The sequence below is a fragment of the Paenibacillus sp. J22FR83 genome (assembly GCF_059691955.1).
The window spans coordinates 230,687-346,029 of the sequence record NZ_JCAUAM010000002.1 but is presented as its reverse complement, the minus strand read 5'-3'; the positions used below and the strand labels follow the sequence as shown (position 1 = coordinate 346,029).

Annotated in this window: 98 protein-coding genes and 1 riboswitch (1 of these 99 cut by a window edge); of the genes, 63 read left to right on the top strand and 35 right to left on the bottom strand. The window is 47.3% G+C overall.

Going from position 1 to position 115,343, the window contains the following annotated elements:
* Positions 1–24 precede the first annotated feature (24 nt).
* Positions 25–123: riboswitch (TPP riboswitch) on the top strand.
* Positions 124–263: 140 nt separating this feature from the next.
* From AC58PV_RS05040 to AC58PV_RS05005, 8 genes are all read left to right on the top strand, one after another.
* Positions 264–869 (top strand): thiamine phosphate synthase, encoded by a 606-nt coding sequence (locus AC58PV_RS05040; protein WP_497431176.1) that lies wholly within the window; start codon positions 264–266, stop codon positions 867–869.
* Positions 870–884: 15 nt separating this feature from the next.
* On the top strand, positions 885–2,114 hold the full coding sequence (gene thiO / locus AC58PV_RS05035; RefSeq protein WP_497431175.1) for a glycine oxidase ThiO: 1,230 nt from the start codon (positions 885–887) through the stop codon (positions 2,112–2,114).
* Entirely contained in the window at positions 2,098–2,301 is a 204-nt protein-coding gene (gene thiS, locus AC58PV_RS05030) for a sulfur carrier protein ThiS (protein ID WP_497431174.1), read from the top strand. Before thiO ends, thiS begins: the two co-directional genes overlap by 17 nt.
* A gap of 4 nt (positions 2,302–2,305) precedes the next feature.
* Positions 2,306–3,073, top strand: coding sequence for a thiazole synthase (locus AC58PV_RS05025; protein WP_497431173.1), 768 nt, complete (start codon positions 2,306–2,308; stop codon positions 3,071–3,073).
* A gap of 383 nt (positions 3,074–3,456) precedes the next feature.
* Positions 3,457–4,299, top strand: coding sequence for a bifunctional hydroxymethylpyrimidine kinase/phosphomethylpyrimidine kinase (gene thiD / locus AC58PV_RS05020; RefSeq protein ID WP_497431172.1), 843 nt, complete (start codon positions 3,457–3,459; stop codon positions 4,297–4,299).
* Entirely contained in the window at positions 4,296–4,955 is a 660-nt protein-coding gene (thiE, locus tag AC58PV_RS05015) for a thiamine phosphate synthase (protein WP_497431171.1), read from the top strand. Before thiD ends, thiE begins: the two co-directional genes overlap by 4 nt.
* A gap of 668 nt (positions 4,956–5,623) precedes the next feature.
* Positions 5,624–6,235 carry an ArsR/SmtB family transcription factor gene (locus tag AC58PV_RS05010; RefSeq protein WP_497431170.1) on the top strand — a complete coding sequence of 204 codons (612 nt, stop codon included), beginning with the start codon at positions 5,624–5,626 and terminating at the stop codon, positions 6,233–6,235.
* A gap of 3 nt (positions 6,236–6,238) precedes the next feature.
* Positions 6,239–7,354 carry an aminopeptidase gene (locus AC58PV_RS05005; RefSeq protein WP_497431169.1) on the top strand — a complete coding sequence of 372 codons (1,116 nt, stop codon included), beginning with the start codon at positions 6,239–6,241 and terminating at the stop codon, positions 7,352–7,354.
* 151 nt (positions 7,355–7,505) lie between these two features.
* On the opposite strand, the gene AC58PV_RS05000 is transcribed toward AC58PV_RS05005, so the two are convergent.
* Both AC58PV_RS05000 and AC58PV_RS04995 read right to left on the bottom strand, forming a co-directional pair.
* The gene (locus AC58PV_RS05000) at positions 7,506–7,895 is read right to left on the bottom strand and encodes an MmcQ/YjbR family DNA-binding protein (protein ID WP_497431168.1); all 390 of its coding nucleotides are present in this window, start codon (positions 7,893–7,895) and stop codon (positions 7,506–7,508) included.
* 50 nt (positions 7,896–7,945) lie between these two features.
* Entirely contained in the window at positions 7,946–8,797 is an 852-nt protein-coding gene (locus tag AC58PV_RS04995; protein WP_497431167.1) for a helix-turn-helix domain-containing protein, read from the bottom strand.
* Between the two features lie 142 nt (positions 8,798–8,939).
* On the opposite strand from AC58PV_RS04995, the gene AC58PV_RS04990 reads away from it, so the two are divergent.
* Positions 8,940–9,791 (top strand): sugar phosphate isomerase/epimerase family protein, encoded by an 852-nt coding sequence (locus AC58PV_RS04990; protein ID WP_497431166.1) that lies wholly within the window; start codon positions 8,940–8,942, stop codon positions 9,789–9,791.
* A gap of 219 nt (positions 9,792–10,010) precedes the next feature.
* Complete coding sequence (locus tag AC58PV_RS04985) at positions 10,011–11,756, top strand: ABC-F family ATP-binding cassette domain-containing protein (protein ID WP_497431165.1); 1,746 nt, start codon at positions 10,011–10,013, stop codon at positions 11,754–11,756.
* Between the two features lie 347 nt (positions 11,757–12,103).
* Here the strand turns inward: AC58PV_RS04985 and AC58PV_RS04980 are convergent, their stop codons facing one another.
* From AC58PV_RS04980 to AC58PV_RS04955, 6 genes are all read right to left on the bottom strand, one after another.
* Complete coding sequence (locus tag AC58PV_RS04980) at positions 12,104–12,835, bottom strand: nucleoside phosphorylase (protein ID WP_497431164.1); 732 nt, start codon at positions 12,833–12,835, stop codon at positions 12,104–12,106.
* 1 nt (position 12,836) lies between these two features.
* Positions 12,837–13,514, bottom strand: coding sequence for a sulfite oxidase-like oxidoreductase (locus tag AC58PV_RS04975; protein WP_497431163.1), 678 nt, complete (start codon positions 13,512–13,514; stop codon positions 12,837–12,839).
* 74 nt (positions 13,515–13,588) lie between these two features.
* The gene (locus tag AC58PV_RS04970) at positions 13,589–14,512 is read right to left on the bottom strand and encodes an ABC transporter permease (RefSeq protein ID WP_497431162.1); all 924 of its coding nucleotides are present in this window, start codon (positions 14,510–14,512) and stop codon (positions 13,589–13,591) included.
* On the bottom strand, positions 14,496–15,563 hold the full coding sequence (locus tag AC58PV_RS04965) for an ABC transporter permease (RefSeq protein ID WP_497431161.1): 1,068 nt from the start codon (positions 15,561–15,563) through the stop codon (positions 14,496–14,498). The genes AC58PV_RS04970 and AC58PV_RS04965 overlap by 17 nt, the downstream gene beginning before the upstream one ends.
* Entirely contained in the window at positions 15,556–17,055 is a 1,500-nt protein-coding gene (locus tag AC58PV_RS04960; protein WP_497431160.1) for an ABC transporter ATP-binding protein, read from the bottom strand. The genes AC58PV_RS04965 and AC58PV_RS04960 overlap by 8 nt, the downstream gene beginning before the upstream one ends.
* A 95-nt stretch (positions 17,056–17,150) precedes the next feature.
* Positions 17,151–18,176, bottom strand: a complete 1,026-nt coding sequence (locus tag AC58PV_RS04955; protein WP_497431159.1) for a BMP family lipoprotein — start codon at positions 18,174–18,176, stop codon at positions 17,151–17,153.
* Positions 18,177–18,555: 379 nt separating this feature from the next.
* Between AC58PV_RS04955 and AC58PV_RS04950 the strand changes: the two genes are divergently transcribed.
* Both AC58PV_RS04950 and AC58PV_RS04945 read left to right on the top strand, forming a co-directional pair.
* Complete coding sequence (locus AC58PV_RS04950) at positions 18,556–24,102, top strand: Ig-like domain-containing protein (protein ID WP_497431158.1); 5,547 nt, start codon at positions 18,556–18,558, stop codon at positions 24,100–24,102.
* A gap of 586 nt (positions 24,103–24,688) precedes the next feature.
* On the top strand, positions 24,689–24,919 hold the full coding sequence (locus tag AC58PV_RS04945; protein ID WP_497431157.1) for a hypothetical protein: 231 nt from the start codon (positions 24,689–24,691) through the stop codon (positions 24,917–24,919).
* 64 nt (positions 24,920–24,983) lie between these two features.
* On the opposite strand, the gene AC58PV_RS04940 is transcribed toward AC58PV_RS04945, so the two are convergent.
* The 4 genes from AC58PV_RS04940 to AC58PV_RS04925 all read right to left on the bottom strand — a co-directional run bounded on the left by AC58PV_RS04940 (position 24,984) and on the right by AC58PV_RS04925 (position 31,056).
* Positions 24,984–25,859, bottom strand: a complete 876-nt coding sequence (locus AC58PV_RS04940) for a carbohydrate ABC transporter permease (RefSeq protein ID WP_497431156.1) — start codon at positions 25,857–25,859, stop codon at positions 24,984–24,986.
* Between the two features lie 17 nt (positions 25,860–25,876).
* Entirely contained in the window at positions 25,877–26,845 is a 969-nt protein-coding gene (locus AC58PV_RS04935; RefSeq protein ID WP_497431155.1) for an ABC transporter permease, read from the bottom strand.
* A 107-nt stretch (positions 26,846–26,952) separates the two neighbouring features.
* Positions 26,953–28,596: an extracellular solute-binding protein gene (locus AC58PV_RS04930; RefSeq protein ID WP_497431154.1), complete on the bottom strand. Its 1,644-nt coding sequence runs from the start codon at positions 28,594–28,596 to the stop codon at positions 26,953–26,955.
* 147 nt (positions 28,597–28,743) lie between these two features.
* Positions 28,744–31,056 (bottom strand): helix-turn-helix domain-containing protein, encoded by a 2,313-nt coding sequence (locus AC58PV_RS04925; RefSeq protein WP_497431153.1) that lies wholly within the window; start codon positions 31,054–31,056, stop codon positions 28,744–28,746.
* 280 nt (positions 31,057–31,336) lie between these two features.
* Here AC58PV_RS04925 and AC58PV_RS04920 point away from each other — a divergent pair, with 280 nt between their 5' ends.
* From AC58PV_RS04920 to AC58PV_RS04890, 7 genes are all read left to right on the top strand, one after another.
* Positions 31,337–32,002, top strand: coding sequence for a TVP38/TMEM64 family protein (locus tag AC58PV_RS04920; protein WP_497431152.1), 666 nt, complete (start codon positions 31,337–31,339; stop codon positions 32,000–32,002).
* Positions 32,003–32,046: 44 nt separating this feature from the next.
* On the top strand, positions 32,047–32,712 hold the full coding sequence (locus AC58PV_RS04915) for a phosphatase PAP2 family protein (RefSeq protein WP_497431151.1): 666 nt from the start codon (positions 32,047–32,049) through the stop codon (positions 32,710–32,712).
* A 177-nt stretch (positions 32,713–32,889) separates the two neighbouring features.
* Entirely contained in the window at positions 32,890–34,380 is a 1,491-nt protein-coding gene (locus tag AC58PV_RS04910) for a spore germination protein (RefSeq protein WP_497431150.1), read from the top strand.
* Complete coding sequence (locus tag AC58PV_RS04905; RefSeq protein ID WP_497431149.1) at positions 34,364–35,455, top strand: GerAB/ArcD/ProY family transporter; 1,092 nt, start codon at positions 34,364–34,366, stop codon at positions 35,453–35,455. Before AC58PV_RS04910 ends, AC58PV_RS04905 begins: the two co-directional genes overlap by 17 nt.
* Complete coding sequence (locus AC58PV_RS04900; RefSeq protein WP_497431148.1) at positions 35,452–36,549, top strand: Ger(x)C family spore germination protein; 1,098 nt, start codon at positions 35,452–35,454, stop codon at positions 36,547–36,549. Before AC58PV_RS04905 ends, AC58PV_RS04900 begins: the two co-directional genes overlap by 4 nt.
* 75 nt (positions 36,550–36,624) lie before the next feature.
* Entirely contained in the window at positions 36,625–37,284 is a 660-nt protein-coding gene (locus AC58PV_RS04895; protein WP_497431147.1) for a class I SAM-dependent methyltransferase, read from the top strand.
* A gap of 131 nt (positions 37,285–37,415) precedes the next feature.
* Entirely contained in the window at positions 37,416–38,447 is a 1,032-nt protein-coding gene (locus tag AC58PV_RS04890; RefSeq protein ID WP_497431146.1) for an LLM class flavin-dependent oxidoreductase, read from the top strand.
* Between the two features lie 23 nt (positions 38,448–38,470).
* Here the strand turns inward: AC58PV_RS04890 and yxiS are convergent, their stop codons facing one another.
* Positions 38,471–38,779 (bottom strand): protein YxiS, encoded by a 309-nt coding sequence (gene yxiS, locus AC58PV_RS04885; RefSeq protein WP_056608254.1) that lies wholly within the window; start codon positions 38,777–38,779, stop codon positions 38,471–38,473.
* 172 nt (positions 38,780–38,951) lie between these two features.
* On the opposite strand from yxiS, the gene infC reads away from it, so the two are divergent.
* Positions 38,952–39,437: a translation initiation factor IF-3 gene (infC, locus tag AC58PV_RS04880; protein ID WP_497431383.1), complete on the top strand. Its 486-nt coding sequence runs from the start codon at positions 38,952–38,954 to the stop codon at positions 39,435–39,437.
* Positions 39,438–39,770: 333 nt separating this feature from the next.
* On the opposite strand, the gene AC58PV_RS04875 is transcribed toward infC, so the two are convergent.
* Positions 39,771–40,331 (bottom strand): C39 family peptidase, encoded by a 561-nt coding sequence (locus AC58PV_RS04875; RefSeq protein ID WP_497431382.1) that lies wholly within the window; start codon positions 40,329–40,331, stop codon positions 39,771–39,773.
* Positions 40,297–40,632: a hypothetical protein gene (locus AC58PV_RS04870; RefSeq protein ID WP_497431145.1), complete on the bottom strand. Its 336-nt coding sequence runs from the start codon at positions 40,630–40,632 to the stop codon at positions 40,297–40,299. Before AC58PV_RS04870 ends, AC58PV_RS04875 begins: the two co-directional genes overlap by 35 nt.
* Before the next feature lie 179 nt (positions 40,633–40,811).
* Between AC58PV_RS04870 and AC58PV_RS04865 the strand changes: the two genes are divergently transcribed.
* The gene (locus tag AC58PV_RS04865; protein WP_497431144.1) at positions 40,812–42,062 is read left to right on the top strand and encodes a M48 family metallopeptidase; all 1,251 of its coding nucleotides are present in this window, start codon (positions 40,812–40,814) and stop codon (positions 42,060–42,062) included.
* A 422-nt stretch (positions 42,063–42,484) separates the two neighbouring features.
* On the opposite strand, the gene AC58PV_RS04860 is transcribed toward AC58PV_RS04865, so the two are convergent.
* From AC58PV_RS04860 to AC58PV_RS04845, 4 genes are all read right to left on the bottom strand, one after another.
* Positions 42,485–43,630: a virulence factor gene (locus tag AC58PV_RS04860; protein ID WP_497431143.1), complete on the bottom strand. Its 1,146-nt coding sequence runs from the start codon at positions 43,628–43,630 to the stop codon at positions 42,485–42,487.
* Positions 43,631–43,783: 153 nt separating this feature from the next.
* Positions 43,784–44,371, bottom strand: a complete 588-nt coding sequence (locus AC58PV_RS04855) for a guanylate kinase (protein ID WP_497431142.1) — start codon at positions 44,369–44,371, stop codon at positions 43,784–43,786.
* Between the two features lie 154 nt (positions 44,372–44,525).
* Positions 44,526–46,556, bottom strand: a complete 2,031-nt coding sequence (locus AC58PV_RS04850) for a DEAD/DEAH box helicase (protein WP_497431141.1) — start codon at positions 46,554–46,556, stop codon at positions 44,526–44,528.
* 210 nt (positions 46,557–46,766) lie between these two features.
* The gene (locus AC58PV_RS04845; RefSeq protein WP_497431140.1) at positions 46,767–47,462 is read right to left on the bottom strand and encodes a YhcN/YlaJ family sporulation lipoprotein; all 696 of its coding nucleotides are present in this window, start codon (positions 47,460–47,462) and stop codon (positions 46,767–46,769) included.
* A gap of 278 nt (positions 47,463–47,740) precedes the next feature.
* Here AC58PV_RS04845 and coxB point away from each other — a divergent pair, with 278 nt between their 5' ends.
* The 14 genes from coxB to AC58PV_RS04775 all read left to right on the top strand — a co-directional run bounded on the left by coxB (position 47,741) and on the right by AC58PV_RS04775 (position 63,961).
* Complete coding sequence (coxB, locus tag AC58PV_RS04840) at positions 47,741–48,757, top strand: cytochrome c oxidase subunit II (protein WP_497280462.1); 1,017 nt, start codon at positions 47,741–47,743, stop codon at positions 48,755–48,757.
* A 66-nt stretch (positions 48,758–48,823) separates the two neighbouring features.
* Positions 48,824–50,659 (top strand): cytochrome c oxidase subunit I, encoded by a 1,836-nt coding sequence (gene ctaD / locus AC58PV_RS04835; protein ID WP_497431381.1) that lies wholly within the window; start codon positions 48,824–48,826, stop codon positions 50,657–50,659.
* Positions 50,656–51,270 carry a cytochrome (ubi)quinol oxidase subunit III gene (locus AC58PV_RS04830; RefSeq protein WP_057315114.1) on the top strand — a complete coding sequence of 205 codons (615 nt, stop codon included), beginning with the start codon at positions 50,656–50,658 and terminating at the stop codon, positions 51,268–51,270. Before ctaD ends, AC58PV_RS04830 begins: the two co-directional genes overlap by 4 nt.
* Positions 51,271–51,588, top strand: coding sequence for a cytochrome C oxidase subunit IV family protein (locus AC58PV_RS04825; RefSeq protein ID WP_497431139.1), 318 nt, complete (start codon positions 51,271–51,273; stop codon positions 51,586–51,588).
* Between the two features lie 99 nt (positions 51,589–51,687).
* Positions 51,688–52,545: a cytochrome c oxidase assembly protein gene (locus AC58PV_RS04820; RefSeq protein ID WP_497431138.1), complete on the top strand. Its 858-nt coding sequence runs from the start codon at positions 51,688–51,690 to the stop codon at positions 52,543–52,545.
* A gap of 17 nt (positions 52,546–52,562) precedes the next feature.
* On the top strand, positions 52,563–53,018 hold the full coding sequence (locus tag AC58PV_RS04815; RefSeq protein WP_068663238.1) for a DUF420 domain-containing protein: 456 nt from the start codon (positions 52,563–52,565) through the stop codon (positions 53,016–53,018).
* Between the two features lie 230 nt (positions 53,019–53,248).
* Entirely contained in the window at positions 53,249–54,868 is a 1,620-nt protein-coding gene (locus AC58PV_RS04810; protein WP_497431137.1) for an extracellular solute-binding protein, read from the top strand.
* 181 nt (positions 54,869–55,049) lie between these two features.
* Positions 55,050–55,904, top strand: coding sequence for an ABC transporter permease (locus AC58PV_RS04805; RefSeq protein ID WP_497431380.1), 855 nt, complete (start codon positions 55,050–55,052; stop codon positions 55,902–55,904).
* A gap of 10 nt (positions 55,905–55,914) precedes the next feature.
* The gene (locus AC58PV_RS04800; protein ID WP_497431136.1) at positions 55,915–56,796 is read left to right on the top strand and encodes a carbohydrate ABC transporter permease; all 882 of its coding nucleotides are present in this window, start codon (positions 55,915–55,917) and stop codon (positions 56,794–56,796) included.
* Between the two features lie 146 nt (positions 56,797–56,942).
* On the top strand, positions 56,943–59,303 hold the full coding sequence (locus tag AC58PV_RS04795) for a helix-turn-helix domain-containing protein (RefSeq protein WP_497431135.1): 2,361 nt from the start codon (positions 56,943–56,945) through the stop codon (positions 59,301–59,303).
* Positions 59,304–59,340: 37 nt separating this feature from the next.
* Positions 59,341–60,969, top strand: coding sequence for an extracellular solute-binding protein (locus tag AC58PV_RS04790; RefSeq protein WP_497431134.1), 1,629 nt, complete (start codon positions 59,341–59,343; stop codon positions 60,967–60,969).
* Positions 60,970–61,072: 103 nt separating this feature from the next.
* Positions 61,073–61,978: an ABC transporter ATP-binding protein gene (locus AC58PV_RS04785; RefSeq protein WP_497431133.1), complete on the top strand. Its 906-nt coding sequence runs from the start codon at positions 61,073–61,075 to the stop codon at positions 61,976–61,978.
* Complete coding sequence (locus tag AC58PV_RS04780) at positions 61,971–63,242, top strand: ABC transporter permease (protein WP_497431132.1); 1,272 nt, start codon at positions 61,971–61,973, stop codon at positions 63,240–63,242. The genes AC58PV_RS04785 and AC58PV_RS04780 overlap by 8 nt, the downstream gene beginning before the upstream one ends.
* Positions 63,243–63,661: 419 nt before the next feature.
* Positions 63,662–63,961 carry a hypothetical protein gene (locus tag AC58PV_RS04775; protein WP_497431131.1) on the top strand — a complete coding sequence of 100 codons (300 nt, stop codon included), beginning with the start codon at positions 63,662–63,664 and terminating at the stop codon, positions 63,959–63,961.
* A 332-nt stretch (positions 63,962–64,293) separates the two neighbouring features.
* On the opposite strand, the gene AC58PV_RS04770 is transcribed toward AC58PV_RS04775, so the two are convergent.
* From AC58PV_RS04770 to AC58PV_RS04745, 6 genes are all read right to left on the bottom strand, one after another.
* Positions 64,294–65,208, bottom strand: coding sequence for a haloalkane dehalogenase (locus tag AC58PV_RS04770; protein WP_497431130.1), 915 nt, complete (start codon positions 65,206–65,208; stop codon positions 64,294–64,296).
* A 139-nt stretch (positions 65,209–65,347) separates the two neighbouring features.
* Entirely contained in the window at positions 65,348–66,202 is an 855-nt protein-coding gene (locus tag AC58PV_RS04765; RefSeq protein WP_497431129.1) for a helix-turn-helix domain-containing protein, read from the bottom strand.
* A gap of 117 nt (positions 66,203–66,319) precedes the next feature.
* Positions 66,320–67,609 (bottom strand): glycoside hydrolase family 27 protein, encoded by a 1,290-nt coding sequence (locus tag AC58PV_RS04760; RefSeq protein ID WP_497431128.1) that lies wholly within the window; start codon positions 67,607–67,609, stop codon positions 66,320–66,322.
* Between the two features lie 111 nt (positions 67,610–67,720).
* On the bottom strand, positions 67,721–68,605 hold the full coding sequence (locus AC58PV_RS04755; RefSeq protein ID WP_497431127.1) for a helix-turn-helix domain-containing protein: 885 nt from the start codon (positions 68,603–68,605) through the stop codon (positions 67,721–67,723).
* A 118-nt stretch (positions 68,606–68,723) separates the two neighbouring features.
* Positions 68,724–69,167, bottom strand: a complete 444-nt coding sequence (locus tag AC58PV_RS04750) for a GreA/GreB family elongation factor (protein ID WP_497431126.1) — start codon at positions 69,165–69,167, stop codon at positions 68,724–68,726.
* Between the two features lie 199 nt (positions 69,168–69,366).
* Positions 69,367–69,567 carry a sporulation protein Cse60 gene (locus AC58PV_RS04745; protein WP_497431125.1) on the bottom strand — a complete coding sequence of 67 codons (201 nt, stop codon included), beginning with the start codon at positions 69,565–69,567 and terminating at the stop codon, positions 69,367–69,369.
* A 304-nt stretch (positions 69,568–69,871) separates the two neighbouring features.
* Here AC58PV_RS04745 and AC58PV_RS04740 point away from each other — a divergent pair, with 304 nt between their 5' ends.
* Positions 69,872–70,852, top strand: a complete 981-nt coding sequence (locus tag AC58PV_RS04740; RefSeq protein ID WP_497431124.1) for an aldo/keto reductase — start codon at positions 69,872–69,874, stop codon at positions 70,850–70,852.
* Positions 70,853–71,251, top strand: a complete 399-nt coding sequence (locus tag AC58PV_RS04735; RefSeq protein ID WP_497431123.1) for a MerR family transcriptional regulator — start codon at positions 70,853–70,855, stop codon at positions 71,249–71,251.
* A gap of 179 nt (positions 71,252–71,430) precedes the next feature.
* On the opposite strand, the gene AC58PV_RS04730 is transcribed toward AC58PV_RS04735, so the two are convergent.
* The 3 genes from AC58PV_RS04730 to AC58PV_RS04720 are packed head-to-tail and all read right to left on the bottom strand — an operon-like array spanning position 71,431 to position 74,311.
* Entirely contained in the window at positions 71,431–72,108 is a 678-nt protein-coding gene (locus AC58PV_RS04730; RefSeq protein ID WP_497431122.1) for a TIGR00266 family protein, read from the bottom strand.
* Positions 72,109–72,160: 52 nt separating this feature from the next.
* Positions 72,161–73,360, bottom strand: a complete 1,200-nt coding sequence (locus AC58PV_RS04725) for an MFS transporter (RefSeq protein WP_497431121.1) — start codon at positions 73,358–73,360, stop codon at positions 72,161–72,163.
* A gap of 60 nt (positions 73,361–73,420) precedes the next feature.
* Positions 73,421–74,311, bottom strand: coding sequence for a helix-turn-helix transcriptional regulator (locus tag AC58PV_RS04720; RefSeq protein ID WP_497431120.1), 891 nt, complete (start codon positions 74,309–74,311; stop codon positions 73,421–73,423).
* A 158-nt stretch (positions 74,312–74,469) separates the two neighbouring features.
* On the opposite strand from AC58PV_RS04720, the gene AC58PV_RS04715 reads away from it, so the two are divergent.
* The gene (locus AC58PV_RS04715) at positions 74,470–75,864 is read left to right on the top strand and encodes an MATE family efflux transporter (protein ID WP_497431119.1); all 1,395 of its coding nucleotides are present in this window, start codon (positions 74,470–74,472) and stop codon (positions 75,862–75,864) included.
* Between the two features lie 39 nt (positions 75,865–75,903).
* Here AC58PV_RS04715 and AC58PV_RS04710 read toward each other — a convergent pair whose 3' ends face one another.
* The gene (locus tag AC58PV_RS04710) at positions 75,904–76,809 is read right to left on the bottom strand and encodes an ArsR/SmtB family transcription factor (RefSeq protein WP_497431118.1); all 906 of its coding nucleotides are present in this window, start codon (positions 76,807–76,809) and stop codon (positions 75,904–75,906) included.
* 167 nt (positions 76,810–76,976) lie between these two features.
* Between AC58PV_RS04710 and arfA the strand changes: the two genes are divergently transcribed.
* From arfA to AC58PV_RS04660, 10 genes are all read left to right on the top strand, one after another.
* A complete protein-coding gene (gene arfA / locus AC58PV_RS04705) occupies positions 76,977–78,488 on the top strand; it encodes an arabinosylfuranosidase ArfA (RefSeq protein WP_497431117.1) in 1,512 nt (503 codons plus the stop codon).
* Positions 78,489–78,673: 185 nt separating this feature from the next.
* The gene (locus AC58PV_RS04700; RefSeq protein WP_497431116.1) at positions 78,674–79,009 is read left to right on the top strand and encodes a c-type cytochrome; all 336 of its coding nucleotides are present in this window, start codon (positions 78,674–78,676) and stop codon (positions 79,007–79,009) included.
* A gap of 99 nt (positions 79,010–79,108) precedes the next feature.
* Positions 79,109–81,127 carry an LTA synthase family protein gene (locus tag AC58PV_RS04695; protein WP_497431115.1) on the top strand — a complete coding sequence of 673 codons (2,019 nt, stop codon included), beginning with the start codon at positions 79,109–79,111 and terminating at the stop codon, positions 81,125–81,127.
* 412 nt (positions 81,128–81,539) lie between these two features.
* A complete protein-coding gene (locus tag AC58PV_RS04690) occupies positions 81,540–82,316 on the top strand; it encodes an ABC transporter permease (RefSeq protein ID WP_497431114.1) in 777 nt (258 codons plus the stop codon).
* Positions 82,313–83,104, top strand: coding sequence for an ABC transporter permease (locus tag AC58PV_RS04685; protein ID WP_497431113.1), 792 nt, complete (start codon positions 82,313–82,315; stop codon positions 83,102–83,104). The genes AC58PV_RS04690 and AC58PV_RS04685 overlap by 4 nt, the downstream gene beginning before the upstream one ends.
* 32 nt (positions 83,105–83,136) lie before the next feature.
* Positions 83,137–84,108 carry an ABC transporter ATP-binding protein gene (locus tag AC58PV_RS04680; protein WP_497431112.1) on the top strand — a complete coding sequence of 324 codons (972 nt, stop codon included), beginning with the start codon at positions 83,137–83,139 and terminating at the stop codon, positions 84,106–84,108.
* 36 nt (positions 84,109–84,144) lie between these two features.
* Positions 84,145–86,436: an RNA polymerase recycling motor HelD gene (gene helD, locus AC58PV_RS04675; RefSeq protein ID WP_497431111.1), complete on the top strand. Its 2,292-nt coding sequence runs from the start codon at positions 84,145–84,147 to the stop codon at positions 86,434–86,436.
* 314 nt (positions 86,437–86,750) lie between these two features.
* The gene (locus tag AC58PV_RS04670; protein WP_497431110.1) at positions 86,751–87,845 is read left to right on the top strand and encodes a GerAB/ArcD/ProY family transporter; all 1,095 of its coding nucleotides are present in this window, start codon (positions 86,751–86,753) and stop codon (positions 87,843–87,845) included.
* Positions 87,842–89,293 (top strand): spore germination protein, encoded by a 1,452-nt coding sequence (locus AC58PV_RS04665; protein ID WP_497431109.1) that lies wholly within the window; start codon positions 87,842–87,844, stop codon positions 89,291–89,293. Before AC58PV_RS04670 ends, AC58PV_RS04665 begins: the two co-directional genes overlap by 4 nt.
* Positions 89,290–90,450 carry a Ger(x)C family spore germination protein gene (locus AC58PV_RS04660; protein WP_497431108.1) on the top strand — a complete coding sequence of 387 codons (1,161 nt, stop codon included), beginning with the start codon at positions 89,290–89,292 and terminating at the stop codon, positions 90,448–90,450. Before AC58PV_RS04665 ends, AC58PV_RS04660 begins: the two co-directional genes overlap by 4 nt.
* 331 nt (positions 90,451–90,781) lie before the next feature.
* On the opposite strand, the gene AC58PV_RS04655 is transcribed toward AC58PV_RS04660, so the two are convergent.
* A complete protein-coding gene (locus AC58PV_RS04655) occupies positions 90,782–90,904 on the bottom strand; it encodes a hypothetical protein (protein ID WP_497431107.1) in 123 nt (40 codons plus the stop codon).
* A 493-nt stretch (positions 90,905–91,397) separates the two neighbouring features.
* Here AC58PV_RS04655 and AC58PV_RS04650 point away from each other — a divergent pair, with 493 nt between their 5' ends.
* The 6 genes from AC58PV_RS04650 to AC58PV_RS04625 all read left to right on the top strand — a co-directional run bounded on the left by AC58PV_RS04650 (position 91,398) and on the right by AC58PV_RS04625 (position 96,904).
* The gene (locus AC58PV_RS04650; protein WP_497431106.1) at positions 91,398–92,333 is read left to right on the top strand and encodes a hypothetical protein; all 936 of its coding nucleotides are present in this window, start codon (positions 91,398–91,400) and stop codon (positions 92,331–92,333) included.
* An 87-nt stretch (positions 92,334–92,420) separates the two neighbouring features.
* Entirely contained in the window at positions 92,421–93,158 is a 738-nt protein-coding gene (locus AC58PV_RS04645) for an ABC transporter ATP-binding protein (RefSeq protein WP_497431105.1), read from the top strand.
* Entirely contained in the window at positions 93,151–93,903 is a 753-nt protein-coding gene (locus AC58PV_RS04640; protein WP_497431104.1) for a DUF2705 family protein, read from the top strand. The genes AC58PV_RS04645 and AC58PV_RS04640 overlap by 8 nt, the downstream gene beginning before the upstream one ends.
* A gap of 4 nt (positions 93,904–93,907) precedes the next feature.
* Entirely contained in the window at positions 93,908–95,386 is a 1,479-nt protein-coding gene (locus AC58PV_RS04635; protein WP_497431103.1) for a sensor histidine kinase, read from the top strand.
* The gene (locus tag AC58PV_RS04630) at positions 95,383–96,072 is read left to right on the top strand and encodes a response regulator transcription factor (protein ID WP_497431102.1); all 690 of its coding nucleotides are present in this window, start codon (positions 95,383–95,385) and stop codon (positions 96,070–96,072) included. Before AC58PV_RS04635 ends, AC58PV_RS04630 begins: the two co-directional genes overlap by 4 nt.
* 145 nt (positions 96,073–96,217) lie before the next feature.
* Positions 96,218–96,904 carry an MgtC/SapB family protein gene (locus tag AC58PV_RS04625; protein WP_497431101.1) on the top strand — a complete coding sequence of 229 codons (687 nt, stop codon included), beginning with the start codon at positions 96,218–96,220 and terminating at the stop codon, positions 96,902–96,904.
* A gap of 91 nt (positions 96,905–96,995) precedes the next feature.
* Here the strand turns inward: AC58PV_RS04625 and AC58PV_RS04620 are convergent, their stop codons facing one another.
* Entirely contained in the window at positions 96,996–97,448 is a 453-nt protein-coding gene (locus AC58PV_RS04620) for a flavodoxin (RefSeq protein WP_497431100.1), read from the bottom strand.
* A gap of 175 nt (positions 97,449–97,623) precedes the next feature.
* On the opposite strand from AC58PV_RS04620, the gene AC58PV_RS04615 reads away from it, so the two are divergent.
* From AC58PV_RS04615 to AC58PV_RS04590, 6 genes are all read left to right on the top strand, one after another.
* Positions 97,624–98,646 (top strand): TrmB family transcriptional regulator, encoded by a 1,023-nt coding sequence (locus AC58PV_RS04615; protein WP_497431099.1) that lies wholly within the window; start codon positions 97,624–97,626, stop codon positions 98,644–98,646.
* Complete coding sequence (locus tag AC58PV_RS04610) at positions 98,622–99,293, top strand: HD domain-containing protein (protein WP_497431098.1); 672 nt, start codon at positions 98,622–98,624, stop codon at positions 99,291–99,293. Before AC58PV_RS04615 ends, AC58PV_RS04610 begins: the two co-directional genes overlap by 25 nt.
* Before the next feature lie 767 nt (positions 99,294–100,060).
* Positions 100,061–101,308: a DUF445 domain-containing protein gene (locus AC58PV_RS04605; RefSeq protein ID WP_497431097.1), complete on the top strand. Its 1,248-nt coding sequence runs from the start codon at positions 100,061–100,063 to the stop codon at positions 101,306–101,308.
* Between the two features lie 26 nt (positions 101,309–101,334).
* Positions 101,335–102,174: an ABC transporter ATP-binding protein gene (locus tag AC58PV_RS04600; RefSeq protein ID WP_497431096.1), complete on the top strand. Its 840-nt coding sequence runs from the start codon at positions 101,335–101,337 to the stop codon at positions 102,172–102,174.
* Positions 102,107–102,871, top strand: coding sequence for an ABC transporter permease (locus tag AC58PV_RS04595; protein ID WP_173113210.1), 765 nt, complete (start codon positions 102,107–102,109; stop codon positions 102,869–102,871). The genes AC58PV_RS04600 and AC58PV_RS04595 overlap by 68 nt, the downstream gene beginning before the upstream one ends.
* A gap of 13 nt (positions 102,872–102,884) precedes the next feature.
* Positions 102,885–103,910, top strand: coding sequence for an ABC transporter substrate-binding protein (locus AC58PV_RS04590; protein ID WP_497431095.1), 1,026 nt, complete (start codon positions 102,885–102,887; stop codon positions 103,908–103,910).
* Between the two features lie 45 nt (positions 103,911–103,955).
* On the opposite strand, the gene AC58PV_RS04585 is transcribed toward AC58PV_RS04590, so the two are convergent.
* Both AC58PV_RS04585 and AC58PV_RS04580 read right to left on the bottom strand, forming a co-directional pair.
* Entirely contained in the window at positions 103,956–105,371 is a 1,416-nt protein-coding gene (locus AC58PV_RS04585; RefSeq protein ID WP_497431094.1) for a sensor histidine kinase, read from the bottom strand.
* Positions 105,368–106,063: a response regulator transcription factor gene (locus tag AC58PV_RS04580; protein ID WP_497431093.1), complete on the bottom strand. Its 696-nt coding sequence runs from the start codon at positions 106,061–106,063 to the stop codon at positions 105,368–105,370. Before AC58PV_RS04580 ends, AC58PV_RS04585 begins: the two co-directional genes overlap by 4 nt.
* Positions 106,064–106,241: 178 nt before the next feature.
* On the opposite strand from AC58PV_RS04580, the gene AC58PV_RS04575 reads away from it, so the two are divergent.
* The gene (locus AC58PV_RS04575) at positions 106,242–111,131 is read left to right on the top strand and encodes a cadherin-like beta sandwich domain-containing protein (protein ID WP_497431092.1); all 4,890 of its coding nucleotides are present in this window, start codon (positions 106,242–106,244) and stop codon (positions 111,129–111,131) included.
* 147 nt (positions 111,132–111,278) lie between these two features.
* On the opposite strand, the gene AC58PV_RS04570 is transcribed toward AC58PV_RS04575, so the two are convergent.
* Complete coding sequence (locus AC58PV_RS04570; protein WP_497431091.1) at positions 111,279–111,731, bottom strand: bactofilin family protein; 453 nt, start codon at positions 111,729–111,731, stop codon at positions 111,279–111,281.
* Positions 111,728–112,744: a peptidoglycan DD-metalloendopeptidase family protein gene (locus tag AC58PV_RS04565; RefSeq protein WP_497431090.1), complete on the bottom strand. Its 1,017-nt coding sequence runs from the start codon at positions 112,742–112,744 to the stop codon at positions 111,728–111,730. Before AC58PV_RS04565 ends, AC58PV_RS04570 begins: the two co-directional genes overlap by 4 nt.
* 186 nt (positions 112,745–112,930) lie before the next feature.
* On the opposite strand from AC58PV_RS04565, the gene AC58PV_RS04560 reads away from it, so the two are divergent.
* Together AC58PV_RS04560 and AC58PV_RS04555 are read left to right on the top strand one after the other, a co-directional pair.
* Positions 112,931–114,124: a YCF48-related protein gene (locus AC58PV_RS04560; RefSeq protein WP_497431089.1), complete on the top strand. Its 1,194-nt coding sequence runs from the start codon at positions 112,931–112,933 to the stop codon at positions 114,122–114,124.
* Between the two features lie 242 nt (positions 114,125–114,366).
* Positions 114,367–115,343 carry the 5' portion of an alpha/beta hydrolase family protein gene (locus AC58PV_RS04555; protein ID WP_497431088.1) on the top strand. The gene runs 67 nt beyond the window's last position, so only the first 977 of its 1,044 coding nucleotides appear in the window; its start codon is at positions 114,367–114,369; its stop codon lies beyond the right edge, outside the window.

The window sequence follows — 115,343 nt, the reverse complement described above, 5'->3', positions numbered from 1 at the left end:
ATGATGAGTAGTAATCGCATACGAATGAATCCCTAGGGGCGCCGAGAGGCTGAGACAGTGTAGACTGAACCCTTTGAACCTGATCTGGTTTATGCCAGCGGAGGAAAGTGGAACGAGCTTTGGAGCCGATTTTATTGTTATTTATGATGAGGCAGCCTACAACCACTTTCCTGAGGAAAGTGGTTTTTTTGTATTTATTTGCACAGTCGAGATGATTCACATGGTTAAAAATAGTGAGATTTCGTGGAGAGGAGTCGCCTTCAATGTCTGAGAAAGAGCTGCATGTCATATCGAGTGGGAAGATGGCATGGTCTGAGATCGCAAAGATTGCGGCGCAGATTCACCCGTATGTCACAGCGATTCATATTCGGGAGAAAACGAAATCCTTGGATGAAGTGTTCATCGGCATTCAGTACATAGTAGAGCAAGGAATTCCGGCGAAAAGCCTGTACGTTAACGGTTTTCCCTCCATCGCTCTGGCTTTGCAAACAGGAGGACTCCAGCTGCCAGGTACGACGCCGCCTTTGGTTATTCAGGATGAGTTGTGCCGGGGCATACAGCGCATCGGAGTCTCTGTGCATGGGGCGGTTGAGGCGAGTTGGCGTGAGAAAGAAGGAGCCGATTATGTCATGTTCGGTCATATTTTTGCGACAAACTCCAAGCAAGGCGTGCCGCCTAGGGGTCTGGAGCAGTTAAGACAAGTAGTTAATGGGGTGAACATTCCTGTCATTGCAATCGGCGGGATGACACCTGCGAGAGTCCAATCGGTTCTGGATGCAGGAGCATCCGGCATCGCAGTGATGAGCGGAATATGGGAAGCAGCGGATCCGCTTGGAGCCGTTCTAGCCTATCATGATGAGCTTCAATAAATAGAGGTGAGCGAAATGTCAGCAACAAGATCCCATGTCATCATCGTTGGCGGTGGTGTTATCGGTACATCCATTGCCTATTACTTGGCTAAAAGAGGGCAGTCCGTCACGCTGCTAGAGCGCGGTCAACTAGGCACAGAAGCCTCGGCTGCGGCGGCAGGCATGCTCGGCGCGCAGTCCGAGATGGAAGACACGGGCGCCCTGTTCCAGTGGGCGCGTCTAAGTAGATCTATGTTCCCCGAGTTGAGCGGGGAACTGAGAGAACTCACGGGCATCGACATCGGCCTCGTCCGTGAGGGGCTCTTGAACGTCGCGCTCAGCGACGTTCAAGAGGCGGAGTTGCGCGCGCGGGAGAAGCTCCAGCGCGCCGCGGGCGAGCAGGCCCAGTGGCTCAGCGCAGCTGAAGCCACGGCCCTGGAACCCGCGCTGAGCGCAGCGACGCGCGGAGCCCTGTACCTGCCCAGCGATGGGCAGGTCGATGCTCCGCTGCTGGCGGCCGCGTTCGCGCAGGCCGCGCAGGTGCTTGGGGCGAAGGTGCAACCGTTCGCCGGGGTGCAAGGGCTGCTGACCGCGCAGGAGCGGGTCATCGGCGTGCAGACGGCCGCCGGTCCGCTCTACGGCGACCACGTGGTCGTCGCCGCAGGCACGTGGAGCGGTCAGCTGCTTGGGAGCATCGGCATCGAGTTGCCGATGTATCCTGTGAAAGGCGAGTGCTTCTCCGTGAGGACGCCGAAGCCTCTCTTGAAGAAAACCCTGTTCTCGCCAGGGTGCTATATCGTTCCGAAAGCCGGCGGACGGCTGGTGGTCGGCGCGACGGTCGTGCCGCACAGCTATGACCGCAAGGTGTCGCTCTCGGGCTTAGCCGAGCTGATGGAGCGCGCGAGGGAGTTGATGCCCGCGCTCGGCGACGCCGAGTGGGAGAAGGCTTGGTCGGGGCTGCGCCCGCAGACCGCCGACGGGCTGCCCTACATCGGCAAAGTGCCGACGGTGGAGGGCTTGTATACAGCTTGCGGACATTACCGCAACGGAATTTTGCTGAGCCCGATCACCGGAAAGGTGATGGCGGATTGGATTTTGGGCGGAGATGGCGCAGGTGAGCAGGGGAAAGCATCTATAGCTCCTTGGCTGAATGCATTCAGCCCTGATCTGTCCCCTAGAACCGAGCGGGTGAGTAACAGTCACGAGGGTCAGGAACCTTTTTCAGCCCAAGGAAAGGAATTGATAAGCATTGAAACTGCACATTAATGGTCAGCAGGTGGACGTACCCGATACGATTCGAACCGTCGTGGAGCTGCTTGCCCACTTCGATTTATGCGACAAAATGCTCGTGGTAGAGCATAACGCAGCCATTTTACATAAAGAAGATCACGCTGGTGCTGAGCTGGCGGAAGGCCACAAAATTGAGATCGTTCATTTCGTTGGAGGAGGATAAAGACATGTTAAAAATTGGTCCATATGAATTTCGTTCACGTTTGCTGCTAGGTACGGGGAAGTTTCCAGATTTTCAGATTCAAAAACAAGCGGTGGATATCTCCGAGTCGCAAATTCTGACCTTTGCGGTTCGTCGAATGAATATTTTTGAGGCGAGTCAGCCGAATTTCCTGTCGATGCTGGATACGTCGAACTTCACGTTGCTGCCGAATACAGCTGGTGCCAAAACAGCAGAAGAAGCCGTGCGCATCGCGCGCTTAGCGAAAGCCTCTGGCTTGTGCGACATGATCAAAGTCGAGGTGATCGGCGATGAAATGACGCTGCTCCCCGATCCCGTGGAAACGCTGAAAGCATCCGAAATGCTGCTGGAGGAAGGCTTTATCGTGTTGCCTTATACATCGGATGATGTTTTGCTAGCTAAACGTTTGCAAGCACTCGGCGTACATGCCATTATGCCTGGTGCATCACCGATTGGTACGGGGCAAGGGATAATTAACCCGCTGAACCTGAGTTTCATCATCGAGCAAGCAACAGTACCTGTGATCGTGGACGCGGGAATTGGCGCACCTTCCGACGCATCATTAGCTATGGAAATGGGCGCCGACGGCGTGCTATTGAACACGGCCGTATCAGGTGCCAAGGATCCTGTCAAAATGGCTTACGCCATGAAACTCGCGATTGAAGCAGGACGCGCAGGCTTTGAGGCAGGGCGGATTCCGAAGAAGCGATATGCGTCGGCAAGTTCTCCGATGGATGGATTGAGTCGAGCGTAGGGTCGTGTGGGGTTGAGTAGATGAGTCAGTTGTAAGGGAAATTCAAGGTTCATTGTTACTCGGAGTCGCAGTGTTTTCCTCATCCAACAGTGGCCTATTTGTTTGAAAAGTGCAAAAAGGCATCTATTTCACTCCATTGAGGCAATAAATGACCTGAAAGTTGCAAAAAGGCAGTTATTTAGGGGCAAATGGTTCAATTTGCTGTGAAAGCAGCGAAAAGGTTGCAGATTTGCACTTTTTTATGAAATTGAGGCGTTTTGGTCGGAAAAGGATGCCTTTTTGCAACTTTGGAGACGTAGACTTTGATTTGGATTTGGATTTGGACTTGAGTGGTACTTGGATTTGGACTTGATTGGAGTGCTGAGTCGGAAAGGGGGAGTAACGTGGCGATTCACAAAGCATTGACGATTGCCGGATCAGACAGCGGTGGTGGTGCCGGCATTCAGGCGGATTTGAAAACGTTTCAGGAGCTCGGTGTATACGGCATGTCCGTGATTACGGCTGTCACCGCGCAGAACACACTTGGTGTGCAAGGGGTTTATCCGATGAGCGGGGAGGCAATTGAACGCCAACTGGCTTCTATTGGAGAAGATTTACGACCGGATGCGTTGAAGACAGGGATGCTTTTTAGCGGGGAAATTATTCGTATTGTCGCGACGGCGATTAAGAACTATGCGTGGAAACAGATCGTTGTGGACCCGGTGATGATTGCCAAAGGTGGAGCTTCACTCTTGCAACAGGAAGCGATTGACGCGATGATTCAGCAGTTGCTGCCACTTGCAGATGTGGTAACACCAAATATCCCCGAAGCGGAAGTACTCAGTGGCATGCAGATTACGGATGCGGACTCACGGCAAAAGGCAGCTAGACGAATTCACGCCTACGGCTGTAAGCATGTGATGATCAAAGGCGGCCATGAAGCGAATACCGAGCATGCGACGGATTTACTGTTTGATGGCGTTTCTTTTACCGAATTTACGACTAAAAGGCTGCACACGCAGCACACGCATGGAACGGGCTGCACATTTGCTGCAGCTGTGACTTCGGGGTTGGCGCAGGGCCTTACGACGAAGGCGTCTCTGCAGTTGGCCAAAAGCTTCATCCACGCAGCGATTTCGGAGCCTTTACATATCGGAAGCGGGCATGGACCGACGAATCATTGGGCTTATCAGCAGGGCGTGCGGGGCGCTGCTCTGAAAGAGACAGCCACGCGAGGTGCACGATGAGCGCCATGTTGACTGCGGAAGAGCTGCGTAAGGCGCTGCGTTTGTATTTGGTGATGGGCAGCCCCAATTGTGGCGGGGGAGATCCGTATGAAGTGTTGGAAGCCGCCATCGACGGCGGCATCACGATGTTTCAGCTGCGCGAGAAGGGCCCCGGCGCCCTGCAGGGGCTGGAGCTGCTCGCGCTAGGCGCGCGGCTGCGCCGCCTTTGCGCGCAGCGCGGGATACCATTCATCGTGAACGATGATGAACGGTTGGCTCTAGAGCTTGAGGCCGATGGGATTCACATCGGCCAAGAGGATGCCCCAGCCGCCGCGGTGCGCGAGCGGCTGCCGAACATGATCGTGGGCGTGTCGGCCCACGATCTGGGCGAAGCCCAGTCGGCGCTGGCTGAAGGCGCCGACTACTTAGGCGTAGGCCCCCAGTACGCCACGCGCACGAAGCTCGATGCGCGTGAGGTCCAGGGGCCAGCCAGCATTATGCGGATGCGCGCAGGCGGCATCCAGCTGCCGCTAGTGGGCATCGGGGGGATCGATGCCACGAATGCGGGCGCCGTCATCCGCGCAGGGGCGGATGGCGTTGCAGTGGTGAGCGCCATCGCTAGTGCGCGCTCACCGCGCGAAGCTGCAGCGGCTTTGCGTTCGCTGCTTCTCTTGTAGTGGTGAGCCCCCTTGTACCCCATCATCCACGATGAAACTAACAACTAACAAAAAACATTTTTTGTCATTCGAAATCACTGGTCATGTGTATTCGAAAAAGTAGCTCCGTGGCGCTCATTTTATCATTCGAAATCACTGGTCATGTGTATTTGCAAAAGTAACCCCGTGGCGCTCATTATGTCATTCGAAATCACTGTTTATGTGTATTCGAAATAGTAACTCCGTGGCCCTCATCCCTGATCCTATCATCCCAGATACTACTGAAACTATTAAATTTGTACAGTTCATAAATGACTGAATGCCATTTGAATGGCGCAGTACCAAATATCTTGGTATTTATTGGTGACGTTTCTACCTTTATGGTGACAGAAACGTCCCTTTTTGCTACCATAGTAGAAAGACTTAATTTCGGTAATCCGTTAAAGCGGTGAAATGTCACTGTGTTTTAAGGTCGCGTACTCCCTTTAATGGACAGAAGCCGCAATTGACATAGATTCTGTTTAGCATTATGATACGGTTAAAAAGATTTGACCGTCGTTTAATTAATCTCTTTAAGAGATTATAAGATAACCAAGAAGCGCTTGTAGCAAGGCTTTTTCGAGATAAAGCTCGTTCTAGCATAGGTACATTCGTTAATCTTGGTACTGGAGAGGGAGGTCGGATCCACGATGAAACTGCAGCCTGTTTATATCATTGAAGAACTCGAACAACTCAAAACAATTAGTGATCCACTTCGTGCTAGAGTACTGCTTTATCTCATAGAGAAAGCTTATACGGGACAGCAGTTGGCCAAACTATTAGGGATGGCGCGTGCCAAAGTGCATTATCATTTGAATGAGCTTGAGCGTCATAATTTGATTTGCGTCGTTCGTACAGAGCTTAAGAATGGCATTGTGCAAAAATTTTATCGTGCTGTAGCACGTGGTTTTGTGCCTAGCGAGAACTTGCTCCCGTATGTTTCGGAGGTAGAAAATTATTATCGAGAACGTACATTAAGTGTACTTGGACATGCTAGAAACAGAGCGATTAATGCCCCCGAAGAGGCGTTTCAAATTCCATCGCCAGACCGATCCCAGTGGCCGATTATCATGACGCAGGTTGAAGTCAAAATGAGTAGAGCGAAGTACACCGAATGGGTAAGTAAATTCCGCGCACTTATTTATGAACTAGATGCCGAACAAGAGGAGAATGGGGAATGGTTCTATTTGACGACGGTCGGCTTTCAGACACATGAAAGAGGTTTTGACCCCATCGAACCCGCTAATGAAGAGGAGAGATAACACATGCTGGATCCTAGATTAACCAAACTTGCTGATGTATTGGTCAATTATTCAGTTAAAGCACAGCCAGGTGAAAATATTTTAATTGAAGCTTATGGAATTGACTCTGCTCTTGTCAAAGAGATCGTCAAAAAGGTGCACGCCGCGGGCGCACATCCTTTCGTTAATTTGCGCGACCATGCTGTGATTCGTGAGCTCGTTATGAACGGTACGGAAGCTCAAATGCAAACATGGGCGGATGCCGATGCCTTCCAAATGAAACAAATGAACGGTTACATAGGGGTTCGCGGCGGAGCGAATATCTATGAGCTGTCGGATATTCCGGCGGATCGGATGAAGCTTTACAATTCCGTGTACTATCAACAGGTTCATTTTGATGTCCGTGTGAAGGATACAAGATGGGTTGTTCTTCGCTACCCAACGTCCTCGATGGCTCAACTTGCGAGTATGAGTACGGATGCGTTCGAGGATTTCTATTTCAATGTATGTACGATGGATTATGGCAAAATGTCCAAAGCGATGGATCCGCTCAAAGAGCTTATGGATCGCACAGACAAAGTACGTCTCGTCGGTCCAGGTACCGATTTGACGTTCTCGATCAAAGGCATCGGCGGCGTGAAATGCGATGGTGAGCTTAACATTCCAGATGGCGAAGTGTATTCCGCTCCTGTGCGGGATTCTGTGAATGGTGTCATTTCCTATAATACGCCTTCGCCACATGACGGCTTTATTTTCGAGAACGTGGTGCTTCATTTCGAAAATGGTAAAATCGTTAAAGCGACGGCGAATGATACGGATCGCATTAATGAGATTTTCGACATGGATGAAGGCGCACGTTATGTTGGTGAATTTGCAATTGGGGTGAATCCATACATCCAACACCCGATGAAAGATATTCTTTTCGATGAGAAAATCGACGGCAGCTTCCATTTCACGCCTGGTAATTGCTATGATGATGCCTACAACGGCAACAAATCTTCACTGCACTGGGATATGGTGAATATTCAACGTCCTGAGTATGGCGGCGGCGAAATTTGGTTTGACGATGTGTTGATCCGTAAGGACGGTATCTTCGTATTGCCTGAACTTCTCGTATTGAATCCAGAGAACCTGAAATAAGGTTCTACATAGTCAAAAGGTTGCCAAAGTCATGAATGATGACCTGGGCAACCTTTTTTTTGCGTGAAGTATCGTACACATACGGTGCGGTGCGCCTGACAGAGAGCGCTTGAGCAACTAGATGGATTTTATACAGTTATATTTCGGGTGCTTATGCCATCGTATCTTTCAACTGCTGAACAATCTTCTTAGGTGCTGTTCGTGCGTACCCTTCAAGGATCAAATCTTCAATCTCTGACCATGGCACTCGTTCAACGTTCATGATGCTAACCCAGCCATGCTGGCCGATATAGGGTGTCTTCTTATAAGCCGTGCCCTCTTGACTTAAGAGGAACTCTTGGGTGGTTAGGTTCGTTTTGAACGATGTGGAGACTTGGCCATCGGTCTCACCTATGAATATAAAGGGCTTGTCTTTAACACGAAAAGTAGTGTGACCAAAGCCATCAACCTTTTCATCTACTACCGGCAGTTTCGTGCAAAAATCACGGATTCTAGCAAGAAGCGCCAACCCTTCCGGCGAGGTAATCTGATGGTGCGACACAAGGATCACTCCTAAGCATAGATTTGAATTGCTAGAGCAGTGGCTACTTATTACACTCGTCTTTGCTGAGACTGGTACTGACGAGGCGGGAGGCCGACGGCCTTTTTAAAAGTCCGAATGAAGTTCGAATAATCGTTGAAGCCGGCTAGCTGGCAAGTGTCGGTTACGGTTGAGCCTTCGCGCAGCAAGTGTTTGGCTCTGGCGATGCGCTTGAACAAGATATGCTCATGAATGGTGCTGCCTGTATGCTTTTTGAAAAGTCGGCATAAGTAAGAACGGTTCATGAAGACGACTTGTTCGAGTACCTCGAGCGACAGGTCCTGATCTAGATTCTCATCAATGTAGGCGAAGAGTGAGGAGAGCTTATCTGGCATCATGACTTGCTCCTCTTGTTTCCCTTGGTTCTGGAAGATCCGATTAATGAATACGAGCAACTCAATAAAGGTTGCAAAATAAAGGATCTCTGAACCTGGCAAGGCCTGAGGCCGACGATGCATTTCCATGCGATCGTAGAGTTTCATAATGTCGTCAATTTGCGGTGGTGTCAACCTCATACGATTCTGCTCACCAAAAACACGATTATTGAAGCAGTCCAACAAGTCGAACTGTTGAGAGTTAAAATGCTCCAGCAGTGCTGGATTGAAATGAATGACAACATTCTCATAGCGCTGTTTCTTCGATTGGAAATTAGGGCGATGCAGCTCATTACTATGCATGATCAGCAAGTCCCCGTACTGCAAGGGATATACTTGCTTTTCAATGAAATAGTGAACATCGCCAGTAAGGAAGAAATAGATTTCATAGTGGTCCTGATGCTGGTGGAAGTCTAACGGTATTGGATTATGGGTTACGGCATGTCGAAAAGTCAACAGCTGATCGAGATTCTTGTACATTTCCTGCATGTGAAGATCTCCTCTGTGAGCCTAGTCAATATTAGCAAACTTTTGCCCAATTAATGCAATGAATACGTTTTTATTATACTGCAAAATATAGGAGAGATAAACATGCAATGGATCTTGCTTATATCCTTAAGGAGGCATATATATGAAATTATCCGTATTTACTGTAGCTACACCTGACTTGACGCCGGAAGAACTTACTAAGGTTGCTGCCGCCGCTGGTATCACTGGTATTGAGTGGCGCTTCAAAGATATCCCAGCAGACGCGGTAGGACAGAAGCCTTCTTTCTGGGGAAATAATTTGTGTTCGATCGATCCTGCTGCTTCGGATGCAGAACTTGATCGTTTTAAGCAAGCGGCTCTGAACGAAAACCTCGTGAACCTGAGCATTACGCCTTATCTAAACAACTGTGATGTAGCCGAAACGGAGAATGTTTTCAAAGCAGCTCAAAAAATGGGCGTTCCCTTCATCCGCGTTGGTGTACCTGGTTATGATAAAAGCAAGAACTACAATGATTTGTTCGCCAAAGCTGTGGACTACCTTCACCATGTGCAAGAGCTTTCCCAGCAGTATGGTGTCAAAGGTTTAGTCGAGACGCATCACAATACGATCACTGCAAGCGCTGGACTAGCTCATAGACTCGTATCTGGTTTCAAACCAGAGAACATTGGTGTGCTTCATGATGCGGGCAACATGGTGCACGAAGGATTCGAGAACCACCGTATGGGTCTTGAATTGCTAGGACCTTACCTAGCACATGTACATGTGAAGAATGCAGCATGGACGCTTTCAGGTGAAGAGCAAGACGGCATTAAGCTTTGGAAGAGCGAGTGGGCACCTATTGATGCGGGTATCGTGAACTGGAAGCAAGTGCTTGATGATTTGAAAGCGGTTGGCTACGACGGTTACCTGGGCATTGAAGACTTCAGCGGCCAATTCGGCACGGTTGAGATGTTGAATAACTTCTCTACGAAAGTGAAGCAATGGTTAGCGTAAGTTAGGATATAATAAGCGAAACGAGAAACCTTCAAAACCACGGAAAGTGGGGTTGAAGGTTTTTTTGCTGCTTAGTGAATGGCATTCCATGCAACGAACGAACAACATTCGTGTAATTGGATTGAAGTTGGTTGTAACAAGTGTTATTCTAACAACGGTAAACGCGAGAGCTATGCTCTTCCATATATCTAATAATTTGTGTCAAAGAAAGGTAATACGATGATCAAAGTTGAAAACTTATCCTTCTCATTCCCGCAAAAAGAACTATATACTAACATTTCATTTACGCTTGAAGAGGGACAACATTGTGCTTTTATAGGAACAAGTGGCAGTGGAAAAAGTACACTGATCGATATACTGATGGATCCAGAAAGATATTTGTTTGAGGGCAAATTAGAAATAGACCCAACTTGCCAAATTCGGCATGTCAGTCAATTCCCGCAATTCGACAAAGGGAAAGAAACAACCGTTTTCGAATATTTAGGAGAAGAATTTATTGGGATACAAAATGAAATCACAGCTATTTGTACGGAAATGGAAACAACATCGGATATGGATGCCTTATTAGAAAAGTATCAATTGGCTTTAGACACATTTGATTCAATCGGTGGGGCTGATTTTGAAAGCAATATTCTGAAGAAACTAAATCTAGCGAATCTCATGAAGCTGAAAGATCTTAGCCTATCCGACCTGAGTGGCGGCGAGTTTAAACTTATTCAAGTGATGAAGGAAATGCTTAGTCAGCCAGATGTAATAATTATGGATGAACCAGATGTGTTTTTAGACTTTGAAAATTTAAATGCGCTTAAAAATCTGATTAATTCTCACAAAGGAATGCTGCTAGTTGTTACGCACAACCGCTATTTATTGAATCATTGTTTTAACAAAATCATACACCTCGAGAACATGGAGATCCAAGAGTTTGACGGGCGATATATCGCGTACAACTTCTCATTGCTTCAGACTAAAATTGAGCTGCAAGAGATCGCAGTCGCTGAACAAGAAGAAATTGAGAGATACGATAACATTATTGATAATCTTAGAGCTATCGCCACGTATAACTCAGAAGCATCTAGAGGGAGAGCATTAAAAGCTAGAGTTAGATTTCAAGAAAGATTGGAAGCGCGTCGAATTAAAGCGCCATTTGTTGAAATTAAGCAACCGAATATCAGTTTTGGAATCGAAAATGAAATTGAACTTGAAGACACCATTGTTGTCAATGTCAAAAATTATCGTGTTGCCTTTGATGAGCTGCTTCTAGACAATGTTAACTTTGAGATAAAGTCTGGGGATAAAGTGGCCATTATCGGTCCAAATGGTGCCGGGAAAACGACGCTGCTTCGTGATATTTTTAAAAACAATCAGGATTCCATTGAACTACATGCCGATGCTAAAGTGGCCTATTTATCTCAGATTCAAGGCGAAGTGTTACAGGATTCTAATACCATACTAGAAGAATTCATCGATGCTGGGTTTAAAACGTATGATGAAGTCAGATCGTTTATTTCAAATTATGGCTTTGAAGGAGAAATCGTTAATCAGAAGATAGGATCATTATCTGGTGGAGAAAAAAATATGCTTCAATTGGCTAAGGTTTCTGCCAGTAAAGCAAACGTATTGCTCCTGGATGAACCGACAAGCCATTTGGATACCTATACACAAATCGCATTGGATAAAGCCATTGAAGACTACAAAGGTGCGATTATCATGATTTCTCATGATTTCTATTCGGTTGTCAATGGTATGGATTATGTGTTAATTATTGACGATAAAACGATTAGAAAAATGAGCATGCGCAAATTTAGGCAGATGATTTATGCTAATCATTTTGATAGAGGCTATTTAGAAGCGGAACAAAATAAAAAAGCAGTTGAAATGAAAATAGAGTTGGCTTTGAAAAGTACTGATTTTGAACAGGCAAAAGTGCTGGTTGAAGAGCTAGAAGAATTGATTAAATTGCTTTAATGCAAAAGTGCAAAAGAGCATCTTTTTTGAGGATAAGAAGTAAAAAGTGGGTAAATAAGTGCGAAAGTGCAACCTTTTGGCATGGATCGGCGAGAAATCGCTGAATCTCAGCTAAATAGATGCCTTTTCGCACTTATTTCAGTTGAAAGCGCTGAAATCGCGGAAAAAGTTGTATTTTTGCACTTTTGACGGGGGATGTTGAGGACGGGGAGTAGTGGGAGATTACAGATGGAAGATTACCGGGGAGCGGGAGAGTAGGTAAGTAGGTGGGAAGTTAGTGGTGAATCAGCTGCCACACGCAGACGGAAAGACCGTTCAGGAGCCTGAACGGTCTTTCATTGCTTGCGTTAGTTGTTTTCCGTATGCAACTTCACCATCGCAAGAATGGCTGCGTCAATCTCTCGCTCGATAGCGCCAGAAACGACATCCGTATGCGGATTGTACACTTCCCGCAGATCGGCGTCGGCATAGCCATCCAAAGCGACGATGGCACCAGCACGTACTCCGCGCAGCGAAGCGATAACATAGAGCGCGGCGATTTCCATCTCGACCGCTAAGGCGCCAGCTTGCTTATATTTGCGGTGAGGGAATTCCTCGACCCCTTGGAAGAAAGCATCCAAGGTAACGGTGATGCCTTGCTTCACGAGCCCATCGGTCTCAGAAGCGGCTTGATATAACGCGCGAGTAACAGCGTGATCAGCTACCGCGGGGAAACCGTGAGGCACTAGCTGGCGAGTTAAGCCCTCTTCACGTACCGCGGCTGTGCTGACAACGAGGCTTCCTGGCGGTACGTCCGCAGAGTAGGATCCAGCGGTTCCGACGCGAATCAGTGTCTTCACACCGCCTTTGATAAGCTCCTCGAAGCATACCGCTGCTCCTGGGGACCCGACACCGTGGCTCACGACGGTGATGGGGACGCCATCCTTAGCGCCTACGAAGGTCCGATACTCGCGGGAGAAAGAAAGCTCACGCACGTTGTCCAGCTTACGCGAAATGGCTTCCGCTCTGAACGGGTCACCGCACACGATCGCATAGGGAGTTAAGTCTTCCGAATTGACTTGTAAGATGGATAAAAGCAAATTAATCGAACTCCTTTCTGACCCACTCATCTTCGGGGATTGGAATAGCTTCGCCGGAGAAGCGCTGTTCTTGGAACGGATCTGCGACATTATGGAAGCCATTGCGTTCCCAGAAGCCTTCGCGGTCTTCCGCCATGAACTCAATGCCTCGAATCCACTTGGCACTTTTCCAGAAATACAAATGCGGAACTACAAGGCGAAGCGGCCAACCATGCTTGAGCGTGAGTGGCTCGCCATCGAAAGTCGTTGCCAATAGGATATTATCACCCATGAGATCTGCGAGTGGAACGTTCGTTTCATAGTCATTGTCCGCATGGATCATAACATACTTTCCTTCGGGTTTTACATCAATCAGTTCAAGGAAATCTCGGAAGCGCACGCCTTCCCATACCGTATCCAGCTTGGACCAACGGGTTACACAGTGGATATCGCACTGAATTTGTGTACGGGGTAAAGCCAAAATATCATCATAGCTGAATGTTTTCTCTTCGACGACTTCGCCAAAAACGCGCAGCGTCCATGCGGCCATATCGTACTTGGGAACTTCGCCTTCATGCAGAATGGGAAAGCGGTCCGTAACAGCTTGTCCAGGTGGAACTCGACCAGCAAGCTCTTGTGGAACGTCTACAGCGGGGATTTGCATGCGCTTAATGCGCTCCGCTTTGGTGTCTCTAGGCATCTGCCATCCTCCTTAAAGTTTTCCTTTAGGAAAACTCACTTCGTAAGCATTACTAAACATATCTTGGTAGTGTTTTAACGCGAACTGCCATTCGCTTTCTGGGCATCTGCTAAGTAATTGCTCTTACGGAAGAAAAGCATCGCAAGCAATGTCACGATATAAGGCAGCATTTGAGTGAAATGGGTTGGTAATGAGAAGCCTTGAAGGCGAATACTGAACGCATCCATTAAACCGAACAACAAGCTGGACGCCATGACGCCAATCGGATTGGCTTGTCCCAGCATGGTGGCCACGAGCGCGATGAAGCCGCGGCCAGCCGTCATGCCTTCGGTGAACATGGTCACTTGTCCAAGAGACAGCTGTGCACCAGCGAGTCCGCAGAGGACACCGCAGATGAGTACAGCGATATACTGCATCCGATTGACCTTAATGCCGATGCTCTTGGCGGCTACAGGGTTTTCACCGACAGCGATCATGCGGAAGCCGAGGACGGATTTGAATAGCAAGTACTGTAGCGCGAACACCAGCACGAAGGCTAGATAGACAAGCGGAGAGTGCCCGGATATAATCCCGCCAAGGACTGGGATATCTTGAATGAAGGGGATGTCCCACTTCGGCAGTCCGATCATATTTTTATCATAATAAGCACCTTTTACGTTGAAAATAGCCTTCAAACAAAATGCCGTTAAGCCTAGGGCTAGAAAGTTAAATGAGATACCGACCACGATGACGTTCGCCTGCAGATGGATGCTCATATAAGCAAAAATCAACGAAAACAGCATGGTGACGGCAATGGCGATGAGCACGGCTAAGATAACGTTGCCTGTATAGTAATTCCCGACAATCGCAGAGAAGGCACCGACCAAGACGAATCCTTCTAGGCCGACGTTAAACAAGCCGACGCGCGAGCAGATGGCTCCGCCTAGTGCTGCGAGAAGAATCGGAGCGACCATGCGAATCATGGAGTTGAATAAAGATACATCAAGAAGATGCTGCATCGCCCTTGCCTCCTTTCCGGCGTTTCCATAGAGTAAAGCTGATTTTGGCTGTTACAAAGAGAATGAGCAACGATTGAATGACACTGGATATTTGCAGTGGAATGTCTGTATTGCGTTCAACGCCCATGCCTCCGGTTTGCAAGGCTGCAAGCAGAATGGAAGCAAGCGCTGTACCTAATGGATGCGCGCCGGAGAGCAAGGTTGCCATGATGCCTGACCAAGCATAGCCAGGATTCGAAATCATGCCATCCGTATAGCGATACTGCATACCGAGCACCTCAACGGCGCCAGCAAGTCCCGCGAAACCGCCGCTGGCAAACATACTCGTCAGCATGACTTTGCGTCTATTTACCCCGCCATAAGCCGCGAACAACGGATTGTAGCCCAGCATGCGGACCTCATAACCAGCAACGGTATATTTAATGAATAGAAATAGGAGAATGGCGAGTACAATCGCAATAATAAAGCCGCCATGGATGCTCATGCCTTGAAACAATTTGGGGAGCCATACGCCTTTATCGATCATCATCGTTTGGGCTAGTGCAGCTGAACCTGATGTATCTTTGAGCGGATATGCGACGATATATCCTGCGAATAAAGCCGCTATATAGTTAAGCAACAAGGTTGTAATAATCAAATTCATTCGGAATTTCGCATCCAGCCAACCCGCGAAGGCCGACCAAATTCCGCCCGCCAAGATGCCGCTAAGAATTGCGGCTAGCAATTTAAATAGCGGAGGCCCAGGCATGTAAAGAGCAACGATGCTGCTGGATAGGGCACCAAGAATCATTTGGCCTTCAGACCCCATGTTGAAGAATCCAGCACGAAATGCAATCGATACACCTAACCCAACAAGAATGAGCGGAGTAGCGCGTGTTAACGTATTCGTGAAATAGAAGAAGTTGCCGAAGGCACCTTTCCACATTTCGGTGTACGTTTCGACGACGGATCCGCCAATGAGCAGAATGGCAATCGCACCGCCGAGCAACCCGATGACAATGGCAAGCAGCGGCTGAATCCAGGCGCTTAGGTTGAACAGTCTTTTAAGCATGTGAAGTTCCCCCTGCCATCCATAAGCTGATTTGTTCCTCTGTTGCTTCTGCGGCGGATAATTCGCCCACGATTCGTCCTTCGTACATGACCAAGATACGATCGGACAATTGTAAAATCTCTGTCAATTCCGAGGAAACTAGTAATATAGCGCCTTGGTCGTCCCGTTTGCGAAGAAGTTCTTCATGAATCAATTCCATGGCGCCAATATCTACACCACGAGTCGGTTCAGCGGCGATCAAAAAGGGCTGTCCCTGTGCAAGTTCCCTCGCTACGATAAGCTTCTGCAAGTTCCCTCCGGATAGAAACTTCACTTTGGCATCTTGGGAGCCCGCTTTAATCTGAAATTGCTGGATGAAGCCGCTAACCATATTGCGGAGTTCTTTTCCGTTAAGAAGACCAGAGCGTCTTTTGGTTTTATGATGACCCATCGTGCCATTATCTAACACAGTTCCTTCTTTGGCTGCGCCCCATTGATAGCGATCCTCTGGTACATGGGAAAGTCCGATTTCCCTGATTTCACGAACGGAGCGCCCCCGAACTGGCTTCCCTAATAAGTGGATTTCTCCCTGATCAATCGCTTGGAGTCCAGAAATGGCTTGTATTAATTCCGATTGACCATTGCCTGAAATACCCGCAATACCAACGATTTCCCCCGCTTTCACCTGCAAATTGACTCGATCCAGCACAGGCTTTCCTTTGTCACCATGAATGGAAATGTCTTGAACGTGAAGGACGGTTTGACCGACAGTCAGATCTTTTTTCTTAAGCTGCTTCAAATCTCGGCCAACCATGAGCTTGGAGAGCTCTTCAACGTTCGTGGCAGCTGCGTCCACAGTACCTGTCATTTTACCATCACGAAGTACAGTAACGCGGTCTGCCACTTCCATGACTTCATGGAGCTTGTGCGTGATGATGATGAAGCTTTTGCCTAGTTGAGCTAGGCTTTTCATAATGACGAGAAGTTCTTTGGCTTCCAGCGGCGTGAGCACACCAGTAGGCTCGTCTAGGATTATGATGTCTGCGCCTTGATATAGCACCTTCAAGATCTCGACGCGTTGCTGCAAACCGAGTGGGCAATCAGCGACTTTCAGGCGCGGATCAATAGGGAGACGATATTTGGCGCATAGCTCTTCAATCTGTGTGATGGCTTTTTTACGGTCAAATGCCACACCAGACTTCGGCTCGTTGCCAATCACGATATTTTCAGCCACCGTAAACGAAGGGAAGAGCATGAAGTGCTGATGCACCATCCCAATACCATGTCGAATCGCATCTGTGGGATTGGTGAAAGCTACTTCCTTGCCGTTCAAAAGAATATGACCGGCCGTAGGCTGCTCCATGCCGTACAAGATGCGCATTAGGGTGGTCTTACCAGCGCCGTTCTCCCCGACTAATGCATGAATTTCACCTTGACGCAGCGAGAAATCAACGCCAGAATTCGCTGTTAAATCGCCGTATGTTTTCGTAATTTGACGCATTTGAAGCAGCATAACGGTTTTTCGCTCCTCTACCTAGACATGAGGAAACTGCTTACGTCTCCGTAAACAGTTTCCAGGTCAAACATATATGCGATTATGAAACAAAATTATTTGACTGGATTTTCTACTTTTACTTTACCAGAAACGATATCATCACGGATAGCTTTTACTTTGGTAATGACATCTTGTCCAACGAACGGGCTTAGAGCTGATGTTGTTTCTCTTGTAACGAATGTAAGACCAACGCCATCTTCTTTCAAGCCGTAGTCAACAGCACCGAATTTGAACGTGCCATTTACGAAATCTTTCACGGTTTGGTAAGCAACAGCATCTGTTCCTTTCAATTGGGAAAGCACGATATGCTGTGGATCTGTTAGTGTACGGTCAATGTCTTGTCCGGATGTATAGAAGCCTTTTTCTTTCGCTGCTTCGAATACACCAAGATCGCCTACAGCGGATGCTCCTGCGATAAAGTCAGCACCTTGCGAGAATTGCGTTAGTGCCAATTCTTTGGCTTTCGCTGGATCTGTGAAGCTGCCTACATAGTTAACGATGAATTTCGCATTCGGGTTCGTTGCTTTCAAACCTTCTTGGAATCCAACGGTGTATTTCTTAATGAGTGGGATATCAACGGCTGCAACCATACCTACAATGTTCTTCTTCGTAGAAAGACCAGCTGCTGCTCCAAGCAAGTAAGCTGCTTCATGTTCACGGAAGACAACGCTGCGCACATTTGGAAGATCAACAGTCGTATCAATAATCGCGAAAGATTTCTTCGGATTTTCAGTAGCTACCTTTTTGAGTGCATCTTCAGCTGTGAAGGAGCTTGTAATGATCAGATCATAATTGTCGGCAACAGCTGCGCGCAAGTTTTGCTCAATCGCGCTCGCATCTGCGGACTCAACCGTTTTAACCGTAACGCCAAATTCTTTGCTAGCTTTCTTAACGCCTTCATCCATTTGTGTGAAGAAGGGGTTAACACCGATTTTCTCAGGCGTAATCAGGATAATCTTTTTATCGGACTTCGCTGCTGGTGCACCGGATGCTGCAGGTGATGCTGTTTCTGTTTTGGCGGCTCCGCAGCCCGTTAGTAAGACAGTTGCGGCAAGAACTGAGAAAATAACTTTTTTCATAATGGATCTCTCCCCTAATCTATTTATGTATGAATTAACCAATGACATAATTATATCCTACTAAGAAACTCGGATATAGTCAAAGGGTTTATTTTCCGATTCGACAAAATCACTCAAAATTCTACAAAATCGAAAGTCTAACCGTTATTATACTAAAATGTACGAGCACAATCCATCTCTTTCAATAAACTACCAGTAGTAACAGGTGTAAGGCAGAAATCTGAATCATGGATAGTGCAGCTGAATATCGGTTTACTCGCCAAATGAAGAAATGTTTATCGCCCTGTAGAACGTGATATAGGCAGGACAAGCGTGACACTTTAGTATAAATGTAAGCGCTTAAACGTGCGCTATATTTGGAGAAGAGGGTGATTCATTGATGCGAGGAAAAAGAAGAGGGAGCTTGGCATTGCTCGTCATGATGCTAACAAGCTTATTGTTGCCACCAGGCATGGGAGCTATAAGTCCCCCTGCCCTGCAAGCGGAAGAGATGAATGCGATCGAGAATGGCTCATTCGAGAATTTGACACCGACCGTGCAACCGGGCTGGACAACAAGAACTGCAGACAAATGGGGGATTTGGATTGATCCCACGGTCACAACCGTCGCCCCAACGGTAACGGTAGATACGATTTATCATCCCGATGGCTTAAGGTCTTTGAAGATTAGTTCCCCGGCTCCTAACAAGAGTAGGTTAACTGTTAACCAAGGCAATCTTCCTATCGTGCCTGGTCAAGAGTATCGGATGTCGGCCAAATTCAAAACTCAAGTGTTGACGGGCGACAACAATACATTTGGTGTGAACATTCGTGCTGTCTATTTAAATTCAGCAGGAGGCGTCATTAAGACCGACTACATTACGCCTGAGAATACACCAGTCCGTGGAAATATCACAGATTTCAAGACCTATACATCATCTACAATTGCCCCGCTGGATGCTGCGACCGCACGCATAGATATTGAATACAATCGCGTTACCGGCAATGTCTGGATCGACGATGTGCAATTCAAGCCTTACACCTCGCTGCAAGGACTATCTTTCCTGGAACCTTCAGGCATGATGCAGGTGGGGGGCGTTCAAGCAGCGCCGCTCGTGCGCACACCTAGCAACACATCGGATCTCGTGCAGAAATGGACATCCTCGAATCCGGGTGTGGCTACTGTCGATAACACCGGTGTGATCACAGGGCTAATACCGGGGACAGCGAAAATTTCGGTCGCTTCCCAGGATGATAAACTCAGCGCTTCCTACACGGTGATTGTGACGCAAGCGAGTCTGCTGAAAAATGGGGGCTTCGAAACCCTTACAGCGGGTTCAGGAAATGGCTTCACAGACTGGCAAGCTGCCGACTGGGCAGCATCGGCAGCGTATGGAAGTCCGACGGTTACTGTGGATGATGCCGTGTATGGCAGCGGCGGCCATGCCCTAGGTATTCGCGCAACGGTCAATAGCAAAGCTTCCGCTGTGCAAAGGAACATTCCCGTAACGGCAGGAGGCTGGTATCGACTCAGCGGCCGAATAAAAACTGAGGCCCTTACAGGCACAGGCGCTTCACTTCGTTTGAACTGGAATGGGTCTGGCGGTACGGTGCTAGGGACTGTTTACGGACCAACGCCAGCTGTGAAAGGGACGACTGCGAATTGGCAGAGCTATGAAGGCCTATTCCAAGCCCCGACAGGGACTTTGAATGCTAGTCTCTATGCGTACTATGAGACAGGTACGGGCAAAGCTTGGTTTGATGATATGCAGCTTATCCCCTGGGTGCCTCTAGCAGGTCTCGTAGAAGATGGCGAATTGACACGCAGCTTAAGCATCGGGGGAACCGTATCCCTGAACGTCTATGGTAGTCCTGCGAACGCGACGGATCAGCGTGTCACCTGGTCTTCGTCACGACCTGACATTGCGGATGTGAGTTACGATGGCCGTGTCATTGCCAAAGCACAGGGCAAGTCGGTCGTTACGGCAACGTCTATCGAACGTGGATGGACGAAATCCTATACGATTTATGTCATGTCGATGAAAAATGGCGGATTTGAAACGACCATACCGATTACAACCGGATGGACGGGTGCCAAGCCATACGGGTGGACGCTTTATTTTAACTCAACAGATAAACCCACGGTTTCCTTAGATACATCGATTAAGAAAGAAGGGAGTAATTCCCTCAAAATTGATGCCAGCCTACCGGGCAAAGCGGTCGTGTATAACCCTATCGATGAGGCCATTTCAGGCAAAAGTTATAAGGTCAGTGGTTGGCTGAAGCAGCAGAACGGAGGAAGCAATGTCTTCTTGCGGGTGCTGTATCTCAAAACGGATAATTCACCAGTCCTGCCAGCGCCGAATTTCTTCGATGTGATCCCTTCTACTGGTGTGCAAGATAGTAATGGGTGGACCTATTACGAGAGCATTGTAACGGCACCAGAATTTACAGCTAGTGCTCGCGTGGAAGTTGCGTTCGAGCTTGGAAAGGGAACACTCTGGGCGGACGACATTAGGGTTATCCCCTGGGTACCTGTCTTGAGCATTCAATTGGATCAGGTTAACGGTCAACTGGGCATAGGCGAGAGCAAAGTGGTAACCGCAACATTGCAACCTAGCGAGGTCACGAATCCGTCGCTCAGCTGGACTTCTGACAATGCGGGCATCGCTTCAGTAGCGGGCAACAGTACGAATCCTTTGCAGGCCACAGTCACGGGCATGGCTCCAGGCATCGCAACCATCCGGGCGTCGTCGGAGAGTCATAAGCCTGGTGAGCAGGGACGATTTGCTACCTATACCGTCATTGTTGGGACAGAAACAGATATCACCGCTTCGGATGATAGTGTCAGTGTCAATGAAGATCAGGGCGTGACTCGTGCTGTGCTTGCTACGGATGCGGCAGGGGATACGCTGACTTCCACAGTGTTGCTAAAGCCATTGCATGGGTCAGCTTCCATTCGTGATGATGGTTCGTGGATCTATTATCCTGATGCTGAATTCAACGGGGGAGATACTTTTACATTGCTAATTACAGACGGACATGATCACTTTGCACTTTCTAAAATCACCTTAACCGTCCTCCCCGTACAGGATGCGCCTGTTATGGATAATGTCCAAATTAGTCTGGGAACGGTGCGCGACTCAGCACTTTCAGGCGTTGTTAAGGCAAAAGACAAGGATAATGATGTTCTCACTTTTGAGAAAAAACTCGATCAAGCACCTCAACATGGTAATCTTACCCTAGATTCCGCTAGTGGGGCATGGACTTATACGCCAAGCACGAGCTATACAGGTTACGATCGCTTTCAAATTGGTGTAAGTGACGGGCATGGTGGTGCAGATACCACAATGTTTAGTATTTATGTAGGATTACCTGGCTCTGAGATGATCGCTTCACTAATTGCGCGCCAACCGGCAGCGGGTGCTGCTCACCCGCGGTTGTATGCGACAAGTGATGATTGGGATCGTATTCGTGGGCTTATCGAGACGGACCCGTTCATGCAGGAATGGTACACGAAAGTCAAAGCCATCGCGGATGACATGCTGGACGATCCATTGCTTACGTATACAATAACGGATCCAACGACCGCAGGCGCTACGGTGTTACCGCTGGCCCAAGCACTCATGAAACGTATTCAACCGCTTGCTTTGATGTATCAAATTACCCATGATGCCAGCTATGCGACTGCGGCAATCGCCCAACTCAACCTGATGGCGAACTCTCAAGCCTATCCAAATTGGAATGGCGGACTCCTTAACTTTCTCAGCATTTCAGAAATGGGGAATGTGGCTGCAATTGGCTATGATTGGCTCTACGAGGCTATGACGCAGCAGGAGCGGGATAATCTTCGAACGCGCATCTTACAAGAAGTATTACTGAAAGCGAAAGATGCTTATAGCAGCAAAGTATGGTGGACGACTTCACCGAGCAACTGGAATTTAGTCGTGAATGGCGGCCTCACAGCAGTTTCGTTGACCATCGGCGATGAAACGGATGCGAGACCCACTGCCGAAAGCGTGCTGCAAAGTGCACTCGCCTCTGTTCAGGTTGGTCTTGGCGTATTTGCGCAACAGGGAGATTGGCCGGAAGGCACAGGCTATTGGGATTATGCGACAGAATACTTAGCCTATATGATCTCGGCTTTGCGGACTAATCTAGGCACGGACTATGGTTTCTTCCATCAGCCAGGCATTGCCGAAACGTCGAGTTTCATGGCTAATTTGCATAGCTATAATGGACCTTTTAATTATTCAGATTCACTAAACACGCTCGTGGATACGCCGCAGTTGCTGTTTTTTGCCGACTTACTGAATTCCCCAGATGTGACTTGGTATCGGAACTTTACGTATAGCAAGAACAAATTGGCTGAACCGCTTGATTTGATTTGGTATCGTCCAGGAACTTTCGGAAGTAGTGATCCTGCCTCCTTGGATGCCTTGTACAATCATCGTCTGAAAAACAATGTCGCTACGTTCCGTGATTCATGGAAAGATCCGAATGGCAGTTATGGTGGGATAAAAGGAGGGATAACGGACTACGCGATTACCAACTCGACACATGCCGATTTGGATATTGGTACGTTCGTCATGGATGCTCTTGGTGTACGCTGGGCGGTTGATCTCGGGAAGGATAACTATGGTTTATATAACTATTCCTATGTGCATCTAGATAAAAGTCCGAATCGCTGGGACTATTACCGAACGCGAGCGGAAGGGTCCAATACCCTCGTTATTAATCCGGATGAAGGACCTGATCAAGCGATTGATGCCAGAGCACCTATCATTGCTTACGATTCGAAGCCGGCAGGCGGGTATGCCGTTGTGGATATGACGTCAGCTTACCGCAAGGATGTGGTATATGCTAAGCGCGGCATGATGTTTGGTCAGGATCGCGGCTCGTTCCTTATACAGGATGAGGTGCAATTGAAGGCTTCCTCTAATCTTTATTGGTTCATGCATACTGAAGCCGAGGTAACGATATTGGCGGGGGGGAAATCAGCTATTTTGAAGCAAAATGGGAAACGATTGTACGCCCAACTTGTATCCCCAGGTGCAGGAAGCTTCGAAGTTATGGAAGCCAAAACGTTACAAGCGAATAAACCGGCAGGTGAAGCCGTCAATAGTGGGCAGAAGAAATTGACGATTCATTTCCCGGCAGCCAATGATTTCGTGACCATCGCCGTGCGTTTCACGCCACTGTTGTCTTCGGAAGACGTGCCAACGGATACGCCGATCGTGACGCCATTACAAGACTGGAGCATCGACATAGCACCTTCAGCGCTGCTGTCCGAGTTGAAGCTGAATGGCGTGCCGCTCGCAAACTTTGAGGCATTGAAGAAAAAGTATGCGGTAGAGTTGCCATACACCGTTCAAGGCACGCCTGTCATCACAGCAGTGAGTGCAGATCCGAATGATACGGTTACGATCACGCAGGCGACAGGAATACCAGGAATGGCGATCGTTGAAGTGACGGATGACCAGGGGATTGCAAGGTCAAGTAAGTATCTGATTGATTTGGCACGTGGTGTCTACTCAGGCATTCTAGAGAATGTTCCCGTACTGCCGATTACCTATGTTGCGGATAGTGGTCCGCAAGGCAACGCATGGCCAGGGACGAATACAGTAGACAACAATCCGAATACGTATTGGTCCGTAGGAGGACCTAATACGATTGATTTCGATCTAGGCTCCGAGACGAAGGCGACGTATGTCGGGATTTCCTGGGTTCGCGGGAACGAGCGTCGATTTAATTTCAACCTGTTAGCGTCTTCGGATGGGCTGAACTGGACGCCGATTTACGAGGGGCCTAGCTCTGGCAAGGTAACGGGCACCTATGAAATTTATGATATTCCAGACACAACTGCGAGGCATATTCGCATTGCTGTGAATGGCAATAACAATAGTACCGTTACCTCGATCACCGAGGTGATGGTGTACGGTGAGTAGTCACCTGAGGTAGAAATAAAAGAAAGAACCTTCGCTGCCTGTAGAGGCGGCGAAGGTTTTGTTTTTGATTGGGGGGAAGTTTCCCCGCCTTCGATTTCAGATGCTTGCTGATGCGTGGGACGCTGGTTATGAGCTGAGGTAGCTTGGATGGGAAGGAGTTAGTTATGGGATTACCTAGCTAGAATGGTGAGTTGATGGGGTGATGGTGTTTTGTGTAGCTTCTATGTTCTAGGAAATAGATGGATTTTATGTAGTTAAATCTCGAGATTTCTTCAACATCCAAAAAATAGATGGAAAACCTGTAGTTAATTGGGATCATTTCACGCGATCTGAGCAAAAACGCCAGTTTTACCTACATATTTTCCAGTTAAATCGCGTATATGAGGAAATATCCCGAAAATAGCTGTAGATTTTCCAGTTATTCGAATCTGACACGGTTTTCGGCCTAGAGAGCTTCCTGCCATGAGCTTTTGCGACGAGCGATCAACGAGCTTACGAGATTGACTCCCTCGTATAAGAAATTCTAATATATTCCTATAGAGTAAATCCTGACCTTTCAATATCGGATATGAGGAGAGTGTGCATCGTGAACTTACGAATCAAACTAGCCATGGCATCAGCAGGATTGTCGTTTATTTCTTTTTTCTTAATTTCTAATGGATTAGGCATGATCCTTTTCATAATAGGGGTTTGCTTGAGTGTGAGTCGTTTAAAAAGCCGATATGCCAAATTGGCCTTAACGTTAAACTTATCCGTTGCTGTCTTACAGGTGGTGGTTGTTTTTTATTTGGTTTTTAACTTTAGCTCGATGGATTAAGGTGAGTAAGCACGAAAAAGAGCGGGAAACCGCTCTTTTGTCATACATATGAGATGAACTCCAATCAACCTTTGATGGCACCGATCATAACGCCTTTCACGAAATACTTTTGCAGGAAAGGGTAGAGGAATAGAATAGGCGCTGTGGCCACGATGATTGTCGCGTATTTGATCGTTTCTCCGATAGGCATCTTATCGTTCCCACCAACACCTGTCATCATCGATTCGGTACTGTTCGTGATCAATATTTCTCGCAAAATAAGCTGCAGCGGGTAGAGGTCACGCGTGCGTAAATAAATTAATGCACTGAACCAAGCGTTCCAATGGGCAACACCGTAGAAGAGCACCATCACGGCAACGACAGGCATCGAGAGTGGTAGAATGACGCGGAACAGAATGGTGAAATCGTTAGCCCCATCTAGCTTGGCCGATTCCTCCAAACTGACAGGCACACCTTGAAAGGCCGTACGCATAATAATTAAGTTGTACGCACTCATAGCTGTTGGAATGATCAGAGCCCAGCGGGTATCCACCATGCCTAAATCGTTAATGAGCAAGTAGGTTGGGATGAGACCGCCACTGAAAAACATCGTAAACACAATCATAAACATAACCGGGTTCTTCCACATCACGTCTTGTCGAGATAGGGCATAGGCCCCTAAGGCGGTCATGAGGATGTTCAGTGAGGTGCCGAGTATGACATACAGGATCGTGTTCAGATAGCCGGTCATGATGGCGGGATTGTTAAACACCATGCGATAAGCTTCGAAATTTAACCCTTGTGGGTACCAGAGCAGCCCGCGCACTTGCACGATCCAAGCGGGATCGCTTAGTGAGGCGACAAGCACATACAGAAACGGATATAGCGTAACGAGAGATAGTAGGATCAATAATAACGAATTTGAGACGTCAAAAATGCGTTCTCCCCAGCTTCTACTCATGATGATTGCTCCTCCTTTTACCAAAGCTTATTATCACTGGTACGCCGGCTTAATGTATTCGCCAGAACGAGCAGCGTGAAGTTGATGAGAGAATTGAAGAGTCCGACAGCCGAGCTGTAGCTGAAGTTGGATTCGAGAATCCCTTTCCGATAGACGAAAGTTCCAATAACATCGGCCGTTTCGTAGGTGGTTGGGTTATATAAAAGCAGGATTTTGTCAGCGCCCAGGGTCATGAAATTACCAATTTGCAAAATAAGCAGAATCACGATCGTGGACATGATACCCGGTAGGGTAATGGTGAACGTTTGCTGCCAACGATTGGCGCCATCCACTTTGGCAGCTTCATACAACGAAGGATCGATGCCTGACATCGCAGACAGATAAATGATGGAGCCCCAGCCGATATTTTGCCAAATATTCGAAGAAACATAGACAGACCGGAACCAACCGGACTCTTGCAGAAACGTAATTGGTGTGAAACCAAACCAGGAGCTAAGGATATTATTAATTAATCCGTCACGGGCTAGGAAATCAACAAGCATTCCTGAGATAACAACGATCGAGATGAAATGGGGCATATACGTAATCGTCTGAACGGCACGTTTCAGAAACTTGCTGCGCAGTTCATTGAGCAGGAGCGCTAAAATGATCGAAGCAGGAAAAGAGAATAACAGGTCATACGAGCTGATCAGCAGTGTATTGCGTAAAATTCGCCAGAAATAATAGCTGGAGAAGAAATCTAGAAAATGTTTAAATCCAACCCAGGGACTATGCAAAATACCGATGCCTGGCGCGTAATCTTTAAATGCAATTTGTAAGCCGTACATCGGAACATAATAGAAAAGAATGTAGTAGGCAACGACGGGGAGCAGCATGATGTAGACATATTTATTCATTCGGGCATCGCGTATAAAGCGATAAGAGAACTTGCTTTTGTCGACCGCTGGCTTCACGGTGCTGGTCAGTTCATTGCGTGCTGCGGGCATAGCGGGCCCCTCCTCTAGCTATTGAGTCGGTAAAAATGGGTGCAAGAAGACGCCACACGGCAGGGGAGTCCCCTCCCTCGCCGTGAGTTAAGCGTCTTACGGATGGTTTATTTCCGAGTATTGAAACGGTCTAAGGCTGCTTGACGCGCTTTGATGGCTTCTTCAACACCCATTCCTTTCATGGTTTGCACATATTTATCGAAGTTTTCAATAGGCTCAGCACCCATGACGAATTTATTGAACATTTCATCGCGGTACGTTTTCACGTCATTCATAATGGATGCTGTTTTGGAACTCTCATCGGCTGTCATGCTGACACCTGGCATTTGTTTAGAATGATCTGCAGCTGTCCATGTTTTCTGCGCCTCACGCTGTGCAGGAATTGTGTAATACTGCTCGATGTAGCGTTTATCTTGTACGAAAGGTCCGTTCCAGCTAGCTTGGAAATATTTCGCCATGGCTTGGGTAACAGGCAGTTTATCTGGATTATTCATGATAACGTCCGTGTATTTCGGGTAACCGTTCTCAAGTTTGTAACTGACACCTTCGATACCGAAGTTCATCAGCATAGCGCCTTCTTGACTATATTTGAAGTCAAGCCATTTAATGATTTCTTCAGGGTTTTTGGCTTTAGCTGAAAGCGCAGCACCGTAACCTGTGAAAGGCATGGTGTATTGCCCCAAAGAAGCGGGAGCGCCTTCCTTCAACTTCGGATAAGGAACGCCAGTCAGAGCAAAGGCAGGGTTCGTCGGTTGCACTAAAGTTAAGTAGCGGCCTAAACCGGAACCTGCATAACCGGAGTAAGCACCAACTTGGCTATTCGTGATTTTGGCATCCTTCAACTTCCCATCTGTAATGCTGGCATAGTCTTTATCGATTAAGCCATCTTTGTACCAACGTGCTAGAGTTGCGAGGAATTCTTTGTATTCGGGTTGGATCGGGCCGTATTTGGCTTTGCCTTTATCGTTATAGAAATCGGTTGTGATCCCCCAAGCCCCGACTAGCAGGTTGTTGGCATCAAAGTCACCGCCTAAATTCATGTAGAAAGGGATTTCATCCTTCTTCCCATTGCCGTTCGGATCCTTATCACGGAAAGCCGTTAATACCGTTTCCCATTCAGGAATCGTTGTCGGTGCTTTGAGACCCAATTTATCGAGCCAGTCTTGGCGGAAAATAGGACCATTTACAACGCTCAGCAGCTCATCGCCAAGCAAGAAAGGCATGACGTAGATATTGCCTTCATCGGTTGTGATCATTTTGCGGAACTCGGGATGATCTTTAAGAATCTTCGTTAAATTCGGTGCGTTCTTCTCGATAAGTTCATTCAGACGAAGCAGCTGTTTCCCTTTAATAAGCGAATCAGGGCTTTGAGCAATGGTTGTGAAATTGTACTCGATGACATCAGGCAAGCTATTGGAGGCAAGCATGATATTGAATTGATCTTTCTCTTGGCCTGTTGGCGGATGTTGGAAGTCAACTTTCGTGCCGGTTTTCTTCTCAATTTCCTTATAGGCAGCCATTTCATTGTAGTTCTTCATAACAGCTGCTGCATTACCATTCATAGATACCCAGTAGGTGAGGGAAGTGGGATACTTCACCTCAGGGGTTGATGACGCTGTCGTTGCGGCTGAAGGTGCAGTTGATGCTGCAGGTGTAGATTTAGCATTGTCGCTGCTACAGCCTGCCATGAAGACGGAGAGAGCTGCTGCTGAGATCACGGTTAATTGAATCGTTCTTTTCTTTCTGTTCATACGTGGATGACCCTCCTGTACATATTGTTTTTGCGGTGTCGTTGTCCGCAATTTCAATATAAAAGAACAGACTTTTGCTGCCTACAATACGTTCTAATGAACGATAAACACCGCTTCAGATCAGGGGTAAACCGTGTTTCAGGGGGGCTAACCATCCTTCAGATGTTCCCCTCTTTGCTGCATTTCGCGGTACTTTCCAGGGGTAATCCCTTCTATTTTCTTAAAGACTCGAATGAATCCGATATCGGTTGAATAGCCAACGCCCTGCGCGACTTGCAGAACGGTCATGCCTGGTACCTCAAGTAAGCGCTTCGCTTCTTTCATTCGAACTTCAATCACATAATCAGTCAAATTGATGCCGTATTGCTTCTTAAACAAGCCAGATACATATTGAGGAGTCATTCCGAAATGATCCGCAATCGAAGTTAAACTGAGGGAATGATCTTCGTAGTGTTCATCGATATAAAGCTTCATCCGCTCTTGCCAACGCTCATGCTGTTCGGAGCGAGCCTCTTGCACACTGTTGCATATATATAGGCAAAGTTCTTTGACCTTTTTTAACATATCTTCGGCCGACGTGCTGTTAATGATGAGCTTCACTGGATCAGAGCCGTCCTCTTGCCATTGTTTCTCATCGATTTTCAAGGCATTCGTTACTTTAAGCACGGTGCCTAACAGATTCAGGAAGAGTAATTTACCTAGTTCAGGTGTCGTATCACGAGAACCCATATTATGCTGGTACAGCTCATTAAGGAGCCGTTCCACGCCTTCGTATTCGCCGCTTTTGAGACAATTAATGATTTGTGCTTCCATCTCCATGGGATAGTGATAATAAGTGCGTTCCATGAAACGAATTTCATCGTAATGAATAACAGAATTAATGCCATGAATAATCCGGTAATCGAGGGCATTAAGCGCTTCGTTGTAGCATCGGGAGGCTTCTAGCCTGCCGAAATGCAGGGAGCTGGTCGCGACCGTGATTTTCATACGGAACCGATCTTCGATAACGCCCTTAAGCTCAGCAATTAAGCGATCACGGCTCAGCATTGTCTCCTCTGATGCATCGGGAACATTCAACAGAAGCGCTAAGCGGTTGTTATCTGTTTCCGTGACATAGCCGGAATTACCAACGAATTCACTGCTCAAATTGAATAAAATAAACCGTACAAGCGCACGATCCCGATCGCTCTCGGCAATTCGGTAATCGCGGCTTTCATCGACTTCAAGAATAATCACACTCACATAGGGATGAGGAAGCTTAACGCCCATGAAAGCGAGCGAGTCTTCGGTTAACTCTGCTTGTTCGACCTCACCTTTTAACAATCGGGTCAAGAAGTTGGCACGAACGACGGGAAGGTGTCCCGCTAGCTGCTGCTCAAGTGCTTTGCCCTCAGCTACAGAGGCGGCAATGGAATGCCGGATGTAATCGTATTCATTGGAAGGGCCATTTCGAGGCACATTTTTTCCTTTATTAATGGCATAAACCAAATCTCGAATAGGACTATAGCTGCGGTACGCCATCCAATAAGCGGCAGCACTTCCGGCAGCCACAACAAGAACTAACAGATAAATGGCCCATGTTTTGATTTCATTCACGCGCTCTAAGACGACGCTCTTCGGTACCAAGGAAATATATTTCCAACCGCTGCGGCCTGTTGTGTAGGAAAGCATCTGTGTCTTGCCACTCTCCTCATAGGTTTCGTAGCCATTGGTGCCTTGGATCTCCGTAAGTAAGTTGGGGGATAGCTTGTAGGCATTTGAAGTGGAGAGGATGACTTGTCCCGTCTCATCAAGAATGAACATGGAGCCATTATTTACCCACTGGATACCTTTCAGAAGATCAAGGATTTTCTGCTCATTAATAAGCATGACAATTGTGCCTTTGATATTGTTGGTTTCACCCAGTGGCAAGGAAATCGCACTCGCGATGACATTCTTGCTAGTGAGATCGGGTGCAGACGCCGATGTAGGCATGTAGGTTAAGTAGTGAAACCCTGTCAGGAGCTCCGAGCGGACTTGCTCTAAGCTTTTGCCAGGGAGGGGGTATAGCTTGGTGAAGAAGGTAGGGGCGTCGGTTTTCAAATTGGGGGAAATCACGGTGTCTTCATCCCGTAAGTAAATGTAGAAATCATCAATAAATGGCGTGCTGTTCCGAATCGTTCTCAACGCGCGGACGGCTTCTTCATATTGAATGTATTTCTCGCTGTCTTTGATCGTCCACAAGGTTTGCAGTTTAGGTTGTGTTGCGATCTGAATGCCGAGTTGTTCAATCTCTTGCAAATTGTTGTCGACGACCTGACGAGCTTGTTCCAGCATAGCCAAATTAGATCGATTGGCATTATCGACCATATTTTTTTCCATATTCGTATACAGAATGAACGTACCCGTTACGGGAATAAGTAGAATAAGAATGTAAGAGAGCCATAAGGTTAGAAAAATACTTTTGCGTCGCAGCAGCATAGGTGAGCCCCTCCAATGGGTGCGGGATTAGGTGGCATGACATATGTGAATATAGTAGTAGGCTTGGAGAGAAGATGGGAGCAGTTTATCATATCTAACTGTTAGCATCAATGATTTCCTTCGTATCTCAGTACGTGGCGAGTGTCTTAAAACTGTCCTAAAATCGCATGCGGTAGGATGACCATTCCAGCAAGTTGATATCGACCAACATATTTGTGTAAGATGAAGGGGAAGTTCCGCCTGTAAGTAGTGGGAATCAGGAGTATGGAGGAGGCGAGCTATGGCGCGTTCAAAGCCGCTTTGGTTACTAATTAGTTGGTTTGTTGTTGCCATTCTGGGACTACTCGTATTGAAATGGACAGGTGTATGGGAACATATAGATTTGAATTGGGTCACGAGATGGCTTCGTGATTTGGGCCCTATAGGGGGTCTGTTGTATATCCTGGCGTATACGCTAAGACCGTTGGTCTTGTTCCCAGCGACACCTTTGACGCTTTATGGAGGCTATGTATTTGGCGCGTTTTGGGGGACCGTCTACGATATTATTGGTGCAGGAGCAGGAGCATTACTGTCTTTCTATATCACGCGCAAATGGGGCCGCGGCAGCTTTCAACGTATATTACGAAGCCCTAAGCTCTTATCCTTTGATCAAAAAGCAGAGGAAAAAGGCTTCATGGTTGTATTGTATATGCGGCTTATGCCGTTCTTTCCATTCGATGGGATCAGCTATGGAGCTGGATTATCGAAAATCCGCTTCTGGGACTATACATGGGCCACATTCATCGGGATTATTCCCGGAGCGATTGTTTATAACGTTTTTGGCGCTTCCTTGAATGATATCTGGTCATGGAAGTTTCTCGGTGCCGTGGGGATGTATGCGGTATTTGCTATCGTTCCGCTGCTTATTAAGAGAAGGCAAGCGCGCAAAGTGCGCCAAGCCGCATAAGAGTAAGAGGGAACAATTATTTCGCCGTGGGAGGCAGGGAACACATGCAGGGGAAAGTTGTACCGAGGAATGGAATCTGGCGTTTAGGGGGAGCAGGTGCTCTGCTCCTTATTTTTATTGGGTTATCGCAGAGCATTACGGCAACTTGGGTGCAAGCTTTGGATCATCATGTAGGCGGTTACATACAAGAACGTAGAGGTGATCTGTGGACACCTGTCGCCAAATTCTTTACATTCTTGGGAAGTGGGGCTACGGAATTCATTCTCTACTTCCTAGTAGCTGGGCTGTTGTATGTGAAATTCAAGATGAAGTGGGAACCCCTTGTTTTATTTGTTGGTGTACTTGGCGCATGGCTGCTGAATTCGGGCCTGAAAGAGCTCTTTGAACGCGATCGTCCATCCCCAGAGGGATGGTTAGTGGAGGTGGATAGTTTCAGCTTTCCCAGCGGTCACGCGATGGTCTCCATTTTGTTCTATGGGCTTGTAGGGTACTTGTTCTGGATAAATTTGCGGCACGTATGGAAGCAAGCTTGGCTCATTCCTCCAACCACAGCACTCGTTATCATTTGTATCGGATTAAGCCGCGTTTATCTAGGCGTACATTATGCTAGCGATATTCTAGCCGGCTTTGTCGCCGGCGGGGCTTTGTTGACAGGATGCATGATAGGCGTGCACACCATACGATATCGTCGATCACGAAGTCAATCTTAAGCCGTATGTTAGTATACATGCTTCCGTCCCTGCAGGACGACAGAGTCGTTTGATCTATAGTCCTTTCTGCCGCTGTATGTGCAGAAGGGGCTTTTTGATTTTGCCGGGTACACGAACCTCATCCTGCATACGAATCCATGCACTGGGGAAAAATACCTCTGGAAAGAGGGCAGAGTGATGGATACGAATACAAATAATGAGGCAATGGCGATTCCGATTTCAACGATACAAGAACGAAAAAAATATTTTCAAACACAGTTGAGCCATTCGGAAGATCTCGTCATCCATACAATGAATTGGAATCATAAGCAGGTTAATATCATTTATCTAACAACGTTAGTTGAGTCGAGTCTGATCCAAGACAAGTTAATCATTCCCTTGAAACGAGAAAAAGTAGGCGAATTCCTCGACGTTATTCCCCTAGGGGAAATACAGATCACTTGTATGATAGAGCAAGCAACGGAAAGTGTATTGCGCGGAGGCTGTATCATCGATTTCGAGAATGAGAGCGATTTATACATTTTTCATGCGTCCTCTTCTGTTTCACGGAGCATCACGGAGCCGATTAATGAGAAAGTAATAGGTGATTCGCATGAGGGGTTCATTGAAAGGTTGGATATTAACCTTCATCTGATTCGGAAAAAAGTGGAAAGCAAGGATCTGAGGATTCGTTATTATACGATAGGCATGGAAACGAATACGCGTCTTGCGATGGTGTATGTAGAAACGCTTGCGAACCCGGATATTGTTGCAGAGGTGGAAGAGCGTATCTCATCGATTCGTATTGACTATGTTGCATCGATGGGGTTTGTCGAAGAACTTATTGAGGATGCCCCTTTCTCCCCGTTTCCGCAAATTCTAAGTACGGAAAGAGTGGACAGAGTTGGAGCCAATCTGATGGATGGCAGAATCGCCGTTCTCGCAGAAGGTTCGGCTAGAGCGATTATTTTACCCATTAATTTCTTTGCGTTTTATCAGTCTCCTGATGATTATAATACGCTTTGGTTTATAGGGAGTTTCTTCCGTTTATTGCGGGTTTCTACGTTCTTTATTGCGATAGCGCTGCCAGCCTTATATATTTCAGTGGTTAGTTTCCATTTTGAAACCATTCCTAATGAACTCGTACTTCTCATGCAAAGCGCCGTGCTTGAAATTCCGTTTCCTCCGATTATTGAAGCTCTGCTAATGGAAATAACGATTGAATTGTTAAGAGAAGCAGGTCTGCGATTGCATACAGCTGTTGGACAAACGATCGGTATTGTTGGAGGGCTTGTTATCGGTGATGCGATCGTCAAAGCAGGTCTAGTGTCGAACATTATGATTATTGTAGTCGCTTCGACAGCTGTGGCGTCATTCGTTGTGCCTTCCATTGAATTCAGGGAGACTGTGCGAATTCTGCGCTTTCCAATGATGATTTTGGCTGCTACCTTCGGTTTTTTGGGTATCACGTTCGGATTTACATTCATGTTGATCCACTTGTGTAAATTAGAGGGATTTGGTACGCCATATTTTTATCCGTTATCGCCTTTCAAATGGAGCGGGTTAAAGGATTCATTCATTCGATCGCCTGTATGGAGGATGAACCAACGTCCAAATGATAGTCTTCCCCAGAAAAAGCTGCGGGAATTATTCTCTAGGGGATGGGTGAAGCATGAGCGCAGAAAATAATAGCATCTCCACAAGACAATTAGCCTTCTTTACCATGCAAACAGCTATTGGCGAGGGAGCGTTAACTGTTCCTTATAGCGTTCACTCTGTCGCATCCGTGGATGGATGGATATCCATGTTGTTAGGGGGAATTGCGAGTCAAGTAGTCATTATCCTCATATGGATGATCTGCAAGAAATATCCGCAGATGACGATGATCGAATTTTTCCCCCACATTCTCGGAAAACCGTTGGGATATGCTGTTAACGTCCTTTATATTGTCTATTTTATGGGGATAGCAAGCATTGTGCTCATGAATTACTGTCGGATCATTAATGCTTGGATCTTCCCGATGACGCCGAAATGGGTCATCATGTCGTTAATGATGTTCACTAGTTTCTATTTAGCAAAAGAAAGCTTGAAAATGATTGCGCGGTTTGAATCACTGATTTCCGTATTATTTATTATTCTTATCATATTTGTGATATTTCCCTTCTCCAAAGGTAATGTATTATATCTTCTACCCGTCGGTCAGGCCGGGATAGGAAATATTATGAAGGGAATGAGGGAGGCCGTTATTACGCTCGCTGGTTTCGAGTTGATGCTAATGGTGTATCCTCAAGTCCGAGGAACAGATGGGAAAAAATTGAAATCTATGATGATCTCATACGGCTGCGTGACTTTGTTTTATTTATTGATCATTTTATCCTGTTCGATGTTTTTAGGGTCTATGGAGTTAAGTTTTGTTCCAGAGCCTGTGTTATACACGCTTAAGGCGTTCTCGTTTCAGATCGTGGAGAGAGCGGACTTGCTGTTTTTGTCGTTTTGGGTAGTCATCGTCATGACTTCCATTGTTAATTATGTTTTTCTCGCTTCAACAGGGATTACTAAGCTTTTGAAAATCCGCAGTACCTCTAAGGTGACCTTGTTAGTGGTTGCAGTATGTATGCTAGTTGCGCTATTTCCGCAAAATTTTCTGTTTATCAGTACGCTCAATGAATGGTTTTCATATTTCACGATAGGTATGATTTTTGTACTTCCACTGCCACTATGTATACTATCCGTTATGCGAAACAGGAGGAGAGTAGTAAAATGAACAGATGCTGGCCTGTTGTAATCAGTCTACTCGCCATGACTCTCATTTCCGGTTGCTGGGATCGAACTTTTTTGAAGGATGTTAGATTAATTCTAGGAGTAGGCATTGACAAGGGGGAGGATGAAGGGGTTCTAAGCACCTTTATCTTGCCGGATGTTACGGATAAGAAGAGGAATGCCCCAGAAATCTTGTCGGCTGAGGGAGGATCTGTTCGAGAGTCACGATTTAACTTGGGTAAACAACTAACCTTGGTTCCTGATGCATCAAAGAATCGCTTTACAGTGATTGGGGAACAGTTGGCCAAACAAGATCTATATGAGGTTTTGGATGTTTTATATCGCGATCCCAAAAGTGCGCTGAATGCCAAAATTGCTGTCGTTGATGGTCGTGCCAAAGAGTTCTTACATACGGGTTATACGAAAAAATCTAATTTTATCTTAAATCTGGATAAGCAAATCGCAAGTGCCGAAAAGGAGACAATTGTTCCCAAAATCAATATCCAATCCATTCTTTCGATCATGCTTGATCCCGGACAAGATATTGTTGTTCCGCTCCTTGGCGTGGGAAATGACATCCCGCTGGTTAAGGGACTAGCACTGTTTAATAAGAAATCGTTTACAGGTGAGCTGAATTCAAGCGAGTCTACGATTTGTTTATTGATGGCTGACCGAATGGGAAAAGGCGCAAGGATCACACTGCCTATTCTTAATGGAAAGAAAATAGGGGGAGATATAACTTTCCAAGTATTTCACTTAAAACGGAAAATGAATGTGGATGTAAGAAGTGACAACGTAGCGGTCAAGATTGATTTGACTATAAAAGTCGTTGTTGATGAATTTCCCATTAGTCATTTAGATGAGGTTGAACAAGTGGGTGAATTGAATGAGCTCATTTCCGATGAAATGACGGAGCGTGCTCAGTTGGTTGTTCAGAAGCTGCAGAATGCTAATTGCGACGTATTTGGCATTGGCAGGAGGCTGATTGCCTTTCATCCCAATTACTGGAAGAATATCGAGTGGTATCGCACCTATCCGCAAATCACGATTCAGCCTAACCTCAAGGTCGAAATAGCCAGACCTGGTATTATTTTTTAATGGGAGGGAAATGCACATTCCTGGAGAATATGTAAGAATTACCAATACATATCATCATAAAACGGGGGAATGTGCATGACTATAGAAACATCTCGCTTTTTTACTTATGAAGATACCAAGAATCAAGACATTTTTTATCGGTTGCCTGACCATTGGTGGAGTAGGCATTATGAGTACATATGGGCTTCCCAATTTGTGAAAAAAGATGATATTGTTCTAGATGCTGCATGTGGCTTAGGCCATCCCTTTAAGTATTATTTAGCTGACAAATGTCAAGAAGTTTACGCTTGCGATATGGACGAACGATTACTCGATACGAACGAAATTATTAAAGAATTGGAATATTATCTTGGAAAAGAGAATATAGATCAAATTAACCTGCCCATGTTAAGTATTCCAAAATTCGCTGTTTCGGACATTTCCAATCTGCCGTATGATGACGGGAAGTTCGACGTAGCCTTCTGTATTTCTGTCATGGAGCATATTGAAGATACCGAGGTGCAGCTTCGTTCGCTGCAAGAGTTTAGGCGGGTTCTGAAAGACGATGGCAAATTGATTATTACGGTTGATTATCCAGATGTACACGTGGAAAGCTTTCTAAGTTTGATTGCTGCTTCGGGGTTACAATTGGTCGGAGATCATGACTTTACGATGCCCATTAATGCGATTACTTCGGACTATTATGGCAGAGATTTATGGTGCATTCGATTCGTTCTTGAAAAAATAAGCGTTTAACATACGACAACGGTATTTACTCATTTCACAGGACAACGCCACTTCGGTTTGTCCTTTTTTCTTTTGTGAGCTGAGCGTTGTATAATTAGGAATGTCATCATCAGTAGAAGACTCAGAAAGAAGGGATGACCATGCTAAAGCTAAGTATTCTTGACCAGTCACCGGTATCATCCGGCTTTACTCATAGTGAGGCATTACAACAAACGATTACACTAGCACAGCTGGCTGATCGACTAGGTTATACGCGATTCTGGGTGTCAGAGCATCATAACTCAGCAGGGCTTGCAGGTTCTTCTCCAGAGGTGCTTATCTCCACGCTTGCTGCTCGCACAAGCCGTATACGGCTTGGCTCTGGCGGCGTGCTGCTTCCTCACTACAGTGCCTACAAGGTCGCTGAGAACTTCCGTATGCTCGAGGCGCTCTATCCAGGGCGCATCGACCTTGGCATCGGGCGTGCGCCTGGCGGCACGCCGCATACGGCGAAGGCGCTGCGTGGCGTCAGCGCCGATCTGTTCGAGGGACTTGAGCGGTTCCCCGCGCAAGTCACGGATTTACTGCGGTTCCTCACCGACTCGGTGGAACCTGGGCATGTGTTCGAGGGCATCCGCGCCACCCCGTTGGTGGCCTCGATGCCCCAGGTCTGGCTGCTCGGCTCCACGGGGCAGAGCGGGGTGTATGCGTCGCAGGCAGGCGCAGCCTTCTGCTTCGCGCACTTCATCAACGGAGCGGGAGGGCAGCATGCGGTGCGAAGCTACCGCAGCTCGTTCCAGCCGTCCGCGCTCAATGTCGTGCCGCAGGCGACGGTCTGTATTTATGTGCTGTGCGCGGAGACGACAGCGGAGGCGGAGGAGCTCGCGACTTCAGTCGATTTGCGTATTCTGCAAATGGAAAAGGGCGAGTTCACCGGAGTGAAATCGCCGAAGGAAGCTGCGGAATATACGTATTCCGATTGGGATCAGACCCGTGTGCGAGACAATCGCTCGCGGATGATCGTGGGCAATCCCAGTCAGGTTCGAGAGCAAATCCTGCTACTCGCCGAAAGCTATGGTGTCGATGAAGTCATGGTCGTTGCAGGTGGACACCAAGTGGAAACAAGGCTGCGGACCGTGGAGTTGTTGGCGGAAGCTTTTGAATTAAGCCATCACCACAGCTACGTCATTTAGCGGGCTGATGGATGAATGGGGGCCTAGCGCGTGCGCTTCGGCCGCTTATCGATTTCTTGCGTCACGATAAACGCCAGTTCTTCATTGCCGAAGAGGGATAGTACGCCAAGCAAAGTGTCATCCGGTACCTCGCCAGCCTCCTCTTTCGGTACCGTTAGCTCGAGAGCTTTCTCAAGTGCTTCATTATTCGGCTGGTCCGGATAGGCGCTATGATAAAGTGCTGCAGGGTCCAGACCATGGTTAATACACCATTGTGCAAAAACCAAAATCATCATATGCTCTTCACGCTTGTAATTTTCGATCATTTGCTCTTCTAATTGTTTATTATTCATTGGGTAACAGACAGCTCCTTAGATTACGATTGCAATGCGCGTATTAACTTGGTCAACCTCTATACACGAAGAAAGCTTTGTCTACAAAGAAACCTCTGTCTGCCAAGTCAACCTCTATCCACCTTCGGGTGGATGGGTTCATTATAGCGAAAGATTAGGTGTATTCACAATGATCATTAAGAATGAGAAAATCAAAGCCTCCGAAGTTGTGGTCACGGGGCTGCAGGGTGAGGATTTAGGTGTTATGTCCACGAAAGATGCGCTTGCTCTTGCCAAAAGGTTAAAAGTAGACCTCGTCTGCACCTCGCTCATGAGCTCGCCACCTCCCTGCAAGCTGATTGGAGCGGGGGCAGCCAAACAAGAGGCCATGCAAGAAAAGCAGCAGGCCCGAAAACAAGAGCAAGGGCCGAAGGTCAAGGAGCTTCGCTTGACGGCGAACATCGAAGATCACGATCTCGATACGAAACGTCAGCAAGCTGAGCGTATATTGAAGGGAGGGGACGCCGTCCAGCTGGTCGTTAAGATCTCCGGCAAGGAGGGCGCGAAAGCCAAGGAATTGCTAGAAACCTTAGTGAAGGAGCTCAGCTCCCTCGGCAAGAAGCATACCGGCATTCAATTGAGCGGCAAGCAAGCAGCCGTTCAATTGGATCCGTTATAGAAAAAGCATGGACAATCCTTCGGGGAGGTCCGTGCTTTTTTTTGGTAGGTGGTGGTGGATGTAGGCTACTTTATCAACACACATACTCTCCCCACGTTCAAAGATGCAAAAATACAACCTTTTCTGCAAATTTCGAGTGGAAATAGGTACATACGTGCAAATAGGCAACCTTTTTAACGAACTTCTCTTAAATTTCCTTAAATCGCTCAAAATTGATGCCTATTTGCAACAATTTCCAATCACATAGAGGAAAACCTTTCCCAAAAGTGCTCTTTTGCATTTTTGACCATAAATAAGTCTTCGGATCCCTCAAACATCGTTCTATTGTAGCCGCTATCCGATAATCGTAATGGCCTGTGAACCCATGAACTCCCATACTTCTTTAAAGGAAACAAGTGGATAGGCTTCTTGCTCACCAGTCATCGGATCGTTCATATAAGCGTAATCATCATCCCATCCAGTTAGCAATAACGCATGTTCGGGCTGATACCACGGGACAAGCTCACCCGTCTCATCCTCCCACTCCAAATCGAGATAGGGGAGATCCATATGCTCAGTTGCCCATATCATGGCAGGGTTGCCTTTCGCGATGACGCCAAGCAAATCCTCGAAGGAGGCTCCTGTCAGATCGCGAACGTGACCAGGCAACCATTGATTCATCATTTTCGCGACTGGGGTATGATAAATGCCATAGCCAATGTCAAAAGGATCGCCAACGAAAACATCTTTGGGATTTGAGCCAACAAAAGCACCGAATTCATTCTCGTAGGGCATGTCCCCCATGGGAAGAGCTTGAGCTACTTCTTCCTTCGTTATCGGCAGTCCGGCCCAATTCAGCAGCATGGTCGCAGCGACAGCTTCACAGCCATTGGGAAGCTCGGGGAGCTGTGAGATCGCAGGAATCGCCTGGTATGTGAACTTGATGCTGAGTGAGAGGAGGTGCTGCTTCTGTTAAATTCTGAAGATTCGTTGTGGATGTTGCCTCGGCTACGGCTGTTTGGATAGGTGATGAGATTTTCGGTGCCCTTCCCATTGCGCTTTCCTCTGCAAGATACGGATCTGCAACTTCTCCGTTTGGACTAGATAGCGTGAGGAGTTGTTTCGAACCGTGGGAATTTGGTTTCACGAGTAGAATAAGCGTAAAGCTGGTCAAAGCTAAAAGTAATGCAAGCATGAGTAATTTCACTTTCTGCATATAGCACATCCGTTTCTATCAATGTTCTCATTACATCATGGGTGGTTCGAGAATGCAAGACATGATATCCAAAATATGCCTTGAGGCACATACGCTGCTGCCTTGCTCGCATAGAATAGGTAAACAAGCTATTGATCTCTAAAGAGTTGATGCAATTAAGATGACCGTGGAGGCATGGGATGAGACGTTTCTATTTGTGGTGTGCAGTTGCTTTTGCTTGTTATGCCGTTATCGTGAGCGTATATTTTCTACAAGGGGATTTATTTCAAATTCCTAGTCCATTAGTTGGTACTGTAGCTGATCCGAATACGTTCATGACCCATGCGGAAATCACCAAAGCGGAGACACTTTCAAGGATTCATTCGTTAACCTTCTTTTTGAGCGCTCCCCTGCAAATGGGTGTGACCGTGGCATTATTCGGCATAGCCGTCAGCTTCCGCCGACTCGCGGAGAAAGTATTCCGAGCTTCTATTGGGCAAATGTTCCTTTTTGTGGTGCTTTTTACCCTCGTTATGGACGTGCTATTCCTTCCCATTGATGTGTTTCTGTTCAAAATCGATCAAGCCTACGGTGTTTCCAATGAAACGCCACTCCTTTTTCTAACGGATTATGTCAAAACCTTTCTCATTGATAGTGTAGGTACGGTAGTTATGGTAGCGATTTTCAGATGGATCAGTAAGTGGAGCCCTAAGCGCTGGTGGGTATGGCTGTGGTTGATTTCGATTCCCTTAATCCTTTTCGTCACATTCATTCAGCCTGTGGTACTTGATCCGTTGTACAATCAGTTCCAGCCATTGCAAAATCAGGAACTGAAAAGGCAAATTCTTGATCTTGCTGCCAAATCACATATACCGACCGATCAGGTTTACGAGGTCAACATGTCGGAGCGTACGAATGCCATTAACGCCTATGTCAACGGGATCGGCGGGAACGCGAGAATCGTGTTGTGGGATACCATATTGAATAAATTGCAGCCAGCTGAAATCTTGACAGTGATGGCGCACGAGATGGGGCATTACGTAGAACGCCATATTTATTGGGGAATCGGCTATGGCGTTGCACTCAGTTTGGTTGGTTTTTGGTTGGCTTTTCATGTGTACCGGCTAATTTTAAAACGTTGGGGGTCACTTTGGGGCATGCGAGGGGAAAGAGATCTAGCGGCATTACCCATTCTGCTGCTGCTCATCTCGCTGATGAGCTTCCTGTCATCACCAGTTCAGAACGCGTTCTCAAGGGTAATCGAGCATCGAGCAGACGTCTATGCGATGAGGATGACAGGGGATGGCAACGCAGCCATCCATGCTTTCCAGCAGATAGCGAAGGAGAACTTGAGTCCGGTCACGCAGCCTAAAGTGGTGCAATGGTTTCGGGGCTCGCATCCGACAATTATGGAGCGAATCTTGTATTTTGAACACTACCAGAAGAAATAAATTAAACCGCATAAGCGCCGGTCCTGATATCAGCAATTCAGGGTCGGCGTTTGTTTTTGAACATTGACAAAGGGGAGGCAGTTGTCTAAGATATGCTGTATTCTACACCAGTACGATCTGAATTGTGGGAGGGAAATGATTGAAAGGTGAGCGCTTTAATAAAAACGGGTGAATGATGGCGATGTATCGATTCAATGGGCGGAAGCCGACTGTAAGACGCCGAAGTCTCGTTAGTCAGATTTCACCCAACTAAATCCACTTCACGCGCCTGCATATCGTGATTAGTCCAATTTAGCCCAGTTAAATCGCCTTTTTCCAATCGCCGCACACGAAAACGGCCATTTAGTTCGGCAAAGTCGGATTAATGAGGAATAAACGGCTGCGCCGTCCTACAAGGACGGCGCAGCCGTTTATATTGTCTGTTATTGTTCGTTGCGCCGCGTCATCTGCTGCCAGACGGAACCCTCAGCGGCATGGCCGCCTTCGATCCGCTCCAGCGCAATCTTGACCTGCATCCGGACCTCGAACTCGGGGTCGTCGGCAGCCTGCTCCAGATCCGGAAGCACGCTGTGGTCGCCTACCTCATAGAGGAAGCGCGCTGCGCGCCAACGGACCAGCTTGTTGCGGTCCTTCAGCGCCTTGGCCATCGCCGGCATAGCGGCTGGGTCGCCAAGATCGGACAGCGTATCGCCTGCTGTCCGGCGCACAGAAGCTGTATCGTCCTCGAGGGCACGATACAGATAGGGCAGTACCTCGGGTTCCTTGATATCCCCGAGGTACACCGTGGCCAGTCGCCGAAGCGACGTGTTCTCGTCCTGCAAGGCAGTGACGAGAAGCGGCAGCGTCTCTAGCGACGGCTGGATCTTCTGAAGCGCGGCGTAGCGCAGCTTCCAATCCGGGTTGCGCAGCTGTTCCGCGGCTGCGACAAGATCTCCTGTGGTGGCCTCCGGCGCCACAGGGGTGTCGGATGTCTCCTGCATCGCATAGGAGACTAGCTCTTCCAAGCGGGCGTCGTCGTAAGAAGCGTCCAGTTCCTGGACGACTTCGCCCGCGATGTCCGAGAGCTCGCCGTAGCGGATGCCGAGCTCCTCGAGCTTCCGCTCTTTGATCAGGTTCGGCGATGCCGTACCTGCACGCACCGCGGCCTGCGTGAAGCGCTCCGGCATAGCGACGCGCGCTTCTTCAGCGCCAGCGCGCACCCGAACCTGGAGCGGAATGCCGCGAAACATCTGCACGAGCACTTGTGCTTCGCCATAGGTGGCATCAGCAGCAGGCTGCTCGGCAAGCACGCTAGCGCCTGCTGCGCCCTGCGCTTCGCCATAAATTTCGCGCGCCTGCGCCAGTATGAACTGCCAGTCGCCTTTCGAGCTGCGGTCTACCGCGATGAAGTCGGCTGCATGAAACACACTGATAACACCAGGCACAGCAAGCAGTTTCTGCACTTCCTCGGGGGAGCCACTTAGATTTTTTTTGGTATATGTTTCACGCACACCAGCAGGTAAGGACTCGTCCATATTGAGTTTCATGGAATTTGGGCTGGGTGTAGGTTCGATGGAAATGATCTTCATTACGTTCAACTCCTTAGTGGGAACGGCCCCATCACGACGTCGCCGTTCATTCGTTAGATGAAAAGGCCTAGACGGGGAACCGTCCAGGCCTTTTATCGGCAGCTAGTGCCCATGTTTGTCATTGATGACGAAGTGGATAATACCTATTGAGTTCTAGTCTAAGTCAACTAGATTCCGATTTAAATATTGATCCAATGTTTTGGTAAGATCAAATACCGTATGAGCCAAGTCCACATTTTCAAAAACATGATCGCATTGGTCACGGTAAGCTAATTCATTTTCGTAGTCAGATAAATATTTAGAGGCGATTTCTTCGGAATCTCCGCTTCCTTTCAACCGCTCTTCAAGTGTGTCTCTCTGGGCATAAATGAAGATTTGGACGACGTGGTCGCCATATAGCTTTTTGAGCGTTTCGGCACCGAAGCGGTTCAAGATCAAGTAAATGCTGCCGCTTTGCTGGAACATGAACTCAATGTCTGAGCTCTTGATGCCATATAGATGGTCATTCACGGTGCTAACTTCAATGAATTCGCCGCTAGCTTGTGCCTGGGCAAATTGAGCGGGTGAAATGAAATGATAATCCTGGCCATCTTCCTCTGTAGCTTTCGGAGGTCGTGTGGTGTACGAAATCACTTGTTTCATCCCCAGCGTGGAGCCAGACATTTCCGCAACGGTTTTGCGGCCTGCCCCGTGTGGGCCCGTGAATACAAAAATCATTTCCTTATCCTTTAATGCGTACATGGAACATACCTCCTTTGATTGGATGGGGGGTAAATCCTACGTGCGAGCACGGGTTGAAACGATTTTTATCAAATAGAATCTGAAGTAACCATACCTATAGTTTACAACGTAAGGCTTCATCGGTAAAGACTTGGATGAAATCGCTTCATCGGTCTTAGCGTTTGCTGCCACCGCCGCGTGTGCCTCTCGGCGCGCTTCCGCGAGCGCCGCCTTGCCCGCCACGCGGACCGCTTGGTCTGTCTCCGCGAGGAGCACCGCCGCGCGAGCCGAAGCCCTCGCCGCGAGGTGCTGCGCTGCGCGCACCTCGCTCGTCACTCCGTCCGCGAGCTGCGCCGCCTGAGCGAGCGCCGAAGCCCTCGCCGCGCGGAGCACCGCCTGAGCGAGCGCCGAAGCCCTCGCCGCGCGGAGCACCGCCTGAGCGAGCGCCAAAGCCCTCACCACGTGGAGCACCGCCCGTGCGAGCGCCAAAGCTCTCACCACGTGGAGCGCCGCCACGTGCTGCTCCATCGCCACGGCCCTTGCCGCCGCGAAGTGTGCGAGACGCGCTAGCCGCGTCATCACGACCTGCGCCTGCGTACTTGTTGTATGGCGAGTAGGACTTATCGCCATGAGGAGCTGAACGCTTGCGATCCGCACCTTCACCGCCGTTGTAGGAACCTGTTACGCGTGCTTTCGCGGCGTTCATGTTCGCTCCGCGAGCTGGAGCCGAATTCGTAGTTGGCGACTCGTGCACAACCGTTGCGCGTCCCCAAGTATTCGGATTGCGTTCTGAATTCACTTTCGCAGGTCTTTCACCGGAACGACCTGCGCCAGCTGCACCACCGCGAGCGCCGAATTTGTCACCTTTGGCGCCAAAACCAGTTTTCCGTTCGCTGCCGTATTGCATATTCGAACGATCACCGCGCAGTTCACGAGCGCCAGGTCTTCCTGCACGTCCGCCACTGCGTTGCTCTGAGGCACCTGTGCGGTCATTGCGTCTGCCACCACGTGCAGAACCCGTTCCTCCTTTACGTGCAGATCCTCTTCCGTCTTGCTGGGTGTAATCTTCGGTTTTGGAACGAACAACACGTCTTTGTTCGCCATCCGCACCGCGCAGGGACATTTTGATGCCTTTTTCGATAAGTTCGATCGTTGGCATATCGCGTTGTGTTGCGAAAGTCACAGCGACGCCGGACTCACCAGCACGACCTGTTCGGCCAATTCGATGAATGTAGCTTTCAGCATCTTGAGGGACATCATAGTTGAAGATATGCGTTACGCCTTCCACATCAAGACCACGAGCCGCGATATCGGTTGCCACCAGAAGTTCAATGCGTCCTTCTCTGAAACGCTTCATTACCTGTTCGCGTTTCGCTTGAGACAAATCACCATGCAGCTCATCGGACATTAAACCGATTTCTTGCAGTGTTTCATTGAGGGCAATTGCTTTGGCCTTGGTCCGGCAGAAAATCATCGCAAGATAAGGTCTGTATTGTTTGATTGCCGCAATAAGCGCATCTTGTTTATCACGATCAGTCGTAGGGACAAGCACCTGCTGAATTTCAGTCAAAGTGACTTGTTTACTTTGAATTTTAATCTCTTTTGCTTCCTTCATATAGGCCTTAGACAGATTAAGGACCTGCTCGGGCATCGTCGCAGAGAAGAGCAACGTTTGGCGATAAGGAGATGTTTGTGCAATGATATCTTTGACTTCATGCAAGAAGCCCATATGCAACATTTGATCGGCTTCGTCTAATACGAGTATTTTCAATTTATAGAAATTGATAGAACCGCGGCGAAGATGATCAAGCAGCCTTCCCGGTGTTCCTACTACTATATGTATGTTGCCTTGAAGCTTTCTAAGCTGTTTTTCTACATCCTGACCACCGTAGGCTGCTAGAACCTTCGCTCCCGTAATCGGAACAAGAGTTTTCAACTCATTGCTGATTTGAATGGCTAATTCACGGGTAGGAGTAAGAATGAGCGCTTGAACATCTGAGCTTTCTACATCAATGGTTTCTAATATAGGAAGTACAAAGGCAAGGGTTTTACCTGTACCTGTTTGAGCTTGTGCGATAACATCCGAACCTTTTAATAAAACAGGAATCGCTTCTCGTTGAATGGGCGTCGGTTCTACGACACCTTGATTTTGCAAAACTTGAACAACTTGTTCTCGAATACCTAATGAGGCAAATCCATTTGACATGGGTAATTGGCCAGCTCCCTTTTTCCTTCAGAGTAAAGACGATTCCCTCATTGTACAGGAATGAAAGACAAATGAAAACAGGAGCCGCCCCACAAGTAGAAATAAACTACTTTATTAATAGAAGTTTTACATGCTGGTTGTGCTCCAAAAGGCATGGCAAGACCTCCTAATTAGCAGAAAGCTTTCTCTTAGGAGGCCAGCCCTAATCATTTAGTCCTGGGGTAATGATTGTGCTGTTCCAAAGACGCGCGTTACGGTCTGATTGAAGTCGGTCAATAGTGGCATTAGAGAACGGCCTTGCCAGCTTTCCTGAGCGTAGCTGTTCATTTTATTAAGAAAATCTCGGTTTGCCGAAATGTAGACATCCATAAGATCAGGCTTAAGTACGCGAAGCTTCTGGGCAATAGCCTCTTTGAACGGATGGGAGAGTAGATCATGATGAATGGCTGTTTCATAACTATTGTAACCTTTATTCAAATCATTAGACGGTAGGGAGTCATCATAAGGATTATCATCGTTGTAGAAGCCTTTGACTGTTCCTTGATTATTCGTCTCATTCGTCAATCCCTTCGTGCCAATTGCACTGCTATCCATCATTAATGCGACATAAGCATTCTGATTGGTGACCATAACGAAAGCAGTATTTACCCCGTCCATGGTGTGCAATTGATCCGAAAGATATTGGCTGTACTCCAGTTTCGTATTGTTGTGCGTAACTGGGCCTGAGAGTTGCTGAACTTGATAGGATCTATCATTCTGATCTGCCTTTTCGACATGAACGCCAAAATTCGAGCTCGTTGAGTCATCACGATCGCCTCTGTACTGTTTACCGCTAGAACCACATGCGGATAATGTAAGCAGTAGGAATATGATTCCACAAATCGGAAAACCTAACTTCCTGAACATAATTAACAGACCTCCCATTGCGATTTATTGTCTATAGGATGAGATGTTTCTGTCTAATTATTCGTGTTCACAAATAAAGGCTTTTATGCATAAAGAGGTGGGTGTATGGAAATAACCATGAAGGGAAATATATCGCTACAGACGCTGTTTAAGAACAATTTGTGAACTCTCCTACAGCGATTGACAAAAAGTTTTCACGAATTTATAGTTATTAAAGTGAATTGACATGGGCATGGCCTTCGTGGTAAAAATATTGTTTTAAAAGTGGGGTTGATACAATGAGTCAATTGAAAAAGTTCTGGCGTCTGCTACCCCTTTTAGCGGTGATGACGTTCATGCTAACTGGGTGCGGAGACCCAACCTTATCTGCTTTAGTGCCAAAAGGTCCTGTGGCGACGGAGCAGCTCTATCTAATGAAATTAAGTCTCTTTATCATGATTTTTGTCGTAATTGTCGTATTTGCGATTTATGTGTACGTTTTAGTTCGCTTTCGCAAACGTAAAGGCGACGAAAGTATTCCGAAACAAGTCGAAGGAAGTCATGTTTTGGAGATTATCTGGACAGTAATCCCAATTCTATTGCTGTTAGTACTTGCGGTGCCAACAGTGTCCTACACGTTCAAACACTCCGAGAATTACAACAAGAACAAAGACGCTATCCATGTGAAAGTCACTGCACATCAGTTCTGGTGGCAGTTCGAATATCCGGACCTTGGTATCGCAACAGCGCAACAGCTGGTGATTCCTAAGGACAAAATCATTGCGTTTGATGTTGTTTCTGCTGACGTAGCCCACGCATTCTGGGTACCATCTCTAGGTGGTAAAGTAGATACGAACCCAGGTATCCGTAACACGCTTTACTTGCAAGCGGATGAAATTGCAACGTTCCAAGGTAGATGTACAGAGCTTTGCGGAGCTTCCCATGCCTTGATGAACTTTACCGTAGCGTCCAAGTCTGAAGCAGACTTCAATGCTTGGGTTGCCAAAATGAAAGCACCTAATACAGTGCCAGCATCTGCCCAAAAGGGTGAAGAGCTTTTCAAAGAAAACTGTATGTCATGTCATGCTGTTAATGCTAGCGGCCCAGGGGTTGCACCTAACCTTAAAGGCTTCGCAGATCGCGATACACTTGCAGGTATCCTTGAGAAGACACCTGAGAACTTAGCATCGTGGATACATAATCCGCAAGAACTGAAACCAGGTAACAAAATGCCAGCTTTCGGTAAAGAAGCTAACGGTAAACTTGATGATGCTCAAATTAAAGATATTGTTACGTACTTACAAACATTGAAATAAACTCTTGATGTAAAGGAGGTTCATACGTTGGCTCACTCTCATCCAGTAAAAAAACATACCGGGCTTATGGATTGGCTTACAACCGTCGATCATAAGAAAATCGGTATCCTGTATTTACTAGCGGGCGGCTTCTTCTTCCTCGTAGGGGGACTTGAAGCGATCTTGATTCGGATACAACTCGCTTATCCAGATCAACAAATTTTTGTAGGCGATGCATTTAACCAATTAACAACGATGCACGGAACGACGATGATTTTCTTTGCGGCCATGCCGGTTATCTTTGCTTTCATGAATGCCATCGTTCCTCTACAAATTGGTGCAAGGGACGTTGCGTTCCCTTTCGTTAACTCACTCGGTTTCTGGTTATTCTTCGCCGGTGGTGTGCTTATGAACACAAGTTGGTTCTTGGGCGGCGCACCGGATGGAGGTTGGACGGGATACGCACCGTTATCCTCGATTACCGACGCAAGTTGGGGACAGACGCTTGAGGGTAACTTGCGAGGTACGGATTTCTACGTACTCGGTTTGCAAATTGCAGGTATCGGGACACTAATCGGGGGGATTAACTTCCTCGTAACGATTATCAACATGCGTGCTCCTGGTCTTACATACATGCGTATGCCTATGTTTACATGGTCTGCTTTTGTAACTTCAGGTTTGATCGTTCTTGCTTTCCCGGCAATTACAGTTGCTCTAGTATTACTTATGTTTGACCGTGTCTTTGGTGGAGCCATCTTCGATGCAGCCAGAGGCGGAAACAACGTACTATGGGAGCATTTATTCTGGATTTTCGGGCATCCCGAAGTTTACATCTTGATTCTTCCAGCCTTCGGTATTATTTCTGAGATCGTTTCTACTTTTTCGAAAAAACGTCTGTTCGGATACAGCTCCATGGTATTTGCAACAGTGCTAATCGGATTCTTAGGCTTCATGGTTTGGGTCCACCATATGTTTACATCAGGTTTAGGTCCAGTAGCGAACTCAATCTTCGCGATTGCTACAATGGCGATTGCCGTTCCTACAGGTGTTAAAATCTTTAACTGGTTGTTTACGCTTTGGGGTGGTCAAATCCGCTTCACAACAGCGAACATCTTCGCTACAGCTTTCATTCCAACCTTCGTAATGGGTGGAACAACAGGGGTTATGCTTGCGATTCCAGCGGCTGACTTCCAGTACCATGATACGTATTTCGTAGTTGCGCATTTCCACTACGTTATCGTTGGTGGTCTAGTACTTGGTTTGTTCGCAGGTCTTTACTACTGGTGGCCGAAAATGTTCGGTCGTATGCTAAGTGAAGGCTTAGGTAAATTGCATTTCTGGTTGTTCTTCATCGGCTTCCACTTAACATTCTTCCCGCAGCATTTCTTGGGTCTAATGGGGATGCCACGACGCGTCTTTACGTATCAACCTGGGTATGACCTCGAAGTTGGTAACTTAGTTTCAACGATTGGTGCATTCTTCATGGGTATCGGTACGATCGTGTTCTTAATCAACATCATTGCAACTGCAAGAAAACCAATCACAGCGCCTGCAGATCCGTGGGATGGACGCTCTTTGGAGTGGACAATTCCATCACCTGCACCTGAATATAACTTCAAACAAACTCCGCTTGTTCGTGGTTTGGATGCTTTCTGGAAAGAAAAAATGGCTGGTAACAAGCAAATGACACCAGCTGAGCCAATTGGTTCGATCCACATGCCTTCGGCATCGATCCTACCGCTTGTCATGTCTGTTGGATTGTTCATCGCTGGTTTTGGTTTTATGTACAAAAATTACTATGTAGCTGGTGCAGGGATCATAGTTACTTTCATTGCCATGTTCTTGCGTTCCGTATATGACGATCACGGTTGGCATATTGAACCAGAAGAACTTGAAGATGATCATAAGGGGGTAAAGGCATGAGTAGTCATCACACGGGCGCACTGCCTGCTAATCCGGAAACGGCTACCCTCGAAGGGAAGAATAAAGTTCTTGGTTTCTGGCTTTTCCTTGGTGCAGAAGTTGTTTTGTTCGGTTGCTTATTCGCAACTTACATTGCTCTTCGGAACTCTGTTCCGGATGGCCCAACAGCTGATGAGCTTTTCAAGCTCAAAACAGTTGGTTGGTCAACGTTCATTCTCTTGACGAGCAGCTTGACGAGTGTATTCGCAATCATTGCGATGCACCGTCAAAAAGTGGGTCAATTACTAGCTTGGTTAGCAGTTACGGTTTTGTTCGGTCTTTCCTTCTTAGGAATGGAGATCTACGAGTTTTACGAGTATGTGCATGAAGGTCACAAGTTTACGACAAGTGCTTTCTCCACCTCGTTCTACACGTTGGTTGGTTTCCACGGTGCTCACGTAGCATTCGGTGTTTGTTGGATTACGCTGTTGATTTTCCAAGGTATGAAGAAAGGTCTTACAGTTGTAACGGCACCTAAGTTCTATGTCGCTTCTCTGTACTGGCACTTTATCGACTTAGTTTGGGTATTTATCTTCACAGTTGTTTATCTGATGGGGAAGGTGGGTCACTAAATGAGCAGCAATTCTCATGATACACACGCACCTAGCAAACGAGTTAAGCACGATTCACCAGTGAATCACTATTTAACTTACATTATCTCGATTCTACTTACGATGTTGGCATTCGCTGTCGTACTATACGGAGACTTGGATCGTTCGTTTATCTTGATTTTCATCGTATCCTTAGGGATCGTGCAGGCACTCGTTCAATTGCTTTTCTGGATGCATGCCAAAGAGAGAGGACACATGTTCCCTCTAATCTTTATCTTCGCAGGAGCGTTCGTTGCTCTTACCGGTGTAATCACAGCCGTATATTGGGTTTGGTGGTAAAAACGATAGAAGAGGCAACTTTGTTAAGACAAAGTGCCTCCTCTTTTTTTAAGTAGAGTTATTGGGAAGTAGTCAGCTTGAAAGGAGATAGATGCAGGTATGAGTCAAATTGGTGGTTTTTTTGATTTGTGGAATCCTGTTTTATTGTTGATCGTCGTTGTAATCGGTTATTGTTATGGTCGATTTGTCGTGAAAGGGAATGGGAGAGATGCGAAATCAGAGCCAATTTCGATCTCAGGGCAATTTCTCTTCTATGCGGGGCTAGCATTATTCTATATTGGGCAGGGAAGTCCAATTAGCTATATTGGGCATCACTACTTGTTCAGCATGCACATGCTGCAGCAAACGATTCTTTACCTAATCGTGCCGATTTTAATTTGGTTAGGAACACCGGCTTGGTTAGTTCGTGCTTGTATGAAGAATGTCGTGTTTCGCGGTCTGTTTACTTTTCTAACTCGGCCTCTGCTCGCATTATTCATGTTCAATATGCTCTTCTCCATCTACCATATGCCATTTATTATGGATTACTTGATGAAGAATGATGTACCGCTTCTTGCTTATCATACGATGCTCTTAGTGACCGCCTTTATCATGTGGTTCCCGGTATTTTGTCCGCTACCTGAGTTGAATCGTTTGAACGATTTGAAGAAGATGGCGTATATTTTCGGCAATGGTGTCTTATTGACACCGGCATGTGCGCTTATCATTTTCGCAGATTCGATAATCTATGATATGTATAGCAATGTCACGGTTCCGTTTGCTCACTTATCGCCGCTGGATGATCAACAACTAGGTGGCGTTATTATGAAAATTTTGCAAGAGATTATCTATGGCGCCACGTTAGCTTATATTTTCTTCCGTTGGTATCGCAGAGAGCGCAAGGATGAGGATGAGTTGGATCCACTTCCATCACAAGAAAGCATGAATAACCAAGGCGGGAACTGGAATCGCGCTTAGAGAAAGGATTTCGAAAGATGCACATATTACCCACAATTTCTACGATGTTTATTGTGATTAGTGCCATTTTTGTTGGGTTCGGATGGTATCATATTGTCAAAGGAAACCGGGATACACATGAAAAGCTGATGGTTCTAGGGGCGATATTCGCTTTAGCCTTTTTCATCATTTACATGTCCCGCACCTTGTTCGAAGGAAACACAGCATTTGGTGGACCAGAGAGCTTAAAGCTGCCTTATCATTTGTTCTTGTTCTTCCATATTACGTTGGCTACAATAGGGGGCGTACTTGGCCTCGTCACACTATGGTTCGCTTACAAAAAGAAATTCCTGAAACATAAGAAAATCGGTAAAGTTGCCGCATTGGTCTGGCTGTTGACAGCACCAACAGGCGTGATGGTTTACGTATTGTTGTATGTCTTGTATCCAGGCGGAACAACGAAGCCAGTTATTGATGCGATTTTCGGTTTGTAAAAGGTTGAGTTATAGCACGGAATGATGGGTAAGATCATCATTCCGTGCTATTTTTTTGCCTTTCTAAGGGCTAATTTTGTGATTCTGCCCATCGGATTGTAGAAATCAGCAATTGGACATGACGAAATGACCATGCCATTCTTCATTTTGCTCATAGGTTAATCCGTTTGATTCCGCTACCCTTAAGGAAGAGATGCATCTCACCATAACATGTAGTGGAGGGTCAACGAATGAAGAAAATTTTAGCTTCAACCATGATAGTCATGATGATGGGTACAGCCATTGCCTGTTCCTCGAAGACCGAATCAGTGACAACAACGAGTGAGTCACAGTCACCAGCGACAACTACCGCGACGACGTATCCCATGACTACAGATAAGACACTTACCTATTGGGGAGAGCTGAACGGGAACTTAACAGGTGTGAAAACAACACACGCCGATGTCCCTTTTTTCCAAGAGTGGCAGAAGAAAACAGGCGTTCCGATGAAATTCTTAGCGCCTCCTACAGGACAGGCCAAAGAAGCGCTTAACGTGATGCTTGCATCGGGAGATTTGCCGGATATGATCGAATACAATTTCCTGAGCGATTTCCCAGGTGGACCTGAGAAAGCCATTAAAGATGGTTACATTTTGAAATTAAATGATCTGATTGATAAATACGCGCCTAACCTGAAGAAATACCTGAAAGAGCATCCAGATGTCGACAAGATGGTGAAAACCGATAACGGCAGCTACTATGCGTTCCCTTTCATTCGTGGAGATGAGTACCTGCAGGTCTTCCAAGGCCCGATGATTCGTAAAGACTGGTTAGACGAGTTAGGACTTCCTGTTCCTGAAACGATTGATGACTGGACAACGACACTGAAGGCATTTAAAGAGAAGAAAGGTGCAGCAGCGCCACTATCGTTTATCAGTAAACCTAGATTTTTCAATGAGTCCTACAACGGTGCATTCTTAGGTGCATTTGGGGTGAATCGCGGCTTCTATTTGGATAATGGCAAAATTAAATTCGGACCGTCGGAAAGCGGCTTTAAAGAGTACTTGAAGACGTTCCACCAATGGTTTCAAGATGGCTTGCTAGATAAGAACATTGCTACGGTGGATAACAAAGCCTTGGACGGCAGCTTCGCTACGGGTGCGACAGGGGCAAGTATCGGTAATGCTGGAGGCGGAATTGGGAAATGGCAGCCACTGATCCAGGCTAAAGACCCTAAAGCACAGCTGGTAGCCGCGCCATATCCGGTATTGAAGAAAGGCGATACGCCGAAATTTGGTCAAAAGGATAACCCATATTCCTCAGGTGGCATTGTCGCGGTAACAGGAAAATCCAAGAATCCAGAATTAGCAGTGAAGATGCTGGATTATGGGTACAGTGAAGCCGGTCACATGTTCTTCAACTTCGGAACAGAAGGCGTTAGCTACGCAATGGTGGATGGCTATCCGAAATATACGGATTTGCTCATGAAAAATCCAGATAAGTTAGCTCCTGCACAAGCGATGTCGATGTATATTCGCGGCAGCTACAACGGTCCATTCGTCCAAGATAAGCGATATGCGGAGCAATTCTTTGTCCTGCCAACGCAACGCGATGCTATCAATGTGTGGAAGAAAACCGATACAGCCAAATACAGCTTGCCGCCGCTTACGCCGACACCAGAGGAAAGCTCTGAGTACGCGAAAATCATGGGCGACATGAACACGTTAGTGGACGAAATGACGTTGAAAATCATTTTGGGCAACGAGCCTGTAGATGGCTTTGAGAAGTATGTGGACAAAATGAAGTCCTTGAATTTAAGCCGGGCTATCGAGATTCAGCAAGCAGCACTTGATCGCTACAACAAGCGATAAGTTTCATTTAGAGCAAGTGAAGTGGGGGATCTATGATCCCCTGCTCCACAAGTAAACTGGCGAGAGGGTGAGAATGGAGATGGCCAATACACAGCCACTGGAAAGCGTAAAGCTTACGAAACAACAAACCGCGTCAAATCGGTATATCCGAGATTTTATTGCCAATAAGTACTTGTACCTGATGATGGTACCCGTGCTCGCTTATTACCTCATTTTCCATTATGCTCCGATGTATGGCGCCTTAATTGCCTTCAAAGAGTATTCACCGATGAAAGGAATTCTAGGAAGTGATTGGGTAGGTTTTAAGCATTTTCATGACTTCTTCAGTTCGTTTTACTTCTGGCGGATATTGAAAAATACGTTGGTTATCTCGTTGTACTCTTTACTATTCGAGTTCCCTGCTCCGATTATTTTGGCGCTCTTGATTAATGAAGTACGAAGCAAGACGTTCAAACGGGTCGCACAAACGATTACGTATATGCCTTATTTTATCTCACTAGTCGTGATTTGCGGGATCATTACGGACTTTACGAATGCGGATGGTGTCATTAATAATATTGCGATGTCCTTCGGATATGACGGGCAAGCCATGCTGCAGAAAGCGGAGCTGTTCCGGCCGATCTACATTTTATCCGAGATTTGGCAACGCATTGGTTGGGAATCGATTATTTATATTGCTGCGTTAATGAGTATTGATACCGAACAATATGAAGCTGCACGCATGGACGGCGCAAGTCGCTGGAAACAGATGATGTATATTACATTGCCAGGCATTATGCCGACGATTGCGATTATGTTTATTTTGCGAATGGGTAATTTGTTGAACGTGGGTTTTGAGAAAATCATTCTACTCTATAATCCGGTCACTTATGAAACAGCGGACGTGATTTCCTCTTTCGTCTATCGCAAAGGATTGCTGGAGTTTGGATGGAGTTACAGCTCGGCTGTTGGCTTATTCAATTCCGTTATCAATCTAATCCTACTCATTACAGCGAATTACATTAGTCGTAAAGTAAATGAAAGCAGTTTATGGTGAGGTGATGTTGATGAGAAAAGGACCTAGTTTCGTTGAAAGACTATTCGATATAGCGATTCATTTGATTTTAACGCTGCTTGTCGTAGTTACGTTGTACCCTTTGCTTTACGTATTATTTGCGTCGTTCAGTCATGCGAATGAATTAGTTGCACATAAGGGAATTTTATATAAATCACTTGGCTTTAGTTGGGAAGCCTATAAAGGGGTAATGAAGAACCCTGGGATTCTTATTGGTTACCGCAATACGATGTTTATCGTTGTGGCTGGCGTGATCGTCAACCTATTGATGACTGCGCTGGGTGCTTACGTGCTATCTAGGAAAAATGTCATCTGGAATAAGGCATTTATGATCATTATCGTGATCACAATGTTCTTCCACGGAGGCTTAATTCCACTATATCTGATCGTCAAAAATGTAGGCTTACTCGACACCCTATGGGCGACGATTATTCCATTCTCGATCTCCACATTTAATTTGATTATTATGCGAACAGCATTTATGGCGATACCAGACAGCCTAGAGGAGTCGGCCAAAATTGATGGGGCCAATCACTTTACGATTTTGTTCCGCATCATCATTCCGTTATCCATGCCCGTTATTGCCGTTATGATTCTGTACTATGCGGTAGATAAATGGAATGGTTGGTTCTACGCCTCGATCTTTATCAAAAATCGCGATCTCTTCCCCCTGCAGCTCGTTCTCAGGGAAATCTTAATTTCCAATTCAACAGATGGTATGTCTGTGGGAGCGGATGCGGGTGATCGTTTTCAGATTGGGGAAACCATTAAATATGCGACGATCGTCGTGGCAACATTGCCAATTCTGTGTGTCTACCCATTTGTGCAACGCTTCTTTGTCAAAGGGGTTATGGTGGGCTCCCTGAAGGGGTAGAGCATGTAAATAGGGATCTAGTAGCGCTTTTATCAATCGGATTTGTCATTTTGGACATTCCTCCCCTTGCGAACAGAGGTATAATAGAGTGAAGGAGACAATCCCTTCAGAGGAATTTTCAGGGTGCGCAGTGGGAGGAGATCCATGTGAAGCTTCGATTTTTTTGGCCAAAAAGGAAGAGCATTATCTTTACTTGGCTGTTATCATACAGTGCCGTATTGTTCGTGCCGATGTTGATGAGCATTCTTATTTATTCACAGTCTAGTCATGTGCTCAAAAGTGAAATTCATCGTGCGAATGATTCTTTATTGAAACAAGTCCGTTACACGATCGACACGCAGTTCGATTTGATGAAACGGTTGAATATGGAAATTACTTGGAATGCTAAGCTTCAAAGTCTGATGTACACCAATGTACGAACCAATGATGATCAATATCTCGCGTTTCAGCTCGTCAAAGAGTTTCGGATGTATCAGACTTCGTATGCGACGATTGATGAATTCTATGTGACTTGGGATCAGGAGGCATCGATTCTCCGTCCAGGCAATATGCGTGATCTGCATACAGCGTTCGATACGATTCATAATACAGGTACGCTCCGGTATGAACAATGGCTGGATACGATTCACCAAGCTACGAATAACCAATTTCTGATCCTCCCCCGTGTAGATGCGGGTCCTTCTTCATCCTCCATCGCGTATGTCACACACTTGCCTAAGGATCTGAACGGCAAACAAACAGGCACAGTCGTTGTGATGGCTGATCGAGAGCGATTCGAGAAAGCCATTGAAAGCATTTCAGGGTTTAGCGGTGGTCAAATCGTCATCCTTAATCATGACAATCAAGTTCTACTCTCCAATGTTCCTGTGACGGTGAACAAGAATCTCATTTTGGACCAAATGCCGGATGAGGATACTGTCACGTATAAGCCATCACAGGATGGAGAATCAGAGCTTTTCTATATTCAGTCTGCTGTTTCTGATTTGAAATATGTACTGATCATCCCAAGTCGTATGTATTGGGAAAAAGCGGAGTATGTCCGCAAGTTTACCTATATTAGCGTACTCATCAGCTTATTTGGTGCAGCGGTGCTAACATGGTTCTTTCTGCGGCGTAATTACACGCCGATCCAACGTTTGGTGCAATCCATTTCTGACCAAAATGCGTTCGAAGAACGCACAGATGGGAATGAACTGCATTTCATCCAAAGAGTGATCTCGCATACTCGTAATGAGAAGGATCAAATCGCGATGCAGTTGCAATCTCACCATCATGTGCTTCGCTCGAATATGTTAAATCGATTGATGAAGGGTCGAATCGATTCGCTCGTATCGTACGAGGAAGCTTTCAAAACTTTCCATATGGACGTGATTTCGAACCATTTCGCGGTTATTCTGTTTGCGGTTGAGAATTCCGATAGTATATCTACGAATTTGCCAGGTATGGACATCAATGAACGTAGAAAATTAATGCAGTTCATTATCACGAATGTTGTTGAAGAACTCACGGGTCATCGCCAGCATGCTGGATATGTAGCCGAAATCGATGACATGATGGTGTGCTTGGTGAACTTTGCAGAAACGGATGCAGCAGAGCGTAAGGCTGACTTGGATTGGATTGCTGCTGAGGCGCAGCGATTTCTAACACGGTTTCACATGGATTTAACGATATCCATCAGTGGTGTTCACCCTTCTTTGATTGGCGTTGCTGAAGCCTATAGTGAAGCGCTGGACGCGATGGAATATAAGTTGGTTCGAGGGAAAAGAGAAATCATTACTTACGATGAGATTCGAATCGACACGGCAGATAAGCTTCAACAGGGCTATTACTATCCGCTCCAAGTGGAGCAGCAAATTATTAATCTCATTAAAGCGGGAGATATTGAGCAAGCTTCTGCCAGCATGAACGAGATTATGGGGCGTAATTTCGATAAGCCGTTGGTGTCGCTTACTTTGGCCAGATGCCTAATCTTCAATCTAGTAGGTACGATGGTGAAAGCGATGAATGAGCTAGGGGATGGAACGACGCAGCCATGGTTAGGGGACAACCCGTTATGGATGGAGAAAATCATTGCCTGCGACACCATTCTCGAAATGCAGCAGGAACTGCAACTGCTACTCAGAGAGGTATGTGCTTTTGCCGCTTCCAAGATAGAAGCGAACCAGACGAAAGAACGCACGGAAACCTTGCGCGAGCTCATCGCGAAAGTTATGAGATATATTGAGGAGCAGTATCAAGACGCTAATTTGAATGTGAATACCATCGGTGAGAACTTTGCCTTAAGAGGCAGCTATGTGTCCAAGTTATTCAAGGATCAGACAGGTGAGGGCTTACTCGACTACATTACGAAATATCGGATTCAACAGGCGAAGAAGATGATCAGCTATAAGCAAGATTCGATCTCAGAGATCGCGCGGCTAGTTGGCTATAATGAAGTGGCTACCTTTATTCGTGTTTTCAAGAAATACGAGGGAATAACACCTGGGAAATATAAGGAAATGAACTAATGCGGATCGAGCAATCAGATATGGGGAGGGGAACAGAATGAGTAGACGAGCTAGCAGCAAGTTGCTAGTACTTCTATGTGCAATGACTCTTGGGTTGTCGGCATGCTCTTCTGAGAGCCCGAGCAACCTTACGACACCGTCAGGGCAGCCGACAGCTTCGGCTAAGGATAAGGAGCAAGCTGTGCCCGCAGCTACTACGAAGCTGACCTATTGGTCTGAGCTGAATGGGAACGCCGCGAGTGTCAAAGCGAAGTTCAAGGATATTCCCTTTTTCCAAGAGTGGCAGAAGCGAACAGGGGTCCAGCTTTCCTTCATACAGCCGTCTGCGAATCAAGCTAAGGAAGCAATGAATGTCTTATTAGCCTCTGGCGACTTGCCTGATATGATGGAGTATGAGTGGGACAGCTTTCCTGGCGGTCCTGAAAAGGCGATCAAAGATGGGTATATTTTGAGACTGAATGAAGTCATTGATACGTATGCTCCTAACTTGAAGAAGTACTTGAAGGAGCATCCAGACATCGATAAGCAAATCCGGACAGATGACGGCAGCTATTATGTATTCCCTTTTATCCGTGGTGATGAGAAACTTCGTACGTTTCAAGGACCCATTATCCGTCAGGATTGGCTTCATGAACTCGGTCTAGAGGTACCAACCACGATAGAGGAATGGCATACGGTGCTCAAGATGTTCAAAGAGAAGAAAGGGATTGCAGCTCCGCTAACATTCCTAGGTGTGCCGAATCCACTGTTCGGGATTGAGGGGGGCGCTTTTGTAGGCGCATATGGGATTCGCAAAGGCTTCTATCAGGATCAGGGTGAGGTCAAGTATGGTCCAATTGAGAAGGGCTACCGAGATTTCTTGGCCACATTCCGAGACTGGTATGAGGAAGGATTAATTGACAAGAATATCGCTTCGGTGGATACCAAAACGATGGACTCCAACATGATTACAGGGCGCAGCGGGGCGACAGTTTGGAATGCGGGTGCTGGTATTGGGAAATGGCAGCCACTCGTAGAGGAGAAAAATAAATCGGCACTATTTGCAGCAGCTCCCTATCCCGTGCTTCATAAAGGAGATAAGCCGAAATTTGGGCAGAAAAGCTATGATTACGTCGGTACCGGCGGGGTAGCTATTTCGAGTAATAGTAAACATGCAGCAGAGGCTGCCAAGCTGCTTGATTACGGCTATAGTGACGAGGGGCATATGCTCTTTAATTTCGGGATAGAAGGAACGAGTTACACGATGAAAGACGGTTACCCGACGTACACGGATTGGATCCTGCGAAATCCAGATAAGCTGGCACCTTCGCAAGCTCTGTCGATGTATACGAGAGCAAGCTATTTCGGGCCATTTGTTCAGGATGTTCGGTACATGGAGCAATATTACACCTTACCTGAGCAGAGGAGAGCGATTGGCATCTGGGCGGAGACGCAAGTCGAATCATATACGTTACCCCAAATTCCGAAAACGGAGCTTGAGAGTGCTGAATTTTCATCTATTATGATGGATGTGATGACACTCGTTGATGAGATGTCTCTGAAGATTATTCTCGGCGTCGAGCCGCTGGATGCGTTCGATAGCTATGTGAGTAAGATAAAAGCATCCAAAATCGATCGAGCGATTGAGATCCAGAAGTTAGCGTTAAATCGCTATGAGAAGCGTTAGTGGCTTCTCTTTTTTATTTCTGCGAAGAAAAATTCATTGTTTTTCCATTTTCATGTAAAATAGTGTGGGTAAGCAATTTCATGAGGGAAGGCAGGCACAGTTGATGACACACCCTTTGATTGTTCAAGACGTAACGAAGCAGTACGGGGATAAAACCGCCGTAAATCGCATAGGGCTGCAAGTGAAACAGGGAGAAATCTATGGCTTGTTAGGCGCGAACGGGGCAGGCAAAACAACAACGATGCGGATGGTACTTGGACTCATATACCCAGATGAAGGCAGCATAATGTGGAACGGACAGGGATATCGGGAAGAGCTGCGGAGCTTGATGGGGTATTTACCTGAAGAGCGGGGCTTGTATCCCAAAGTCAAAATTAGCGAGCAGATCTTATACTTAGCTGAGCTTAAAGGAATGAAACGACGCGATGCAGAGCGCAGCTTGAAGTTGTGGTTGGAACGATTTGAGGTTCCTGAATATTACAATCGCAAGGTTGAGGAATTATCCAAGGGAAACCAGCAGAAGATTCAGTTTATTGCCGCGGTTATTCACAATCCAGATATCCTAATTCTAGATGAAGCTTTCAGTGGACTCGATCCAGTGAATGTAGAGTTGTTGAAGAAAACGGTGAAAGGCTTGCGCGACGAGGGGAAAACGATTTTATTTTCCAGCCATAGAATGGAGCATGTGGAGGAGCTTTGTCAGAATATCTGTATGTTGCACCGTTCAAACACGATACTTCAAGGCAATTTAAAAGACATTAAAGCTAGCTTCGCGAAGGAGAGAGTTGTGCTGGAGACAGCGACGAATGTGGAAGGGTTAGAGAAGGTTCTAGGTGTAACATCGGTGAACCAAAGGCAAAATGGGTACGAGCTTCGTATTGCTAATCCGGAAGCCGCGCAGCGTATTTTGCAATATGCGATGGAACGGTCCACTGTGCAGCGATTTCAGATTATGGAGCCAACCTTGAATGAAATTTTTATCCAAAAGGTGGGAAGCCAGCATGAATAGTATATGGACTGTCATTAAATTTACCTACATGTCTCGCTTTCGCATCAAATCGTTTCAAGTCATGAGTCTAATCTTGCTAATCTTGATATCGCTATTGATTCATCTTCCATCCATTATCCAACAATTCTCATCTGATGAGGCGACGAAAATAGGCATATTTGGCACGAAACAAGCGGCTGTGTCGGCCAAATTAGAGGCATTTTATAATAATCAGCCCAATGCAGAGATACAAATTGTACCTCTTACCGATCAAGGAAGTACGGAAGCTAATGAGGCTTATGGGAAACAGCAAATTGCGGATAAGAAAATCAAGGGATACTTAGAGTTCACGGATGGGAAACAAGGCGGATTCCCGAAGATGATTTATAAATCCACAGGAACATCGGAGAAAAACAAGCTACAAACGACTCTTCAGCTAATCAAGACGGATATGGTGCTGCAAGGAGCAGGTCTGCCAGATGCGATTAAAACGGATATTCAAACGCCTGTGTCGTTAGAAACGGTGCAAATTTCTACATCGGATCAAGCTGCTAAAGGCAAAACAGAGTCCCAAATGAGGTTGTCCTATATATTGGTGTATATCCTGCTCTTCATGCTATACATGGGTGCAATTGGATTCGGTAATCTCGTTGCAACGGAAATCACAGCGGAGAAAAGCACGCGCGTCATGGAATTACTCATTACAAGCGTGTCACCGCTCAAGCAGATGTTCGGTAAAATCATTGGTATTTGCTTGCTGGCGCTATCACAAATTGCCGCATTAATCGTTGTCGCAGCTCTTAATATCCAATTGAGTGATGCATCAGCCATCAAGGAACTGGATATTAGCTGGAGTGATTTAGAGTTATCACTGATCGTTTACTTCTTAATCTTCTACTTACTCGGATTCTTCATCTATGCGACGATTTTCGCCGCAGTAGGCTCGCTTGTCTCCCGTACAGAGGACGTGGGACCAGCTATTATGCCAGTTACCTACGTCATCGTTGCCGCTTTCATGATTGCGATCTTCGGACTTAATCATCCGAATGCACCATTCGTAGTTACGATGTCATTCGTACCATTTTTCTCGCCTATGATCATGTTCTTGCGTATCGGAATGAGCAGTCCAGCGTTCTGGCAGGTTGCACTTTCGATTGTCATTCAACTGCTTTCAATCGGCGCAATGGCTTGGCTCGCCGCAAAGATTTATCGTACCGGCGTGCTGATGTATGGCAAGCGCCCGACGCTTAAGGAGTTGCGCAAAGCGATGCGTGCGTATCGGTAGGGGGAAGGGAATACGATTAAAAGGCTAAACAAGGGATGTTCTTGTTTAGCCTTTTGTGCGCTCTATTGATCATTTGAAATGATTATAAAAGAACGCATTTCTACATCAATTTATTCGGTAAACCCAGACGCCTTAATTGTTTGGGACAGATTTACCTTCAACCAGAGCAAAAAAAACCTATAATCATTCTGATATTGAATTAATTTATAACACTTTTAATAAAGATCAAGCTGAAAAGGTCTTGTATCAGAATGCGATTAAATGGTACTTGAAATAACAGGATAGCTAAAGGTAAATGGTGAATATTTCTTACTGAAGAGGTGATGGTTAAAATGAAGCAAGGGTTAATCATTTTTCTAAATGGAACTTCAAGTTCGTAGTTCATTAAACTAAGGCCTTCATCCAATCGGAGGAATGATATGACAACGGTTAAAAGAAAGTTACATTGGACAGCTGCAGTTGGGGTATTTAGTTCATTTTGGTTAATATTGTGGCTTTTCTTTATCCTAGCAACTCTCTATGACCTCAAACAACCAGATGCGGATCCTGCACTTCGTAACACATTGTCAATTGTAAGTGTACTCGCGCTATGGGCGGGGTATCGGGCAACGAAACGTCTGACTCTCTTAAAATATGGGGAGTTCCGTCAAGCGAACATCGCTAAGCGAACATCGCTAAGCGAACGGAAGAAAGTTATGATAACTATTTCGGTACTTTAGGAAAGGTATCCCTGGTCCATTGCAGTTTCATGTTAAATAATCAAACATACAGCAATATTCATTTGTGGACTCCTATTGCTCTTAAGAAAAAAGGTACGGTAGGAATCGTCTACAATACTCGCAAACCGAGTTACTTTACTATGGCTAGACGACTTCGCGCCTATTTTGATAGCTCTACGAATCAGTGGCGATCCTCTTTGTGGCATGTCATTCCAAGGTTAACTTTAATGGTTATTATTTTAGCGGGCATCTTCGCATTATTGTGCTTGAATACCATTTCTTGGAGCCAGGAGTCATTTCAATTGCGGTAGTAAAGGCAGGTTCATTTGCTTTTATTTGCCGTTAGGGCTGATTTCATGCAGCCAGCGTTGCAGCTCATGTCCAATCGCATGCGGATTCTCTTCTGCTAGATGGTGAAACCCTTTGCCGATATCAAACAAGCTCAAATTAGGCAGATGCTTCCGGCACCAGACAAGCTGCGGCTCGCGTACGGTGCATCCTGGTGTCGCGAAGAAGAGCAGCTTGGGCACAGGTGAAACCGTAAACCATGCATTGCGAGCGTTCACCGCATCGACGACTTCGGGCGGATGTCCTTCAATGGGAATTTGGTTCGGGAATACCCACATGGGCCTTCTGTCTTCCGACTTACGGAAAGGTTCCCGATAGAACGCAAGCTCTTCCGGACTGATTGCTCGGTTTATAATGGTATTCGTCATGCCTTCAATAAACACGCTGTTGTCCCGCATAAACGGCCATCCTTCTTCCGGATCGCGTAGCTTTTGGAACAATGGCTGCGCTTCTGGCGGCGAGAAATCGGACCAAGACTCATTCGGATACAAGGCTTGAGGCTCGAGCATCACAACAGCCTTGACTTTATTCGGATGATTTGTTGCATATTGCAAGCCGATGGCAGCGCCCCAATCATGCATGACAAGCGTTATTCTATCGAGCTCTAATTGTTCGATGAAGCGTGTTACGTAATCGACATGTTCCAAGAACGTGTAGCCAATGCCGGATTTATCTGAGCGGCCCATGCCGATCAAATCAACGGCGATGCAACGATGGGATTCTTGAACATAGGGTATGATATTGCGAAACGTGTAGGACCAAGTGGGGTTGCCGTGCAGAAACAAGACCGGATCGCCGCTTCCAACTTCGATATAATGCAGTTGATGGCCATTCACCGTCATGTAATGGGATTCAAAAGGGTATTCCTTGCCAATGGGCAGCGTTTCGATATGAGACATTATTGGAGCAGCTCCTTCGTTGTGAGGTTCGGTTGATAAACCAAGTGTAACATTACCCCCCAGTACGCTCATTGTAAAAATGCGACAACCTTGTCGGTAACCAAGGAGATCGCTCGTAGGTTTGTGAATATGAATATATTCAATAATATAAGTGATCACTTGGGCCGGACAAAGGTTCGTTGTCATGGAGGGATCGTTTTAATTCCGGTTGAACCTCGCTGCGGAAGAACTGCTCGGGACTCGTACCGGCGAATGATTTGAAGTCTTTGCTCAAATGGGCATGGTCTGTATAACCACAAGCCTGGACGATATCTAAATAATCACAACCTGCATAGTGAAGCCGGATGGTTCGCTGGAAGCGGACTATGCCTGCGAATTGTTTGGGTGACGTGCCGATCAGAGCGTTAAATCGGCGTTCCAGCGTGCGTTTGCTCACATATAACTGCGCGGCCAAGCGCTCGATTGACAGCGAGCCCTGCTGCTGTAGGATGGCTTGTGCAGCTGCCTGAACCAGTTGTTCATCCACATTGTCACGCAGAGCTGACAACAGAAATTGCTGCACGATATCCACGCGTTCCTTCGCACTGGATGCCTCTGCGAGTTTTTCTTCCATCTCCTGAACGTCTTTGGGAGGGAAGACGAGATCCAAAGATATATCTACATGTTGAAATTCATGAATGGGGTATCGGGTAAAATGAGACAGACCCCCTGGCTTGAACGAAATGATAACAGTTCCGATTGCACCGGTGCCCATGTATTCCTTAAAGGTTACATGCATACCGGTGATGCCACTGGAGCTCATGAGGATGACCTTATCATTTTCCAGTAATTTCATCGGCTGCCCGTACTGAATACCGATCACCGTCATGGTGCTCGGCAACACTTTAACCGAATTGCGGTTGGAGAAATTAACCGCATTGAAGTCATCCTGCACCATGATGGCTTCGATATAGGGTCGTAGGACCAGTGATGGCGTATATTTTTGGATAAACATATGGCGCTGAGCGTTCTCCTCTCGTGCAAGGGTCTGTCACCATTATACGCTATCGTTACGCATAGTCATAAAGAAAAGCGACCTTAGCCAGTATGGCTAGAGATCGCTTCTTTGTTTTTAGAGCGTGAGTTTCAATAACATGGATGCATGCGGGGCAAGTGTAAAAGAAAGCTCACCAAGTGTACCCAATTCTTCGCGATTCCAGAGGTCACGCACACTGCCAATGGTATCGGTGCTAAGCTGGGAAGGTGTTACTTGAAGTGTTTGAACGTTGTCACTCGCATTAAATAGAGCGACATAACGGACGCCTTCGCTCCCTTCCGAAGTCCAGACGATATGCTCATTCTCCCTGTACAATTGGCGAGCATCTCGTCCATTACGAAGAACATCCAACACTTCTTCGTTCGTGAGCAGTGACAATGTCCACTCGTCATTATCTCTTAGCTCGCCGCCAAACATCAACGGAGAGCGGAAGATGGCCCAAAGGGACATCATCGTTTGCTGTTCGTCTCTTGTGAATCGTGTCCAGCGGTCGCTTGCCCCACCGTCAACGGAACGAATGCCGATATGACCGAGCGGCAGCATATCGCAATCTGGCCAATTGCCTGCTCCAACATGTGGCGCCCATTTCTCACACCGTTCGAACATGCCATAGAGTAGTCGCCAAATGTCCCAGAAATCATCGGTCATCCGCCAAAGGTTGGCATTTGCCTTCAGCTCTTCTGCGAATTCGAGCGGTGCCGGACCTGGAGAAAGGCTCAATACCATGGGACGTCTACACGTATCAATCGCCTTACGAATGAGTTGAATTTCGTCTAGTTGAATGCCGTAGAGCAACGAATCGGCGATATCATCAACTTTGACATAGTCGACGCCCCAGGAGGCATACAGCTCGAATAAAGAATTATAGTAGGCTTGCGCACCATCTTTGGATGGATCAACGCCGTACATATCTGTATTCCACTTGCAGATAGCCCCATTCCACGTCTTGGCGATGGAGCGTGCCGTTTCATTTGTCCCCAGCAGAGGTGTATCCGCATGGACGGCTTGGCGTGGGATCCCTCTCATGATGTGGATACCAAACTTCAAACCAAGGCTATGCACATAATCAGCCAGGGGCTTGAAACCTTGACCATCAGCAGCGGATGGAAACCGATTTGCAGCCGGTATGAGACGGGAATACGCATCCATTTTAAGTGGAACATAAGGACGATAAGCCGAAGAAACTGCTCCAGGCTCGTACCACTGGATATCGACGACAATATACTCCCAGCCGTAAGGTTTAAGATGTTCAGCCATATATTGCGCGTTCCCGCGTACTTCTTCTTCATTGACGGCTGCGCCATAACAGTCCCAGCTATTCCAGCCAAGCGGTGGCGTCTCAGCCCATTGATGATGATTAGTCATTACATGAACTCATCCCTTCCTGATTAAGGTAATAGCCATATAATAAGACGAAGTTGCTAGGGAAGCTAGCGTAATGTTTTGCTGTCATATGTAAAATATTGCGGTTTGATCCTAATCGAATACGATCTGATCAATGGAGAGAAGTTCCTTTCCTTCACGGAATCTGCTTGGTGAGTAACCGATCCAACTGCGGAACACTTTGCTGAAATAGCTGCCATTCTGGTAACCGACTTCTTTCGCAATCTCTTCAACGGTCAATGAGCTGGTCCGCAATAGTTTCACAGCCAGTTCGATTCGGAGTTTAGACGTATAGGCCATAGGTGAAAAGCTTGTCGCTTGATGGAAGGTACGTGCCAGATGGTACTTTGAGCTGCCTGCAGCTTCGGCGATTTGGTCAAGACCATCCAATGTTCGGAAGTTGATTTCGATATAATCAGCGGCTCGTCGAACGATCGCTGGCCAATTGCTTCGTTCCTGGCGCTGCGTACTTCCGCTTCGAAGAAGCTCCATCAGGAAGCTATACACAAGCGAAGATGCGTAATACCCGTCTTTTATTGCGCCGATTCGGGCTTCGGAGTAAATGGTTTCGAGCCGGCGAATAGCCAAGCTGCGGGGTTCGAACAGTGGCAGAGGTCCAAGCTCCTGACGAATTTCCCTCCATACCTGCTGCAGATGGCTCTGCCGAAATAAAGCGAAATAAAACGTCCAATGCGAGCTGTCTCGGGGTAAAAAGTAGCGATGGTTTCCTGGTATTTCAACCAAGAAGGCAGTTCCCTCTGGCACATCGTGAAGTTGGCCGTCTAGCTCGATTCTTCCTCGTCCAGAAAGCGTATATTGAATCAAATAGAGGGGGCCATCAATTCGTTTCATGCCGTCCCAATCATAATCGTGCTGCTGGATATCTTGAAATCCAACGGCAAATAATTGGCAAAGCGGAAGTACGGGGTTTTCTTGGAAGCGGTACCCGTAAACGCCGTAGTTATCTTTCATGACCATAATCGATGGTTACCCCTTGTAGGAATATTTGTATGAATGCTAGATTTTAAATACCTGTTATCAAATAGTACCATGATCGTTACATGGAAAAAAAGCACCCGATTGGGTGCTCTTAGTCTTAACTATAATCGTCACTCGTCAGCGTAGTCCCTACAATTCGAACGGAATATTCTGCCTCCGGCGTTTGAAGAATGAAGGTTTCACCAGTTGATCTCGATAACAATTGATTTCCAAGTGGGGAAAATAACGATATCCGATTATGATCAGGATCTGTCTCTGTGGGGAGGACCACGGTAAATAATTCATTGGATTCTTCCCCTTCGTAACAAATCGTTATGTTACTTCCGATTACGGTAACTTTGTTCAACGTCTTGACAAGATTAACATCATCAAGCTCAAGTAATCTCTCCAATATTTTTACATAGTGTTGAATACTCTTATGCACTTGGATCTTCTGCTGTGAAGGATAACTGTCAAGGTACATCGTCATTTGCTCGTCAAGAAAAACAAGCTGATCGACCAGTCGACTACGGGTAGGGTTGGACAAATGACTACGGTTCATCGTAGATTCCACCCCACATGATGAGATTCCAATATCGATCTAATTGCCTCATGTCCAAAACCTCCGGAAAATTAGTTTTCTTAATAATGCTTGTTAATACTTCTGTAAGATTGAAAAGAATAGAAATACAGCAAGAAGAACTGTAGAGAAGACCGAGAGCAGTTTAAAGAAGGTCTCCATTTTCGTGTGAACACCTCGTTTACTTGGGATTACTTTCTCCCGTTTTATAAACCACAAGGATGGCACTACGTTGAAACCCTACCCCGCTTGGGGATGACTTCAAGATGGATCCATAGCAAACGTTAACAATTTGTTCCTCTTTCAATTCGGCTAAAAACTGATTAGCTCTTGCCTCCGCATAAGACGCATCTGTATCTAAAAACTCTTTTACCTGTATCACTTCGAATTCCTCCCTGAATTGTTTGATTGACTAGCATGTACAGCAAAAACACAACCCAATCACATAAGCCCTCACCCTTTCGCAAAGTACAAATAGTAGATGTACAATACCCATAAAAGTATAACAAGACATCCCGCAAAGAAAGGCGGAACGTCTTGTTGCTTTGACCATAACACTTTATCTATGGGGTGTCAATTTGATGTTCGTTATGAGGAGGGGAACTGTAACTTGACTTGGAGTTAACTCCAGAGGGTACACTATACCTGTAGGAATTATGTGCTATAAGAAAGCGAGGTCTCATCAGATGGATTATGTGAAACTAGGAAATACAGGCTTGGATGTATCGCGGATCAGTCTTGGATGCATGAGTTTTGGCGTAGCAGAGCGGTGGACGCACCCATGGGTGCTGAATGAAGAGAACAGTCGTCCGATTATCAAAAGAGCGCTCGAACTCGGAATCAATTTCTTTGATACCGCGAATATTTATTCAGATGGAACGAGTGAGGAAATAGTTGGACGAGCACTGAAAGATTATGGGAATCGTGATGAGATTGTTCTCGCGACCAAAGTTCATTTCCGCATGCATCCAGGTCCCAATGGGGGAGGTCTTTCCCGGAAGGCTATCTTGAGTGAAATGGATAAAAGTCTGAAGAGACTGGGTACCGATTATGTTGATCTGTATCAAATCCATCGCTGGGATTATCATACGCCGATCGAAGAAACGATGGAAGCCTTGCATGATGTAGTGAAAGCTGGCAAGGCGAGATACATTGGTGCATCTGCGATGTATGCCTGGCAGTTTCTAAAGGCCCTGCATGTAGCTGAGAAAAATGGTTGGTCACGATTCGTATCGATGCAAAATCATCTTAATCTCATCTATCGTGAAGAGGAAAGGGAGATGATGCCGCTGTGCAAGGATCAAAAAATCGGCGTCATTCCATACAGTCCCCTGGCATCTGGTAGATTAACACGTGATTGGTCAGAAACAACGCACCGCTCCGAAACGGACCAAGCTCAGAAAATGAAATATGATGCATTTGCAGATAAGGATCGAGTTATCGTAGAGCGTCTTGCAGCAGTAGCTAAACAACGCGGCGTTCCTCGCGCGCAAGTGGCCCTTGCCTGGTTGCTGCAGAAAGAACCTGTAACAGCTCCGATTATTGGTGTTACACAAATGTCGCAATTGGATGATGCAGTAGCTGCGCTTTCTCTAACGCTAACATCTGAGGAAATTGCGTCGTTGGAAGAACTGTATGTGCCACATCGCGTCGTTGGGGCCATCTAAATGTTGATCGCCGAAGTAAGCGAGAAATTTGACTTGTCACAAGATACTCTACGCTATTATGAACGAATCGGACTTATCCCGCGGGTGAACCGCAATAAAAGCGGATTAAGAGACTACTTGGAAGAAGATTGCAGATGGGTTGAATTTATCAAATGTATGCGAGGTGTGGGTCTCCCCGTTGAAACTTTGATTGACTATGTGCGACTGTTTCAGCAAGGAGATGAAACGCTGGAGACGAGGAAAGAACTCCTAGCCGAGCAGCATAAGCAACTCACAGCAAGAATGGCAGACATGCAGAAAGTCCTTGAGCGTCTAGAGAGTAAAATGGATAGATATGACGAGATGATCGGAGCCGCACGCCAGACAAGTGGTTTTTCTCCTGTTATTTTCTCGCCGTAGATAAGCGGGAATTAAGAGAGGGAAGCGAACCTGGTCGATGTAGGCGCTGTAAGGATGTTTTTCACCGTTCCAGAGGTGATGTTGCTGGGAAAGGGTCAGTTTCACCGTTCCAGCGGTGAGCGGCATACGCAGCAAAAACAAAGGAGCTAAGCGCAAACTACGCTTAGCTCCTTTTCAATTTATCTGCCCGGCAGCAGCTGCTTAATCCAACCGCCGAAACTCTTCGGATTCCGCGTTTGGATGAGCACGACGCCTTCGCCGCGGAATCGGCAGACGACGCCTTCCCCGCTGGTAAGGCTGGAGATCCAGCCTTTGGCTGCTTTTTCAATCGTATACTGCGTATAATCCGGCCAAGCGACAAGGTGCCCGTTATCGATGAGCACTTCTTCGCCCGGTTTCAAGTTAACTGCATGAATCGCGCCGTAAGAGGAGAGGAACACAGTGCCTCTACCGCTGATCTCTACGATGAAGAAACCTTCGCCGGACATGAAGCCGCCCATCAGATTCTGCATTTTCGTGTTGACTTGGATACCAGAGGTGCCAGCAAGGAAACCGTCCTTTTGCACAAAAAGTTTGTACGAGCCATCTAACTCGACAGCTTCAATATCGCCGATTACGGCAGGCGCGAGCAGCACTTCACCTGATCCACGATTAGGAGTCAATTCTTGAAAGAAGAACTTCTCTCCGCTAAGCATGCGGCCGAGTCCTTTCATGATTCCGCCATCTACTGTTCCTTTCAGCTCGATATTAGGGGACATGGAAACCATCGCTCCAGCTTCGGCTTTAATGTTCTCACCCGCTTCAAGCTGAACGCGCAGCATGGGAAATGCGCCTTTATATAAAATTTCGTGTTTCATCGTATTCCTCCAGTGTGTTGATTTTATTTTAAAAGTTGAACGCCATATTTCTCTACGCCTCTTTGGGCCGTATGGTTGCATCCAGACTGCGATTCGTATACACGAAGATCGCACAGAGGAGCAGAATACTCATCGTGACATAGAACACAGAAGTGAAGCCGTACGCAGCTGCCAAGTGACTCCCGAGCAGGGGGCCGATGAGATTGCCAAGGAATAGTGAAGATGTATTGAATCCATAAGCGGTGCCTTGAATCTCTGGAGCTGCAAGCTTCATGACCAGTGCGTTCAACGACGGAATCATGCCCCCGATGAACAGTCCGAGCAGGAACCTACCGACCAACAGCATGGAGATATTCGTGGCAAAAGCCTGCGGGATAAAGGCGACTGCCGCCATGACGAGGGCGATGACCAGCGTCATGCGCTGACCGATTCGGTCACCAAGCCGTCCTAATGTCGGTGCCCCGAATAAATTGGCGATACCGGTAATCGCGACGATCAGTCCAGCGAAGAAGGCCAAGTGAGCCCCTGTATACAAGGTTTTGGCATACACCGTAACGATCGGTTCGATGCTCATCATTCCGATCTGAGTGATCAGAGATGCAGCGAACACAGGCAGCAAGGGGCGAAACAGGCGCCACTGTGTTTTCTGTTTCACCTTTTTGTCGGCAACAGGCTTCCGTTCTTCCTTAATGAACAACATGACGATGAGGCTGGCGCATAGCATGAGTCCGCCTGTGAAGAAGAATACATGGTGGTACCCGAGAAAGCTCGCCAACACTCCGCCAATTAAAGGGCCGATGAGCGTGCCTGCAATAGCGCCTGTTTGCAGCGTGCCTAACGACTTCCCTGAATGCTCTCGCGGCGTCAGGGAGGCTTGCAACGAGACGGCCATCGAGATGAAGCCGGAGAAGAATCCGTTTAGCAACCTCAGCGATAATAGCTGCCATGGCGATGTGACAATGCCCATCAGTGCGGTTACGATAGCCATCCCGAAACCGGCGCGAAGCAGCATGATTTTGCGTCCGCGTCGGTCTGCAATGGCTCCCCACAGGGGCTGGGTCAAGAAAGAAGTAATGAATTGAGCAGCCACAATCCAGCCTGTCCAACGGACAATATCATTGAGATCGTGAACCCCTAGCTCCCCGATATAGAGAGGTAAGAACGGGAGAACCAGATTCATGCCACACGTAATGGAGAAGTTCGCGCCCCAGAGTATCCATAATGACTTTTTCCAATGTAAAGGGATTGCCATGATGAGGACTCCTTATCCTTTTTTTCTCAGTATAGCATAAATGAATCGCTGCCCAAGCATCTAGGTCCCTTGTGAAAACTGTTGGCGATAGCTGCGAGGGGACATTCCTTCCAGTTTGGCGAAGCTCGCCGCGAAATAGGCTGCCTGCTCAAAGCCCACTTCTTGGGCAATATGGGCAATGGGTCTCTCCGTTTGCAAGAGTGAGAGTTTGGCTTGTGCCACACGTAATTTCAGGAGGTAGGTTACGGGCGAACAACCGTATTCTTTCTGCATACAGCGAGCGATGTAGACCGGATGGAAATTGAGCTCATCGCCCAGTTGCTTAGCAGACACAGGTTCGCGAAAATGCTGTCTTAAATAGGAAGCCGCTTTCTCTGCGCAGGTTCTGGAGGCGGAGGCGTGATCGGTCTCACCAGACGCGGCAAGCTGATGCAGAATCTCTTGGAACAACTGCTGTTGGGCGAAACGAACACTACTCACATGAGAACGGGAATGCAGCTGTAGAAGCTGGTCGAAAACCTCGTACATTTTCTCAGGATGCTGTAACGTCGTAAATTGCGGAATACGCATCGTGAACGGTTCCACGGCGAAAGCCTCTACCTCGGCTTCCTTAGGAGCGGGATCCTCCAAGGAGACATGGGGGGCGGCAGCAGGATTAATTAACTCCCATGCACCGCCTACATGGAAATGCAGCCAATAGGTGTGAGTGAGCTCGTCGCACTCCTTGGTTGCGAAGTGATAACGATCAGGCCGCAAGATGACAGCATGCCCTGCCCCAACCTCGAATCGGGCATCCTCCTCCCCGATGTAGAAGCAGCCGGCCGTTGTGATAAGCAAATCAAAGACTTGGATATTGCTGCGACTCGGATGCTGACCACCCTGTGGAATACTGTTTAATCCACTTGTGATATAGTGCGGCAGAGGAGGGATCGTGATCTCAAGAAATGCCATGAAAGCCACCTGCCTTTATTTGAAATGGAAGTTGGAATTGTATAAGTTTCAGTTGCGATGTTGATACATGAAATCAACTATAACAGCTATAATTTGAACTGACTACTAAGTTTCATTTTCATAACAAATAGAGAATCATACTGGATGGTGGCGTGAACATGAAGGCGGAGAAAAATAAATATTCATTATGGATTCTAGCATGGCCAATATTTGTAGAATTACTGTTGCAGCTGCTCTTGGGTGCTGTTGATACGCTTATGGTAAGCCGTGTGTCCGATGATGCGGTTGCGGTAGTTGGCTTAGCGAACCAAATCTTCCAAGCGGTTATGATCCTATTCATGACCGTGGCAAGCGGCGCAGGTATTCTCATTGCACAGAAGATTGGGGCTCGGCAGCAGGAGTCTGCACGAACGGTCGGGATTATGGCTGTCACGATTAGCGGGCTCATTGGTGCGATTCTCAGTGTGATTTTATATGTAGAGGCGGTTCCACTTGCGAGGCTGTTTCAATTAGAAGAACGATTAATTCCAATGGCGCATACGTATATTTCAATTGTCGGCAGTGGCATGGTATTAACGGCGCTAACAGCTACCCTCAGCACAGCGATTCGAAATACAGGCAATACGAAGGGACCGATGATTGTCGCGATCGGGATGAATGTGATCCATGTCGTGTTGAACTACGTTTGGATCAATGGTGCGCTTGGATTTCCACAGCTAGGCTTAACCGGGGTTGCGATTTCAACATTAGTGAGTCGCTTACTCGCGACTTGTTTGCTCCTCTATATGTTTGTATCCATCTTTGAGCGAAAAATCAGATGGCGTGATCTGGGCGTTTTTAACCGGAAACTGTTTGGTGAGATTATCCGAATTGGCTGGCCGCTTGGCATCAATATGTCATCTTGGGTGCTGTCACAGCTCGCGATTTATAGCTTTCTAGCCACGATGGGGGCTGCGGCTCTAGCAGCGAGAACGTATATGAATACACTGGAATCCATCTGTTTCATGTTAGGTTATTCGATTGCCTTATCGGCACAAATCCAAATAGCGCATCTATTCGGTTCAGGGCAAACGCAGGCGGCTTATCAAGCAGGCTACCGCGGTACGTGGATTGGACTGTGCTTGGTGGGGTGCAACAGCATCCTGCTTCTAATCATCGGCAAAAGCTTCTTGGGCTTCTTCAGTTCAGACAAAGCAATCATAGAGCTAGCTCTGTCTTGCTTAGTACTTACAGCGATACTGCAGCCAGGCCGAATGATCAATATGGGCTTTGGCAATGCACTCAATGCGATTGGTGATACCCGGTTTAATATGGTGATTTCGCTGTTCTCGATGTGGGGCGTTGCTGCGGGACTCTCTTATGTGCTTGGACTGCATTATGGGTGGGGGTTAGCAGGGATCTATGTTGCTATGATGTGTGATGAGTATCTGCGCGGTATTCTCGTGGCCATTCGTTGGCGGCGGAAGAAGTATTTGCGTATAGCGGAGGAAACGAAGAAGGGGATTGAAGCTGTGGGGCCGACGCCAAAAGTTAGCTACACGAGCCATCCATAATCTTGTCGGCAATTGTAAATCGATTACCTGCGCAAGCACCTACCTCCGGTAGGTGCGAAATCGAATATCTTGATTGTAGTTGCCGAAGCCTTCCCCATACAACGTTAATCCACCGACATGCTCGGCATGATTGGGTACTTCTAACCGTAAGGTCCACTCGTTGCGGGAGAGGGGGAGGTCCTGGATCGTAACCGCTGATAGTTGCTGCCCATCTAGGTATGTTCCCGTTTCGGTGATGCGGAGTACCTTCAACCAACCATACTGGTTGGTGTAGTCTGACCACCAGGAGGGAGTCAGAAGTCCGCGGCCAGCCCCGGAATCGCCAGGGCTTGTCCAGTAGCCAAGCAGCGTACCATTCACATAGAAGTGAATATCAGACGGCCAATTGGCTGCGATACCTGGTGCTTCCGAGCCGAGTTCCAGTGAGATTTCAATCTCCTCCAAAGTCTGACCTGGCAGCATATAGTTGGGGACTTGGTATTCAACGAAGCCCTTGGCGAACCATAGAATTTTGGCATGCATGCGATCTGGCTCGAAAAAAAACCGTGGGTCGTCAAACTGGCCAATCACGCGTTCAGCCGAAGCTAAACCGCAGGTCGGATGGACCTCGTAGCGTGTATAGTGACCTACAGGAATCGATACTTCATTGAATAATTGCTCTTGTTCAGCGGGCTGTGGAAGCTGAATGTCGATGCGCGAGAGAGCTAATGTACAGATTTTGTGCGTACCGCCTTGCTTGCGAACGAGCTTTGTATGAATGAGGCCGCCGTTTTCCAACTTTTTGACATGCATCGTGACGATCGCACTGCTGAGGGAGAGACGCTGCGCCAAATCCTTCACGTTCATCGCTTCTTCTGCTAATAACTCCAAAATGTGAAGCCGCACATCGCTAGCCAACGCTTCATATAGGGGCAGCCACTTACGGTCTGTTGTTGTGTGAATCATTGCTTGAACGCCGCCTTTCGCTTTCTCTGATTAACATAAATATGAATGCAACAAAAACGGGTGTGAGGTATTGATCTCCATCCTTTTTTGCTGTTTAATAGGAAATATACATAATGATTATATTAACTGATTTATATTTTTATTAATTATACGATGAGGTGAGCTCAATGTCTACGAAAGCAAGTATGATTATTGACAAAGATTTTAAAGTTGGAGAAGTCGATCCTCGGTTGTATGGTTCCTTTATTGAGCATTTGGGGCGCGCGGTGTATGGCGGTATTTATGAGCCTGGACACCCGCAAGCAGATGAGCAAGGGTTTCGCGGCGATGTGCTGGAGTTAGTGAAGGGGCTGCAAGTGCCGATTGTTCGTTATCCCGGCGGGAACTTCGTATCGGGTTATAACTGGGAGGATGGCATCGGACCTGTGGATCAACGCAAAAGACGACTTGATCTTGCCTGGCGTACGATTGAGCCGAATATGATCGGCCTGAATGAGTTTATGGACTGGTGTCGCAAAGCAAACACAGATGCCATGATGGCTGTGAATTTGGGAACTCGCGGTCCTGATCAGGCAAGGGACATTATTGAGTATAGCAACATCACTGGCGGCACCTACTGGAGTGATTTGCGTATTTCTCATGGCTACCGCACACCGCATAATATCAAAACATGGTGCTTAGGCAACGAAATGGATGGCCCGTGGCAAATCGGAAGTAAGACGGCAGTGGAATATGGCCGCACTGCTTGTGAGACAGCGAAAGTGATGAAATGGGTGGATCCTTCGATTGAGCTAGTCGCTTGTGGCAGTTCGCATTTGGGCATGCCTACCTTCCCAGACTGGGAAGCAACGGTTCTTGAGCATACCTATGATCATGTTGATTATATTTCGCTTCATCAGTACTATGGCAACCGTGACCAAGATTCTGCGAATTTCTTAGCGCAATCGCTGGGCATGGATCGCTTTATCCATACGGTTATTGCTACTGCTGACTTCGTTCAAGCGAAGAAACGCGGCAAGAAGAAGATCAATCTGTCCTTCGATGAATGGAATGTGTGGTATCACTCGAATGCTGCTGATCGTAAAATCGAGCCTTGGTCCATTGCGCCACCACAGCTGGAGGACATCTACAACCATGAAGATGCGCTACTTGTAGGCTGTATGCTGATTTCTATGCTGAAACGTGCGGATCGTGTCAAAATGGCGTGCTTAGCTCAATTGGTTAATGTGATCGCCCCAATTATGACCGCGAATGGCGGTGCAGCGTGGAAGCAAACGATTTACTATCCATATCTGCATGCGAGTGTGTTCGGGCGTGGAACGGTTCTCGTTCCGCTCATTAAGTCACCGAAGTATGACGCCAAGGACTACACGGACGTACCTTACCTCGAGGCTGTTGCCGTACACAATGAGGAAACTTCAGAGCTGACTATCTTTGCAGTCAATCGTCACTTGGCAGAAGCGCTCCCGCTGGAGATGGATTTGCGTAGCTTTGGCGGCTTCCACATCGTTGAGCATATCGTATTGGAGCACGAAGATCTCAAGGCTTCCAATACCTTAGAAGCGCCGGATCGGGTGAAGCCACATTCCGCAGGGAATGCGACGATCTCGACGAATGGACAAATAGAGGCTGTTCTTAGTAAGGCTTCTTGGAATGTGATTCGTCTTAAATTGGTATAAAAATATGAAATAAATTCATAGATACACCTATATAAAGCCGCGATTTGGACCATAATAGTCACATGAGAAACCTTGATCCCTAGGATCATCGAGGTTGCCCATGTGACGGGGCCCGCGGCTTTTCTTTCTTTTCCAATCCAAGCTCTGATATGATGAGAGAAAAGAGATTGAAGGAGTATGGGCACATGAAAATGAGAATAGGCCTAGTTGCCGGCTTCTTGCTGGTGACAGCAATGAGTTTGGCGGCGTGTGGAGGAAGTCAACCATCGGCAACACCGAGTGCAAGTGTTTCGGCAAATGTGGACGTTGCAAAACTGTATCAGAATTATTGTATCTCTTGTCATGGTAATCAATTACAAGGCGGACAAGGTCCTAATATTCAAAAAGTGGGAGAACGCCTCACAGAAGCTGAAATCGTAAAGCGGATACAAAAGGGTGGTGGCGGGATGCCGCCGTTTCAGGTCACGATGAAGGAAGAAGAACTGAAAGCACTTGCAGTTTGGTTGGAAGGATTGAAGTGATTGACAGATACTGGAAGGGTTAAGGTTCCCTTAAGGTTAGCTACATAATTTCTTCACAATTGACATTTACAATTAGGGGCATGAGGAGAGTGATGTAAGATGCACTTGAATTTGAAGCCCCGGAAGCGTCTTTCGAGTACAAAGAGCTCAAGTCGTCTGGGAGCGTCGATTTCACTTGTTTTATTTATGATCGGATTACCTATTCTATCCGTGATAGGTATGGAATTTCTTGAACGTGGCAATTTATCTGAAACTATGCAGTGGGTAACAGATAATCAGCCGTTATTTATGTTAAATGTAGTGTTGACCTTTTGTTTGTTAGCTTTCGTTTATGCCCTCGTAGGGTCTTTGGCAATCTCTGGATCCATTACGACCTTAATTCTAGGTCTGATGGCAATTATCTCGTATATGAAAGTGAAAATGATCGGGGAGCCATTCTTCCCTTGGGATATATTGCTGAACAAAGAGAGTATGGATATTGCTTCATTAGTTACCGGTAAAGCTGCTTTAATTCGAATATGTGCTATAGCAGCTGTGATTCTCCTCGTCCTTGCCCTTCGCTGGGTGATCCCGCGTGTGACACTGCCGATTATCGTTCGATTCGGTTTGGGGCTTTTTTCGCTGTATGCCTTGTATGCATTCGGAATCAAAACACCGTTAGCTGGCAAAATTCTGGACCATGCAGGTGTTAGCGAGATTGTTTGGGATCAGCAGCAAAACTATGCAAACAATGGGCTCACGCTTGCCTTCACGCTGAATGTGAAGAATTCAATTGTCCAGAAGCCAGATACCTATAGTGAACAAGCACTGGCTTCGGCTGCCGCTAATATTCAAGGGGCCGCCGCTGTGCAGCAGGATACGGCTGGCGTCCGTAAAGCGAAAGTGACCCTTGCAGATGGGAAACAGCCAAATGTTATTTTCGTCATGAGTGAAGCATTCTGGGATCCTACTCTGCTTGAGAATGTTACGTTCAGCGAAGATCCCCTTCCGACAATTCATCGCTTGCAGCAAGAATCCAGTTCAGGTTATTTGCTTTCTCCACAGTATGGCGGAGGAACGAGCAACGTAGAGTTTGAAGTATTAACTGGGAACTCGATGAGCTTCCTGCCTGGCGGATCCATCCCCTACCAACAGTATATCTCGAAGCCAATTCCAAGTTTGGCCAGTTATTTTGCGGATAAGGGATATAAGAGCATGGGGATTCACTCGTATGAAGGCTGGTTCTGGGATCGGAACAATGTCTATAAGCAGCTTGGTTTTGAAACTTTCAAGAGTAGTGAACACTTCGACAATCCGGAAACAAAAGGCTATTTTATCTCCGATGCCGAGGTCGCAAGAAATGTGATTAATGAAGTAGATAAAACGGAAAATCCGATGTTTATTTATACCGTAACAATGCAAAATCATGGACCATATGACGATCCACGCTATGGCGAGAATCAGTTCAAAGCAACAGGTAATCTTACTCCGCAAGCCAAAAGCATCCTAGAAACCTATACACAAGGTGCCCATGACGCGGATCAAAGCTTGCAAATGATGATTGATCATTTCAAGGACTCGGATGAACCTACGATGATCGTGTTCTATGGTGACCATTTGCCGATGCTTGGCATGGATTATCAGGTGTATAAGGAAGCAGGCTTTATTTCGACAAGTGATGCTAACAAATGGTCGTTGGAAGAAATCAAGAAGATGCACAGCATCCCGCTTGTGACATGGTCCAACTTCGATATGCCGAAGCAAGACATTCCAGTGCTAAGTGATTCCTTCTTGGGGGCACATGTCCTGGATATGCTTCATATGGAAAAGCCAGCTAATTTTGCTCTGAATGCCGAGTTGGCCCAGCAGGTACCGGGACTTCTCAGCAATTTGATTGTCGATCGGGATGGACAGCTGCATGCAACGGTTCCAGAATCCGCGGCACCTCTCATTGCCGATTACCGGAACGTGCAATATGACTTAATGTTCGGCAAACAGTACTTGGCCGCCTATTTGGATCATGATTATTTGACCAAAGGTTCGCAAACGGGCTACAATGCTGAATTTGGCATCCCTGGCGCTGCAGCTCAGTCTGAGGCCATAGGCAGTCAGGAAGCAAAGCCGGCAAGTGCGCAATAGATTGGATCAAGCCGTCTCTCGAGTATTACTTGGGAGGCGGTTTTTTGGCGTTATGGGAGGGCAACCCGACAACAGCAGCAGTACTTGGCGCTCTATCAGGATGAACTGGAAAATCTCCATCTATTTTCGCTGGAAAAACTTGAATTATCAGATTAGATGGAAAACATACAGTTAAAAACATCGATATCAACCATTTCAGAGGAATCTAACACAATTAGCTGTAGGAAATCCAGTTAGTCTATCGAAAGTGAGAAAACTGGCTGAAATAACTGTAGGTTATGCCTTCCCTGCTAGAAATAACTGTTGCCAGGAGGAGGTTTATTTTGGTAATATGAGATTCCGTCTCTACGCGGCGACTGCACGTTAAACGAAAAGGCAAACGGATCTTGAATGACCAAACAGGAGGTGTTTTATGCTTTTCGCGGTTCTAGCGCGCAAGGCGTACGCAAGAAACTTGCAGTATCGTGGTTCACATTTGCTACACAATGCCGTAAGTGCGGTGTTCGGTTTTATTTATGCCAGCATCTGGACCAGCTTAGGCAGTGATGCATCGCTAGGCGAATACGGTGCCAAAGGCATCGTGAGTTACATTGCTTTTAACCAAGCCATTCTGTGGATTACACAGTTTACGACGAATGGACTCGGGCTCGAGCAATCGGTTCGGACGGGTCAAATCGCGGTCGATCTGATGCGGCCAGTTCATTTATTTTATCAAGCGATGAGCCGTGAATGGGGCCAAGTGTGGTATCAATTCCTATATAAAAGCATTCCGATTTATGTCCTCTATGTCTTCATCTTCTCCTTACAGCTTCCACAGACCGCTTCGGTGTATGGATGGACAGCTCTCTCGTTGCTCGCAGCCTCTTATATATCCATCTGCATGAATTACTTAATTGGCGTTGCCGCCCTCTGGACGACAGAATCTCGATGGTTTTACTGGGTTAACTATTCGTTTGCTATGCTGCTATCTGGTTTCTTTATCCCTGTGGAATGGCTGCCAGGCTGGCTTCGGACGATGAGTTTGTACACACCGTATCCATATTTACTCTATTACCCAACTCGAATTTACCTTGGACTTGAACATGGCACTGTGGTGCTTGGCGCAATTCTATGGGGTATCGGGTTTACTTGTGTCTGCTTGGCTATTACTGGCGTGGTTCGCAAGAAGCTGGAGGTGCAAGGCGGATGATCTCGATTCGGCTGTTTATGCTGCTTATAAGGGCAAGTTTCCGAAGTCGTATGCAGTATAAGTTTAATTTCATATTCTCCACCCTCATGTCTGCGTGCATTCAAATCTCTGAATTTATGATGGTGGCCCTGGTGATGATGAAGTTTGGCCATATCCATGGCTGGTCATTGTATGAAGTAAGCTATTTGTACGGGGTCATCATGATTTCCAAAGCGATTTATCGCACACTTGCCTCCGATGTGCATCATCTCGAGAAATATCTTGTTTCCGGCGACTTGGATGCGATTCTGATTCGTCCTGTTCCTGTGCTGCTTGCCTTGATGACCCAAAATTCACGGATTCTCATAGCCGAAATCGGTCAAGGCACTATCTTGTTGATTATTTCGATGAAAGCGCTTATCGGAAGCGGGCAAATAGGGTGGATGTCAATACCGTTAACGGGGTTTATCATCCTCACAGGTGCCGTGATTTTATTCGCAATTGGGCTGGCTACGGCGGCGGCAGGCTTCTGGCTAACACGGATTGAGGCCTTGCAAAACATGACCGAAGATGCCTCCCATACCGCGGCTCGTTATCCGCTTAGCATTTACCCCAAATGGCTCCAAGGTGCGCTATTGGTGCTCGTGCCAGTAGGCTTCGTCAATTATATTCCTGCCCTATATGTGCTGAGAAATGAAGGTGGCATAGGCATGTTGTTAGTCACATTAATCGTTGCTGGGGCTGTATTATGGCTAGCCATGCGATTCTGGAAGTTAGGGCTATCTCGCTATCAAAGCACAGGTAGTTAATCACATTAACCAAACGGGAGGGGCTAGTCCGCATGATAACAGTTAAGCATTTACGCAAAACATTTCAATCCCCTGTCATTCAAGAAGGGAAGTTTTCGGGGCTCCGCACCCTGTTCTCTAGGGCGTACAAAGAGAAAGAAGCCGTGCGCGATGTGAGTTTCGAAATTGAAACCGGCGAGTTCGTTGGGTATATTGGTCCTAATGGAGCGGGAAAGTCGACGACGATCAAAATGCTCACAGGCATCCTTCACCCCACCTCTGGTGAGGTTCTGATTCACGGCAGCTCTCCGCAAAAACAGCGGAAGCAAGTTGTTCGGCAGCTTGGTGTCGTATTCGGACAGCGGAGCCAGCTATGGTGGGATCTCCCGGTGAAGGATTCGTACGAAATCCTCCTCGCGATGTACCGCGTAGAAGCGGCAGATGCTCAGCGGCGATTAGGTGAATTGACAGAGCTGCTTGATTTAAAAGAAATTCTGGATACCCCGGTTCGCAAACTCTCGCTTGGTCAGCGAATGCGGGCAGATTTGGCAGCTTCGATGCTGCATGATCCGGACATTTTGTTCTTGGATGAGCCTACGATCGGCTTAGATGTTGTTGCCAAAAAGAACATCCGTGGTTTCCTGCACACGTTGAATCGGGATTTCGGGAAGACGATACTGCTAACGACGCATGATATGGATGATATTGAACAGCTGTGCCCGAGAGTTATCGTCATTAACCATGGGGAAATTGGCTATGATGGTTCCATAGACAAGCTGAGAGAACGCATTGGGCTGCCGACGATGATGAAGGTATCCTACCGGGGCGAGATCGGGGTACCGGATAGCTGGGAGTTGCCGTTTCGAGTGATCGCACACGAAGCAAACGTGCTGACCATTGCTTGCAACCGGCAAGAACTGAAGGCGATGGATGTCCTGCGCATTGTGAGCAGTTGGGGCGATATGGAGGATGTACATATGGAAGAACCGGAATTTGAAGAAGTCATTCAGAACGTGTATCTTTAAAATATAGAAATCACTGGGAGTGGAGTGGACTGAACCATGGCGATAGGGAATGAAGAACGAGAGAAGGAAGCGCAGCGCGTCTCTGTGGTGCGAGGAAGCATTCAACGGCGTATCATTGAGCTGCGCCAAACGGTAGATGACCGCAGATCAGAAGCGACGGCTATCGGCCGCAGCTTCTGGGATGATATTTCCGTCAATGCGGACAATGACGATGATTTGATTGAAACGGCAGCGAGTATGGCTCAGCAGGAGCATGTACTGCAAGGGCAGGAGCGGAGCTACCGACTAGCCCAGGATGCCCTGCGCAAGCTGGAGCGTGTGGTCGATGCGCCGTATTTCAGCCGGATTGATTTTCAAGAGAAGGGCGAACAAGACCGTGAGAAAATCTATATCGGTTTGACGTCATTCATCGACAGTAAGACAGATGAAATACTGATCTATGACTGGCGAGCACCGATCGCCAGCTTGTTCTATGACTATCCGCCTGGCCCGGCGACTTACCGCACGCCAGAGATGGACGTAAGCGGCGAATTATGGCTTAAGCGTCAATATATCATCAAAGCCGGCGAGCTGCAGGATGTGTTCGATACAGGCATCTCGATCGGTGATGAGATGCTGCAGAAGATGCTCAGCCGCAGCGCAGATGAGAAGATGAGCTCCATCGTCACGACGATTCAGCGCGAGCAGAATCAGATCATCCGGGACGATCATCATAAGGTGCTGGTTGTCCAAGGAGCAGCGGGCAGCGGCAAAACGTCCGTTGCGCTGCAGCGCATCGCGTATCTGCTCTATAAGTATCGGACAACACTTAGTGCCGATAATATGATCCTCTTTTCGCCGAACTCACTGTTCAGCGATTACGTCTCTCGCGTCCTGCCAGAGCTGGGGGAAGCAACGATGCAGCAAACGACTTTCCAAGATTATTTAACACATAAACTAACGGATACTGGACTGAAATTGGAAGATCCGTATGATCAGCTTGAATTTATTTTGACAGGCACAGAAGAGGATTCTATGTATGCAGCTCGTTTGCAGAGCATTACCTACAAGACATCCGAAGCTTTCTTACGTGTGATTGAAGCCTATGGGGATAAACTGAAAGAAGGCGGGATCCGATTCGTTGACTTGGCTGTGGGGAAAAAGGTGTTGATTACCGCAGATGAGCTAGCCGAACGTTTCTACGGTAAACCGTCGATTCTTGCCATCGGCGAGCGGATGGAGCAATTGTCGGAGTGGATTCTCGAAAAGCTGGATGTATTCCAAGCCGATGTGCAGAAGCGGTTTTACCGCAAGCTTGTGCGTGAGCCGAAATATATGGGCTCTGAGCCTGAGATGAAGAAAATGAGCAGAGTCAAAGCGCACAAAGCGATCACGCCGCTCCGCGAAAAGGCACAGAAACTAGCCTATATCGACGTGCTCGGCATGTACAAGGAGCTGTTTACGGACACAAGCTTGCAGCAGGAGCTTGTGGGGCTATCCCATCAGCCACTGCCTGAGGCATGGACGACGATTAGTGAAGTTACAGTGGGAGCTTTGGAGGAAGGTCACCTGCGCTACGAAGATGCAACCCCGCTCGTGTATCTCAAAGGGCTAGTCGAAGGACAACTGCGGGTAGGTACGATTCGCTATTGCCTCGTCGATGAAGCACAGGATTATTCACCGTTTCACTATGCGTATTTGAAAAAGCTGTTTCCACGCGCCCGATTCACGCTACTCGGCGATTGGAATCAAGGGATCTTCACGCATGCGAATGCGAATGCCGCAGGGCAAAAGCAAGAGCAAGGCTACAGCTCGATTAGCGAGCTGATGGGGGAAGACGAGACGGAGACGATCCGTCTCGTCAAGAGTTACCGCTCGACACGCGAGATCACGGACTTCGCGTGTCAGGTCCTGCCGGGCGGCGAACCGGTGGAACCGTTCAGCCGCAGCGGCGAAGAGCCCCGCTTGCTGCGCGCAGCAAGCGAGCAAGAGCTGGTCCGCCTCGTCGCAGAGACGGCGGCACTTCGTCGCGACGGCGGCGCAAGCTCCGTCGCGATCATTTGCAAGACCGAGCGCGAGACGGCGTCTGCGCACGGGCGCTTGAAGCCGCTGCTGCCGGACCTCGCGCGGATCAGCAAAGACACGCTGCACTACGAGGCAGGCGTGATGATCTTGCCGGCGTACCTCGCCAAAGGGCTCGAGTTCGACGCGGTCATTCTCTACGACGCTGGCGCAGCTGTCTACGCGGAGTCCAAGGAGCGCAAGCTGTTTTACACGGCCTGCACCCGGGCGCTGCATTACCTAGATGTCTGTTATCTAGGTGAATTAACCCCGTTTCTTCGCGGATAAATAGACATACGTCCATACCCAACCGCCCTGCCTAACATAGGATATAGGGAGAACCAAGACCAGGTTTTATAAGGCGGAAGGGGGAACTGACCATGTCAAACGTTGGATACTCCAGCACAGCTGTTGTTCTGGTATTGTACATTTTGTTGGTTATCATTTTGGCAACTTTCTATTAGAATAGTTGGCTGTAGGAGCCGCTTTCCGAACTTCGGGAGGCGGCTTTATTGCGTATTTACGCATAAATTTCCAGTTACGGGAAAACTTAACGATACCTGTTGTTGTATGTCTATCTCATTCCAAAGTGGGAGAACCTTATGCCTGTAAAAAAGCAGATTACTACACTCCAACTCTATTGTATTATCATCATTTCCATTGCGATAACGAACCATGTTCTGCTAATCCCTGTGCTGCTTCACTATGGGAAGAGGGATTCCTGGCTGGGAGCTTCACTAGCGGTCATACCCATGCTATTAATGGCAGGTATGATCTATTTCTTAGTGAGACGAACGAAGCAGGGCGAGTTAATTGAATGGATCCGATTGCGAGTTGGAAAATGGGGCACTTATTTGTTTCGAATGATTCTCATAGTGATCTGTTTTACGCATGCCGTTGTGACCATCAAAGATGTCACCATGTGGACCCATATTACTTATCTTCCAAGAACGCCTATATTTATGATTATGCTATTGTTTATTATATTTTGCTTCTTTGCAGCAAGAGAAGGCATTATGGCGATAGCGATTTCATCGGGTATCCTTTTACCAGCTGTTATGCTCCTAGGTTACTTTGTCATGGGTGCGAACTTTCAATATAAGGACTACACGCTGCTTACCCCACTCTTTACACATGGATATGGTCCGACTTTAATTTGTGTGGGACTAACTTGCAGTGCTTCCTTCGAAATTTTGAGTGTTCTCATTCTTCAACACCATGTCCGAACACGAATCCGATTACGAGGCTTATTAATTCTGTCCGTGTGTGTAATTGGTCTTACAATCGGTCCTTTAACGGGAGCGATCGCCATATTCGGACCTTTCGAAGCGGCGGATTTGCGTTATCCAGCTTTTGAACAATGGCGTATGGTGACTCTCGGGAAATATATTTCCCATTTGGACTTCCTATCGATATTTCAGTGGATTTCGGGCGCCTGCATGCGGACGTCCATCTTAATGTTCATTAGTGTAGATTTGATGAAGGTGAAGAAGAAATCGACTCGTACGCGCACCCTCATATGGATCAGTTTAGGTTTGTTAGGACTAAGCATGTACCCCGTATCTGATAATCAAATGGTGCTGTGGCTGCAAAACGATTACTATTTGATCCTGTTTGTAGTTGGTTTGATATTGCTGACGTTCCTGCTTGTAGTCGCGATGCTGCCTATACGGCGAAAGGAGATGGATGCGAAATGAATGAGCAAGATTTCCGTGAATGGTTTGCTCTTTCGGACGACATCATTATCAAAACCTATCCAGTCACGTACGGGCAAAAGAGCGATCGTGTGACGATGCTGTATTGCGAAGGTATGGTCAGGACTGATATGATCGATGGCCTTGTGCTGCCTAAGCTGCAGGCGTTTGTTGACAGTAATTTTTATCGGGATGAAAATGCTTTGGACATAAGTTCGATGCTGCAATTTGAGCAGTTGACGGGCAAAGAGTGGATAACCAATATGAAATTAGCGGTTTATGCGGGACAGCTAATCTTATTTTTTGCAAATACTCAAGCCCTATATGCACTGGATATTGCCTCGCCGCCGAATCGTTCTCCAGAAGAATCAAGTACAGAGACTTCTATTAAAGGCCCACGTGATGGTTTTACGGAAGATGTCATCACGAATATTGCTTTGGTTCGCAAACGGTTAGCTACCCCGAGTTTATGCTGTGAGAAGATACATTTGGGGCGAAGAAGCAACACAGTAGTTGCCTTATTGTATCTAGGCGATGTTATCAACGAATCGATTATCCAAGAGGCAAGGGATCGATTGCAAGTGATTGATGTCGATGCGGTTATTAGCAGTGCGCAACTTAATGAAGCTATGTCAGGGAGAGCTTTTTCTTTGTTTCCCCTTTTAAACTACACGGGGAGACCAGACTTTGTGGCGGATAGCTTGTTACGCGGACGATTTGCCGTCATTGTAGATGGTTCGCCGATGGCACTCATTGCGCCAGCTTCCTTGAGTTTTATTTTAGATTCTCCTGAAGATGTTCATAATCCCTTCTATTTCGTCGCATTTGAACGCATATTACGCTTGATAGGGTTGCTGATCTCGGTGTTATTGCCTGGATTGTGGATTTCGGTGTCCAGTTTCAACTTGGACCAAATTCCGTATCAGCTCGTTGCTACAATATCCTCCTCGAGGTTAGGGTTGCCTTTATCGGGCCCAATGGATTTTATCATCATGCTGCTGCTATTCGAATTATTCCGAGAAGCGGGTGCCAGATTGCCGAAAGTTGTTGGACAAACCGTTACGGTCGTCGGTGGTTTAATCGTTGGGGATGCAGCGATTCGTTCGGGTATTACGAGTCCTACAACACTGGTAGTTACGTCCTTATCCACAATTTCGATGTACACGCTGGTTAATCAATCCCTAGCAGGTACAATTACGGTATTGCGTATCGTTATTTTACTAATTTCCACTGTGTTTGGTATCTATGGTTTCATGATTTCACTCATGGGTCTTGTACTCCTGATGTCTACGCTCGAGTCGTTTGGCGTACCCTATCTATCGCCATTTTCGCCACCTCAATTTGGGGAGATGGTCGCTTCTGTATTGGCTAAGCCTTGGACGAGACAAAAGCTAAGACCACACGTTCTCAAACCGAAAGATGACACCCGGCAAGATGAGGAACTTTCATGAGGATAAAAGCGCTTTTGAAATGGACAGTAGGTGTAGGTGTATTGATTAGCCAAACGGGTTGTTGGGATATGAAAACCATCCAGGATACGAATTACATGACGGCAATTGGCTTTGATTATAAAGATGGGAAATACATTGTTTATGGGCAAATGTTGGACTTTGCCAGCGTGGCGAAACAAGAAGGGGGACAGTCGGGGAAACCGCCCCTGATTTGGGTTGGTAAAGAAGAAGGAGCAACGGTCAGCGATGCGTTTAATAGGCTTTATCGGACGTCTCAGCAGCGCGTTTTTTGGGGACATGTCGGCGCCTATTTGTTCTCCAAGAGTGCACTAGATCAGGGCATTGGTAAATTTACAGACGGGTCCGTACGTTATAGCGAGACCAGATTTACGCAATGGGTGTACAGCACGGATGAGTCGATCGAGGCTGTTTTCTCTGTGATCCCGTTCTTTAATGTCTCACCGATTAACTCGATTCTGATGCAGCCTGTCGAGGCTTATCGTCAACACTCTTTCATTCCCCCGCATCGCTTATTCTGGGTGGCTTCTAAGTTGCGGGAACCTGGGTATACCGTGATGCTCCCCACATTAGACATCGATGATACGGTATGGGCCAAAAATGAAAAGCCAGATTCCAAACTTAAAGTGAACGGCGCTTATAGCTTGAACAAACAATATAAATTAGAGTGGCTATCTGAGAAGCAATTTATTGGTGCTAGATGGTTAAATAAATATACAAGTCGTACCCCCATAGTTGTGTATAGAGAGGGGAGAGCAGTTCAAACGGTGAATACCAAACCGAAGTCTCATATCAATGTGCGCATGCAGGGAGGACAAGCCATCTTCGATATTGAGGTTAAGGCACCTTTAGGAGTTTCTGAAATTTTTGAAGGTGTTGGTGAGAGCGAGTTGGAACAATTGGTTTCTAAACAAATTAAAGAGGAGATTGAGCAGACATTTAAACTTGGAAAAAGCCGCAGCATTGATGTCTACTCGTTAGAGCATATTCTGTATAGAGCTAAATTCAAAGAGTGGGCGAAAATGACCAATTATGGTGAAAATCCGCTAATTGACTACGAGCTCGGTAACATTACAGTGAAAGCGACTGTACTCCATTCCGGTATGCTCAAGATGAAAGAAAAAACGCCGCAATATTAGGGATGTAAGCCGCCTACTGATGGTTGAAGTTCAGGAGGCGGCTTTTTTATTATGTGTGTCCGAACCCCGAACCCCGAACCCCGAACCCTTGGTACCCGACACCACACTTTAACCCTCTGTTGGGGTGAAATTGTGAAATAACTGGAAAATATACAGCTAAAACAGCTTAATTTCATTGAAAAATGAAAATAACTGGATTTTATGTAGCTAATTCGGGCCGCTAATCGTGATATCAGAGTTTCTGAACATTTTAACTGTATATTTTCCATTTATTATTTATTTCCACGCCAAAACAGCGAAATTAGCTGGAGTTTTTCCAGTTATTTATTCACTAGTCACTCTCAAACCGCCCCGCAGCCCCCAATCCACCAGTCACTCCAACAAACCGCCCCGCAGCCCCCAATCCACTAGTCACTCCAACAAACCGCCCCGCAGCCCCCAATCCACTAGTCACTCTCGAACCGCCCCGCAGCCCCCAATCCACTAGTCACTCCAACAAACTGCCCCGCAGCGACCACTCCACTAGTCACTCCAACAAACCGCCGCGCACCCCCAATCCACTAGTCACATCAACAAACCGCCGCGCACCCCCAATCCACTAGTCACTCCAACAAACCGCCCCGCAGCCCCCAATCCACTAGTCACTCTCGAACCGCCCTCAGCCCCCAATCCACTAGTCACTCCAACAAACCCTCACGCAGCCCCCAATCCACCAGTCACTCCTACAATCCGCCACACCACCACTCCACCTAAATCCACTCCAACAAGCTAATTCTCTGTATTTGAAAGCCCTGTCCCCAGTTTAGAAATATTTAATAATTGTTTTAGATCATGTTAATAGGCTCTTTAGTGGCAATTAAGTCTTGGAGGCTAAGATAGTCAATATGGAAGCGCAAGACGCGCAGCCAAATAGAGATAGCGTATGGATTACGCGGAGGCAGGACGATATGAATAAGAAGTTAGCGATGTTGGGATTAGGTGTAGCAGTTGGCAGCATGATGCTAGTTACTTCCGTATATGCAGGTGTAGGCGAAGCGCCCGGGTATGAAGCTTTCAAAACCGCAGTGAAACAAACAGCAACGATTAAGAACGTCACGCGTCAAGTAAACGTGTCCCTTCAGGACAATGGAGCTTCCTTGCTCCAGGTGAAATCAACGATCAAAACAGGTGGAGCGGATCAAGTTGGAAGCGCGCAAGTACAGGTTCAAGGCAGCGGTGCTGAGCAGCAAACGATTCAATTCTACAGCCAAGATGGCAAGCAGATTATCAAAACAGCCGATTCTGATGTTTACAAAGTCATTGAAGGTGACAACGCGCCAGCGAAGTTCAAAGGACATAACAACGGCAACCATACCGCAGACCCAGAAGTCATCAGCGAAGTGGAAAATGTGGTGGATGCCCTAGTCGGCAACTTGAAAAATTATGTCACGATGGACGATGCGGCTGGGAATGGCAAAGAGATTCACTTCAAGCTCTCCGGAAGTCAAATTTCTCCTGTGGTGAACACAGTGGGCTCACTCCTCATTAAACATGGCACGATGGCCAAAGATGAGCCAGTGCCAGCGAAAGCGAACACACTGGGCATTGACCTCACGACACTAAAGAATAGTCTGCCACAGCTTGCTTCCGACATCTCCATGGATGAAGTAGAAGTTAACGCAAGCGTGGATAGCGACGACCACATTACGAGTCAATCTGCACAAATTCACCTGTCTGGCAAAGATGAGCAAGGCGCTGAGCACGATGTTGTGTTACGCATTGATATGACATTGTCCAGTTTGAACTCGACTACACCGGATACCGTTGATTTGAGCGGCAAACAAATTGAGAATGTGAAGTTCGATGAGATGTCGGGTCACAAAAAGTGGGGCGACAAGAACTAATCACGAGTCACTTAGCTCAGCAAGCACTCAAGAAGAGGCGCCAACCTTGGCCCTCTTCCTTATTACTCTTTTGAAAGGCGGCACGTTATGAAACACGTCGTTGAACTTAGCAATGTAACGAAAATATTCGGCAACCTCCGCGGTATCCATCAAGTGAATATGACAGTGCAGCGTGGCGATATCTATGGTTTTTTTGGGCCAAACGGAGCGGGAAAAACAACCGTCATGAAGATCATGACAGGCCTATCTCAAGCGCAGCAAGGTGAGGTGAAGCTGTTCGGTTACGACGTGAAAACGCAGTATGAGCAAGCGATGGCGAAAGTCGGCGTATTGATTGAAACAGCAGAAGCTTACACGTACATGAGCGGCAGAAGGAACCTTGAGCAGGCTGCGCGATTGTACCCAGGTGTGAGCAAGCAGCGAGTAGACGAAGTGCTTGAGATCGTGGATTTAGCCCCTTTTCAGCATGAAAAGGTAGCGGGTTACTCACTGGGCATGAAGCAAAGGCTCGGACTTGCAGCAGCGATGCTCGCGAAGCCGGAACTTCTCATTCTGGATGAGCCGACGAATGGCCTTGATATTGAAGGCATGGTTCACATTCGTGAAATCATCCTGCGGCTAGCACGGGAGGAACGGATTACGTTCCTAATCTCCTCTCATCTCATCCATGAAATGGAGCTGATGTGCAATCGCATAGGCATTATCCATCAAGGAAAGCTCGTCCGCGAGGGACTCGTCGTTGATTTGATCGAAGGCAGCCCTTCCTTGGAAGCGGCCTATCTACGTGAAATTCAAGCAGTCAGGGGGCTTACGGCCAATGCCTAACATTTTAACGGCTAACGTCTGGAATGAGACATTGAAACTAGCATACAAGAAGAAAACCATCTTCTTTCTAGCCGTCACTTTACTGCTCCCTGTCTTAGCGGGCATTATGCTTTCGAGATTTCAGGATGGTATCGGTATTGGCGCAATTGCCGCAAAGGACTTTCCTATTGTCATGCTCAGCTTGTTCACGACGATTTTCCTGCCCTTGTTCGTGTTCATGGGTGCTGCTGATGTGTTCTCCGGTGAGATGGGGGACCGCACGATGAAAAATATCCTAACCCGACCTCTATCCCGTTTCAAAGTATTTGCATCCAAACAACTAGCGCTGGCCATTTATATTGCCCTATATTTAGTCGTAGCCCTTGTCGCATCGGTGCTCTCTGCTTTGTTATTTCAGCATTTCGGCGGCATCGGTACGCTTGCAAATTGGTTGGTCGCTTACAGCGCTGCTTTCGTGCCTCTGTTAGTACTAAGCATCGCCGCGGTATGTCTGGCACAATTTTTCTCGAGCAGCAGCTCTGCACTGACGGTCAGCATCTTGCTATACTTGGCCTTCAAGGTAACGGCGTTCTTCCTCCCACAAATAGCAACGTACTCACCAACAGCCTACATGGATTGGCATATGCTATGGGTTGGCGGTTCAATGGTGACGAGCAAGATATACTCGATCTTTATGTTTTTGATAGCGTGCAGTATACTATTTTTTACAGCAGGTTATTATTTGTTTGATAAAAAGGAGCATTGACCCGATGTCGATTCGCGTACGGCTAGTCCTATCCTATATTGCCATGCTGCTTGTACCGCTTGTGCTCTTTGGGCTAGCCGTCATTTTGATCAGCATCGCCACTTTCGGAAATTTGAAGTCTGTCTTTGATGTCGATTTTTCACAGCATGGCAACCCGATTAAGCGTGTTATTGATCAGGAAGCGGAAAATATGGCTTATATCAAGGCCAAAATTGAAACAGAGCCGGATGCCTTTCTACAGGAAGAGTTTGTGAAGGAATTAAACGAGCGGTTTCACAAAATTAATATGGGACTGATCATTCGGAAGGATCAATCCATTACATATATATCTTCCTATCTGAAAGATAAAGAGGCAGGAGACACCTCGCAGCTCCCACTTTACGGTACACCGCCGGGGAAATTCCAACGGAATCAAGGTTCCCTGTGGATAACTAGGCAGCAGGATTTCTTATTTTCGGATCAAAGTAAAGGAACGGTCTTCGTCTTCTTAAATGGCGGTCCTTTTCAGAAATATTTGCTCCAATTCTCCAAAACGGTTTTCTTAACGTTCATATTCATTCTCATCGCTACCAACGGTGTGCTGACCTACTTCGTTTCACGCAGTATTATTAAGCCTTTACGCGCTTTGAAGCGAGCGGCTGAAGATATTAAAGAAGGCAACTTGGACTTCGAAATTGTTCCTCAGAGCAAGGATGAGCTTGGCGAGCTCAGCGTTGCATTTGAAGAAATGCGCCGCAAACTCAAGAAATCCGTGGAGCTTCAACTCCAATATGAGGAGAATCGCAAGGAGCTCATTTCGAATATTTCCCATGATTTGAAAACGCCGGTTACCGCAATCAAAGGCTATGTAGAAGGTATCATGGATGGTGTATCGAATTCACCGGATAAGCTGGATAAGTATATTCGAACTATTTATAACAAAGCGGCGGATATGGATCGGTTGATTGATGAGCTGTTTCTATTTTCCAAGTTGGATTTGGGCAAAGTACCTTTTCAATTCGAAACCGTCGATCTTGGGAACTATGTGCAGGATTGCGCGCAGGAATTACAATTTGATATGGAGAAAAAAGGAGTCGAGTTTACGCTAACCGATCTGCCACAAGAGCCGATCTTAGTTACGGCCGATCGTGATAAGCTTAGACGCGTGCTTTTAAACATAATAGAAAATGCAATCAAATATAGTGAAGAAGGCAATTGCCAGATTACATTGAGCGTGTTGAGGCAAGACGAATTCGCTGTTATTCAAATCAAGGATAAGGGCCAGGGGATCTCCGAGGAGGCGCTTCCGCATATTTTTGATCGCTTCTATCGTGCAGATCCTTCGCGCAATACAGCAACAGGAGGCAGCGGATTAGGCCTGGCGATTGCGAAGCAAATCATTGAGGAACATAGTGGGCGTATCGGCGCAAGGAGCGTGCTGGGGCTGGGCACTACCGTATTTATGGCTCTGCCACTTTATCAGGGAAAGGGAAGCGAAGGATGAGTCGGATTTTGATTGTAGAAGATGAACAAAGCATTGCTGAGCTAGAACGTGATTATTTGGAAATTAACGGTTATGTGGTTGATATTGAAACTAGCGGCGAGCGTGGGCTTGAGCGGGCACTGTCAATTGACTATGATCTCGTGATACTCGATCTTATGCTTCCAATTATGGATGGTTTTGAAATTTGCCGGCGCATTCGAAGTGTGAAGGACATTCCAATCGTCATGGTTTCTGCGAAGAAGGAAGATATCGACAAGATACGTGGACTCGGCCTTGGCGCCGATGACTATATGATCAAGCCATTTAGCCCAAGTGAGCTGGTGGCTAGAGTGAAAGCCCATTTGGCCCGCTACGAACGGTTAATGGGACGTCGCGAGTCGAAGAACGATGAAGTCCGTATTCGTGGTTTGATGATTGATAAAACAGCGCGGCGCGTGTTTGTGAATGAACGTGAGGTCATGTTCACGACCAAAGAATTCGATCTGCTGACGCATCTTGCGATGAATCCCAATCGAGTGTACAGCAAGGAACAATTATTTGATCTGTTGTGGGGCATGGATGCCATGGGGGAGATTGCTACAGTGACCGTGCATATTCGTAAGCTGCGAGAGAAAGTGGAGCAGGATCCGTCCAATCCACAATATATTGAAACAATTTGGGGAGCAGGCTATCGCTTCCGAATCTAACGAACTTAGCCTTGGTGGAGTTGCCAAACTCTTCTTGGGCTTTTTGGTTTATGGCATAAACATATTCCCATTTGACAAATGGTTATTTACATCGTTACTTTGTTAAGATATTGTAAAGGTTACTTAACTAGGGGAGCAAGCGACGATGGAACTTACAGTAGATCTGCATATTTTAATGAAACTTGGGATTTCTGCAATTTTTGGATTAATTATTGGGTTAGAACGGGAAATTCGGAATAAACCGCTGGGATTGAAGACGTCACTTGTCATTTGTTTAAGCAGTTGCTTATTAACAATCGTGTCCATTGAATCGGCGAATAAATATGCCGTACAGGGCTTACACGTGATGGACCCCATGAGGTTGGCGGCGCAAGTAGTAAGCGGAATTGGATTTCTCGGCGCAGGTGTTATTCTGCGTAAGCACAATGATGTCATTATTGGTTTGACAACGGCTGCTATGATTTGGGGAGCTGCGGGACTCGGGATTGCGGTTGGAGCGGGATTCTACGTGGAAGCCTTCTTCGGACTTATGCTCATTCTCATCAGTGTAATCGTGTTACCGTATTTTATTAAAAAGACGGGGCCAAGACCGCTGATTATGAAGGATCTTCGTGTGCGGCTCATTGTTTCTCATGAGGGAAATCTAACAACCATTATTAAAGCGATTATTGCCAAAGGGTACAAAATGAAAAGTGTTCATATCAAAGAATTGAACAAAGAACTGCAGGAACTGAATTTCATCGTGTATGTAGATCGTAAATACGCGTCCGAAGTATACGATGAGATGAAGAGCATGACGTACATCGAGATTGCTGAGGTCGAAACGTTGTAAGGAAGGGACCGGATCGTGGCCGCGGAGGCTGTGATCCGGTTTTTTATACATAAAAGAGCGATTCCGCTGGCTGAGGTGCCTCTGCTATATTTTAGGCTGAAACGCTTAGTGCTGCTGCAAATTTAAGACCTAGCTCATGGCACAATTGCTTCTCATCCTTGGACGGATTAAGTTCCACTTTGAAGCCATCGAATACTTTCTCCCCGCCAATTTCAGCTAACTTCTCTTCAAGAGTATCCACGGCTTTGCCATAATACGTGTAAGAAGAATCAGCAGAACCGAATACGCCGAACTTGCGTCCTTCTAGATTAATGTCATCCATGTCGTCATAGAAATCTTCGAACTCATCTGGTAAATCGCCATCCCCCCACGTATATGCTCCGAGGAGAACACCTTCATATTGCTCAAGCTCACTCGCGTTCGTATCCATGACGTTTTTGAGAACAGGCTCGATCCCTGCTTCTTGAATGCCAGCTGCAATCGCCTCGGCGAGTTCTTCTGTATTGCCAGACATGCTTGCGAATACGATGATAATTTTGGACATGGTGGACCTCCTATAGGTTGGATAAAGGTTACAAAAAAACTACCTATTAACTTCCATTATATTAGTTGATAATGATTATCATTGTCAACATAAAATTTTGGAGGTAACGTACTGTGAAACGATACGACTATGCTTATGATCATGCTACAATAGGGATATTGAGAGGGGATGCGCCATGGAGAATGTTCTACAGCATTTGAAAAACCTTGGCTTCACGGATCTGGAGGCTAAGTGTCTGCACGTATTAGCAGTGAGTGGCACGCAAACTGGCTATGAAATCGCAAAGGGGCTTGGCGTATCGCGTTCGAACGTATATGCAGCCCTGCAGAAGCTTGCAGAAAAAGGCGCCGTGCTGACGAGTCATGGTGAACCTACCGTTTATCAAAGCGTGCCGATTGAGGAAATCGGCGAGCGAATGGAAGCGGAGCTGCAAGCCTCCATCCGCTACGTGAAAGAGCATTTGCCTAAGCAAGAAACGCATATGTCTGAGTTTTTTAGCTTGGAAGGTGAAATCAAGGTAATCGAGCGTATCCGCTCGGAGCTAAGAAAAGCGAAAGAAGAAGCGTTCTGTGATCTGTCACCGGAAGAAGCGAAGCTGCTGAGAGATGATATACGCGAGGTGTCAGCGCATGGCGTGCGAGTCATCGTCATGCCGACACGCGATGCGGGAGCAGGTTTCTACCCATTTGCTCGTAAACGGGGAGATGGGTTGAAGGGGCAGCAGGGGCGTAAGTTCGCGATCCTGATTGATCGCAAGTTGGCGATTATTGGCACGCGCGGCGTCGAAGATCCCACAGTGGCGATGATCACCGAGCATCCAGCGATGGTGGAGTTGTTATATAATCATTTTTGCAGTAGTGTCGTGTTGCAGGAGCTTCAGCAGGATATGGGAACAAAGCTTGAAGATAAATACGGTAAAAATTTCAAGAAAATCATACAGAAGCAGATCGATGGGAAGGTACCTGAACCGAAGAAAACGGATGAGGGTAAAGTGGCTATGCTTAAGCTACATACGGGGAATGAGATCGCGGGAGAACTCGGAAGTCTTGATGAGGGAGTATCTGGCGGGGATATTGTGAGTGACGAGAGTGCGAAAGAGGATAAGCTTGGACAGGGGAAGTTAGAAGAAGATAGATCAGGACAGGGGAAGCTGGAAGAAGGAAAGTCAGGACAATGGAAGAGGAAGAAGAAGAAATGATGGAACAAGAACGGATCTTACTCGCGGCGGAGACGCTCGTGAAGGAAAAGCTAGAGCGCGATAGCAGCGGCCACGATTGGTGGCATATTTATCGCGTGGTGCAGACGACGAAGCGCATTGCCGCCCAAGAGGGTGCTGACAGCTTCGTCTGCGAGCTTGCGGCGTTGCTTCACGACGTCGTCGACGAGAAGCTTAACGCCGATCCAGCTGCGGCGCAGCGCGAGCTGGAAGCTTGGCTCGCCGCCAGCGGCACGCCGGCGGCGCAGGTCGAACACGTGCTGGAGATTATCAGCACGATGTCTTACAAAGGCGGCGCGCGGCCGCCGATGCGCACGCTTGAAGGCCAGGTCGTGCAGGATGCCGACCGGTTGGATGCCATTGGCGCGGTGGGCATCTCGCGCGTGTTTGCCTATTCGGGCTGGAAAGGCCGCCCGATCCATGATCCTTCCGTCATCGCTCGCGAGCAGATGACGGAGGCCGAGTATCGCGGGGGCAACGACACCGCGATTAATCACTTTTACGAGAAGCTCCTCAAGCTGAAGGAGCTTATGAATACGGCCTACGCGAGGGAGCTCGCGGAGGAGCGGCATCGCTTCATGGAGCTCTACCTGGGGCAGTTCTATGCAGAGTGGGAAGGCGAGCGTTAAGAATGCTTTTAGTGGGAGCCGAGGATGGCTCCTTTTTTGTGATTTCTTTATACGATGTACTGGATATGGGGGTATTCGTGATAATCTGCTCTAATCCCATAGCTTGCCACTCACCACTCCATCATTCGTAACTCCTCCCATACTCCATCACACATTACTCCTCCCATTACTCCATCATCCTTCACTACCACTCATTTCCCGCCAACCCAGTCACCCTATTGGCAAATAGATGGATTTTCTCCAGTTATTCTTGGCGTATTCTCCCATCTACGACAATTAACTGGATTTCCTACAGCTAATCTGAGCCAATCAGAAGGAAATGAGGAAAACTGGCGAAATTACCTGTATATTTTCCAGTTATACACCAAACTTAGCGAAAAATCGCAAAATTACCTACATAAAATCCAGTTATTTCGTACAAGGAAGTGTGGGGGGTGAATTTACTGCCAGCATGAAGGTAAGATGAATTTGTTTGGAACAAATGTGAGTCAATGAGACGGATAAATGCAACATATGTTGGGAGTAACGGCAGCGAAAAGGCGTTAAAGCGACAGTTGTCTCTGTCTATTACTGCTCTCGGTTGTTTTCTATCTAATCTGCTGCTCAACGCGCAACATTGCGTCATCGACGCGTAGGTTCCCCCTCGAACAAGTGGCAGTCTGCACCCAATTCCCCACCTTCCAACCCCGCTACCACCTTTCCTTCCAAAATGTGATAAAATAATAAGAATGATTCATCAACCCCACGAGGAAAGAGATGTTATGACGATGAAAAAAGAAGCAAAGTATATAGCAACGGTTTCACTTGGTGTTATGGGCGCGGGCTTTTTGGCCACGATACCAGTATCTGACACCGTATGGGGTGCGTTCCTGCAAGGGGGCTTCGAAGCAGGGGTCGTCGGCGGTTTGGCCGACTGGTTCGCAGTCAGCGCCTTGTTCCGACATCCGCTGGGCATTCCTATTCCGCACACGGCGCTGCTGCCGAACAATCGGGAGAAGATTACGAAAGCGCTTGTATCCACTGTGCAGAATGAGCTGCTCTCCAAAGAAACGATTCGTGCACGCTTGCAGCAAATTCAGTTCTTGGAGCGCGGTCTAGAGCTGGCAGATAAGCAATTGGACAATGCCTCCCTGCACAAAGGGCTCACTGCGCTCGCCAAGCAAGCGCTTCATGCAATAGACTTAGAGAAATTAACCCCTCTCTTAGCAGAGGAAATTCATAAAGCGATCCAAGATGTAGATGCTAGCCGACTTGTACGCACCCTTGTGGACAGCATTCAAGATGGCGGCTACGACGGCAAAACCTTCGATTTTGTCCTAGACAAAGTAGCGGCATGGGCAATCAAAGCTGACACGCGTGATCAGCTGGGGGCTATGGCGATCAAAGCGTTTGAAGGCTTACAGTCGAATGGCTTCATGGCTTTTGCGGTAAATGCGTTTATCGGGATGGTGAACGAGGAGAAAATCGGCGGGATTATCCAGAATTTCGTACTCAATTATATCGAACAAATGCGTACGAAAAACCATCCGCGCCGGGAATCTGTGCTTACTTTCATCCGTAACGAACTCCACAAGTTAGAGCGTAATCCACAGCTACTAGCAGAGCTAGAGTCACTAAAAGCCAAGCTTCCGGAGCTGTTTGACCTTGATGAGAAGCTAGCTCATGTACTTACTAAACTTAAGGAAAAAGCAGAAGCCTTCATCGATGAGCCCGACTTTGTTCCTGGGCATGTGGTGCCGATTATACGCAAAATGCTTACATCCATCCGCGAAAACCCGGAGATGCTGCAACGCGGCGAGAACTGGATTCAAGAGCAGATCGCTTCTTATGTAGAACAAAATCACAGTAAAATCGGACAACTGGTCAAAGAGAACTTGGACAAACTCGACAACGAGAAGTTGACAGTGCTCATGGAAGAGAAGATCGGCAGCGATCTGCAATGGATTCGAGTAAATGGTGCCATTTGTGGATTCATCATCGGGATCGGTTTGGCAGGCTTGAAAATGTTATTCTAACGCGACAACGTGGGGGATGAGAGAGCTTGATCGAGATTAAGGGAGTCAGTAAGACGTTCAACCAGCGTATCGGTGGCAATTACAAAGCGTTGGATGACATCACACTAACGATTCAGAAAGGGGAGTTCGTCTCCCTTCTAGGGCCTTCAGGCTGTGGAAAGTCGACAGTATTAAACCTCGTTGCAGGTTTTGATACACAATCGGAAGGCAGTATTCAAGTCAATGGGAAAAAGGTAACAGGCGCTGGCGCGGATCGGGTCGTTGTCTTTCAGGAGCATGGGTTGTTCCCATGGCTGACGGTTCTCGACAATGTGGCCTTCGGTCTTAAGCAGAAGGGAATCGCCAAGAAAGAGCGCCATGAGATGGCGATGGAGCAGATCAAAGCCGTGCATCTAAGCCGCTTCGCGGACAGGTATCCGCACGAGCTATCAGGCGGGATGAAGCAGCGTGCAGCGATTGCCAGAGCGCTCGCGATGGATCCGGAAATACTGCTGATGGACGAGCCCTTCGCGGCACTAGACGAGCAAACACGCCTTATTTTGCATAAGGAATTGGAAGAAATATGGATGCGTACGCGCAAAACGATTCTCTTCATTACCCACAATATTCGCGAAGCGGTCATCCTGTCGGATCGGGTACTGGTGATGTCCACACGTCCCGGTACGATCAAGAAGGAGTTCGCTGTCAAAGCAGCGAGACCTCGCGATAGCGCAGATTCCGTGCTTCATCATATGGAGGCGTTGATTATGGACGCACTGGCGGATGAGCTGGAGAAAGTTGTGAGAGAGGAGACTGGCGATGAGTACAGCATTAAGAAGAACGATTTTTCTGGTACTGCTTCTGATAGCTTGGGAGGCGGGATATAGAATTTTCGACTGGGGCTGGAAATTTCCTTCGGTTTCCCAGACACTGCAAGCTTTCTACGATGGTATCGTACACGGTGAGCTGCTGCAAGCTGCAGGTGCGAGTATGCTGCGATTGCTCATTTCCTTTGCTTTGTCACTCGTCATTGGAACGACGTTAGGCTTCCTATTTGCTAGATATCGCTGGCTCGATGACACGTTAGGCTTTCTAGTCGTTTCATTGCAGACCATTCCGAGTATTGCTTGGTTGCCTTTTGCTATTATTTGGTTCGGATTAAACGAATCATCGGTTATTTTCATTACAACGTTAGGTGCCACCTGGACAATGGCTTTGGCTAGCCGAACCGGGATTAAGAATATCCCGCCAATTTATTTGCGAGCCGCCCAGACGATGGGGACAGGGAATGGCTTTAACCTATTTCTACAGGTGATGATTCCTGCTTCTTTTCCACATTTGATAAACGGTGTACGTACAGCTTGGGCATTCGCTTGGCGAGCACTTGTTGCCGGTGAGTTGATTGCGAAAGGTGCGGGGTTAGGGCAGCTTTTGCAGGATGGACGAAATCTCGGCGACACCTCGCTCATGCTCTGTATCGTTATTATTATCGCTGTGCTAGGCACAGTTTCAGATCATTTCTGCTTCAAAAAACTAGAAGATAAAGTGCTAGAGCGCTACGGCCTCGCTGGCTCCAAGTCGTAGGGGAGTGGGCGTCATGACAAAGCGCATGAAAGTACTTCTGCTGTTACTCTTCGCAATGACACTCTTGAGCGCCTGTGAGGAGAAGCTGACAGCATCTGGCAAGCCACAAGTCGTTCGAGTCGGTGTGTTCAAAAATGTGACCCATGCCGCCGCTTACATCGCGCTGGAAAAAGGTTACTTTGCCCGCGAATGGGGCGACGAAGTGAAAATCGAAGTGACACCTTTCGATAACGGTTCCGATTTGTCCATCGCCATGGCGACGGGGGATATCGATGTAGGATTCGTAGGTCCAGGGCCTGCGACCACCTTTTTTCTGAAAAGCGGCAATTTCCGCGTAGTCTCCGGATCCAATAACGGCGGTGCCGTGCTGGTAGCGAGATCAGATGCGGGTATTCAAACGACGGCTGACTTGCGAGATAAAACCATCGCGATCCCTGCTAAGGGAAACACGAATGAAATTTCACTGCGTCTGCTGCTTGGGCAAGCAGGCATTTCGCTAGGTAGAGGCGCAGATAACGCGCATCTCATCGTTCGCTCTCCAGCGGATACGCTCATCTCTTTCCGTCAGAAAGAGATCGACGCTGCGTTGGTTCCAGAACCTTGGGGCACCCAGATTGAGAAGGCTGGGCTCGGTAAAGTCGTTGCTGATTGGCAGGCGATCCCGCCAAACAAGGGGGACTACCCTACCGTGATCATGGTGGCCAGTGATACGTTTATCGCCAAGCATCGTGATATTGTGAAGGGGGCGATCAAGGCTAATTTGGACGGCATTGCGTTCATTCAAAGCAGTCCTGACCAAGCCTATGATCTGATTAACAATCAACTGAAACAATACAGCGGTAAGGGCATGGACAAAGGCTTGATTAAAGCCTCGCTCAGCCGCCTGAAACTGACGACGGATGTTGATGTCAAGGTCATGGAAGAGATGGCGAAAGTGTCGATCGGCGCTAGATACATCAAAGGCATTAAGCCGGAGGAGCTGAACTTGAGCAAGTTCGTGGACCTCTCCATGCTAGCTGAAGTAAAGGCTGGGCAATAAGGTAAAAGAAACACCCAGTTGACCAGATGGTTAACTGGGTGTTTCTTATTTTGGTTCATCCTGTTTCGGCAGCTTAATTTGAAACGCGGTCTCCTCATAGGGAATACTCGTCAGTTGAACGCTCCCATGATGCGCTTTGGTGATTTCCTTGACGATAGAAAGTCCAATGCCAAGGCCTTCACCTTTTCTTCCCCGATCTATACGATAGAATCGTTCAAAGATACGTTCCTGTTCTTCCAGAGAAACTCCTTTGCCCCTGTCCTTCACCGTGATGCACACAGCTTGCTCTTCTTCAAACAACTCGATGTGGAGATAATGTCCATCTTTCCCATAACGAATGGCATTATCGAGCAGGTTGCGAATCATCCTCTCAATTAGCGATGGGTCTATATCGGCATACACTTCATTTTCCGGCAGTTCCACTTCTAGCATGAATTCCTGTTCATCTATGACGAGAAGGTAATCAGAGGCGATCTTTCGAATCAGCTCAGACAAGTTATGAGAGGAAACATGGATCTCCAACATATCGGCATCCTGTCGCGATACGTTCAGTATTTGATCAAGCAATTTGTCCATGTATAGGGAACGCTGATGAATGATTTTAGCGCTGGTCTGCAGTTCCTTCTCATCTTTATATTGGCCAGTTCGGATCACCTCGGCATAGCCGAGCATCATGGTTAGAGGGGTTCGCAGGTCGTGAGACAAATTAGATAGCAGGAGCTTGCGATTATTCTCCAATTGCTCAATTTGAGCGACTTGCGTCCGTATCCTTCGAGTCATGTCATTGTAATGCCGAGTGAGATGACCGATTTCATCCTTTGAGTTATCCTTGAGCTCCATATCATTACTTTGGATGTTAACCTGATTCAAGGCCATATTTAACTTGTGAATACGCCTATTAATAGAGTAGAAATACCATGAAGACAGTAAGTAAGGTATTAAAAGTGCGACCAATAAAGGTAATGCAAAAATAAAAAGTACTGCGAAGGTACGAATGTAGAAATACATTTGGCCCGGTTTTAAAGCATTAGTAGGCAATCCCATTAGTAAATAATAGGTTTCCCCATTCTGTTCTGCTGCATAGGCCAGCGAAACCTGATCCCCGTCGGTAGATAGCGTGTACCGCATGTCGAGAAAACGATCGGCCAGTTCTTTAAACTGATACTGTTTCAGTATGCCGGAAGAGTCGTATATCGCTGTGCCATCAGAGGCGATCCATTCAAAACGGATTTGCGGATGTTCCTTGGAAAAAGGAGTTAAAGCTGATTCAATTCCATGCTTGCTGATTACTTGCTGCTCCTGGGCGGATTCCAGTACGGAATGCGCAATATTGTCCAAAATATGCAAAGAATATCCGTTATTAGCAATATTTGCTATCGTTTTGAAGAGAATGAGGAATACAACTAGGCTTATTAAGTAGCTGGAAATGACGGAAATCCACATTTTAGTACGAAGTTTCATAGTCCATCTCCCGAAAAACGATAACCGACACTTCGAATAGTATGAATATGCTGGGGAGAAGAGGATAGAGGTTCTAGCTTTTTGCGAAGTCGATTAATGAAAACGCTTAACGTGTTATCATCATAATTTTCGTGATTCCAGATTTGCTGATAGATTTCTCTTTTGGTTAATACGCGATCGGGATTCCTCATAAACAAATGAGTGAGTTCACACTCCATCTGAGTCAAGGTATATCTTTCTCCATTATTAATAAGGAGTAGATTGTCAACATCGAGCTCCAAATTATTCAGTTTAATCACAGGGGTTCTGAGATGAGCCTTGGGACGTAGTCGTCTGAGATTGGTTTGTAAACGGGCAATAAGTTCCATCGGACTAAAGGGTTTGGTAACGAAATCTACTGCGCCAAGACCGAGTGCGGTGATCTTGTCTTCTTCGTCTCTTCTGGCACTAAGTACGATGACTAGCAGCTCCGATTCATTCTCTCGCAGATAGTTTAAGACCTCGAACCCGTTTCGATCATCCATCATCAGATCGAGAATCATCAGGCTAAAAGGAGTTCCCTTTAATTGCGCTATTGCTTCCTGTCCTGATTCAGCTTCGAAAGCTTCCATTCCGGCTTGTTCGACGTGAATACGGATGAGCTGACGGATTTCAGATTCGTCGTCAACGATTAGAATTTTGTCTGGGTTCATAGTACTAGTGTCACACTCCATAGTTACGACTCTTTTGTACAGTATATCAAGTCACCAAAAGAAAGAGTAGCATACAACTCTACATTTCATTAAGAATTCATTAAGAAATCTATTCCTTGCTGTTGTTATGCTTTTATTGACTGTATTCAGATTTCAAGAAAAGGTGAGGATAGTAATAATGATCAGACGTTGTATATTTTTTTTCACGGTATTATTTATTCTAATAGGAATGATTCCTAGTTTTGTTTCTGCAGCTTCTTTTGATCAGTGGAATATTCGGAGTCCGTTGCCCACGAGTCAAGATATGAATGGCATTAGCTATGTGAACGATATGTATATGTCAGTGGGGGACAACGGCACGATATTGACCTCTAGTGACGGAGTAAGCTGGACGAGCCGAACGTCGGGAACAACGTACGACTTATATGACATCAGCTACGGTAGTGGTATGCATGTAGCGGTGGGGATGTTTGGAGAGATATTGAGCTCAAGTGATGGTATAAGTTGGACGAGGCGTTCGTCGGGAACCACGGAATATCTTAATGGTATCACCTTTGGCAATGACCAGTTTGTGGTGGTGGGAAACAACGGAACAATATTGACCTCGAGTGATGGCGTAAGTTGGACGAGCAAGACGTCGAACACTCTGATTGATCTTAGTGAGGTGAACTACGGTAATGGTAAGTATGTGACGGTGGGAAGTAGTGGGACGATACTGACCTCGAGTGACGGATCGACCTGGGCGAATGGCTCTTCGGGTATAAGTAGTCATCTCATGGATGTTATCTACGACAACGGTATGTATATAGCAGTAGGGTACTCTGGAACCATACTGACCTCCAGTGATGGAGTGAGTTGGGCGCACCGTGCGTCGGGTAACACGAATTTCCTTCATGGTGTTATCTACGGTAATAGTACGTTTATAGTGGTTGGGAATAATGGAATGATATTGGCATCCAATGATGGGATAAGTTGGACGAGCAGAACGTCTAATACTGCGAATCATATTAACGACGTGACCTACGGCAACAGCATGCTTGTAGCGGTGGGGGGCAGTGGAATGATATTGACCTCTACTGATGGAGCGAGCTGGACGAGTCGTACATCGGGCATCCCGAAGAATCTTCTTAGTGTGAGCTATGGAAACAGTATGTATGTGGCTATTGGGACAGACGATACGATAGTGACTTCCAATGACGGAGCATTCTGGACGATCCGTAGGTCAGGTTTTATTCAACGTAATGCCGTCACCTATGGCAATAATAAGTTTGTAGCTGTGGGGTACTCTGGAAAAGTGTTGAATTCAGTTGATGGAGTGGCTTGGACAGACACATCTGAAGCGGGTACCGCGAATGTGTTAAATGGCATTACCTATGGTACTAATACATTTGTGGCGGTGGGGGACAGTGGAACGATAGTGAGTTCCAATGATGGAGTGAACTGGATGATCCGCTCATCAGGCACCACGAATCAACTTCACGCTGTCACTTACGGCGCTGGTAAGTTTGTAGCGGTGGGAGTCGATGGAACGATTTTGATTTCCAGTGATGGAGTGAACTGGACTGATCGAACATCACTATTACATACAAATGATCTTTTAAATGTCGTCAGCAACGGTACCGACATGTATGTGGCGGTAGGGACAGCAGGATTGATATTGACCTCCGGTGATGGGGTAACTTGGACAAGCCGCACGTCGGGCATCGCGAAGCATCTTCGAGCTGTGAATTACGACGATGGTAAATTTGTAGCGGTGGGGCACAGTGGAAGTATATTGACCTCCAGTGACGGGGAAACCTGGACGAGTCGCTCGTCAGGAATCACGGATTCACTTACAGGTGTCATCTCCTCCAACGGTACATATGTAGCGGTGGGGGATAATGGGAGGATTATACAATACAGCGATGCTGACTTGAGCAGCTTGGGTCTGTCGAGTGGAACGTTGAGTCCGGTGTTTGAATCTGGCACGATAAGCTACACGGCGAGCGTGGCTAATGGAGTGAGCAGCATCACCGCAACACCGACGGTATCAGACAATAACGCGACGGTGAAGGTGAACGGCACAGCAGTTGCGAGCGGAACAGCATCAGGAGCGATTAGCCTGAACGTGGGAAGCAATACGATCACGACGGTCGTGACGGCAGAAGATGGCACAACGACGAAGACGTACACGGTGACGGTGACACGAGCGGCCGCAGCGCTAAGTAACAACGCTGACTTGAGCAGCTTGGGTCTGTCGAGTGGAACGTTGAGTCCGGTATTTGCATCTGGCACGACAAGCTACACGGCGAGCGTAGCTAATGGCGTGAGCAGCATCACTGCAACACCGACTGTGTCGGACAGCAACGCGACGGTGACGGTGAACGGCACAGCAGTTGCGAGCGGAACGGCGTCGGGAGCCATTAGCTTGAGTGTGGGGAGCAACACGATCACGACGGTCGTGACGGCGGAAGATGGCACAACGACGAAGACGTACACGGTGACGGTGACACGAGCGGCAGCAGCGCTAAGTAACAACGCCGACTTAAGCGGCTTGTCGTTATCGAGCGGAACGCTGAGTCCGGTTTTTGCTTCCGGCACGACAAGCTACACGGCAAGCGTAGCTAATGGCGTGAGCAGCATCACGGTCACGCCGACGGTGTCGGACAGCAACGCGACGGTGACGGTGAACGGCACAGCCGTTGCGAGCGGAGCAGCATCGGGATCTATTAGCTTGAGCGTGGGAAGCAACACGGTCACGACGGTGGTAATGGCAGAGGATGGCACAACGACGAAGATGTACACAGTGACGGTGACACGAGCGGCAGCAGCGCTAAGTAACAACGCTGACTTAGGCGGCTTGTTGTTATCGAGCGGAACGCTGAGTCCGGTATTTGCATCTGACACGACAAGCTACACGGCTAGCGTAGCCAATAGCGTGAGCAGCATCACGGCAACGCCGACGGTGTCGGACAGCAATGCAAAGGTGAAGGTGAACGACACAGCCGTTGCGAGTGGAGCAGCGTCGGGAGCCATTAGCTTGAGTGTGGGGAGCAACACGATCACGACGGTCGTGACGGCAGAGGATGGCACAACCACGAAGACGTACACGGTGACGGTGACACGAGCGGCAGCAGCGCTAAGTAACAACGCTGACTTAAGCGGCTTGTCGTTATCGAGCGGAACGCTGAGTCCGGTATTTGCATCTGGCAGGACAAGCTACACGGCAAGTGTGGTTAATAGCGTGAGCAGTATTACGGTCACGCCGACAGTGTCGGACAGCAACGCGACAGTAAAGGTGAACGGCACAGCTGTTGCGAGCGGAGCAGCATCGGGAGCCATTAGCTTGAGCGTGGGGAGCAACACGATCACGACGGTGGTGACGGCAGAGGATGGCACAACGACGAAGACGTACACAGTGACGGTGACACGAGCGGCAGCAGCGCTAAGTAATAACGCCGACTTGAGCGGTTTGGGTCTGTCGAGTGGAACGCTGAGTCCGGTATTTGCATCCGGCACGATAAGCTACACGGCGAGCGTAGCAAATGGCGTGAGCAGTATCACGGTCACGCCAACGGTGTCAGACGCCGGCGCGACGGTGACGGTGAACGGCACAGCCGTTGCGAGCGGAGCAGCATCGGAAGCCATTAGCTTGAGCGTGGGAAGCAACACGATCACGACGGTAGTAACGGCAGAGGATGGCACAACGACGAAGACGTACACGTTGACGGTGACACGAGAGGCAGCAGCGCTAAGTAACAACGCCGACTTGAGCGAGTTGGGTCTGTCGAGCGGAACGCTGAGCCCGGTGTTTGCATCCGGCACGATAAGCTACACGGCAAGTGTGGCAAATGGCGTGAGTAGTATCACGGTCACGCCGACGGTGTCGGACATCAACGCGACGGTAACGGTGAACGACACAGCCGTTGCGAGCGGAGCAGCATCGGGAGCCATTAGCTTGAGTGTGGGGAGCAACACGATCACGGTGGTGGCGACGGCGCAGGACGGTACGACCACGAAGACATATACCGTTACAGTGAGCCGAGCGGCACAGGAAGAATCCGGTGTCAGCGGTCAATCTCCAACGCCAGCGTCTCCAAACGACGACAAAGTTACCTCAATGGAGGGTAAATTAACGCTTCCTACAGGTAAAACTGGCGAGGTTCGTTTGGGCGATGCGATCAAGATCGATATTCCGGCAAACGCAACAGACAAAGAATTGAAATTGACAATTGAAAAAGTGTTGGACACTTCAGATCTTTTAACGAAACAAGAGGTTCTAGCCAGTCCAATCTTTGAAATTTTGAAAAACTTTTCAGGTAACTTCAGTAAGCCGGTAACGTTGACTTTCAACTTCAATCTGAATAGCTTAAAGGACAATCAAAAGGCAGTCGTATTCTACTATGACGAAGTGAAGAAGGAATGGGTGGAAGTCGGCGGCAAGGTTGACGGCGATCACATCATCGTAGATGTCAATCACTTTACGAAATATGCAGTATTCGTTGTAGACATAGCGGCAGCCGTGCCAACAGGGGACAAGAAACCGACGATTAACTTTAACGATATCTCCGAACACTGGGCGGAGGCAAGCATCAAGCAAGCGGTAAGCAGCGGAATCGTCACTGGTTATCCGGACGGCACTTTTAAGCCAGATTCTACCGTGAGTCGCGCGGAATTCGCGGTCATGCTGATGAATGCGCTGAAGCCGCAAGAAGCGGGAGTGGAGCGGACTTTTACAGATACGGCGAAGATCGGCGCATGGGCGCAGAAAGCAGTCGCGCAAGCGGTGAAAGCTGGGGTCATTAAAGGTTATGAGGACGGCTCTTTCCGTCCGCATGAGAAAATTACACGCGCTGAGATGGTAGCGATGATCGCGAATGCGCTCAGTCTAACCGTTGAGTCGAATATCGCAACAGGTTTTGCAGACGACAAGGATATTCCGGCTTGGGCGAGAGGCGCAGTTGCAGCTGTGAAGCAACTTGGCCTTGTAGAAGGAAAAGGCACGAACGAATTTGATGCGAATGGTAAAACAACAAGAGCAGAGGCTGTAACGATTCTGCTGAAGATGCTGGCACAAAAAAGCAAGTAAAGGTAAATCGTCAGTCCAAACTGTTTTCAGATTTAAATAACAAGGGTTATCCTTTAAGCAGTAGAATAAACTGCTTAAGGGATAACCCTTGTCTTATTTCAATCAAACCTTAATATTACCGCCGTCATATTTTTTTATATACCGAAATTAATTCCCGCCAGAAGCAGCTTGTTGCTCGCTTTTTTGCTGCTTGTGCGCCTTGGCATCGATGACCTTGCCACCAACGCTTTTCTCGTTAGGCACCCCAGCTGCATTCATCGAACTACTTCCCTGGAAGATGCCACCTTCTTCGATAATGAAGGAGCGTACATCAATATTCCCAATTAGAACCCCGGAGCTTGTCACGATCAACTTGCCCTTGGTAGAAATGTTGCCTTTCACTTTGCCAGCTACAATCACATCGCGTGCATGGATATTCGATTGAACGACAGCGTTCTCTCCAATAGTGATGTCACCTGCGCATTCAATGTCGCCGTTCATTTGCCCCTCAATACGAAGGCTGGCTTCGGACATGATTTTGCCTTCACAGATCGTACTGGCGCCGATCAGCGTATCTGTACTTTTGGTATCAATCCGTTTCAATCTGGAACTTCCAATCATTTGCGTTCATCCTTTCGATCTGAAATGAGATAAGGTTTAGGGTCAATTTGGATACCATTTTTATGAACTTCATAATGAAGATGGGAACCCGTGCTGCGTCCTGTAGAACCAACGAGACCGATGTGCTGACCTTTTGTTACAGATTCTCCGCGTTTTACCAATATTTTATTCAAATGCATATACTCCGTCTCGATACCTCTGCCGTGATCAACGACGATATAGTTGCCGAGCTCGCCATCAAAACCCACAGCAATGACTTTCCCTGCGGCCGTTACATAGACGGGATCATTGTATTCGCCATCAATATCATATCCTGTGTGCATGGAAGGCCTTGAAGTGAAAGGATCGATGCGGATACCGAATCCAGAGGTAATACTGTGCGAGGAAATAGGCCAAAGGGTGGGCGTAATACTGCGTAAGTATTCTGCTTCTTTAATTTTGGCTTCGGACTGACTTAAGTGTTCGAGTAGTGCATGAATATCGCCGACTAATGAGGAAAGCCCCTGTTTCGTATCACTCACTAAAGATGACACATCATCCGTCGAGACAGGTACGTCACTCCCGCCAATGTCTACGTTCGTGCCATGTACGGGTTTGGTGCTCGGGGTGCTTGCTACTTTTTTGCTTGTCCCATTTACGGTTTCCGGTTGACTCATGAGCTCAATCACATGATCTATTTTCTTGATTTCTTCTAGCTTTACTTTGAATTCATCAGCCTGCTTAGCGAGGTCAATCAAATCGATTTGCAGCTGCTCAAGTTCACTCGTTTTATGTGTGATTTGATCAACCAACTGACGTTCTTGTCCATCGAAAGCTTGCTGCATGCTGTTTTGAGTTTGATGGGATTGGGTATTCATGATATAAATCGTCACGAAAAACCCGAACAGCACAAGTAGGATCACACTGGGCACAACATACAAAGAGCTGTGTGGAAGCTTGAATCTCACCGTACGGCGGTTGGCACCCGGAATGATCATGAAGGTGAGTTCCTTTTTGCCCCAAATGAATTTCAACAGATCCTCCTCCCTTTCCGTAACCTAACAATGTTCCCCTTCTTGTTTACGATTGTATTCCTCAGAGGGGTGAGTCATGCCTAATTTCTATGAATTGGGGGATGATGTAAGGAAGGAAGTTCAACTTTTCTCTCGCAGATAACGTCTATGAGATATCAACTACACAAGAAAGTGAAGGGAGCATGGATGATGATAAAAAGAACGCTGATGCTGTTAGCCATAACAAGTATAGCTTTAACAGGTTGTAAATCATCAGGTCAGACGAGTGGTCAGGTGACGGTTTCAGAATCACCGATATCAAGTGCAGTAGCTACATCGGAGACAACAACTCCTGCGACAACACCTGGAGCGGATCCTACAACTGTGCCGACCAAAGGCAGCGAGGGAGCAACGACGTTAATGAAAGGGGTAACTGCTCTTCGGCTGGCGGATGCTGAGAAAGGCTGGATTGGCGGCAAAGGGTGGATCGCTCATACCGATGACGGTGGTGGAAAGTGGAAGGTGCAATACACGGGCATAGGGGAAGTCGGGCAGTTATTTGCCTTGAATGATCAGGATGCTTGGGCAACTGAAGAAGGGACGGGTAAGCTGTTAAGTACGCATGACGGCGGTGCGCATTGGTCGGCAGTGGGTACCGTTCCGAATCAGGCCTTCCTCCACTTCGTGTCGAAGCAGGAAGCTTATAGCAGCAATGCACAGACCGTAGATGGCGGAGTAAAATGGGCACAATTGCCTGTACCTACGGGGATACAAGGGGATGCGTACTTCCATGATGCTAAGAATGGCTGGGCCGTTCGACAGGTGAAAGATACGATCGAGGTTTTGCGGACGCAAGATGGCGGGCAAAATTGGAAAACCGTCATGTCGCGTCCAACCGTGGCGACACTGACAGGCAATGTCATTCGCTCCGCAGGTATGGATGACGCATGGGTTGAGCTGGTAGGGGAATCGGGGATGACGCAAACGTCGTATTCGCTGTTCCACACGCGGGATGGCGGGAAGACCTGGCAGACCATGCTGGTGAACAGCACGGCTGGCGGCGGCCCGGCCCCTGGATTCCCTATGGGGGATAAGTCGGGGCCGAAGAACACGGGCGCGAAGCCCGGCCCGCTCTACGTCGTGAACCCCGACGTAGCGTTCATGGGCGGCAGCTGCCCGGCCTGCGACAAGCCGAACTCCGTCGGCTGGACGAAAGACGGCGGCAAGACTTGGGTGAACGGCACGGAGTCGTTCACGGGGTATGGCGAGCTGCTGCTGGGCATGGCAGACGCGAATAGCGGCTGGCTCATCACGAATGATAATGAGCAGCCGAGCGTCATGTACACCACCCGCAGCGGTGGTGTGAACTGGAACAAGGTGCATACGTTCGATGCACCCTAAATAGAAAAGGGACACCGCTGATTCATGGCGGTGTCCCTTTTCTATTGTTCGCCCAACGTGGACGGTATCAGCCCCCTTCGCTAATGATTACTCTAACTCGGTGAGGATTATTGATCTGACTTCTCCTAACTCGCTCGGTAATGATTGTAGACGGTTATCAGCGAGAGGGTTAAGCTCAAACCAATCAGCCGCAGACGATTGCGTTGGATGAACAAATCACAACATGTCACAGGAGAGAGCGCATGATGAGTTTCGAGAAATACGAGGATTCTATCCGGGCCACACAGCAATATGAAGAAGATCGCCATAATCGCTACTCGCCCTATTGCGACCTGATTTATTATTCCTCTTCCAGAGAACCGAAGCTGCGGTTGGCCATGCGAGTATTAAAGCCGCGCAACCCATCGCATATTCTGGTGACATCCCATGGATGGCACATGAGTATACCGCCATTTCAATATATGGATACGCCGTATGGGGATGGCCGGTATCTCACGATTGAAGTGGATATGCGGGGGAGAGCCTTCTCGGAAGGTAATCCTGACTGCAACGGTTGGGAGCTGCTAGATGTCATCGATGCCGTGAATTATGTGCGCAAGCATTATGAGGAATGCATCGTCGACCCCGATGTCGTGTACTTTGAGGGAGGAAGCGGAGGAGGGGGTAACGCTTATGCGATTGTCGGCAAATTCCCGGATTTTTTTGCAGCGGCTACGGCGATGTGCGGGATTGCGGATTATGCGGTGTGGTATGAGAATGACGCAATTGGCGAATTCCAGGATGAATTGGATGTGTGGATCGGCTTCCCGCCGCAGATCGATCCGGAAGCTTACATGTCCAGGAGCGGCATAACGCTTGCGGACAATTTGCTCACTCCATTGTTCATCGCCCATGGCGATACGGATATTCGAGTTCCTGTAGAGCATGCAAGAATGTATATGGACCGTATCCGCAAGCTCGGCTTCAACGAAAGAGTCCATTACTTGGAGTTAGAGGGGGTAGGAACGCGGGAGCATTGGGGGAACGCGTCAGAAGAGCAGATGAGACAGATGATGGAGCTGAGCGAAAGAAATCGCATCCGCAACGCTGCTCCGATTCAAATTCCTGACCAAGGCTCCTTTATCGTGGCAGGCTATCTCATCACGAAGAAATTCGCGGTAGTGCTGAACTCTCTAGATCAAGTCGCTATCGTGCACTACGATCTGAATAAAAATGAATT

Coding starts and splice junctions, on each gene's coding strand:
- AC58PV_RS04860 (WP_497431143.1), bottom strand. CDS start 43,630: ATGAAGATCATTTCCATCGAACCTACACCCAGCCCAAATTCCATGAAA.
- AC58PV_RS04680 (WP_497431112.1), top strand. CDS start 83,137: ATGATAACAGTTAAGCATTTACGCAAAACATTTCAATCCCCTGTCATT.
- AC58PV_RS04765 (WP_497431129.1), bottom strand. CDS start 66,202: ATGTTTATCCAAAAATATACGCCATCACTGGTCCTACGACCCTATATC.
- AC58PV_RS04755 (WP_497431127.1), bottom strand. CDS start 68,605: ATGGTCATGAAAGATAACTACGGCGTTTACGGGTACCGCTTCCAAGAA.
- helD (WP_497431111.1), top strand. CDS start 84,145: ATGGCGATAGGGAATGAAGAACGAGAGAAGGAAGCGCAGCGCGTCTCT.
- AC58PV_RS04570 (WP_497431091.1), bottom strand. CDS start 111,731: ATGATTGGAAGTTCCAGATTGAAACGGATTGATACCAAAAGTACAGAT.
- AC58PV_RS04925 (WP_497431153.1), bottom strand. CDS start 31,056: ATGCTGCTGCGACGCAAAAGTATTTTTCTAACCTTATGGCTCTCTTAC.
- AC58PV_RS04950 (WP_497431158.1), top strand. CDS start 18,556: ATGCGAGGAAAAAGAAGAGGGAGCTTGGCATTGCTCGTCATGATGCTA.
- arfA (WP_497431117.1), top strand. CDS start 76,977: ATGTCTACGAAAGCAAGTATGATTATTGACAAAGATTTTAAAGTTGGA.
- AC58PV_RS04805 (WP_497431380.1), top strand. CDS start 55,050: ATGATGGTACCCGTGCTCGCTTATTACCTCATTTTCCATTATGCTCCG.
- AC58PV_RS04955 (WP_497431159.1), bottom strand. CDS start 18,176: ATGAAAAAAGTTATTTTCTCAGTTCTTGCCGCAACTGTCTTACTAACG.
- AC58PV_RS04690 (WP_497431114.1), top strand. CDS start 81,540: ATGCTTTTCGCGGTTCTAGCGCGCAAGGCGTACGCAAGAAACTTGCAG.
- AC58PV_RS04665 (WP_497431109.1), top strand. CDS start 87,842: ATGAATGAGCAAGATTTCCGTGAATGGTTTGCTCTTTCGGACGACATC.
- ctaD (WP_497431381.1), top strand. CDS start 48,824: ATGGATTGGCTTACAACCGTCGATCATAAGAAAATCGGTATCCTGTAT.
- AC58PV_RS04585 (WP_497431094.1), bottom strand. CDS start 105,371: ATGAAACTTCGTACTAAAATGTGGATTTCCGTCATTTCCAGCTACTTA.
- AC58PV_RS04985 (WP_497431165.1), top strand. CDS start 10,011: ATGATCAAAGTTGAAAACTTATCCTTCTCATTCCCGCAAAAAGAACTA.
- AC58PV_RS04975 (WP_497431163.1), bottom strand. CDS start 13,514: ATGCCTAGAGACACCAAAGCGGAGCGCATTAAGCGCATGCAAATCCCC.
- AC58PV_RS04595 (WP_173113210.1), top strand. CDS start 102,107: ATGAGTACAGCATTAAGAAGAACGATTTTTCTGGTACTGCTTCTGATA.
- AC58PV_RS04770 (WP_497431130.1), bottom strand. CDS start 65,208: ATGTCTCATATCGAAACGCTGCCCATTGGCAAGGAATACCCTTTTGAA.
- AC58PV_RS05025 (WP_497431173.1), top strand. CDS start 2,306: ATGTTAAAAATTGGTCCATATGAATTTCGTTCACGTTTGCTGCTAGGT.
- AC58PV_RS04640 (WP_497431104.1), top strand. CDS start 93,151: ATGCCTAACATTTTAACGGCTAACGTCTGGAATGAGACATTGAAACTA.
- AC58PV_RS04990 (WP_497431166.1), top strand. CDS start 8,940: ATGAAATTATCCGTATTTACTGTAGCTACACCTGACTTGACGCCGGAA.
- AC58PV_RS04740 (WP_497431124.1), top strand. CDS start 69,872: ATGGATTATGTGAAACTAGGAAATACAGGCTTGGATGTATCGCGGATC.
- AC58PV_RS04895 (WP_497431147.1), top strand. CDS start 36,625: ATGACTATAGAAACATCTCGCTTTTTTACTTATGAAGATACCAAGAAT.
- AC58PV_RS04815 (WP_068663238.1), top strand. CDS start 52,563: ATGCACATATTACCCACAATTTCTACGATGTTTATTGTGATTAGTGCC.
- AC58PV_RS04590 (WP_497431095.1), top strand. CDS start 102,885: ATGACAAAGCGCATGAAAGTACTTCTGCTGTTACTCTTCGCAATGACA.
- AC58PV_RS04715 (WP_497431119.1), top strand. CDS start 74,470: ATGAAGGCGGAGAAAAATAAATATTCATTATGGATTCTAGCATGGCCA.
- AC58PV_RS04625 (WP_497431101.1), top strand. CDS start 96,218: ATGGAACTTACAGTAGATCTGCATATTTTAATGAAACTTGGGATTTCT.
- AC58PV_RS04855 (WP_497431142.1), bottom strand. CDS start 44,371: ATGTACGCATTAAAGGATAAGGAAATGATTTTTGTATTCACGGGCCCA.
- AC58PV_RS04940 (WP_497431156.1), bottom strand. CDS start 25,859: ATGAGTAGAAGCTGGGGAGAACGCATTTTTGACGTCTCAAATTCGTTA.
- AC58PV_RS04575 (WP_497431092.1), top strand. CDS start 106,242: ATGATCAGACGTTGTATATTTTTTTTCACGGTATTATTTATTCTAATA.
- AC58PV_RS04695 (WP_497431115.1), top strand. CDS start 79,109: ATGCACTTGAATTTGAAGCCCCGGAAGCGTCTTTCGAGTACAAAGAGC.
- AC58PV_RS04580 (WP_497431093.1), bottom strand. CDS start 106,063: ATGAACCCAGACAAAATTCTAATCGTTGACGACGAATCTGAAATCCGT.
- AC58PV_RS04810 (WP_497431137.1), top strand. CDS start 53,249: ATGAAGAAAATTTTAGCTTCAACCATGATAGTCATGATGATGGGTACA.
- AC58PV_RS04935 (WP_497431155.1), bottom strand. CDS start 26,845: ATGCCCGCAGCACGCAATGAACTGACCAGCACCGTGAAGCCAGCGGTC.
- AC58PV_RS04725 (WP_497431121.1), bottom strand. CDS start 73,360: ATGGCAATCCCTTTACATTGGAAAAAGTCATTATGGATACTCTGGGGC.
- AC58PV_RS04730 (WP_497431122.1), bottom strand. CDS start 72,108: ATGAAACACGAAATTTTATATAAAGGCGCATTTCCCATGCTGCGCGTT.
- AC58PV_RS04820 (WP_497431138.1), top strand. CDS start 51,688: ATGAGTCAAATTGGTGGTTTTTTTGATTTGTGGAATCCTGTTTTATTG.
- coxB (WP_497280462.1), top strand. CDS start 47,741: ATGAGTCAATTGAAAAAGTTCTGGCGTCTGCTACCCCTTTTAGCGGTG.
- AC58PV_RS04670 (WP_497431110.1), top strand. CDS start 86,751: ATGCCTGTAAAAAAGCAGATTACTACACTCCAACTCTATTGTATTATC.
- AC58PV_RS04830 (WP_057315114.1), top strand. CDS start 50,656: ATGAGTAGTCATCACACGGGCGCACTGCCTGCTAATCCGGAAACGGCT.
- thiO (WP_497431175.1), top strand. CDS start 885: ATGTCAGCAACAAGATCCCATGTCATCATCGTTGGCGGTGGTGTTATC.
- yxiS (WP_056608254.1), bottom strand. CDS start 38,779: ATGAATAATAAACAATTAGAAGAGCAAATGATCGAAAATTACAAGCGT.
- AC58PV_RS05040 (WP_497431176.1), top strand. CDS start 264: ATGTCTGAGAAAGAGCTGCATGTCATATCGAGTGGGAAGATGGCATGG.
- AC58PV_RS04660 (WP_497431108.1), top strand. CDS start 89,290: ATGAGGATAAAAGCGCTTTTGAAATGGACAGTAGGTGTAGGTGTATTG.
- AC58PV_RS04800 (WP_497431136.1), top strand. CDS start 55,915: ATGAGAAAAGGACCTAGTTTCGTTGAAAGACTATTCGATATAGCGATT.
- AC58PV_RS04920 (WP_497431152.1), top strand. CDS start 31,337: ATGGCGCGTTCAAAGCCGCTTTGGTTACTAATTAGTTGGTTTGTTGTT.
- AC58PV_RS04605 (WP_497431097.1), top strand. CDS start 100,061: ATGAAAAAAGAAGCAAAGTATATAGCAACGGTTTCACTTGGTGTTATG.
- AC58PV_RS04970 (WP_497431162.1), bottom strand. CDS start 14,512: ATGCAGCATCTTCTTGATGTATCTTTATTCAACTCCATGATTCGCATG.
- AC58PV_RS04635 (WP_497431103.1), top strand. CDS start 93,908: ATGTCGATTCGCGTACGGCTAGTCCTATCCTATATTGCCATGCTGCTT.
- AC58PV_RS04865 (WP_497431144.1), top strand. CDS start 40,812: ATGAGACGTTTCTATTTGTGGTGTGCAGTTGCTTTTGCTTGTTATGCC.
- AC58PV_RS05005 (WP_497431169.1), top strand. CDS start 6,239: ATGCTGGATCCTAGATTAACCAAACTTGCTGATGTATTGGTCAATTAT.
- thiE (WP_497431171.1), top strand. CDS start 4,296: ATGAGCGCCATGTTGACTGCGGAAGAGCTGCGTAAGGCGCTGCGTTTG.
- AC58PV_RS04845 (WP_497431140.1), bottom strand. CDS start 47,462: ATGTTCAGGAAGTTAGGTTTTCCGATTTGTGGAATCATATTCCTACTG.
- AC58PV_RS04910 (WP_497431150.1), top strand. CDS start 32,890: ATGGATACGAATACAAATAATGAGGCAATGGCGATTCCGATTTCAACG.
- AC58PV_RS04610 (WP_497431098.1), top strand. CDS start 98,622: ATGGAAGAGGAAGAAGAAGAAATGATGGAACAAGAACGGATCTTACTC.
- AC58PV_RS04775 (WP_497431131.1), top strand. CDS start 63,662: ATGACAACGGTTAAAAGAAAGTTACATTGGACAGCTGCAGTTGGGGTA.
- AC58PV_RS04905 (WP_497431149.1), top strand. CDS start 34,364: ATGAGCGCAGAAAATAATAGCATCTCCACAAGACAATTAGCCTTCTTT.
- AC58PV_RS04780 (WP_497431132.1), top strand. CDS start 61,971: ATGAATAGTATATGGACTGTCATTAAATTTACCTACATGTCTCGCTTT.
- AC58PV_RS04720 (WP_497431120.1), bottom strand. CDS start 74,311: ATGGCATTTCTTGAGATCACGATCCCTCCTCTGCCGCACTATATCACA.
- AC58PV_RS04825 (WP_497431139.1), top strand. CDS start 51,271: ATGAGCAGCAATTCTCATGATACACACGCACCTAGCAAACGAGTTAAG.
- AC58PV_RS04560 (WP_497431089.1), top strand. CDS start 112,931: ATGATGATAAAAAGAACGCTGATGCTGTTAGCCATAACAAGTATAGCT.
- AC58PV_RS04645 (WP_497431105.1), top strand. CDS start 92,421: ATGAAACACGTCGTTGAACTTAGCAATGTAACGAAAATATTCGGCAAC.
- AC58PV_RS04900 (WP_497431148.1), top strand. CDS start 35,452: ATGAACAGATGCTGGCCTGTTGTAATCAGTCTACTCGCCATGACTCTC.
- AC58PV_RS04760 (WP_497431128.1), bottom strand. CDS start 67,609: ATGACTAATCATCATCAATGGGCTGAGACGCCACCGCTTGGCTGGAAT.
- AC58PV_RS04850 (WP_497431141.1), bottom strand. CDS start 46,556: ATGTCAAATGGATTTGCCTCATTAGGTATTCGAGAACAAGTTGTTCAA.
- AC58PV_RS04735 (WP_497431123.1), top strand. CDS start 70,853: ATGTTGATCGCCGAAGTAAGCGAGAAATTTGACTTGTCACAAGATACT.
- AC58PV_RS04620 (WP_497431100.1), bottom strand. CDS start 97,448: ATGTCCAAAATTATCATCGTATTCGCAAGCATGTCTGGCAATACAGAA.
- AC58PV_RS05010 (WP_497431170.1), top strand. CDS start 5,624: ATGAAACTGCAGCCTGTTTATATCATTGAAGAACTCGAACAACTCAAA.
- AC58PV_RS04890 (WP_497431146.1), top strand. CDS start 37,416: ATGCTAAAGCTAAGTATTCTTGACCAGTCACCGGTATCATCCGGCTTT.
- AC58PV_RS04870 (WP_497431145.1), bottom strand. CDS start 40,632: ATGCAGAAAGTGAAATTACTCATGCTTGCATTACTTTTAGCTTTGACC.
- AC58PV_RS04785 (WP_497431133.1), top strand. CDS start 61,073: ATGACACACCCTTTGATTGTTCAAGACGTAACGAAGCAGTACGGGGAT.
- AC58PV_RS04650 (WP_497431106.1), top strand. CDS start 91,398: ATGAATAAGAAGTTAGCGATGTTGGGATTAGGTGTAGCAGTTGGCAGC.
- AC58PV_RS04700 (WP_497431116.1), top strand. CDS start 78,674: ATGAAAATGAGAATAGGCCTAGTTGCCGGCTTCTTGCTGGTGACAGCA.
- AC58PV_RS04790 (WP_497431134.1), top strand. CDS start 59,341: ATGAGTAGACGAGCTAGCAGCAAGTTGCTAGTACTTCTATGTGCAATG.
- AC58PV_RS04960 (WP_497431160.1), bottom strand. CDS start 17,055: ATGCTGCTTCAAATGCGTCAAATTACGAAAACATACGGCGATTTAACA.
- AC58PV_RS04995 (WP_497431167.1), bottom strand. CDS start 8,797: ATGCAGGAAATGTACAAGAATCTCGATCAGCTGTTGACTTTTCGACAT.
- AC58PV_RS04965 (WP_497431161.1), bottom strand. CDS start 15,563: ATGCTTAAAAGACTGTTCAACCTAAGCGCCTGGATTCAGCCGCTGCTT.
- AC58PV_RS04615 (WP_497431099.1), top strand. CDS start 97,624: ATGGAGAATGTTCTACAGCATTTGAAAAACCTTGGCTTCACGGATCTG.
- AC58PV_RS04710 (WP_497431118.1), bottom strand. CDS start 76,809: ATGATTCACACAACAACAGACCGTAAGTGGCTGCCCCTATATGAAGCG.
- AC58PV_RS04930 (WP_497431154.1), bottom strand. CDS start 28,596: ATGAACAGAAAGAAAAGAACGATTCAATTAACCGTGATCTCAGCAGCA.
- AC58PV_RS04630 (WP_497431102.1), top strand. CDS start 95,383: ATGAGTCGGATTTTGATTGTAGAAGATGAACAAAGCATTGCTGAGCTA.
- AC58PV_RS04750 (WP_497431126.1), bottom strand. CDS start 69,167: ATGAACCGTAGTCATTTGTCCAACCCTACCCGTAGTCGACTGGTCGAT.
- AC58PV_RS04915 (WP_497431151.1), top strand. CDS start 32,047: ATGCAGGGGAAAGTTGTACCGAGGAATGGAATCTGGCGTTTAGGGGGA.
- AC58PV_RS04685 (WP_497431113.1), top strand. CDS start 82,313: ATGATCTCGATTCGGCTGTTTATGCTGCTTATAAGGGCAAGTTTCCGA.